The 81,851-nt window shown below is 65.8% G+C and carries 75 protein-coding genes; 47 read left to right on the plus strand and 28 right to left on the minus strand.

Features of this window, described 5'->3' with window-relative positions:
- Positions 1–2: 2 nt before the first annotated feature.
- The 4 genes from fis to ACIP0B_RS08230 all read left to right on the plus strand — a co-directional run bounded on the left by fis (position 3) and on the right by ACIP0B_RS08230 (position 6,300).
- Complete coding sequence (gene fis, locus ACIP0B_RS08215; protein WP_400831096.1) at positions 3–281, plus strand: DNA-binding transcriptional regulator Fis; 279 nt, start codon at positions 3–5, stop codon at positions 279–281.
- Positions 282–364: 83 nt separating this feature from the next.
- Positions 365–1,972 (plus strand): bifunctional phosphoribosylaminoimidazolecarboxamide formyltransferase/IMP cyclohydrolase, encoded by a 1,608-nt coding sequence (purH, locus tag ACIP0B_RS08220; protein WP_400831098.1) that lies wholly within the window; start codon positions 365–367, stop codon positions 1,970–1,972.
- Positions 1,973–2,127: 155 nt separating this feature from the next.
- Positions 2,128–3,420: a phosphoribosylamine--glycine ligase gene (purD, locus tag ACIP0B_RS08225; protein ID WP_400831100.1), complete on the plus strand. Its 1,293-nt coding sequence runs from the start codon at positions 2,128–2,130 to the stop codon at positions 3,418–3,420.
- Positions 3,421–3,522: 102 nt separating this feature from the next.
- Complete coding sequence (locus ACIP0B_RS08230) at positions 3,523–6,300, plus strand: response regulator (RefSeq protein ID WP_400831101.1); 2,778 nt, start codon at positions 3,523–3,525, stop codon at positions 6,298–6,300.
- On the opposite strand, the gene ACIP0B_RS08235 is transcribed toward ACIP0B_RS08230, so the two are convergent.
- Entirely contained in the window at positions 6,301–7,017 is a 717-nt protein-coding gene (locus ACIP0B_RS08235; protein ID WP_400831102.1) for a hypothetical protein, read from the minus strand.
- A gap of 62 nt (positions 7,018–7,079) precedes the next feature.
- The gene (locus tag ACIP0B_RS08240; protein WP_400831103.1) at positions 7,080–7,874 is read right to left on the minus strand and encodes a hypothetical protein; all 795 of its coding nucleotides are present in this window, start codon (positions 7,872–7,874) and stop codon (positions 7,080–7,082) included.
- Positions 7,875–8,126: 252 nt separating this feature from the next.
- Between ACIP0B_RS08240 and ACIP0B_RS08245 the strand changes: the two genes are divergently transcribed.
- Positions 8,127–8,723, plus strand: a complete 597-nt coding sequence (locus ACIP0B_RS08245; RefSeq protein ID WP_400831105.1) for a MarC family protein — start codon at positions 8,127–8,129, stop codon at positions 8,721–8,723.
- Positions 8,724–8,785: 62 nt separating this feature from the next.
- Here the strand turns inward: ACIP0B_RS08245 and ACIP0B_RS08250 are convergent, their stop codons facing one another.
- The 6 genes from ACIP0B_RS08250 to ACIP0B_RS08275 all read right to left on the minus strand — a co-directional run bounded on the left by ACIP0B_RS08250 (position 8,786) and on the right by ACIP0B_RS08275 (position 21,295).
- The gene (locus ACIP0B_RS08250; protein ID WP_400831107.1) at positions 8,786–15,877 is read right to left on the minus strand and encodes a TcdA/TcdB pore-forming domain-containing protein; all 7,092 of its coding nucleotides are present in this window, start codon (positions 15,875–15,877) and stop codon (positions 8,786–8,788) included.
- A gap of 275 nt (positions 15,878–16,152) precedes the next feature.
- The gene (gene cobJ / locus ACIP0B_RS08255) at positions 16,153–17,853 is read right to left on the minus strand and encodes a precorrin-3B C(17)-methyltransferase (RefSeq protein WP_400831109.1); all 1,701 of its coding nucleotides are present in this window, start codon (positions 17,851–17,853) and stop codon (positions 16,153–16,155) included.
- A complete protein-coding gene (locus ACIP0B_RS08260) occupies positions 17,853–18,587 on the minus strand; it encodes a precorrin-2 C(20)-methyltransferase (protein WP_400831111.1) in 735 nt (244 codons plus the stop codon). Before ACIP0B_RS08260 ends, cobJ begins: the two co-directional genes overlap by 1 nt.
- The gene (locus ACIP0B_RS08265) at positions 18,584–19,210 is read right to left on the minus strand and encodes a precorrin-8X methylmutase (RefSeq protein ID WP_400831112.1); all 627 of its coding nucleotides are present in this window, start codon (positions 19,208–19,210) and stop codon (positions 18,584–18,586) included. The genes ACIP0B_RS08260 and ACIP0B_RS08265 overlap by 4 nt, the downstream gene beginning before the upstream one ends.
- Positions 19,203–20,501 carry a precorrin-3B synthase gene (gene cobG, locus ACIP0B_RS08270; RefSeq protein WP_400831113.1) on the minus strand — a complete coding sequence of 433 codons (1,299 nt, stop codon included), beginning with the start codon at positions 20,499–20,501 and terminating at the stop codon, positions 19,203–19,205. The genes ACIP0B_RS08265 and cobG overlap by 8 nt, the downstream gene beginning before the upstream one ends.
- Positions 20,502–20,644: 143 nt before the next feature.
- A complete protein-coding gene (locus ACIP0B_RS08275) occupies positions 20,645–21,295 on the minus strand; it encodes a hypothetical protein (RefSeq protein ID WP_400831115.1) in 651 nt (216 codons plus the stop codon).
- Positions 21,296–21,477: 182 nt separating this feature from the next.
- On the opposite strand from ACIP0B_RS08275, the gene cbiE reads away from it, so the two are divergent.
- The 10 genes from cbiE to ACIP0B_RS08325 all read left to right on the plus strand — a co-directional run bounded on the left by cbiE (position 21,478) and on the right by ACIP0B_RS08325 (position 30,472).
- Positions 21,478–22,689, plus strand: coding sequence for a precorrin-6y C5,15-methyltransferase (decarboxylating) subunit CbiE (cbiE, locus tag ACIP0B_RS08280; protein ID WP_400831117.1), 1,212 nt, complete (start codon positions 21,478–21,480; stop codon positions 22,687–22,689).
- On the plus strand, positions 22,682–23,779 hold the full coding sequence (locus ACIP0B_RS08285; RefSeq protein WP_400831119.1) for a cobalt-precorrin-5B (C(1))-methyltransferase: 1,098 nt from the start codon (positions 22,682–22,684) through the stop codon (positions 23,777–23,779). Before cbiE ends, ACIP0B_RS08285 begins: the two co-directional genes overlap by 8 nt.
- Positions 23,776–24,504, plus strand: coding sequence for a cobalt-precorrin-6A reductase (locus ACIP0B_RS08290; protein WP_400831120.1), 729 nt, complete (start codon positions 23,776–23,778; stop codon positions 24,502–24,504). The genes ACIP0B_RS08285 and ACIP0B_RS08290 overlap by 4 nt, the downstream gene beginning before the upstream one ends.
- Positions 24,505–24,663: 159 nt before the next feature.
- Positions 24,664–24,966 (plus strand): type II toxin-antitoxin system RelE/ParE family toxin, encoded by a 303-nt coding sequence (locus ACIP0B_RS08295; protein WP_400831122.1) that lies wholly within the window; start codon positions 24,664–24,666, stop codon positions 24,964–24,966.
- A gap of 3 nt (positions 24,967–24,969) precedes the next feature.
- The gene (locus tag ACIP0B_RS08300; RefSeq protein ID WP_217893842.1) at positions 24,970–25,260 is read left to right on the plus strand and encodes an addiction module antidote protein; all 291 of its coding nucleotides are present in this window, start codon (positions 24,970–24,972) and stop codon (positions 25,258–25,260) included.
- Positions 25,261–25,357: 97 nt separating this feature from the next.
- Complete coding sequence (locus ACIP0B_RS08305; RefSeq protein ID WP_400831123.1) at positions 25,358–25,759, plus strand: DUF2946 domain-containing protein; 402 nt, start codon at positions 25,358–25,360, stop codon at positions 25,757–25,759.
- 48 nt (positions 25,760–25,807) lie between these two features.
- A complete protein-coding gene (locus ACIP0B_RS08310) occupies positions 25,808–26,287 on the plus strand; it encodes a copper chaperone PCu(A)C (RefSeq protein WP_400831125.1) in 480 nt (159 codons plus the stop codon).
- Positions 26,288–26,308: 21 nt separating this feature from the next.
- Positions 26,309–26,749, plus strand: coding sequence for a DUF2946 domain-containing protein (locus ACIP0B_RS08315; protein WP_400831126.1), 441 nt, complete (start codon positions 26,309–26,311; stop codon positions 26,747–26,749).
- Positions 26,750–26,833: 84 nt separating this feature from the next.
- Entirely contained in the window at positions 26,834–28,948 is a 2,115-nt protein-coding gene (locus ACIP0B_RS08320; RefSeq protein WP_400831128.1) for a TonB-dependent copper receptor, read from the plus strand.
- A gap of 156 nt (positions 28,949–29,104) precedes the next feature.
- Positions 29,105–30,472, plus strand: a complete 1,368-nt coding sequence (locus ACIP0B_RS08325; RefSeq protein ID WP_400831129.1) for a PepSY-associated TM helix domain-containing protein — start codon at positions 29,105–29,107, stop codon at positions 30,470–30,472.
- A 49-nt stretch (positions 30,473–30,521) separates the two neighbouring features.
- Here ACIP0B_RS08325 and ACIP0B_RS08330 read toward each other — a convergent pair whose 3' ends face one another.
- Complete coding sequence (locus ACIP0B_RS08330) at positions 30,522–30,845, minus strand: hypothetical protein (RefSeq protein ID WP_400831130.1); 324 nt, start codon at positions 30,843–30,845, stop codon at positions 30,522–30,524.
- A 325-nt stretch (positions 30,846–31,170) separates the two neighbouring features.
- On the opposite strand from ACIP0B_RS08330, the gene ACIP0B_RS08335 reads away from it, so the two are divergent.
- From ACIP0B_RS08335 to ACIP0B_RS08410, 16 genes are all read left to right on the plus strand, one after another.
- A complete protein-coding gene (locus tag ACIP0B_RS08335; RefSeq protein ID WP_400831131.1) occupies positions 31,171–33,294 on the plus strand; it encodes a TonB-dependent receptor in 2,124 nt (707 codons plus the stop codon).
- A gap of 12 nt (positions 33,295–33,306) precedes the next feature.
- Entirely contained in the window at positions 33,307–34,095 is a 789-nt protein-coding gene (locus ACIP0B_RS08340) for an ABC transporter ATP-binding protein (RefSeq protein WP_400831132.1), read from the plus strand.
- Positions 34,092–35,039, plus strand: coding sequence for an ABC transporter substrate-binding protein (locus tag ACIP0B_RS08345; RefSeq protein WP_400831133.1), 948 nt, complete (start codon positions 34,092–34,094; stop codon positions 35,037–35,039). Before ACIP0B_RS08340 ends, ACIP0B_RS08345 begins: the two co-directional genes overlap by 4 nt.
- Positions 35,036–36,046 (plus strand): FecCD family ABC transporter permease, encoded by a 1,011-nt coding sequence (locus tag ACIP0B_RS08350; RefSeq protein ID WP_400831135.1) that lies wholly within the window; start codon positions 35,036–35,038, stop codon positions 36,044–36,046. The genes ACIP0B_RS08345 and ACIP0B_RS08350 overlap by 4 nt, the downstream gene beginning before the upstream one ends.
- A gap of 325 nt (positions 36,047–36,371) precedes the next feature.
- Positions 36,372–37,637: an urea ABC transporter substrate-binding protein gene (urtA, locus tag ACIP0B_RS08355; RefSeq protein ID WP_400831136.1), complete on the plus strand. Its 1,266-nt coding sequence runs from the start codon at positions 36,372–36,374 to the stop codon at positions 37,635–37,637.
- 159 nt (positions 37,638–37,796) lie between these two features.
- Complete coding sequence (gene urtB, locus ACIP0B_RS08360; protein ID WP_400831138.1) at positions 37,797–39,299, plus strand: urea ABC transporter permease subunit UrtB; 1,503 nt, start codon at positions 37,797–37,799, stop codon at positions 39,297–39,299.
- Positions 39,299–40,378 (plus strand): urea ABC transporter permease subunit UrtC, encoded by a 1,080-nt coding sequence (urtC, locus tag ACIP0B_RS08365; RefSeq protein WP_400831139.1) that lies wholly within the window; start codon positions 39,299–39,301, stop codon positions 40,376–40,378. The genes urtB and urtC overlap by 1 nt, the downstream gene beginning before the upstream one ends.
- Positions 40,375–41,247, plus strand: a complete 873-nt coding sequence (gene urtD / locus ACIP0B_RS08370; RefSeq protein ID WP_400831140.1) for an urea ABC transporter ATP-binding protein UrtD — start codon at positions 40,375–40,377, stop codon at positions 41,245–41,247. The genes urtC and urtD overlap by 4 nt, the downstream gene beginning before the upstream one ends.
- 135 nt (positions 41,248–41,382) lie before the next feature.
- Positions 41,383–42,081, plus strand: coding sequence for an urea ABC transporter ATP-binding subunit UrtE (gene urtE, locus ACIP0B_RS08375; protein WP_400831142.1), 699 nt, complete (start codon positions 41,383–41,385; stop codon positions 42,079–42,081).
- A 43-nt stretch (positions 42,082–42,124) separates the two neighbouring features.
- The gene (locus ACIP0B_RS08380; protein ID WP_400831143.1) at positions 42,125–42,964 is read left to right on the plus strand and encodes an urease accessory protein UreD; all 840 of its coding nucleotides are present in this window, start codon (positions 42,125–42,127) and stop codon (positions 42,962–42,964) included.
- Positions 42,965–43,122: 158 nt separating this feature from the next.
- Positions 43,123–43,425: an urease subunit gamma gene (gene ureA / locus ACIP0B_RS08385; protein ID WP_400831145.1), complete on the plus strand. Its 303-nt coding sequence runs from the start codon at positions 43,123–43,125 to the stop codon at positions 43,423–43,425.
- A gap of 9 nt (positions 43,426–43,434) precedes the next feature.
- Complete coding sequence (locus tag ACIP0B_RS08390) at positions 43,435–43,968, plus strand: GNAT family N-acetyltransferase (RefSeq protein WP_400831146.1); 534 nt, start codon at positions 43,435–43,437, stop codon at positions 43,966–43,968.
- Positions 43,969–43,974: 6 nt separating this feature from the next.
- Positions 43,975–44,511, plus strand: a complete 537-nt coding sequence (locus ACIP0B_RS08395) for a GNAT family N-acetyltransferase (RefSeq protein WP_400831148.1) — start codon at positions 43,975–43,977, stop codon at positions 44,509–44,511.
- Entirely contained in the window at positions 44,508–44,816 is a 309-nt protein-coding gene (locus tag ACIP0B_RS08400) for an urease subunit beta (protein WP_400831149.1), read from the plus strand. The genes ACIP0B_RS08395 and ACIP0B_RS08400 overlap by 4 nt, the downstream gene beginning before the upstream one ends.
- A 160-nt stretch (positions 44,817–44,976) precedes the next feature.
- Positions 44,977–46,677, plus strand: a complete 1,701-nt coding sequence (gene ureC, locus ACIP0B_RS08405; RefSeq protein ID WP_400831151.1) for an urease subunit alpha — start codon at positions 44,977–44,979, stop codon at positions 46,675–46,677.
- A 155-nt stretch (positions 46,678–46,832) separates the two neighbouring features.
- A complete protein-coding gene (locus ACIP0B_RS08410) occupies positions 46,833–47,960 on the plus strand; it encodes a sensor histidine kinase (protein WP_400831152.1) in 1,128 nt (375 codons plus the stop codon).
- Between the two features lie 126 nt (positions 47,961–48,086).
- Here the strand turns inward: ACIP0B_RS08410 and ACIP0B_RS08415 are convergent, their stop codons facing one another.
- A complete protein-coding gene (locus ACIP0B_RS08415; RefSeq protein WP_400831153.1) occupies positions 48,087–48,392 on the minus strand; it encodes a chaperone modulator CbpM in 306 nt (101 codons plus the stop codon).
- A 23-nt stretch (positions 48,393–48,415) separates the two neighbouring features.
- Positions 48,416–49,360: a DnaJ C-terminal domain-containing protein gene (locus ACIP0B_RS08420; protein ID WP_085582797.1), complete on the minus strand. Its 945-nt coding sequence runs from the start codon at positions 49,358–49,360 to the stop codon at positions 48,416–48,418.
- A gap of 289 nt (positions 49,361–49,649) precedes the next feature.
- Here ACIP0B_RS08420 and ACIP0B_RS08425 point away from each other — a divergent pair, with 289 nt between their 5' ends.
- A complete protein-coding gene (locus tag ACIP0B_RS08425) occupies positions 49,650–50,924 on the plus strand; it encodes an Hsp70 family protein (protein ID WP_400831155.1) in 1,275 nt (424 codons plus the stop codon).
- 47 nt (positions 50,925–50,971) lie between these two features.
- On the opposite strand, the gene ACIP0B_RS08430 is transcribed toward ACIP0B_RS08425, so the two are convergent.
- The 4 genes from ACIP0B_RS08430 to ACIP0B_RS08445 form a co-directional block, all read right to left on the minus strand.
- On the minus strand, positions 50,972–51,298 hold the full coding sequence (locus ACIP0B_RS08430; RefSeq protein ID WP_400831157.1) for a hypothetical protein: 327 nt from the start codon (positions 51,296–51,298) through the stop codon (positions 50,972–50,974).
- Between the two features lie 103 nt (positions 51,299–51,401).
- Positions 51,402–52,415, minus strand: coding sequence for an AI-2E family transporter (locus ACIP0B_RS08435; RefSeq protein WP_217893865.1), 1,014 nt, complete (start codon positions 52,413–52,415; stop codon positions 51,402–51,404).
- Positions 52,416–52,550: 135 nt separating this feature from the next.
- On the minus strand, positions 52,551–52,856 hold the full coding sequence (locus ACIP0B_RS08440; RefSeq protein ID WP_011332224.1) for a PsiF family protein: 306 nt from the start codon (positions 52,854–52,856) through the stop codon (positions 52,551–52,553).
- A 63-nt stretch (positions 52,857–52,919) separates the two neighbouring features.
- Positions 52,920–53,714 carry a helix-turn-helix transcriptional regulator gene (locus ACIP0B_RS08445; protein WP_217893866.1) on the minus strand — a complete coding sequence of 265 codons (795 nt, stop codon included), beginning with the start codon at positions 53,712–53,714 and terminating at the stop codon, positions 52,920–52,922.
- 98 nt (positions 53,715–53,812) lie between these two features.
- Between ACIP0B_RS08445 and ACIP0B_RS08450 the strand changes: the two genes are divergently transcribed.
- Complete coding sequence (locus tag ACIP0B_RS08450; RefSeq protein ID WP_400831159.1) at positions 53,813–54,700, plus strand: DMT family transporter; 888 nt, start codon at positions 53,813–53,815, stop codon at positions 54,698–54,700.
- A gap of 14 nt (positions 54,701–54,714) precedes the next feature.
- On the opposite strand, the gene ACIP0B_RS08455 is transcribed toward ACIP0B_RS08450, so the two are convergent.
- The 3 genes from ACIP0B_RS08455 to ACIP0B_RS08465 all read right to left on the minus strand — a co-directional run bounded on the left by ACIP0B_RS08455 (position 54,715) and on the right by ACIP0B_RS08465 (position 56,641).
- The gene (locus ACIP0B_RS08455) at positions 54,715–55,605 is read right to left on the minus strand and encodes an esterase/lipase family protein (RefSeq protein WP_400831161.1); all 891 of its coding nucleotides are present in this window, start codon (positions 55,603–55,605) and stop codon (positions 54,715–54,717) included.
- 91 nt (positions 55,606–55,696) lie between these two features.
- The gene (locus tag ACIP0B_RS08460) at positions 55,697–56,002 is read right to left on the minus strand and encodes a DMT family transporter (protein WP_400831163.1); all 306 of its coding nucleotides are present in this window, start codon (positions 56,000–56,002) and stop codon (positions 55,697–55,699) included.
- Complete coding sequence (locus tag ACIP0B_RS08465) at positions 56,003–56,641, minus strand: FMN-dependent NADH-azoreductase (RefSeq protein WP_400831164.1); 639 nt, start codon at positions 56,639–56,641, stop codon at positions 56,003–56,005.
- A gap of 92 nt (positions 56,642–56,733) precedes the next feature.
- On the opposite strand from ACIP0B_RS08465, the gene ACIP0B_RS08470 reads away from it, so the two are divergent.
- The 4 genes from ACIP0B_RS08470 to ACIP0B_RS08485 all read left to right on the plus strand — a co-directional run bounded on the left by ACIP0B_RS08470 (position 56,734) and on the right by ACIP0B_RS08485 (position 60,091).
- A complete protein-coding gene (locus tag ACIP0B_RS08470; RefSeq protein WP_400831166.1) occupies positions 56,734–57,666 on the plus strand; it encodes a LysR substrate-binding domain-containing protein in 933 nt (310 codons plus the stop codon).
- A gap of 101 nt (positions 57,667–57,767) precedes the next feature.
- Positions 57,768–58,298 carry a bacterioferritin gene (locus ACIP0B_RS08475; protein WP_400831167.1) on the plus strand — a complete coding sequence of 177 codons (531 nt, stop codon included), beginning with the start codon at positions 57,768–57,770 and terminating at the stop codon, positions 58,296–58,298.
- 170 nt (positions 58,299–58,468) lie between these two features.
- Positions 58,469–59,308: a hypothetical protein gene (locus ACIP0B_RS08480; RefSeq protein WP_400831168.1), complete on the plus strand. Its 840-nt coding sequence runs from the start codon at positions 58,469–58,471 to the stop codon at positions 59,306–59,308.
- Positions 59,309–59,395: 87 nt separating this feature from the next.
- Positions 59,396–60,091 (plus strand): hypothetical protein, encoded by a 696-nt coding sequence (locus tag ACIP0B_RS08485; RefSeq protein WP_400831170.1) that lies wholly within the window; start codon positions 59,396–59,398, stop codon positions 60,089–60,091.
- 62 nt (positions 60,092–60,153) lie between these two features.
- Here the strand turns inward: ACIP0B_RS08485 and ACIP0B_RS08490 are convergent, their stop codons facing one another.
- Positions 60,154–62,223 carry an AsmA family protein gene (locus ACIP0B_RS08490; RefSeq protein WP_400831171.1) on the minus strand — a complete coding sequence of 690 codons (2,070 nt, stop codon included), beginning with the start codon at positions 62,221–62,223 and terminating at the stop codon, positions 60,154–60,156.
- 355 nt (positions 62,224–62,578) lie between these two features.
- Here ACIP0B_RS08490 and ACIP0B_RS08495 point away from each other — a divergent pair, with 355 nt between their 5' ends.
- The 7 genes from ACIP0B_RS08495 (at position 62,579) to ACIP0B_RS08525 (ending at position 67,824) form a co-directional block, all read left to right on the plus strand.
- Positions 62,579–63,046 (plus strand): hypothetical protein, encoded by a 468-nt coding sequence (locus ACIP0B_RS08495; protein WP_400831173.1) that lies wholly within the window; start codon positions 62,579–62,581, stop codon positions 63,044–63,046.
- Between the two features lie 170 nt (positions 63,047–63,216).
- Positions 63,217–63,849, plus strand: a complete 633-nt coding sequence (locus ACIP0B_RS08500) for a TetR family transcriptional regulator (RefSeq protein ID WP_400831174.1) — start codon at positions 63,217–63,219, stop codon at positions 63,847–63,849.
- 249 nt (positions 63,850–64,098) lie between these two features.
- Entirely contained in the window at positions 64,099–64,599 is a 501-nt protein-coding gene (gene ureE, locus ACIP0B_RS08505; protein ID WP_400831175.1) for an urease accessory protein UreE, read from the plus strand.
- Positions 64,596–65,270, plus strand: coding sequence for an urease accessory protein UreF (locus tag ACIP0B_RS08510; RefSeq protein ID WP_400831177.1), 675 nt, complete (start codon positions 64,596–64,598; stop codon positions 65,268–65,270). Before ureE ends, ACIP0B_RS08510 begins: the two co-directional genes overlap by 4 nt.
- 23 nt (positions 65,271–65,293) lie before the next feature.
- Positions 65,294–65,908, plus strand: a complete 615-nt coding sequence (ureG, locus tag ACIP0B_RS08515) for an urease accessory protein UreG (protein WP_008001031.1) — start codon at positions 65,294–65,296, stop codon at positions 65,906–65,908.
- 27 nt (positions 65,909–65,935) lie between these two features.
- Complete coding sequence (locus ACIP0B_RS08520) at positions 65,936–66,508, plus strand: HupE/UreJ family protein (protein ID WP_400831178.1); 573 nt, start codon at positions 65,936–65,938, stop codon at positions 66,506–66,508.
- Positions 66,509–66,690: 182 nt separating this feature from the next.
- Positions 66,691–67,824: an AGE family epimerase/isomerase gene (locus tag ACIP0B_RS08525; RefSeq protein ID WP_400831180.1), complete on the plus strand. Its 1,134-nt coding sequence runs from the start codon at positions 66,691–66,693 to the stop codon at positions 67,822–67,824.
- 98 nt (positions 67,825–67,922) lie between these two features.
- Here the strand turns inward: ACIP0B_RS08525 and ACIP0B_RS08530 are convergent, their stop codons facing one another.
- From ACIP0B_RS08530 to ACIP0B_RS08565, 8 genes are all read right to left on the minus strand, one after another.
- A complete protein-coding gene (locus ACIP0B_RS08530; protein WP_400831181.1) occupies positions 67,923–68,687 on the minus strand; it encodes an SDR family oxidoreductase in 765 nt (254 codons plus the stop codon).
- A gap of 828 nt (positions 68,688–69,515) precedes the next feature.
- Complete coding sequence (locus ACIP0B_RS08535; protein WP_400831182.1) at positions 69,516–70,232, minus strand: ABC transporter ATP-binding protein; 717 nt, start codon at positions 70,230–70,232, stop codon at positions 69,516–69,518.
- Positions 70,229–71,101 (minus strand): ATP-binding cassette domain-containing protein, encoded by an 873-nt coding sequence (locus ACIP0B_RS08540; RefSeq protein WP_085582836.1) that lies wholly within the window; start codon positions 71,099–71,101, stop codon positions 70,229–70,231. The genes ACIP0B_RS08535 and ACIP0B_RS08540 overlap by 4 nt, the downstream gene beginning before the upstream one ends.
- Positions 71,098–72,399 carry a high-affinity branched-chain amino acid ABC transporter permease LivM gene (livM, locus tag ACIP0B_RS08545; RefSeq protein ID WP_400831184.1) on the minus strand — a complete coding sequence of 434 codons (1,302 nt, stop codon included), beginning with the start codon at positions 72,397–72,399 and terminating at the stop codon, positions 71,098–71,100. Before livM ends, ACIP0B_RS08540 begins: the two co-directional genes overlap by 4 nt.
- A gap of 3 nt (positions 72,400–72,402) precedes the next feature.
- The gene (locus ACIP0B_RS08550; RefSeq protein WP_085582841.1) at positions 72,403–73,317 is read right to left on the minus strand and encodes an ABC transporter permease subunit; all 915 of its coding nucleotides are present in this window, start codon (positions 73,315–73,317) and stop codon (positions 72,403–72,405) included.
- A 240-nt stretch (positions 73,318–73,557) separates the two neighbouring features.
- Positions 73,558–74,691, minus strand: coding sequence for a branched-chain amino acid ABC transporter substrate-binding protein (locus tag ACIP0B_RS08555; RefSeq protein ID WP_085582843.1), 1,134 nt, complete (start codon positions 74,689–74,691; stop codon positions 73,558–73,560).
- 368 nt (positions 74,692–75,059) lie between these two features.
- Positions 75,060–76,343 carry an NAD(P)/FAD-dependent oxidoreductase gene (locus ACIP0B_RS08560; protein ID WP_400831185.1) on the minus strand — a complete coding sequence of 428 codons (1,284 nt, stop codon included), beginning with the start codon at positions 76,341–76,343 and terminating at the stop codon, positions 75,060–75,062.
- Positions 76,344–76,499: 156 nt separating this feature from the next.
- The gene (locus tag ACIP0B_RS08565; protein WP_400831186.1) at positions 76,500–77,990 is read right to left on the minus strand and encodes an aldehyde dehydrogenase family protein; all 1,491 of its coding nucleotides are present in this window, start codon (positions 77,988–77,990) and stop codon (positions 76,500–76,502) included.
- Positions 77,991–78,174: 184 nt separating this feature from the next.
- Between ACIP0B_RS08565 and ACIP0B_RS08570 the strand changes: the two genes are divergently transcribed.
- The 3 genes from ACIP0B_RS08570 to nadE all read left to right on the plus strand — a co-directional run bounded on the left by ACIP0B_RS08570 (position 78,175) and on the right by nadE (position 81,260).
- Positions 78,175–79,086: a LysR family transcriptional regulator gene (locus tag ACIP0B_RS08570; RefSeq protein ID WP_400831188.1), complete on the plus strand. Its 912-nt coding sequence runs from the start codon at positions 78,175–78,177 to the stop codon at positions 79,084–79,086.
- Between the two features lie 118 nt (positions 79,087–79,204).
- Entirely contained in the window at positions 79,205–80,428 is a 1,224-nt protein-coding gene (gene pncB / locus ACIP0B_RS08575) for a nicotinate phosphoribosyltransferase (protein ID WP_400831189.1), read from the plus strand.
- Between the two features lie 4 nt (positions 80,429–80,432).
- Entirely contained in the window at positions 80,433–81,260 is an 828-nt protein-coding gene (gene nadE, locus ACIP0B_RS08580; protein WP_400831191.1) for an ammonia-dependent NAD(+) synthetase, read from the plus strand.
- Between the two features lie 185 nt (positions 81,261–81,445).
- On the opposite strand, the gene azu is transcribed toward nadE, so the two are convergent.
- A partial coding sequence (azu, locus tag ACIP0B_RS08585; RefSeq protein ID WP_400831193.1) for an azurin occupies positions 81,446–81,851 on the minus strand: 406 nt, incomplete at its 5' end.

Consider the following 81,851-nt stretch of genomic DNA (forward strand, 5'->3'; position numbering starts at 1 on the left):
CGGTGAGCGACAACGTGAATTTGATTCAGCAGCTCATTACGCCGAGCGATGAAGGCCAGTCCCTTCGCGGGAGTGTCGAGAAGGAGCTGCACAATTATTTCGCCCACCTCGAGGGCGCAACCGTCACGGACGTGTACAACCTGGTGCTCTCCGAAGTCGAGGCTCCCCTGCTCGAAAGCGTGATGAACTACGTCAAGGGCAACCAGACCAAGGCCAGCGAGCTGCTCGGACTGAACCGCGGCACGCTGCGCAAGAAACTCAAGCAGTACGATTTGCTGTAAGCATTCAATACCAACCAGAAAGGCGCCCGCGTGAAACCGGTCGCCTTTTTTGCTGACTTCCCTTGCTTTTGATGGAAATTGAGATGACCGACCAGACTACCCGCCTGCCGATCCGCCGCGCCTTGATCAGCGTTTCCGACAAGACCGGGATCCTCGAATTCGCCAAGGAGCTGGAAGCCCTGGGCGTGGAAATCCTTTCCACCGGCGGGACCTTCAAGCTGCTGCAGGACAATGGCGTGTCCGCAGTGGAAGTCGCGGACTACACCGGTTTCGCCGAAATGATGGACGGTCGGGTGAAGACCCTGCACCCGAAAATCCACGGCGGCATCCTCGGCCGCCGCGGCACCGACGACGCCATCATGAACGAGCACGGCATCAAGCCGATCGATCTGGTCGCGGTCAACCTCTACCCGTTCGAAGCCACCATCAGCAAGCCCGGCTGCGACCTGCCGACCGCCATCGAGAACATCGACATCGGTGGGCCGACCATGGTGCGTTCGGCCGCGAAAAACCACAAAGACGTTGCCATCGTGGTGAACGCCAGCGACTACGCCAACGTGCTGGAGAACCTCAAGGCCGGCGGCCTGACCTACGCCCAGCGCTTCGACCTGATGCTCAAGGCCTTCGAGCACACCGCCGCCTACGACGGCATGATCGCCAACTACATGGGCACCGTGAACCAAGCCACCGAAGTGCTGAGCACCGAAGGCCGCAGCGAATTCCCGCGCACCTTCAACAGCCAGTTCGTCAAGGCCCAGGAAATGCGCTACGGCGAGAACCCGCACCAGAGCGCGGCGTTCTACGTGGAAGCCAAACCGGCCGAAGCCGGCATCGCCACCGCCGCCCAGCTGCAGGGCAAGGAACTGTCCTACAACAACGTGGCCGACACCGACGCCGCGCTGGAATGCGTGAAGAGCTTCGTCAAGCCGGCCTGCGTGATCGTCAAGCACGCCAACCCGTGCGGCGTGGCCGTGAGCCCGGACGCCGAAGGCGGCATCCGCCAGGCCTATGAGCTGGCCTACGCCACCGACACCGAGTCGGCGTTCGGCGGCATCATCGCCTTCAACCGCGAGCTGGACGCCGAGACTGCCAAGGCGATCGTCGAGCGCCAGTTCGTCGAAGTGATCATCGCCCCGAGCGTCAGCGAAGAAGCCCGCGCCGTGGTGGCCGCCAAGGCCAACGTGCGCCTGCTGGCCTGCGGCGAGTGGTCGGCCGACCGCAGCCCGGCCTGGGACTACAAGCGCGTCAACGGCGGCCTGCTGGTGCAGAGCCGCGACATCGGCATGATCAGCGCCGACGACCTGAAGGTCGTGACCAAGCGCGCGCCGACCGAGCAGGAAATCAACGACCTGATCTTCGCCTGGAAAGTGGCCAAGTTCGTCAAGTCCAACGCCATCGTCTACGCCAAGAACCGCCAGACCATCGGTGTCGGCGCCGGCCAGATGAGCCGCGTGAACTCCGCCCGCATCGCCGCGATCAAGGCCGAGCACGCCGGCCTGCAAGTCGCCGGTTCGGTGATGGCATCGGATGCGTTCTTCCCGTTCCGCGACGGCCTGGACAACGCGGCCAAGGTCGGCATCACTGCGGTGATCCAGCCAGGCGGTTCGATGCGTGATGCTGAAGTGATTGCCGCTGCTGATGAAGCCGGCATCGCCATGGTCTTCACCGGCATGCGCCACTTCCGTCACTAAGTACACGACCCACTGTAGGAGCGAGCCTGCTCGCGATAGCAATAGACCAGTCAACGCAGTATTGACTGATACACCGCCATCGCGAGCAGGCTCGCTCCTACAGAAAAGCATCCCAGCGGTGCTCCATAGAATTAGCGTCATCCGAGGTTTCTGAAATGAATGTTTTGATCATCGGCAGCGGTGGCCGCGAACACGCCCTGGCCTGGAAAGTGGCTCAGGATCCGCGCGTGCAGAAGGTTTTCGTGGCACCGGGCAACGCCGGCACCGCCATTGAGGCCAAGTGCGAAAACGTCGCCATCGACGTGCTGGCCCTGGAGCAACTGGCCGACTTCGCCGAGAAGAACGTTTCCCTGACCATCGTCGGCCCGGAAGTGCCGCTGGTGGCCGGCGTCGTCGACCTGTTCCGCGCCCGTGGCCTGGACTGCTTCGGCCCGACCCAGGGCGCCGCGCAGCTCGAAGGCTCGAAGGCCTTCACCAAGGACTTCCTGGCCCGCCACAAGATCCCGACCGCCGACTACCAGAACTTCACCGAGATCGAGCCGGCCCTGGCCTACCTGCGTGAAAAAGGCGCGCCGATCGTGATCAAGGCCGACGGCCTGGCCGCCGGCAAAGGCGTGATCGTCGCCATGACCCTGGCCGAAGCCGAAGATGCCGTGCGTGACATGCTCGCCGGCAACGCGTTCGGCGACGCCGGTTCGCGCGTGGTCATCGAAGAGTTCCTCGACGGCGAGGAAGCCAGCTTCATCGTCATGGTCGACGGCAAGAACGTCCTGCCGATGGCCACCAGCCAAGACCACAAGCGCGTCGGCGACGGCGACAGCGGCCCGAACACCGGCGGCATGGGCGCCTACTCCCCGGCCCCGGTGGTCACCGCCGACGTGCACCAACGCGTGATGGACCAGGTGATCTGGCCGACCGTGCGCGGCATGGCCGCCGAAGGCAACGTCTACACTGGCTTCCTGTACGCGGGGCTGATGATCGACAAGGCCGGCAACCCGAAGGTCATCGAGTTCAACTGCCGCTTCGGCGATCCGGAAACCCAACCGGTGATGCTGCGCCTGCAGTCGAGCCTGGTGCTGCTGGTCGAGGCCGCCCTGGCCCAGGCGCTGGACAAGGTCGAAGCGCAGTGGGATCCGCGCCCGAGCGTCGGCATCGTGCTGGCCGCCGGCGGCTATCCCGGCGACTACGCCAAGGGCGCCGCGATCAACGGCCTGGACGCCGCCGCCGCGCTGGAAGGCAAGGTCTTCCACGCCGGCACCGCGCAAAAGGACGGGCAGATCGTGACCGCCGGCGGCCGGGTGCTCTGCGCCACCGCCATGGGCGACAGCGTCGGCGCAGCGCAGCAGCAGGCCTACCGGCTGGCGGCGGCGATCGACTGGGAAGGCTGCTTCTACCGCAAGGACATCGGCTACCGCGCCATCGCCCGTGAACGCGGCGAATCCCGGTAATCCGCTGTCCGTGATGTCCGGCAGGGGGCCCTTCCCCCTGTCGGACTGTTCCGACGCCGCGCATCGTTATATTCTGGCATCAACCTACGAAGGGATTTCGCCGTGCGCTGGCTCAGGATCGCCATAGGCTTCACCGTCACGCTGTTGACCCTGCTCTGCATGCTTCCGGCCCAGGCCGCGCAAGGCAGTGGCTGGGCGGTATTGCTCGACGAACAGGGCAACCTGCAACTGAGCGACATCCGCTCGCCCCGCTACACCAACCAATTCAGCCCCATCGACCTCGACCGCCTCACCGCGGCGGAGCCCGATGGCGCGTTGTGGCTGCGATTCAGGCTGGCCGCCGGCAAGCACGAGCAAGTGCTGCGGATCTTCGCCCCTGACCTGTCGCACCTGAACCTGTACGTGCTGGACGGCGACACGCTGATCGACCAGCGCGAGAGCGGCACCGGCCAGCCCCAGGTGAACCGGCCATTGCCCAGCAGCGACTTCCTGCTGCCGCTGCCCCAGAGCGACAAATCCCTCGAGGTCTACCTGAGGCTGGTGTCCGACCACCAGCTGCGCCCGCACATCACCCTGCAATCGGCGGTGATGTCGGCGGCCAACCAGAACCAGACCCTGCTCTACGGCCTGCTGTTCGGCTGCCTGGGCATGCTGATCCTGCACAACCTCATCCGCTACGGCTACACCCGTTCGCGCAGTTGCCTGTGGCTGGCGGTCTGCGAAGGCCTGCTGGGGCTCAGCCTGCTGCTGCTGCTCAACCTCGCCGGCCCCTGGCTGCCGGACTGGCACGCGATCCAGACGCCGGGCGCCTACCTCGCCCTGCTGATGACCGCACCGGCCGGCCTGATGTTCGCCTTCCGTTTCTTCGCGCCGATCGGCCCGCACCCGCTCAACAAGCTGCTGCTGGCCGACATCCTGATCACCGTGATCTGCAGCCTGCTGCTGTTGTTCGTCAACACCCTGCCGCTGAACATCATCACCTATGCCCTGGTGGCCCTCGCCGGCCTGAGCATGCTGCTGGTCGGCGGCTACCACTGGCAGAAAGGCTACCGCCCGGCCCGGCTGTTCGTCGCCGCCATGGTGGTGTTCAACATCGGCACGCTGATCATCCTGCCGGCCCTGCTGGGCCTGACCCTGGTCGCGCCGCAGGGCCTGATCATGACCCTGATGGGGTTCATCTGCATCAGCGGCCTGTTGATGAGCATCGCCCTGGGCGAACGTCAGCGCAGCATCACCGAAAGCCGCTTCAGCATCAGCCGCGACCTGGCGGCGAGCAACGCCGAGATCAACGCCAAGGCCGAATTCCTGGCGAAGATCAGCCACGAGATCCGCACGCCCATGAACGGCGTGCTGGGCATGACCGAACTGCTGCTCGGCACGCCGCTGTCGGTCAAGCAGCGCGACTACGTGCAGACCATCCACAGCGCCGGCAACGAGCTGCTGACACTGATCAACGAGATACTCGACATTTCCCGCCTCGAGTCCGGGCAGATCGAGCTGGACGACGTGCAGTTCGACCTCAACGCCCTGATCGAAGACTGCCTGAGCATCTACCGCGCCAAGGCCGAACAGCAGAACGTCGAGCTGATCAGCTTCATCCAGCCCCAGGTGCCGCGGGTCATCAGCGGCGACCCGACGCGCCTGCGCCAGACCCTGCTGAGCCTGCTGGAAAACGCCCTGAAGAAGACCGACGAAGGCGAGGTGCTGATCGTCGTCGCCCTCGACGAACGCAGCGTCAAGCCGCGCCTGCGCATCGCCGTGCAGGACAGCGGCCAGCCGATGGAGCAGGAAGAGCGCGATGCGTTGCTGCATGCCGAGCTGCACAGCAAGCACTTCCTCTCGGCCAACCGCCTGGGCGGCAACCTGGGGCTGGTGATCGCACGGCAACTGATCCGGCTCATGCAGGGCGAGTTCGGCATCAAGAGCGGCGCCAGCCAAGGCAGCACCCTGTGGCTGACCCTGCCGTTGGATCCGGATCGCCTCGAACACCCGACCTCCGACCTCGACAGCCCGCTGCAAGGCGCGCGGGTACTGGTGGTGGACGACAACGACACCTGCCGCAAAGTGCTGGTGCAGCAGTGCAGCGCCTGGGGCCTGAACGTCAGCGCCGTACCGTCGGGCAAGGAGGCGCTGGCCCTGCTGCGCACCAAGGCGCACCTGCGCGACTACTTCGACGTGGTGCTGCTGGACCAGAACATGCCAGGCATGACCGGCATGCAGCTGGCGGCCAAGATCAAGGAAGACCCGAGCCTGAACCACGACATCCTGCTGATCATGCTCACCGGCATCAGCAACGCGCCGAGCAAGATCATCGCGCGCAATTCCGGGGTCAAGCGCATCCTGGCCAAGCCGGTGGCCGGCTACACCCTCAAGACCACCCTGGCCGACGAGCTGAACCAGCGCAACAAGGGCCAGACCGTGTTCCAGCCGCAGCCGGCAGGCCCTGCCGCGGCGGTCAAGGTGCCGAGCGACTTCCGCATCCTGGTGGCCGAAGACAACACGATCTCCACCAAGGTGATCCGCGGCATGCTCGGCAAGCTCAACCTGCAGCCGGACACCGCCAGCAACGGCGAGGAAGCCTTGCAGGCCATGAAGGCCCAGCATTACGACCTGGTGCTGATGGACTGCGAAATGCCGATCCTCGACGGTTTCTCCGCCACCCAGCAGCTGCGGGCCTGGGAAGTCGGCAACCAGCGCATCCGCACGCCGATCGTGGCCCTGACCGCGCACATCCTCGCCGAACACAAGGAGCGCGCGCGCCAGGCCGGCATGGACGGCCACATGGCCAAGCCGGTGGAGCTGTCGCAGCTGCGCGAACTGATCGAGCACTGGGTGGCCCAGCGTGATCAGCAGAGCCGCAACACGGTGCGAACGCCCTGATCAACCGGCCGGTTCGCAGCGAACACTGTCCGGCGGGCTGAAGTCGATCTCCCTGATGAGGTCGACATGCGGCTCCAACCGCTTGGCCAGCGCGTCACGGACGGGGTCGAACAGCGGCGCGGCCAGGTCAGCCTGAAAGAAGCGTTGCTCCAGCGGCCCGCGGAGCGTGTCCGCAGTGAAGGCCCAGGCGTACGGATTACCCTCGGCGGCAGCCGAAGACTTCAGCGTCAGATAGGCGGCGCTCAGGCGAGGACCGGGTTGCGCCACAACCACCATGAAGCGGTACCGGTCACTTGCGGCTGCCTGATCCGCCCCTTCGGCTCCCGCCGCTTGCCGGATCCTCTCTTGCAGAAACGCGATGGCCGGATCCGAAACCGGCAATGCCGCGATGGCCTGCAGGACCGGCACCCAGTCCCCTGCCTCGGCCAGCGACGGCTGCAGAACGTCGATCATCCCGCCCATCGCCTTGAACCCGACGCCCTTAGCCGGCGTGACCGTGCTCCATTCCACTTTCCTTTGCAGCCATTGGCCCTTCAGAACTTGCTGCCAGATGGAATACCAATCATCCGGATCGGCCGTGAGAGGAAACTTCTTGTTGGCCACCAACTGCGCAAACAAGATCGAATGTTGAACATCTTGTTTTTCCTGCTCAGCCATCCCGTACGGAAACAAAACGATGGCGCCTGAGTTGGCATAAGCCGAGTACTGCTCTTTCATCTTTGCCTCCTGCACATGAAAAAGTGGCGACCACTGTGTGGTCGCCACTCAATGACGTCAAATCAGATTTCCCATTCGCTGATTTGCTTGACGGCACGGTCACCCAACTTACCGGCAATGATGTCGCGGGTCTTTTCGATGATGGCCGGCACCATGGTCATGCTGGATTCGCCCCTGTACAGATCCACCGAACTGCTGTCCCAGTTCACGAAAAGAACCTTGGTCTGGTTGACCCGGTTGATGAAGCGCACCGCGCCCAGGGTCAGGATCACTTCCTTGCCTTCTGTCTCAAGGCAAGAACCCACCGCAAAACCGCCGGTGCCCTTGTCCTGGATGTTCCGGTCGAAGACCTGAAGCGGCTTGTCGTTGGCCTGCAGCGAAGCCATCGCATCGGTCGCCACCTTCAGCAGGAGCGCCGAAGTCGGCCCGGGCACAGCCGCAGCGGCCAGGGCGGAACCCAGGATGGTCAGCGCCAGTTGATCCATCTTGAAACTCTTGCCGGACGCCGAAGTGGAATCGTAGTACTTCTTCAGGATGATCCAGCCGGCGTCCTGCATGACGGTGAGAAAGGTCTGGTACCACTCCTTGCCCTGGCTTTCCAACGGGTACTTCTTGTTGGCGGCCAACGAGGCGAACAGATAGGTGTTCAGTACATCCGCACGGTTCTGCTCGGACATGCCCGACACGAACGCCAGAATGGCATCGCCCACGACAGAAGCGCGGTCAGGCACTTCGATATTGAAGGGCGTCAACCTGTTGAAGCTGCGCGGGGCCAGGGTGATGTCCTGCGGCGTCACATCATAGGCATTCAGTCGTTCCAGGCGGTCGGCGATGGTTACAACAGTGTTTACATTCACGTTTCGTCTTCCTTAGTTAATTAGTTCGACTCTTCCCGAGCCGGCAGGACTAACTTACGAAACTCATCAAAACCCCACAAGGCAATGAGTATTTCCAATAGATAACAATAAAAACTTACAACCGCCGACAACTCTCAAATAACGCCGCAAACAATAAGGACAACTAACTTACAAACAAAACACCGAATGCGCCGACAGACCGTCCGGCGCCTGATAGACTCCGCTCAACTTTCGCCGACGCGGGTTTCCATCATGCTCCACGAGTTGTTCAGCGTTTACCTGAAGATGCTGGTGCTCTACAGCCCGTTCTTCGTGCTGTCCTGTTTCATCAGCCTGACCCGTGGCTACTCGCGCAAGGAGCAACGGCGCCTGGCGTGGAAAGTGGCGATGGCCACCTTGGTCTCCAGCGTCTTGCTGTACCTGTTCGGACGGGTGATCTTCGATGTGTTCGGCATCACCGTGGATGCGTTCCGCATCGGCGCCGGCAGCGTGCTGTTCATTTCGGCATTGGGCATGGCCCAGGGCAAACCGGCGGTGCAGGCCGACAACGTGCAGCAGGACGTGACCATCGTGCCGCTGACCATTCCGCTGACCGTCGGCCCCGGCACCATCGGTGCGCTGCTGGTGATGGGCGTCAGCCAGCCGCACTGGGACGACAAGCTGACGGCGATCATGAGCATCGCCATGGCCAGTTTCACCGTCGGTGCGGTGCTCTACCTGTCGAACCGCATCGAGCGGATTCTCGGCGATCAGGGGTTGCAGATCGTCAGCCGGCTGATGGGGCTGTTCGTCTGCGCACTGGCGGCGCAGATCATCTTCACGGGGGTGAAGGGTTATCTGGTGCCCTGAGCCGGTCACGCAAAGTGCGCCGCAGGCGGACAGGCCTGCGGCGTCTTCCGGTCGACAGGCCGTCAGTCGCTCACGGCGCTGACGAGATGCTCCCGCGACCGCAGCAGCTGCTGCAGCGAAGCGCTGCCCGTCGCCTCCTCTCCCTTGCGCAACAACCGTACAAGGTGCGAAACCGGCACCGACGAAAGATGCCCCAGCGCGAGAAACGCTTCGCCGCGCAGCAGAGGATCCTCACTGCACACATCCCTGAGGATCAGGCAGTGTTCGCTGCCGGGGTCGGTCAGCACCAAATGGTCGCCGACGATCTGCAGCTGCAACCTCAGCGGTTCGTCCAGCGCCCAGACCAGCTTCGGCGGAACCGTCACGGCCTCTCCCGGCAACGGCCGACAGTCGGCGATGACTGAATCGCACGCCAGCCAGAACGCCGTGGGCAGATTGTAGGTCACCGCACCCTGCCCCGCCCGCAGGACCAAGGTGCTGACCCCGTCGGGCACCAGTGCAGTCAGATCCGTCACCCGGTTCCGCCCCTCGATCACCATCACCTCGGCATCGCGCCGCACCTGCGCGAAAGGACCGAAGCGTTTCGCGTCCGGATAGACGAGCACGCACGCGTCCTGCCGGTCATGCATCAGCACCTGCGCGCGGTGCCGGGTGCCCAGAAGCTCGTCATCGTCGCGCAGCGCCTTGCCGACGACACGGACCAGGCAAGCGTTCTCCACGTCATACCATTGCCGCACACCGGGCTCCGCTTCGGTGGACACAAACCCGTCGTGCTCGACGGTGCGCAGCAGGGCTTGAAGGTTGTGGATCAGATGATCCCCTTGGGCAACCACCCAAGCGTGGTTGACGCCGGTCAAACGCTCAGCTTCCCCGAAGCGCAGAGCCAGTTCCACGCCATCTACGGTGGTGCCCCTGAGCCCGGCGCCCTCGCGCCTGACGTCGCTGAAGCGCCAGTCCTCCCACTCCTCCTGCGGCGCGGGCAGCAGACCGTCGCGCAGCAACTGCGCACCGTTGGCGAACGCCTGCTCCAGAAGCCCGGGATCGACAAAGGCCTGAGAGAGGATCCTGGCGCCGGACGGTTCGAACAGCCAGACCTGGCGCCTGTCCGGCGTCAGACCGAGCAAGCGAACCCGCTCACCGTTCGCCGACGCGCACAGCAATAACCGCTGATCGATGTACCAGGCGCCCAGATGCTGATGCCCTCCATGGTCGAGCAAACCGATGAGGGCGAAACGATCCACCGGGTAACGTTGCGCGACCGCTCCGAGCGCCTCCCACCAGCGGGAACGATCCTGCAGCCAGTGCTCGGTCAGCCCGCCGAACTGCAGCCGGCCGTCGGTGTTCAGGTTGAAGAAGTGCCCGTCTTCGGTGACCGCGACATAACCGCCCGGCGTCGTGACCACCTGCTTGAGCCGTTCAGGCTCGATCCACGCATGCGACCAGTTCCTCTCCCCCGGCGTCCGCTGCAACCGACAAAGGCGTTGGGCCGAGCGGTCGTAGACCACGTACATCTCTTGATCCTTCGCCGGCACCAGCAGCGTCAACCGATCCAGGTTCCTGATCGAGTCGTCCCAGCCACGCGGTTGCCCCGGCACAGGCAGCGGATTGATCAGCAGACGGTCGCGGCTGCGGATCCAGACCAGATCCCGCCGCGCCTCATTCATCTGCCAGCACACCGAAACGTAGGGTGCCGGCGCCCATCCGATCGTGGTGTCGCCGTCCTTCGCGGATGAGCCCGCTTGCGGCCGGTGCTCCCCCAACACCGACGTCCAGTCCTCCAGCCTCTCACCGGCAAAGGCCTGCGCACGCAGTTCAGGGGTCGATCCGCAAGTCACCGAGCAGAGCAGCAATTGCCGGTCGTGAATCAGGTAGCCGAGTTCTCGGGCACGCCCTTGTTCAACGGACTTCTGCGTCACGTGAATCATCCCTTGGGCATCGGCTTCGATGCGCCGGATCGAACTTTCGCCGGGCATCAGCAGCAATCGGTACTCCGCTTGGGGCAGTCCGCTGACGGCATCGACTTGCCAGACCAGAAAGGATGACGGTTCATAGAAGTAGGCAGACCCGCCGGACACCAAAGCCAACTGTGTTTTGTCGGAACCACTGATTGCCACGTCGCGCATGTACAGGAAACGGTCCTCGTGCGCGTCGTACCAGGCCTTGGTGTAGCGCGGCGCCTGCGGCGGCTCGAACGGGATCAGATAATTGTTGACCGGCGTATGCGGCAGCACCAGACGATGGTCGTGCGCAAGCTTCTTGTAACGTTCGAGCAGCGCCGTCTCATCAAGGCCGTCAGGTGCGGTGTCCTGCAGCAGATCCAGTTGCCCGGAGGACCGGTTGACGCTGAAGACACGCCGGTCGGCCAGCCCCAACACGACCTCATGCCGCCCCTTGCCGGTGAACCTCACGTCAATGCCGTCGATCAGCAGGTCTTCGCCCTTTACCTTGACGCCCTGCGGGTTGACCCAGTCAGCCAGCAATATCCAACGGCAACTGGACAGGCTGGGCTCATGCAGCTCGACCGAAACCCCAGGACTGAGCCTCAGTGTGCAGGTGCTCCCCGCTCCCTTCACCTGATAGGTGATCAGGCCGCGCCAGGCCGGCGGCACAAGCGGCACCGCCAACTGCCGCTCGGCCGCATCCAGCCGCACCTCGATGGTCGTGGGGCGGTAGTTGGGGAACAGGCGATGCACGATGTAGTGACTGGGGAAGGAGTAGAAGGAGAACAGGAATTTCCATTGCCCGCTGCCATCCTTGCGCTCCAGACGGCGCGCCGCATCGAAGCCGGCGTCATGGCGCCACGACGCGAACGGCAAGGCCTTGTATTCGTAGCTGTAGTACGTGTTCGGCGTGCACGGCAGGACAACGCATTGCCCGGCGGGCAACGGTGCCTTGATCCGGCTGGAAATCCCCCACGCCTGGCGGATACTGAAGGCTTCCTTGTCATCCGGGTTGATGCCCGGTACGCCGAAGTGGTCGCGCAGCCTGAACAGCTTCGGGCTGCCGAGCGTCAAGGCGCCGGCGCCCAGGTCGACGCATTCGATGATCAGGGAGGACGGATCCACCACCCACGCCTGCAACGCATCGTCGAAGCGGTAGACGGCGCCGTTCCAGGCCTTTTCCAGATGATCGAAAAACAGCCCGACGGTTTTCGCCTCTTCGGCGATGATGGCGAAGCCCTGGGCCAGCGCCGCCGCCCCGATCGCCAGGCCACCCAGGATGACGCCCGCCCCGCCGAGCACCGCAGCGGCCGTGCCGGCCCCCGTGGCGGCCGCCGCCAGCCCGCCCAGCCCCGCGACGAGACCTGCCGAGTCGAACGCCAACTGCGTGCCGAAACGGGCCACGTCCACCTCGCGCTGCGCGGTCGCCAACTGGTAGATGTCAAAACCCACGTTGGCCAAGCCCAGCAACGATCCCACCCCTTCATCGGCGACGTGGCCCAGCGCTTCGCCGACCAGCGGGGCGCAGGTGCGGGCAATGACCGGTTCCTGGCTGATCGCGGTGGCGTACAGCTTCATCAGTCCGGCCGCATCCACGGCCAGCCCATGGGCGAGCTGCGCATAATTCACGTAACCGTGCAGGCGCACCGCCAGGGTCAGCGTCCGGTCATCCCCTTCACGTTCACGCAAGGCCATCATCAGCGACTGGAGCGCGAAGCCGGCGTTGAGCGTATGAACCGCGCCCGCCTCGACAGGCCCCGACGGCAGCACCGCCCCTTGGGGTTTGCGCACCAGCGTCGAAAACCGCTCGGTCAGCCACTGCCGGATGCGCAGCAACCGGTGATCCTTGCTGGCGACCTGCACCACATGGGTCGCGTCCAGAGGATCGACCAGGGTTATCCGGTAGGTGCTGTCAGGCATGACTTCAAGCGTTTCGAACAACGGCACCCAAGGCTTGGCCGAGGCGTGCAACGTCTGCAAACCCGACGTCACATCGGCGATCTGCCGGGCCCACCAGCGACTGTCCAGGTCAAGCAGGCTGCGTCCCAGATGGGCATTGTCGCTCAGTGACCGGCCACGGGCACTGGCCACCCGCCGGCGGATCGGAAGGGCCGATGGCTGCCCCGGCAAGGTGTCGGACTCCAGCAGGTGCGCCAGCCGCAACCCGGCGGACAGCGGCAAGGCCGACACCCGCTCGCCCTGAAGCTCGATCACATCGAACATCGGCCGGTCGGGCTTGCCGAATGCGGCGTAGTAGCCGGCCATGCCTGCGCCGACGAAGAAATCTTCCAGCGCCTGCTGGAACGCGGCGGGCTCCGCGAATCCGAACAGACCGAAGTTGGGATCGAAGAAATGCAGCGTGGCGCCCCCCGCATCCGCAGCCGTCTTCGCCACGAGCAGCACGTGATTGTCGGAAACGAGCATCAGGCCGAGGCTGTCGCCGGCGGCCTCCAGCCTTGTGCGGATCCCGCTCAGATCCGTCCGCTCCTGAGGCCCGCCCACCTCGCTCAACGGCACATCGCGCAGCGCCTCCAGTCCATCCAGAAAGGCGATGGAGTCACTCTGTTCAGGCTCCACGACCGCCAGGTAAAAACGCTCGCGCAGACGCCGGGACGCCTGCTCACCCTGTACCAAAGCGGCCCCCATCACCAAGGACAACGGATAGCAGCGCCCCGCGACGGCATCCCCCGAGCCTTGCAGCAGCAGATCCTGCGGCACCAGCTTGACGCTGGCCGCGTCGAAGCGCTGAAGCACCTGTTCCACGTGCTCATGCACCTGGATCCGGTGTTCGAGCGTGGCAAGCTGCCGGATCTGCGCCACATGGCGCCCCCATTGGTACGGCGTATGCGCATTGAGCATCACGCTCTTTTTCAGGTCCAGCGCCCTGCCGGAAAAGGGCACCGGTTCATCGGCGACACTGGCCAGCCCTTCCAGGAAACCGGTTGGACGGCGCTTGAACAGATGCCGTTCGAGGACGGCGTAACGATTGGAGCTTCCCAGTTCGCCGATGCTGTTGGCCAGGTTGTCCAGCTCGCTGTGCAACTGCATCAGGTGCCGGTTGTCCAGCGACTCCGCGCCCAGCAGGGCGCCCAGCGCCAGGCGCTGCACGGGGTCGGCCTGGACAAGGTGCAGGGTGCCTTTGGCGAGCATGCCCAGGACTTCGTCCACGCCTGCGCCGGCCTTTCCCGGCTCACCCGCAAAGGCCGGCGGGAGGACATCCCGCGGCTGCTCCTTGATGGCCTGCCGGTCCTCAAAGCGCAACGGCAGCGGCTTGTCGAACCGGACCTCACCGTCCAGACCGCTGCGCATGGCCTGCACCAACGGCGCTCCCAAGGCGTCGACCAGCCGCTGCAGGACGCTGCTCAGGAGCACCGCCCGCCCTTCGATCACGGGCCAGCCGGACTGGAACTCGACCGTCGAATGCTTGAGCAGTTGGGCGATGTCGCCGGCGTAACGGGTGGCGTACCGACCGTCCCGCCAATGCGCCTGTTCGTCGCTGAACCACTGCAGCGAATCGGTTCCGTTGTCTTTCCAGGAATGGTCCTGTTCCTCTTCCGTCATGCGGTTGACCGTCGCCAAAGGGACGATGACCAGGTCGTCGACCAGCGCCGCGGCGCCCTGCGGCGTGAAATGCCGCTTCTGGTAGTTGCGCATGCCGTCACGCATGGCGGCAGGCCCTGTCAGGTAGATGGTGCCCTCGCTTTGCGGGCGGATGCCGTCACGGAAGTAGCCGGCAGCGGCGTCGGCCAGAAAACCGGCGAAGATTTCCTCTTCCATCGGCAGTTCGCGCAACGGCCCCAACGCCTGCTCAACGGTCTCGTGCGCAAGCGACACCATGCTCTCGTTGTCGCTGAACGCCACCCCCCGCTCCCGGGCCAGCTTCGTTGCGCCATCGATGATGTCGTAGCTCAGGCGCATGCGTTCCAACACCGCCTCGATCATCCCGGCACCGGGGTGAGCCATCAGAAAGGCATTGCTCAACGAATTGGACTCCGCGACAGCACGCAGTTCGAACGGTCTCGCCGACCGGTCCGCCGGTTGCCGGAAGACGTCTTCCAGCGCCGGCCGGCTGCTGGCGAACGCATCGAGGGCGGCCCTGGACGGTTCGGGGATACGTTCGAAGTAGGAGGTGTAGCGACCGCGAACGACATGCCGGCCCGGCATCCAGTCAGGGTTGCGGTCCAGCAGCAGTTGCAAGGCCCCGAGCCGGGCATCGGCGCCCCAGTCGGTGATGTCGACGGCGCCGAGCCGCTCCGCCAGCGGCGGCAAGCCGTCGACATCCGCATAGCTGCCGCCCTCGCTGACCAGCGCATGCAGGCGCACGATGTCGGAGGCCGCCGCCAGGTTGCCGCGCAGGCGGATTTCCCGTTCGTAGAGGTGCTGCAGCGCCATCGGCGTCTCGAGGTCGCGCAGGCCGTCCAGGTCGCGCAACGTCAGAACGTCGTCTCCGAAGGCCGCGACACTGAGCAGGTTTTGCGTGAGCCGCTCCTGCAACGCATCGGCGTCCTGGCCATAGGCACGCACCAGAAGATCGATCCTGGCGTCATCCGCCGATCGGCCGGCGGCGACGGCCGCATCGATATGGGCCTGCATCTGCTGCTTGAGCACGATCGCCCGCGCTTCGTACAACGTCGCCAGTTCATCCGCCGTGACGCGTTGGCCGTCCACCTGCGCAAGGGCATCGGCCTTCGCGGCTTCGACGATCAGCTTGTTGGTGTGGTGGGCCAGCAACGCATCGCTGTCGTACCAGAGATTGAGGACATGGCCGGAGCCGGCCATCACCCGTTTCCAGAGGTTGAGGTAATCGCGCTGAATCTCGCCGACGCCCCCGCCGAGCCAGACGAAATGCAGGATCTTCGGCACTTCGGTGGCGGGCGTTCGCAGTTGTTCAAGGCTGTTCTGCACGCGGGTTTCATACGCTGCGATCTTTTCGCAGATCGGCGGCAGTCCGCCATCCGGGCTTTTCCCGGAACCGGTCTCGCGCCGAACCCGGATGCGACCCTGCATCGCTTCCAGCGTTAGCCTCAGCAGCGCCAGCGGCTCCTGCAACCTGTGCAACTCAGGCTTTGCGATACAGGCGAAGTAGTAACGCAACACCGCTTCATATTCCTGACTGCCCTTGAATGGGCTCAGTGCCTGCTCCAGCGCGCTCAGCTTGAACAGTTCGATGAACTCACAGTACCCCTCATCCTTTCTGACTTTTGCATCCTGCATGGAATAAATGCCTCGACATCGCTGATCATTTTTGAAGTACGCAGAACTGCGTCCAACGAAAAACTACTCAGCGCAGGCACCCGGCTCCATTGGCAACGAATGCAATTCTTTTCAGAAAACAGAACAACGAAACATGATCAAACCAAATGACGCCGGCAATGTTTACCGGCGCTTTTCGAACCTGTTCTGACCACTAATGTTTACGCCACAAAAAAGGCCGTGAAACTTTCCGCTTCACGGCCTCTTTCAATACATCGATACGGTTTTTTCCGTTGTCACGACGTTGGCTTTTCACCGTACCAGCGCGGCGTGTAGACCCACTCCCCGCCCTCCGCACGCGGGAACGTGCACGTGGTGGAGGAACCGATCAGCACCATGGTGCGCATGTCCACCTGATCCGGGGTCAGCGCGCCCAGCGTGGTGGTGCGCAGGGTCTGGCCCGGACGGCCGATGTCGCGCCCCAGCACCACCGGTGTCTGCGGCAAGCGGTGCTGCGCGACGATCTCCAGCGCACGCCCCAGCTGCCAAGGACGCGCGCGGGAGATCGGGTTGTAGAACGCCAGGGCCAGATCGGCCTCGGCGGCCAGGTCCAGGCGCTTTTCGATGATCGACCACGGCTTGAGGTTGTCCGACAGCGACATCACGCAGAAGTCATGTCCCAACGGCGCGCCAGCCTGGGCGGCGGTGGCCAGGGAGGCGGAGACCCCCGGCAGGATTTCCAGGTCGACGCTGTGCCACGCCGGATCGTCCGATTCGTGCAATGCCTCGAGCACCGCCGCCGCCATGGCGAACACCCCCGGGTCGCCGGACGAGACCACGATCACCGAACGCCCCTCGGCCGCCAGCCGGAACGCATGGCGGGCGCGCTGCATCTCTTCGCGGTTGTCGGTGCAGTGCTGGATCTGATCGTCGCGAAACGGACCGGCCATGCGCACGTAGGTTTCGTAGCCGAGCACGTCGGTGGCCCGGGCCAGTTCGGCCTTCACCGCCGGCACCATCAGTTCGGCGGCGCCGGGGCCGAGGCCGATCACGGCCAGGCGACCGCGCGGGCGGCCGATCTGCGCGATATCCAGCGGCTGTCCGGCGATGGCGACAACCAGTTTGCCCATGGCCACCAGCGTCGCCTCCGGCACCGCGGCCTGCGCCAGCGCCCCGATGCCGTCTTGCGCCGCGACGAACCGCAGCGGCACGCCCAACGCCATGGCCGCCTCGCGAAGATTCGCCGAGGCCATGTCCGCGTCGGCCGCCACCAGGCACGCCAACGCCTGCACCGCGACGCCCGCCTCACGCAACGCTCCGCGAACGGCATCCGGCAGGTCTTCGGCATCAGCGCTCACCGCCACCGCGACGCTGAGCGGGTAGATCAGCAGCTCGCCGGCGTCGGCGTCCCTGGCGGCGCTGCCGACATGGATCGAACGCTGCGCCGAAGGATCCTGCGGCAACTGCGCCTGATCCAGCCACGGCGCAGCGCCTTCGATGCGCACGCTGTGTCCGGCCAGCAGGTCGGAGACAAAGCGCTTGCCCGTCTCCAGGTCGCCGAGCACATAGCCTTCCGGCGGATTGAGCAGGCAGGTGCCGAAGCGCAGCTCGCCGCTGGTGGTGATCGCCGCCGCGACCTGCAGACCGGCCGCGATCTCCCGGGCCATGACGTTGACGCCGCCCAGGCCGCCCAGCAGCGGCACCACGGCGCTGCCGTCTTCGGCGACGGCGAGCACCGCCGGCTCGGCGCCCTTCTCCAGCAGCAGCGGGGCCAGGGTGCGGATGACGATGCCCGCCGCGCACAGGGCGACGATCGGCGTGCCCTGCCGGTACAGTTCGCGCAGGGTCGCGCCGAATTCGGCGTAGGTGCGGTCGGCGCCGTCGACCCGCCCGGCCAGGCCCAGGACCTGTGCCGCCGGGTAGACCTGCTGAATGCGACGGGCCGTGGCCAGGCTGCCCTGGCCGAGGATGACGATGGCTGGAGGCATGGGAGTCATCAGCCTTGCCACCGTTCGCCGGGGACGATGATCAGCGAGAAGTACGGCGACGACATCGGCTCGACCTCATCCAGCGGCACGATCTTCTGGTTGGCCATGGTCGCGCGCTCGACGTAGAGCGCACGCCCGGCCAGGCCGAGCTCGTCCAGCACCTGGCGCACCTTCGGAAAGTTGCGCCCCAGTTTCATGATCACCGCCGCGTCGGCGTCGGCCAGGCGCCGCTTCAGCTCTTCGTGCGGCAACACGCCGGAGAGCACCGACAGGCTCTGGTTGCGGTACACCAGCGGCGCGCCCAGCACCGAGGCGCCACCGAGCATCGAGCAGACGCCCGGCACCACTTCGGCTTCGTAGCGGGCGGCGAGGCGGTCGTGCAGGTACATGTAGGAGCCGTAGAAGAACGGATCACCCTCGCAGATCACCGCCACGTCGCGGCCGGCGTCCAGATGCGCGGCCACCTCTTCGGCGGCGCCGTCGTAGAAGTCGCTGATCACCTGTTCATAGGACAGCGGCGCCGGCAGCGCTTCGGTGGTCACCGGGTACACCAGCGGCAGCAGGTTCTGCGCGTCCTGCAGGTGCGCCTCGATGATGCCGAAGGCGTTGCCTTTCTTGCCCTTGGCCACGAAGTAGGCCACCACCGGCGACTCGCGCAGCAGGCGCAGGGCCTTCACGGTGATCAGTTCCGGATCGCCGGGGCCCACGCCCAGGCCGATCAAGCGTCCTTGTGCCTGCATCATTCGATCTCCGTGGCGAGTGCGTTGACGGCGGCGGCGGCCATGGCGCTGCCGCCGAGGCGGCCCTGCATGATCACGAACGGCACGCCGCGGCTGTCGGCCGCCAGCGCGGCCTTGGACTCGGCAGCGCCGACGAAGCCCACCGGGAAGCCCAGGATCAGCGCCGGTTTCGGGGCGCCGGCATCGATCATCTCCAGCAGGTAGAACAGGGCGGTCGGCGCGTTGCCGATCACCACCACGCTGCCTTCCAGGTGCTCGCGCCACAGCTCCAACGCGACGGCGGAACGGGTGTTGCCCAGCTCGCGGGCCAGCTCCGGCACGCGCTCGTCGCGCAGGGTGCAGATCACCGGATTGTCCGCCGGCAGGCGCGCACGGGTGATGCCTTCGGCCACCATCCGCGCATCGCACAGGATCGGCGCCCCGGCGGCCAGCGCATCGCGCCCGGCCTTGCCCGCGCCTTCGGAAAACTGCAGGCCGTCGACCGCCTCGACCATGCCGCAGGCGTGGATCACCCGCACCGCGAGTTTTTCGAGGTCGGCCGGAATGCGCGCCAGGTCGGCCTCGGCGCGGATGATCGCGAAGGAGTTGCGATAGATCTCCTGACCGTCGCGGATGTAATCAAGCATCAAGGGGGCTCCGTGAGCGGGCGGCGAGCAGGGTCGCGGCCGCGTCGATAGTGAGGTTTTGGGCGTGCAGCGCGCCGAAGCCGGGCAACGCCGCATCGCGCAGATAAAGATCATAGTGGCCGGGACTGACGGCCAGCAGCGTCGCCGGGACACGGTGCGCGGCGGCGCAGGAGCGCGGGCAGCCGGACAGGTGCACGGCCTGGGCCTGCGGCAGCAGCGCGGCCAGCCGGCGGGCGTCGGCCTTGGTGTCGGCCAGGCCTTTGCCGCAGCCGCTGGCGCCGGTGCAGGCGATCACGGCGGTGAGCGGATCGCTCGCCAGGGTACGCAGCCCCAAGTGTTCGAGCCCGAGCAGCACTTGCCCGGCGTCGGACTCGCCGATGTTCGGCAGCAGCAGGCTTTGCCACGGGGTGAACCGCAGGCTGCCGTCGCCGAACCGTCGCGCCAGGTCCGCGGCGCCGCGCAGCATCGCCGGGTCGAGACGCCCCAGCGGCGGCACCGCGCCGACGTAGACCTGTCCCGGCGCGTGCTGCCGGTGAACGCCGAGCTGCAGCGCGCCGTCAGCCTGCGGGCGCTGCCAGCCGTCGAGGGCCTTGAGCGGCACGCGCGCCCCGAGCCGTTCGAGGAAGGCCGGCAGCGGCAGTTCATCCAGCAGATGGCGCATCCGCGTCTGCTCCGGACGCGCCGACTCAAGGAACAGTTCCAGCACCGCGACCACCAGCGCATGACCATCCTCAAGAGCCACCGCCGCCGACGCAGGCTCCGTCGGGCAACCGGCCAGGCCGAACGCCAACAGCGGCTGGCCCTCGCGCTCGCAGGCCGACAACCACAGATCATGGGGGTGCTCGAGCATCGCCAGGGCTTCGCCGCCGTCCAGTTGCACGGCGAACTTGGCGCTCAGGTCGTGAAAGCGCGGGTGGCTTTGCAGGGTTTCGAGGACCTGCCGCGCCAGCGGACGGGTGTCGAAACGCATCTGCCGGTCGATCCCGGCGGACGGGCTGAGCATCAGGTTGCGCACATCGTCGCCGGCGGCGGTGCGCGGCCCGAGCCCTGCGGCCAGCAGCCGCTCGATCAGGGCCGCGGAGCGGTCGCCGATCCCGCGGATCTGCAGGTTGGCGCGGTTGGTCGCCTCGATGACGCCGCCGGCGAAGCGCTCGGCGGCCTCGGCCACCGCCTCGGCCTGATCCGCCGTGACCGATCCGCCATCGAGCTTGATCCGGCAGATGCCGCCGTCCAGCGCCTGGACGATGCGCAGCAATCCCGGGCAGGCCGAGGGGCGTAGGGCGGTGGACATCGGGCGTTCGTTCAAGGGTTGACCGGCTGGCTGGGCACGTGGGCGGGCGAAAGGCAGCCATTATGCCTGCTTTGCCCAAGGCCATGAAAAGCCTGACGGTCGGAAACCCTCCACGAGGCTGCACGGCGCAGCCCTAGAAGCGGCTACAGCTCGTAATCCTTGAAGCCGAACGACAGGTTTTCCATGGCCTTGGCCACGCTCGGCCGCCGGGCCTCCATGACCCTGCGCGAGATCACCACCCGCCGGGCCCGGATGTCCAGCTGGGTCATGGCCTGCGAGATGTCCCAGAACAGGTAGCGGGTGTTCAGGCTGGATTTGATGAACCGCACATGGGTGACGACCAGTTCCATGTCGCCGGCCGCGTTGTAGCTGACCGGCACGATCTTCAGGTCGAAGGCCTTCCCGCTGAGCCCCTTGGTCGCCTCCAGCAGATCGGCCCTGCGCTCGAGCGAGGTCAGCCCGGCCTCCACGCCGGCCACCTGGGCAGGGGACAGCAGCCCGTTGGCGACCCTGATCCACGCCTGCTTCACGCTGCCGGAAAACTGCGGCTGAACGTATTCCACGGACGGCTGGTCGCGGTTCCAGCCATGGGACCACAGAAGATCGGCGAAATAATCGATCCACCGCCCCGGCTGGGTACTGCTGTCGTAAATGCTGTCGGCCTGTCTCTTGGCCAGATAGGTGCAATCGCGCGCAAACCCATAGTCCGCCATCGGCTGCCCCCGAACGCCGGTGAGCAAGACATCGCCCACCAGCGTCGCTTCATGCTCGAACGACCCTGTTCTTTCATTCATGTCCCTATTCCTTACTGCCAACCCTGGCATGCGTTTTGTGTAGGCCTGTACCCTAGCAAACGCCTCGGGCAGGGCAACCGGCTTTGCGCGACAGGAAGTTTCACCGGCAACCGGCCGACGCCAGACGCCGTCAGCCGCGTTATCATGCCGCCTTGACCCATAACCCCGGATTGAGGAGCGGCATGACGCCCTGGCTGACAGTGGTAGGTATCGGAGAGGACGGCTTCAAGGGCCTGGGCAAGAACGCCCGGCGCGCCCTGATGGACGCCTCGCGGATCGTCGGCGGCCCGCGCCAGCTGGACCTGCTGCCGGTGTGCATCCGTGGCGAGCGCCAGCAGTGGCCGAGCCCGTTTTCGCTGACGCCGGTGCTGGAGCGCCGGGGCGAAGCGGTGTGCGTGCTGGCCAGCGGCGATCCGATGTTCTACGGCGTCGGCGCCAGCCTGGCCCGCCAGGTGCCGGGCGACGAGATGAGCGTCCTGCCGGCGCCGTCCTCCTGCTCGCTGGCCGCCGCACGGCTCGGCTGGCCGTTGCAGGACGTGGTGACGCTGTCGCTGGTCGCCCGCCCCCTGGCGGCGCTCAATGCGCTGCTGTCCAACGGCGTGCGCCTGCTGCTGCTGAGCAACGACGCACAGAGCCCGGCGGCGGTCGCGGCGCTGCTGCGCGAGCGTGGGTTCGGCCCGAGCCGCCTCACGGTGCTCGAGCATCTGGGCGGCAACGCCGAGCGCCGCATCGACGGCACCGCCGACGACTGGAACGCCCCGGCCGTCGCCGACCTCAACGTGATCGCCCTCGAATGCCTGGCCGACACCGGCGCCCCGCGCCTGTCGCGGCTGGCCGGGCTGCCGGACTCGGCGTTCCGCCACGACGGCCAGTTGACCAAGCGCGATGTGCGCGCCGTCACCCTCGCCCGCCTCGCGCCGTGCCCCGGCGAGCTGCTGTGGGACGTCGGCGCCGGCAGCGGCTCCATCGGCATCGAATGGATGCGCGCCCACCCGAGCTGCCGGGCGCTGGCCATCGAGGCCGACGAAGGCCGCCAGCAATTGATCGAACACAACCGCGACGCCTTGGGCGTGCCCGGCCTGCAACTGATCCGCGGCCGCGCGCCCCAGGCGCTCGCTGGCCTGGAGCGGCCGGACGCGGTGTTCATCGGCGGCGGCGTCACCCGCGAGAACGTCTTCCAAACCTGCTGGGCACAGCTCAAGCCCGGCGGCCGGCTGGTCGCCAACGCCGTGACCCTGCAAAGCGAGACCGCCCTGATGCACTGGCGCGAACGCCACGGCGGCGAGCTGACCCGCCTCCACGTCGCCCAGGCGCAGCCGCTGGGCGGCTTCGACACCTGGCGCCAGGCGCTGCCGATCACCCTGCTGGAACTGGTCAAACCCCTCGATGCGTGACGAAACCGCCGAACAACCCGCCCCCCTGCGCAGCGGCCTGACCACCGGCAGCTGCGCCACCGCCACCAGCCTCGCCGCCGCGCGGCTGCTGCTCGGCGGCGCCCCGGCGGACGCGGTGCAGATCACCCTGCCCAAAGGCAAGCAGGTGCAGATGCGCCTGGAGTTCTGCCGCTTGACGGGCGACGGCGCCGAAGCCGGCACGATCAAGGACGCCGGCGACGACCCCGACGTGACCCACGGCGCCCTGCTCTACTCGCAGGTGCGGCTGTGCGCCGAACCCGGGATCCGCTTCAACGCCGGCAAAGGGGTCGGCACCGTGACCCGGCCGGGGCTGGTGCTGGCCGTCGGCGAGCCGGCGATCAACCCGGTGCCGCGCAAGATGATCGGCGACCACCTGACCCTGCTCGCCGAAGAGACCGGCTATGGCGGAGGCTTCGAGGTCACCGTCAACGTCGAGGGCGGCGAGGCCCTGGCGCTGAAGACCATGAACCCGCGCCTGGGCATCCTCGGCGGACTGTCGATCCTCGGCACCAGCGGCATCGTCCGGCCGTTCTCCTGTGCGGCCTACATCGCCTCGATCCATCAGGGCATCGACGTCGCCAAGACCAACGGCTACCTGCACATCGCCGCCTGCACCGGCAACGCCAGCGAGGACACCATGCGCCGGGTCTACGGCCTGCCGGAAATCGCCCTGATCGAAATGGGCGACTTCGTCGGCGCGGTGCTCAAGCATCTGCGCAAGGTGCCTGTGGACAAGCTCAGCCTGTGCGGCGGCTTCGGCAAGATCAGCAAACTGGCGGCCGGGCACATGGACCTGCACTCGCGCCATTCGAGCATCGACCTGCCGCAACTGGCCGGCTGGGCGGCCGCGGTGGGCGCCGATGCGGCCTTGCAGCAACGCATCCGCGAAGCCAACACCAGCCAGCAGGCGTTGGCGATGGCCAGCGCGGCGGGCATCGCCCTCGGCGACGAGGTCTGCCGCCATGCGCTGGCGTTCGCCCGCAGCGTGGTGCCGGCGCAGGTGCAGGTCGAAGTGTTCGCGATCGACCGCCAGGGCGGCATCGTCGGCCATGCGGGAGCGTTTCGATGAAGCGGATCCTGTTGCTCGGCGGCGTCACCGAAGCGCTGGCCATCGCCCGTACCTTGGGGCCGGCACATATCTACAGCCTGGCCGGCATCGGCCGCGTGCCGACCGACCTGACCTGCCGGGTGCGCACCGGCGGCTACGGCGGCGCCGAAGGCCTGGCGCAGTTCATCCGCGACGAGGGCATCGGCCTGCTGCTCGACGCCACCCACCCCTACGCCGCACAGATCAGCCACAACGCGGCGAGCGCTGCGCAACGGTCGGGCATCCCCTGCTGGGCCCTGCGCCGTCCCGCGTGGCAAGCCGAGCCCGGCGACGACTGGCGCGAAATCGCCGACTGGACCGAGCTGGTCAAGGCGCTCGAACCCTTCCGCCGCCCGCTGTTCACCCTGGGCCGCGAACCCTTGCAGCACCTGGACGAAATCCCCGCGCACCAGTTCTGGACGCTACGCGCCCTCGACGTCTACCCCGGCAACGAACGCTGCGAAGTCATCGGCGCCCGTGGACCGTTCCTGATCGAGGACGAACGGGCGCTGTTCGAACGGCGACAGATCGACGTGCTGATCAGCAAGAACAGCGGCAGCGCGGCGACCGAGCCGAAGCTTGCGGTGGCGCGGGAGCGTGGGGTGCCGGTGATTGTGTTGGGGCGGCCGGTGTTGCCGGAGGTGGATCGGGTGTTTTGGAGTACGTCTGAAGTCCTTGAAGCCCTGACGATGTCAGACTTTTCCTAATTTCAAACTCAGCGGCGATTTTCCCCGCAAATTTTGGGGACGCAGCCGACTGTTATTCACGACCTCCTCACTCCAATACTTCGTTTCCTTCAATCCAGACAATCAGGCGGCCAGAAAATACGGCTTGCCTGCCTGTATCCCAAGGAATACGATCCCGACATGATCGCCTTTGAACGATCCCGTATTTTTTCCGAATGGCTCGATTCCCTAAAAGACATCACCGGTAAAGGCCGAATCCTCTCCAGGCTCAGGGCGGCCGAACTGGGCAACTTTGGCGATTGCAGGTTCGTCGGTGACACCGTTTATGAAATGCGCGTTCATTGCGGCCCCGGTTACAGGGTGTACTTCACACGTCGAGGGGAAGTGATTTACCTGCTGCTGATAGGGGGCGACAAATCGACACAAAGGCGAGATATCAAACACGCCGTGCAGATGGCACATGGCATCGGTAATGAGGAGTAAGCCATGACCGAAGAGTTCACCCGTTTTGACGCTGCCGAGTACCTCAAAACCCCTGAGGACATGGCGGCCTATCTGGATGCCTGTTTTGACGAAGATGCCGGTGACGGGGTCCTGATACGCGCGGCGCTCAATGACATCGCCCGCGCCCAAGGCATGACCCAGGTCGCGCGGGACGCAGGTCTTGGTCGTGAGAGCCTGTACAAAGCGCTGAGCAGCACTGGCAATCCTGAATTCGCAACTATCATGAAAGTCATGAAGGCATTGGGTTTGAGATTGCATGCCGTAGCGCTGTAAGCATGCTGCGACACCAAACCGCACGACGCTTTTTTACTTATCGGCCCTGATCAGGCTAAATAGCCGCGCCTGATCGCCCACCCGACGGATCCGTCCCATGAACCGACACCGGCTTGCCATTGCCTGGATCGCCTGCTTCGCAGTGCTGTTCAACATGCTCGCCATGCCGTTGACGGGTTCGATGGCCCAGGCGGCGCAGTCGCCGGCCGAACAGTTGCTGTGGAGCAGCTTCTGCACCGGCAGCGGGACGAAGATGGTGGCGGTGTCCATCGGCACCGTCGACCAGAAGGCCCCCCAGGGCGGCGACGACCACTCCACCATGCAGCATTGCTGGTGCTGTTCAGGCGCAGCGCCGGTGCTGGCGTTGCCCGGGCATTCGCCGCAGCTGTATTTCGCCCGCTACGAAAGCAACCGCAGCGTGGCGCCCGTCACGATGCAAGCACCGACGCCGCGCCAGCAATGGCCCGACCTCAATCCCCGCGCCTCCCCTCTGGCTTGATTTGTTGCCGCATTTGACCTGCGTTTCAAATCGATCTGGAGAACCGTCATGTTGAACAAACTCATCGTCCTGGCCGCGTTGCTGTTGCCTGCCTGCTTCGCCCATGCCCACGAATACAAGGCCGGCGAGCTGGAAATCGCCCACCCGTGGTCGCAGGAGCTGCCGCCCAACGCCCCGACCGTCGCCGCCTATTTCGTGATCCACAATGCCGGCAAGAGCGACGACCGCCTGCTCGGCGTCGATTCCCCGATCGCCCCCAAGGCCGAACTGCACGAGCATGTGATGCAGGGCGACCTGATGAAGATGCAGCAGGTGCCGAACGTGGCGATCCCCGCCGGCGGCAACGTGACCTTCGCGCCGATGGCGTACCACGTGATGCTGATGAACCCCAGCGACCGCAGCCTGCTCAGCGACGGCAAGCGCTTCCCGCTGACCCTGCACTTCGAGAAGGCCGGTGACGTGACCGTCGAAGTCGCCGTGCAGAAGGAAGCGCCGCAGGCCATGCCGGCCCACGCGCACGCCCAGTAACCGCAACGGCAGACGCCGGCCATGCGCCCGCTGAGCGCCAGGCCCTCCCTGCAACGCCGTCAGGCCAGAGACCTGACACGCGGCAGCTGGATCGCCCTGTTCGCCATGTTGATGATCTTCATCGGCCCGCTGGTTTCCCAGTCGATGCCGATGGACTCGCACGCCTCCATGAACATGCCGATGGGCATGGAGATGGACATGCCGGGCATGGATCACGCCGCGCCGGACGCGCAACCGGCCGCCGAACACTGCCCGCCGCAATCGTCCCGCCATGTGATGTGGGAAAAGTGCGGCTACTGCAGCCTGCTGTTCAACTGCCCGGCGCTGACCGGCGGCGGCAGCTTCGCCACGTTCAGCGTCCCGCCCGTCAATACGTACACATCGCCCTCCCCACGCCTGGGCCACCCCCGGCAGACCTTCTTCCCCGGCGCCCGCACCCGCGCCCCGCCCGTCGCAGCGTAGACACCCACCTCTGATTGCACACGGTCAAGAAGACAGCCCCAGGCTGCCGGCCGTGTCGTTTACGACTGTTTGATGGAAATTGTCATGTCCAGGTTTTCCGCTGTCCCGCGTTTGAGCCCTGCCCGAACGTCCTTTGCCCTGACCGAATCCCGCGTTCGCTTCAGGCACGCCACCGCCGTCCTTTGCGGCGTCCTGCTGTCCCCGCTGGCATTGGCCGATGAACACGCCGGCCATGGCGCCGCCAGTGAAGAACTGAGCCCGACGGTGATCACCGCCCTGGCCCCGAGCTCGCCGCTGACCGTCGTCACCAACCCCAAGGATCCGCGCCAACCGGTGCCGGCCAGCGACGGCGGCGACTACCTCAAGACCATCCCCGGCTTCGCCCTGGTGCGCAACGGCGGCACCAACGGCGACCCGGTGCTGCGCGGCATGTTCGGCTCGCGCCTGAACATCCTCACCAACGGCAGCGTGATGCTCGGCGCCTGCCCCGGCCGGATGGACGCGCCGACCTCGTACATCTCGCCCGAGACCTACGACAAGCTCACCGTGATCAAGGGCCCGCAGACCGTGCTCTACGGCCCCGGCGCCTCGGCCGGCACGATCCTGTTCGACCGCGAGCCGGAGCGCTTCGGCGAGCTCGGCACCCGGGTCAACGCCAGCGTGCTGGCGGGCTCCAACGGGCGCTTCGACAAAGTGGTGGATGCCGCCGCCGGCGGCTCGCTGGGCTACGTGCGGGTGGTCGGCAACACTGCCCATTCCGACGACTACCGCGACGGCAACAACGACACCGTCGCCTCGCGCTACGACAAGTGGAACGGCGATGTGGCGCTGGGCTGGACGCCGGACGCCGACACCCTGCTGGAACTGACCGCCGGCCGCGGCGACGGCGAAGCGCGCTACGCCGGGCGCGGCATGGACGGCTCGCAGTTCCTGCGCGAAAGCCTGGGCCTGCGCTTCGAAAAATCCAACATCACCGACGTGCTGGAGAAACTGGAGGCGCAGGTCTACTACAACTACGCCGACCATGTGATGGACAACTACACCCTGCGCACGCCGTCCGGCACCGGGATGATGGCCGGGCCGATGGCCTCCAACGTCGACCGGCGCACCCTCGGCGCACGGATCAAGGCGACCTGGCGCTGGGCCGACATCCAGTTGGTCACCGGCCTCGACGCGCAGACCGACGAGCACCGCCAGCGCGCCGCCATGGGCATCGACGCCTACAAGGATGTGCCGCGCAACAAGGACGCCGATTTCCACAACTACGGCGTGTTCAGCGAACTGACCTGGTACGCCGCCGACCGCGACCGGCTGATCACCGGCGCCCGGGTGGACCGCGCCTCGGCCAAGGATTACCGCCAGCGCATCGGCTCGGGCATGATGTCCCGCCCCAACCCGACCGCCGACGACACCCGCGCCGACACCCTGCCCAGCGGCTTCGTGCGTTACGAGCATGACCTGGCCGACTCCCCGGCCACGCTGTATGCGGGCCTGGGCCACGCCCAGCGCTTCCCGGATTACTGGGAGCTGTTCTCGCCCAAGTCCGGCCCTGCCGGTTCGCTGAACGCGTTCGACTCGATCAAACCGGAAAAGACCACCCAGCTCGACTTCGGCGTGAACTACAAGAGCGCCGACCTCGACGCCTGGGCCTCGGGCTACATCGGCCAGGTGCGCGACTACATCCTGTTCGACTACACGGGCATGGCCTCCCGCGCCGAGAACATCGACGCCCGGATCATGGGCGGCGAGCTCGGGGCCGCCTACCGGCTCACCGAGCGCTGGAAAGCCGACGCGACCCTGGCCTACGCCTGGGGCAAGAACAGCAGCGACGGCACGGCGCTGCCGCAGATGCCGCCGCTGGACGCGCGCTTCGGCCTGACCTACAGCGAAGACGACTGGAGCGCCGGCGCCCTGTGGCGGGTGGTGGCCGCGCAAAACCGCATCGACCAGAACAAAGGCAACGTGGTCGGCAAGGACTACGGCAAGAGTTCGGGCTTCGGCGTGTTCTCGCTCAACGGTGCCTATCGGATCAACCGGCACTGGAAGGTCAGCACCGGCGTCGACAACCTGTTCGGCAAGGCTTACGCCGAACACCTGAACCTGGCGGGCAACGCCGGGTTCGGCTTTCCGGCCAACGACCCGCAAGCGATCAAGGAGCCGGGGCGCACGCTCTGGACCAAGGTGGACATGAGTTTCTGACCCCCTTGTAGGAGCGAGCCTGCTCGCGAGGGGACGTCACAGGTGACATCGATGTCGCCTGATGCGGCGCTTTCGCGAGCAGGCTCGCTCCCACAGTGACCACGGTTCAACCGATACAGAACAACTAAAAGATCCAAGCCAAGCGGAGCACACGTGATGAAACAGCCCAAACCGAACTTCTACAACCTGGCCTGGCGCTGGCATTTCTATGCCGGTCTGTTCGTCGCGCCATTCATGGTGATGCTGGCCCTGACCGGCATCATCTATCTCTTCAAGCCGCAGCTCGACTCGCTGATGTACGGCAGTCTGCTCAACGTCCCGGCCGGGCACCACACCGTGCCGGCCGACGACCTGCTGCAAAGGGTCAAGAACGCTTACCCGCAGGGCCAGGTCACCCAGTACCTGCCGCCGGCGTCCGCCGGACGCAGCGCGCAGTTCGTGGTGAAGGACGCCGGCCACGAGCTGAACGTGTTCGTCGACCCGTACCACGGCGACATCCTCGGCGAGCAGGACGCCAAGCAGAACCTGCAGGCCGTCGCCCGGGCGATCCACGGCGAACTGATGATCGGCACCGTCGGCGACCGGCTCATCGAGCTCGCCGCCGGCTGGGGCGTGGTGCTGGTGGTGTCCGGGGTGTTCCTGTGGTGGCCGCGGGGCCAGGCCGCCGGGATCCTGTGGCCGCGCCTGAGCAGCCGTGGCCGGGTGCTGTGGCGCGACCTGCACGCGGTCACCGGGTTCTGGGGCGCCGCGCTGCTGCTGGTGATGCTGCTCAGCGGCATGACCTGGACCGGCTTCTGGGGCAAGCAGTACGCCCAGGTGTGGAACGTGTTCCCGGCGGCGATGTGGGACAACGTGCCGACCTCCGACGTCGAGGCCCGCAGCCTCAACACGGCCGCCCGCCAGACCGTGCCGTGGGCCATGGAGAACACGCCGATGCCGATGTCCGGCGACCACGCCGAACACATGGCCCATGGCGGCATGCAGCACAGCCCGGCGGCCCCGGCCGTCAGCCTGCAAGCAGTGCAGGACATCGCCACGCAACGCAATGTCGAGCCGGGCTACAGCATCACCCTGCCGACCACCGCCACCGGCGTGTTCACCGTCGCCGTGTTCGCCGACGACCCGCGCAACGACGCCACCCTGCACATCGACCAGTACACCGGCAAGGTGCTCGCCGACGTGCGCTTCGAGCACTACGGCGCCGTCGCCCGGGCCACGGAGATCGGCGTGATGCTGCACGAAGGCAAGATGTTCGGCGCCTTCAACCAGATCGTCGTGCTGCTGATCTGCCTGATGATCCTGCTCAGCGCGGTCAGCGGCGTGGTGATCTGGTGGAAGCGCCGCCCGCAGGGCAAGTTCGGCGTCCCGCCGCTGCGTCACGACCTGCCGAAATGGAAGACCGGGGTGGCGATCATGCTGGCGCTGGGCGTGGCATTCCCGCTGGTGGGGGCTTCGCTGGTGGTGGTGGGGCTGCTGGACTGGCTGTTGCTGGCGCGACTTGGCCGCAGGGCCTACGCCAACTGACCATCAGCGCCGGCGCAGGCATCGGTGGGTGCCTGCGCCGGCGGTTGCCTCAGCACTGGCCGACCTTGAGCACGCCGTTGCAGTTGCTCAACTGCGGCACTTGCGTGACATCCAGTTGGAGTCGCTGATCGGAGAGCTGTCCATCACTTTTCTCGCACCAGACCCTGATCTTGCAGGTTCGGAACCCGTCGTTCTCCGATTGGGGAACCGCAACCCCTCCATAGTTGCTCTGGCTGATGGATTTGCATGATTTGTAAGCCGTGTTTTGATACCAAGCCTCGTTGCAATCGGGAAACTCACTGCTCGCCAACAAAACGCTGCCGGAACCGACTAAGGCCGCCGCTGCGAGAATGACGCCTGCGATCGTTTTCATGATGTCGCTCCTGATGTCTTCGACACTCGGACACTACGTCACGAACGATTTTTCGCACCTATAAGAGCTGACAGTTTTTTATCACCGTTCGCAATGACCTCCCTGCCGATCCGGAAAACAACCCATAAGCCACGGCAACCTGACCAACCTGTGTTTTCCTCATGATCATCATGAATCAGGCGAGATGCGTGATTTAGACGCTTCTATACACTTTCGGGGCTTAGCCCCCCGGACATTTTAGTGTTACTGTATAACGCTAATTGACCGCTTTGCCCGCCGTCGAAGGACGGCGGGCTTTCTTTTGAAGAAGCGATTTGAAGCTCAGATGAACAAGTACCTCCTGTCCGGCCTTTGCCTGTTCGCGGCGAACGGCGCCCACGCCGACGCCCCGCCGCTGACGCTGCCCACCGGCACCATCACCGCGCCAGCGGTGGATGACGACGCCGTCAGCCTCGCCACCGCGACCGGCGCCGGCTCGCGCCTGAACCTCAGCGCCCTGGAGACCCCGGCCAGCACCGAAAGCCTGACCGGCGAGCGGATCCGCGCCCGTGGCGACCGCAGCGTGCAGGACGCCGTGTCGCGCAGCACCGGCATCAGCCGCACCGGCACCCCCGGCGACGGCGGCACCTCGTTGCAGGCCCGCGGCTTCACCGGGCAGAGCTCGGTGATGCAGCTGTATGACGGCAACCGCATGTACACCGGCATGGGCACCGTGACGTTCCCGGTCGATACGTGGTCGGTGGAGCGCGTCGACGTGCTGCGCGGCCCGGCCTCGGTGCTGTACGGCGAAGGCGCCACGGGCGCGGTGGTCAACACGATTCCGAAGAAGCCCTTCGAGGGCGAGATCGAAAACCGCCTGCGCGTCGGCTACGGCTCCTTCGACACCCAGCAGCAGGCGCTCGACAGCGGCGGCTCGCTGAGCGACACCCTGAGCTACCGCCTGAACCTCAACCGCCTGCGCAGCAACGGCTGGATCGACCGCGGCGACTCGTCCGGCGACTTCGTCAGCGCCGCCCTGCGCTGGCAGGCCCGCGACGACCTGACCTTCACCCTGGCCCACGACTACGGCGACCAGCGCCCGCAGAACTATTTCGGCACCCCGCTGATCGACGGCCGTCTGAAGGACAGCCTGCGCAACAAGAACTACAACGTGCGCGACGACAAACAGCACTACAACGACCAGTGGACGCGCTTGACCAGCGACTGGCAGATCAACGACTCGGTCAGCGCCAGCAACGAACTCTATTACCTCAAGGCCCGACGCCGCTGGCAGAACGCCGAGAACTACAACTTCGACCGCGACAGCGGGCAGCTGAGCCGCAGCGGCTACTTCGGCATCGGCCACAAGCAGGAGCAGGTCGGCGACCGCCAGACCTTCACCTTCAGGCACTCGCTGTTCGGCCTCGACAGCCAGACCGTCACCGGCGTCGACTACAACCGCATCCGCTTCCGGCTCGACAGCAACTCGCCGTTCAACGATGTGTTGCCGGACGGCCAGCCGCTGGACCTGTACCGTCCGCAGCCAGGCTATTTCGAGAGCGCCGACCCTTACCGCGGCCAGTTCCGCAGCACCACGAAGCAAATGTCGGCGTTCGCCGAAAACCGCACGCAACTGAGCGAGCGCTGGTCGCTGGTGACCGGGGTGCGCCGCGACTACGTGCACGTGGACCGCGACAACCTGGTCAACGACAGCCGCAGCGACAAGACCCTGACCGGCAACAACTGGAAGGCCGGGCTGGTGTTCGCCCTGACGCCGCAGACGTCGTTCTATGGCCAGGTGGCGACCAGCACCGACGGCGTCGGCGGGCTGATTTCCCTGAGCCCGAGCCAGCAGCAGTACGACCTGGCCACCGCCCGGCAGACCGAGATCGGCATGAAGCAGCTGTTCTGGGACGACCGCGGCGAATTCACCCTGGCGGCCTACCGCATCGTGAAAAAGAAACTGCTGACCGACGATCCGGGCAATCCGACGCTCAAGCAGCAGGTCGGGCAGCAATCGTCGAACGGCCTGGAGGCCAGCCTCGATCTGCAATTGCCGAACGCCTGGCAACTGCAAGCCAACGCCGCCATCGTCAAGGCCAAGTACGACGATTTCGAAGAGGTGGTCGGCGGCGTACCGGTGTCGCGCAATGGCAATCGTCCGGTGGACGTGCCACGGCGCACGGCGAATCTGTGGCTGAGCAAAGCCATTACGGATGACGTGAAAGCCGGCGCCGGCGTGCGTTATGTCGATGCGCGCTACGCCGACATGGCCAACCGCAACGAGCTGCCGAGCTACACCGTGGTCGATGCGACGCTGTCGTGGAAAGCGCTGCGCAATACGACGCTGGGGTTGCAGGTGAACAATCTGTTTGACCGGCAGTACGCGCAAAGCCAATACAATGAGGGCCAGCAGTGGATTCTGGGTGAGCCTCGTTCGTTCTTTGTCACGGCTGATTACACCTTCTAGAACAGGAACGAAATGACCTCACTGTCCCTCACCGATCTTGCCTGGACACCTCTGGGCCACGGCCACTGCCATCACCAGTTCCAGCTGCGTGACGCCTCGTTGCAAGTGGCCGCCGGTGAGTTCGTCGGGCTGATCGGGCCCAACGGCAGCGGCAAGACCAGCCTGTTGCGTTGCGCCTACCGTTTCAGTCAGCCGGAGCACGGTGAGGTCAAACTCGATCACCACAACGTCTGGAAGCAATCCTCGCGCTGGTGCGCCCAACGCATCGCCGTGGTCTTGCAGGAATTCCCCGATGCCTTCGGCCTGACCGTCGAAGAAGTGGTCGCCATGGGCCGCACGCCGCACAAGGGCCTGTTCGACGGCGACACGCTGGAAGACCGTCACCTCGCCACTCAGGCGCTGCAATCGGTGGGGCTCGACGGCTTCGAAGATCACGCGTTCGCCACACTGTCCGGCGGTGAAAAACAACGGGTGATCCTGGCCCGCGCCCTGACCCAGCAACCGCAGCTGCTGATCCTCGACGAGCCGACCAACCACCTCGACCCGCGCTACCAGCTGGAGCTGCTGCAACTGGTCAAGCGGCTGCGCATCGGCACCCTGGCCAGCATCCACGACCTCAACCTGGCGGCCGCCTTCTGCGACCGCCTCTACGTGCTCGACCGCGGCCGCATCGTCGCCAGCGGCACACCGCACGACGTGCTCACCGCCGAACTGCTGCGCGACGTCTTCGGCGTCGACGCCTTGATCGACCCCCATCCCCTCCACGGCTACCCGCGAATCACCTGGATTACCCGACCATGACCGTCCGTTCCCTGCTGTGCGCCGCCCTGCTGCTGGGCAGCGCCCACGCCGCCGCCCAAGCCACGCAATACCCGTTGACCGTCCACAGCTGCAACCGCGACGTGACGTTCAAGCAGGCGCCGAAGCACGCGCTCAGCCACGACATCAACATGACCCAGATGATGCTCGCCCTCGGCCTCAAGCCGCGGATGGCCGGCTACAGCGGCGTCAGCGGCTGGAAGGCGGTGACGCCCGACATGCAGTCGATGCTCGACGGCCTGCCGGAACTGGCGGCCAAGTACCCGTCGGTGGAAACCCTGCTAGACGCCAACGTCGACTTCCTCTTCGCCGGCTGGGACTACGGGATGCGCGTGGGCGGCGACCTCACCCCGCAGACCTTGCAGCCGCTGGGCATCAACGTCTACGAGCTGACCGAGTCCTGCGCCTTCGTGATGAAGCGCCCGGCCGCGACGCTGGACGACACCTACACCGACCTGCGCAACCTGGGCCGGATCTTCGACGTGCAGGACCGCGCCGAGACATTGATCGCCGGCATGCAGGCGCAGGTCGCCGAGATCCGCAAGGACCTGCCCGCCGACAAGCCCCGGGTGTTCCTGTACGACAGCGGCGAGGACCGCGCCATGACCTCCGGCCGCCTCGGCATGCCCCAGGCGCTGATCGACGCCGCCGGCGGGCGCAACGTTCTCGATGACGTCGAAGCGAGCTGGACCCGGGTCAACTGGGAAACCGTGGTCGAGCGCAATCCGCAGGTGATCGTGATCGTCGACTACAGCGAGATCAGCGCCGACCAGAAGATCGAATTCCTGCTCAACAACAAGGCCCTGCAATCGGTGGACGCCATCAAGAACCGGCGCTTCATCGTCATCCCGTATGTGCAGGCCACGCCGGGGATCGACAACGTGCTGGCGGTGGAGACCCTGGCCAAAGGGTTCCACGGCGAATGAGCGACCGTCGCTACGCCCTGCTGCTGACCGCGCTGGGCGCCGTGCTGCTGGTGTCGTGCGTGGTGTCGCTGGGGGCGGGACCGGCGCGGGTGCCGGTGGACGTGGTGTGGCGGATCCTGCTGCACAAGCTGTTCGCCGTCGGCGTGCCCGACTGGAGCGCCGGCCAGGAACACATCGTCTGGCTGATCCGGGTGCCGCGCATGCTGCTCGGCGCCCTGGTCGGCGCCGGGCTGGCGCTGATCGGCGCGGTGCTGCAGGCGGTGACGCGCAACCCGCTGGCCGACCCGCACCTGCTCGGCGTCACGTCCGGTGCGACCCTGGGCGCGGTGATCGTCGTGCTGCACGTCGGCGAGATCGCCGGGCTGCTGACCCTGCCGGCGGCCGCGTTCATCGGCGCGCTGCTGAGCATGCTGGCGGTGCTGGCCATCGCCAGCCGGCACGGCCGGCTCGACAGCGACCGCTTGCTGCTGTGCGGCGTGGCGGTGTCGTTCGTGATGATGGCGATCGCCAACCTGCTGCTGTTCATGGGCGACCACCGCGCCAGTTCCGCGGTGATGTTCTGGATGCTCGGCGGCCTCGGCCTGGCCCGCTGGGAACTGCTCACGGTGCCAGCCCTCAGCGTGTTGCTCGGGCTCGCCTTGCTGCTGGGCATGGCGCGTGCGCTGAACGCGCTGATGGCCGGCGAGCAGACCGCCGTCACCCTCGGCCTGAACGCCCGCGCGGTGCGCCTGCGGGTGTTCGTCATCGCCTCGCTGATGACCGGCGTGCTGGTGTCCATCAGCGGTTCCATCGGTTTTGTCGGCCTGATGGTGCCGCACATCGCCAGGCGCCTGGTCGGCGCCGAGCACCGCCGTCTGCTGCCGGCGTGCGCGCTGCTGGGCAGCGTGTTCCTGGTCTGGGTCGATGTCGCGGCGCGCACCCTGATCGCCCCCGAAGACCTGCCCATCGGCGTGGCCACCGCCGCCATCGGCGGGCTGTTCTTCATCGGCCTGATGCGCCGCCGCTGATCCGGCGCAGACCCAACCTGCGGGCCCGGGCCTGTTCGCGAATGCGGTGAGCCACTCAACGACGATGTTGGCTGGCACGGCCCCTTCGCGAGCAGGCTCGCGCCTGCATTGGACGGTGCCGCTGGTGAAACCGGCGCCCCGATCTGGCGCACGCGCGTGCACCGCGGCATGCAATCCGTCCTCTCATGGTGCGCTGCGCAATGCGGCAACCGCTCTAAACCGGTATTTCCCTGCCCGCTCCCGACCGGGCACAGCCCTTGCAAAACCCCTCCGGTCGTCCGCCTCTGCCAACCCAGAAAATTCGAACGTTCATGGAGATCGCACAATGAAGCGTCGCAGTTTGATCAAGGCTTTCACACTCTCGGCAAGCATTGCCGCGATGGGCATGACCTGGACGGCCCAGGCCGCCGAGACCATCAAGGTCGGGATTCTGCATTCGTTGTCCGGCACCATGGCGATCTCCGAGACGTCCCTCAAGGACATGGCCCTGATGACCATCGACGAGATCAACGCCAAGGGCGGCGTCAACGGCAAGCTGCTGGAGCCGGTGGTGGTGGATCCGGCGTCGAACTGGCCGCTGTTCGCCGAGAAGGGCCGGCAGCTGCTGACCCAGGACAAGGTGGCGGTGGTGTTCGGCTGCTGGACCTCGGTGTCGCGCAAATCGGTGCTGCCGGTGTTCGAGGAACTCAACGGCCTGCTGTTCTACCCGGTGCAGTACGAAGGCGAGGAAATGTCGCCGAACGTGTTCTACACCGGCGCCGCGCCCAACCAGCAGGCGATCCCGGCGGTCGAGTACCTGATGAGCGAGGACGGCGGCGGCGCCAAGCGCTTCTTCCTGCTCGGCACCGACTACGTCTATCCGCGCACCACCAACAAGATCCTGCGTGCGTTCCTGCATTCCAAGGGCGTGGCCGACAAGGACATCGAAGAGGTCTACACCCCGTTCGGCCACAGCGACTACCAGACCATCGTGGCCAACATCAAAAAGTTCTCGGCCGACGGCAAGACCGCCGTCGTCTCCACGGTCAACGGCGACTCCAACGTGCCGTTCTACAAGGAACTGGCCAACCAGGGCCTGAAGGCCACCGACGTGCCGGTGGTGGCGTTCTCGGTGGGCGAGGAAGAACTGCGCGGCATCGACACCAAGCCGCTGGTGGGCAACCTCGCGGCGTGGAACTACTTCGAGTCGGTGGAGAACCCGGTGAACAAGCAGTTCGTCGACGACTGGAAGGCCTACGCGAAGAAACACAACCTGCCGGGCGCCGACAAGGCCGTGACCAACGACCCGATGGAGGCCACCTACGTCGGCATCCACCTGTGGGCCCAGGCGGTGGAGAAAGCCAAGTCCACCGACGTCGACAAGGTCCGCGAGGCGCTCGCCGGCCAGACCTTCGCCGCGCCGTCGGGCTACACCCTGACCATGGACAAGACCAACCACCACCTGCACAAGCCGGTGATGATCGGCGAGATCCAGCCGGACGGTCAGTTCAACGTGGTCTGGCAGACCGAAGGCCCGGTCCGCGCCCAGCCGTGGAGCCCGTTCATCCCCGGCAACGACAAGAAGCCGGAGTATGCGGTGAAGAGCAACTGACCCCTTGAACGTCAGGCTTGGGCACAACGCTTGAGCCTGACACCGATCCTGTGGGAGCTGGCTTGCCAGCGATGGCATCACCTCGGTTCGCCAGGTGCACCGAGTCGCCTGCATCGCTGGCAAGCCAGCTCCCACACAATCCAAGCAAGGCGCCTCTCTATGCCCACTGCCCTTATCCGCTTGATCCTGGCCGTCGCACTTTTGCTGCCGATGGCCACCCACGCCGGGGATGCCGAAGACTTCGTCGCCGCCAACCCCGCGCAACAGGCCAAACTGCTGGAAGCCTGGGCCGCGCAGCCCGATCCGGCCCGCCTCGAATTGCTCGGCGCGCTGCAACAGGGCGAACTGACCGTCGACGGCCAAGCCAAGACCCTGCGCCTGAACAACCGCCTGCGCGGCCTGACCGACACCGCCCTGGCCAGCCATCAGTTGCTCGCCGCCGACGCGAAGATCCGCCTGGCCGCTGCGCAGCAATTGCAGAAGAGCGCCAAACCCGCCCAACTGAAATTCCTCGACCGGCAACTGGCCGGCGAAACCGATGAGCACGTCCACGCCGCCCTGAGCCTGGCGCTGGCCAACCTGCAACTGGCGGACGCCGACCCGGCGGTGCGCCTGGCCGCCGTGCGCCTGCTCGGCGAGACCGGCGACCCGCTGGCCCGCACGCGCCTCGAAGGTGTGCTCGAACCCGGCGCCGAAACCGACGCCGGCGTTCGCACGGCGGCCGAAACCAGCCTCGGCCAGGTCAAGCGCAAGCTGCTGGTGGGCGATGTGCTCGGCCAGGCGTTCAGCGGCCTGTCCCTGGGTTCGATCCTGCTGCTGGCGGCGCTGGGCCTGGCGATCACCTTCGGCCTGCTCGGCGTGATCAACATGGCCCACGGCGAAATGCTGATGCTCGGCGCCTACTCGACCTACGTGGTGCAACTGCTGATCCAGCGCCACGCGCCGCAGGCCCTCGAACTCTATCCGCTGATCGCGCTGCCGGTGGCGTTCTTTGTCACCGCCGCCATCGGCATGGCCCTGGAGCGCACGGTGATCCGCCACCTCTACGGCCGGCCGCTGGAGACCCTGCTCGCCACCTGGGGCATCAGCCTGATGCTGATCCAACTGGTGCGGCTGGCGTTCGGCGCGCAGAACGTCGAGGTGGCCAACCCGGCCTGGCTGTCCGGCGGGATCCAGGTGCTGCCGAACCTGGTGCTGCCCTACAGCCGCATTGTGATCATCGGCTTCGCGCTGTTCGTGGTGGCGCTGACCTGGCTGCTGCTGAACAAGACGCGCCTGGGCCTGAACGTGCGCGCCGTCACCCAGAACCGCAGCATGGCCGCCTGCTGCGGCGTGCCCACCGGGCGGGTCGACATGCTCGCCTTCGGCCTGGGCTCGGGCATCGCCGGCCTCGGCGGCGTGGCGCTGAGCCAGATCGGCAACGTCGGGCCGGACCTGGGCCAGGGCTACATCATCGACTCGTTCCTGGTGGTGGTGCTCGGCGGCGTCGGCCAATTGGCCGGCAGCGTGTTCGCCGCCTTCGGCCTCGGCGTGGCCAACAAACTGCTCGAACCGCAGATCGGTGCGGTGCTGGGCAAGATCCTGATCCTCGCGCTGATCATTCTGTTCATTCAGAAACGTCCGCAAGGCCTCTTCGCTCTCAAGGGACGGGTGATCGACTGATGAACCAGCCACTGCTGCTCACGGCCACGCAAAAGGCCGGCCCCACCCTCACGGCCGCTGTCGGCGTGACGGTCTTCGCCCTGCTGATCGCCTTGCCGCTGCTGTCGCTGCTGCCGGCCGACAGCGCGCTGCACGTCTCGGCCTACACCCTGACGCTGGTCGGCAAGATCCTCTGCTACGCCATCGTCGCCCTGGCGCTGGACCTGGTCTGGGGCTACGCCGGCCTGCTGTCCCTGGGCCACGGCCTGTTCTTCGCCCTCGGCGGCTACGCCATGGGCATGTACCTGATGCGCCAGGCCGCCGGGGACGGCTTGCCGGCGTTCATGACGTTCCTGTCGTGGAACGAACTGCCCTGGTACTGGAGCGGCACCGACCACTTCCTCTGGGCCCTGTGCCTGGTGGTGCTGGCGCCGGGGCTGCTGGCGCTGGCGTTCGGCTTCTTCGCCTTCCGCTCGCGGATCAAGGGCGTGTACTTCTCGATCATGACCCAGGCCCTGACCTTCGCCGGCATGCTCCTGTTTTTCCGCAACGAGACCGGGTTCGGCGGCAACAACGGCTTCACCAACTTCCGCACGATCCTGGGCTTCGGCATCACCGAGCCCGGCACCCGCGCAGCGCTGTTCCTGGCCACGGTGCTGTTGCTGGCGGCGAGCCTGTTCATCGGCTGGCGCCTGGCCCGGAGCAAGTTCGGCCGGGTGCTGACCGCCCTGCGCGATGCGGAGAACCGCCTGATGTTCTGCGGCTACGACCCGCGCGGCTTCAAGCTGTTCGTGTGGGTGCTGAGCGCCGTGCTGTGCGGACTGGCCGGCGCGCTGTACGTGCCGCAGGTGGGGATCATCAACCCGAGCGAAATGTCGCCGACCAACTCCATCGAAGCCGCCGTCTGGGTCGCCCTCGGCGGGCGCGGCACCCTGGTCGGCCCGCTGCTCGGCGCCGGCGTGGTCAACGGCATGAAGAGCTGGTTCACCGTGGCCTTCCCCGAATACTGGCTGTTCTTCCTCGGCGCGCTGTTCATCGGCGTGACCCTGTACCTGCCCAAAGGCGTGATCGGCCTGCTGAAAAGACGAGGTGAGCCATGAGAGTGACCGCAAGCGCCGAGTTCATGCTCGAACCGGCCTTCTTCCCGCCGCTGGAACCGAACCGCGACGCCGGCACCAGCCGCGAGGCGCTCGGCCTCGGCCAACGTGTCGGCCCGGGGCTCGACACCCGCCACGGCACGATCCTGACCCTGGAAGACATCAGCGTCAGCTTCGACGGCTTCAAGGCCCTGAACAACCTGAACCTGTACATCGGCGTCGGCGAGCTGCGCTGCATCATCGGCCCCAACGGCGCGGGCAAGACGACGCTGATGGACGTCATCACCGGCAAGACCCGCCCCACCCACGGCAAGGCCTGGTTCGGCGAAACCCTGAACCTTGCGCAGATGAGCGAGGTGCGGATCGCCCAGGCCGGCATCGGCCGCAAGTTCCAGAAGCCCACGGTGTTCGAGGCCTTGAGCGTGTTCGAGAACCTGGAGCTGGCGCAGAAGGCCGACAAGTCGGTGTGGGCCAGCCTGCGTGCGCGCCTGAGCGGCGAGCAGCAGGACCGCATCGCCGAGGTGCTGGAGACCATCCGCCTGACCGCCTCGGTCAACCGTCCGGCGGGCCTGCTGTCCCACGGCCAGAAGCAGTTCCTGGAGATCGGCATGCTGCTGATGCAGGACCCGCAACTGCTGCTGCTCGACGAACCGGTGGCGGGCATGACCGACGCCGAGACCGAGTTCACCGCCGAGCTGTTCAAGTCACTGGCGGGCAAGCATTCGCTGATGGTGGTGGAGCACGACATGGGCTTCGTCGGCGCCATCGCCGACCACGTCACCGTGCTGCACCAGGGCAGCGTGCTGGCCGAAGGGTCGCTGGAGCAGGTGCAGGACAACGAGCGGGTGATCGAGGTGTACCTCGGTCGCTGAAACCGCATGCGCAGAACCTGTAGGAGCGAGCCTGCTCGCGATGACGTCGGCACTCCCGACAGTCGCGGTGACTGACACACCGCCATCGCGAGCAGGCTCGCTCCTACAGGGGGGAGATTCAAGGAGGTTTTGGACATGCTGCAAGTCGACAAGCTGCACCAGTACTACGGCGGTAGCCACATCCTGCGCGGCCTGAGCTTCGAGGCGAAGGTCGGCGAAGTCACCTGCCTGCTCGGGCGCAACGGCGTGGGCAAGACTACGCTGCTCAAGTGCCTGATGGGGCTGTTGCCGGCCAAGGAAGGCACGGTGCACTGGGAAGGCCGGCCGATCACCGCGCACAAGCCGCACCAAAGGGTGCACGCCGGGATCGCCTACGTGCCCCAGGGCCGGGAGATCTTCGGCCGGCTGACCGTGGAGGAAAACCTGCTGATGGGCCTGTCGCGCTTTCCCGGCCGCCAAGCCGGGGAAGTGCCGGGGTTCATCTACGAGCTGTTCCCGGTGCTGCAGCAGATGAAGCAGCGGCGCGGCGGCGACCTGTCCGGCGGCCAGCAGCAACAACTGGCCATCGGCCGCGCCCTGGCCAGCCGTCCGCGCCTGCTGATCCTCGATGAGCCCACCGAAGGCATCCAGCCGTCGGTGATCAAGGAAATCGGCGCGGTGATCAAGCAGCTCGCCGCCCGCGGCGACATGGCGATCCTGCTGGTGGAGCAGTTCTACGACTTCGCCGCCGAACTGGCCGACCAGTACCTGGTGATGTCCCGCGGCGAGATCGTGCAGCAGGGCCGCGGCGAACACATGGAAAGCGAAGGCGTGCGCGGACTGGTCACCATCTGAGGCAACGGTCTAATCTGTAGCCTCCTAACGATAATCACAGAACATGAACTCACCTTTGCCCACTGCCCTGTTCACCCCGAGCTGGCACGCCGAACTGGAGCTGGCCTACGCCCGCTTCGGCGACAGCACCCGCCCGACCCGGCGCCGCCACCTCGGCCCGCTGCGGGTGCAGAAGCACCTGTACGCCGAAGGGCCGGAAGTCTGCCAGCACATCATCGTGCACCCGCCGGGCGGCATCGCCGGCGGTGACCGGCTGAACATCGGCGCCCGCGTCGAACGGGACGCCTGGGCCCAGATCACCAGCCCCGGCGCGGCCAAGTGGTACCGCGCGGCCGGGCCGGCCTTCCAGCGGCTCGACCTGCACGTCGGCCCCGGTGCGACCCTGGAATGGCTGCCCCAGGAAACCATCGTCTACAGCGCCGCCCAGGCCGAGCTCACCACCTCGATCGACCTTGAGGGCGACGCCCGCCTGTTCTACTGGGACGTGGTGGCGCTGGGGCGTCCGGCCGCCGGCGAGCGCTTCGACCGCGGCCATTTCCAGGCGCACCTGGACATCCGCCGCGACGGACGACCGCTCTGGCACGAACGCCAGCGCATCGCCGGCGGCGACGGCCTGCTGGACTCGCCGATCGGGCTGGACGGCCATCCGGTGTTCGCCACGCTGCTGGTCACCGGCGAGATCGACGCCGCACTGCTGGAGCGCTGCCGAGCCCTGAACACTGACGTGCGCGGCGACCTGACCCAACTGCCGGGGTTGCTGGTTGCCCGTTGCCTGGCCGCCGAGGCGCTGCAGGCCCGCGCCTGGCTGATCGGCCTGTGGCGCCTGCTGCGCCCGGCGCTGCTGGGCCGCGAGGCCATGCCGCCGCGGATCTGGAATACCTGAATGACGCTTTCATGGGAGAGCGGGCTTGCCCGCGTATGCGCCGCATCGGGCGTCGGCGAGGCTGGACGCGCCGACGCCCTCGCGAGCAGGCTCGCTCCCGCCGGGATCGGCGCCAGCCGGTCCAATACCTTTTCGAACTGCCCTGACGGATGTCTACGATGGACCTGACCCCACGCGAAAAAGACAAGCTGCTGATCTTCACCGCCGGCCTCGTCGCCGAGCGGCGCCTGGCCCGCGGCGTGAAGCTCAACTACCCCGAAGCCATGGCCTACATTTCCGCCGCGCTGCTCGAAGGCGCCCGCGACGGCCAGACCGTGGCCGACCTGATGCACTACGGCACCACCCTGCTGACCCGCGAGCAAGTGATGGAAGGCATCCCGGAAATGATCCCGGAGATCCAGATCGAAGCGACGTTCCCCGACGGCACCAAACTGGTCACCGTCCACCAACCGATCGTCTGAGGCCGCGCCATGACCTACACCCTGCGCGATGCGCTGCACGCCGACCTGCCGGCGATCCGCGACATCTACAACGACGCCGTGCTCAACACCACGGCCATCTGGAACGAACAGGCGGTCGACCTCGGCAACCGCCAGGCCTGGTTCAGCGCCCGCCAGGCCCAGGCCTACCCGATCCTGGTGATCACCGACGCCGACAACACCGTGCTCGGCTACGCTTCCTTCGGCGACTGGCGGCCGTTCGACGGTTTTCGCCACACCGTCGAGCATTCGGTCTACGTGCGCAGCGACCAGCGCGGCAACGGCCTGGGCCCCAAACTGATGACGGCGCTGATCGAGCGGGCGAAGGCCTGCGGCAAGCACGTGATGGTCGCCGCCATCGAAAGCGGCAACGCGGCGTCGATCCGCCTGCACGAGCGCGCCGGCTTCACCGTCACCGGGCAGATGCCGCAGGTGGGCACCAAGTTCGGCCGCTGGCTCGACCTGACGTTCATGCAACTGACCCTCAATCCCGGCGCGCAGCCACCGGCCGCCCACAAGGAGTGACACCCGATGAACCCCGCCCAACTGCGACGCGTCAATGCCGAAAGTTTTGCGCACTACCGCCAGGGCCTGATCGACCTGCTGCTCGACGCGGTGGGTTACGGCGCCAGCGTCGGCTTCATGGCCGACCTCGACGCCGCGCAGGCCCGTGCCTATTTCGATGAGGTGCAGGACAACGTGAACAAGGGCAGCGCCCTGCTGTGGGTGGTGGTCAAGGACGAACAGGTGCAGGCCAGCGTGCAACTGAGCCTGTGCCAGAAGGCCAACGGCCTGAACCGCGCCGAGGTGCAGAAACTGCTGGTGCGCGAAAACGCCCGCCGGCGCGGCCTCGGCCAACAACTGATGGAGGCCCTGGAACAGGCCGCGCGCCAGCACCGGCGCGGCATGCTGTACCTCGACACCGAGGCCGGCTCGCCCGCGGAGGCGTTCTACAGGGCGCAGGGCTACACCAAGGCCGGGGAGATTCCCGACTACGCCTGCGACCCGAACGGCACCTACCGCCCGACGGCCCTCTACTTCAAGATCCTGCAAGGAGCGAACGGATGATTCCCGGCGAATACCAGATCCGGCCCGGCGACATCGAACTCAACGCCGGCCGCCGCACCCTCCGCCTGACGGTGGCCAACAGCGGCGACCGGCCGATCCAGGTCGGCTCGCACTACCACTTCTTCGAGACCAACGACGCCCTGGCCTTCGACCGCGCCGCCAGCCGCGGCATGCGCCTGAACATCCCGGCCGGCACCGCCGTGCGCTTCGAGCCAGGGCAGAGCCGCGAGGTGGAGCTCGTCGAGCTCGCCGGGCTGCGCCGGGTGTTCGGCTTCGCCGGCAAGGTCATGGGCGACCTCGACTGAGGCCCTGTGGCGAGGGAGCTTGCTCCCGCCCGGGTGCGCAGCGCCCGCAAGCCGGGCATCGCGCAATGGGTGAAGACAATCATCGGCAGGTTTTGGGGCTGCTGCGCAGCCCGACGGGAGCAAGCTCCCTCGCCACAACACATTCGTGCAAGGAACTGGAATGAAGATTTCGCGTCAAGCCTACGCCGACATGTTCGGCCCCACCGTCGGCGACAAGGTGCGCCTGGCCGACACCGACCTGTGGATCGAAGTCGAGCGCGACTTCACCACCTACGGCGAAGAAGTGAAGTTCGGCGGCGGCAAGGTGATCCGCGACGGCCAGGGCCAGAGCCAGCGGCTGGCCGCCGAGGTCGTCGACACCGTGATCACCAACGCGCTGATCGTCGACCACTGGGGCATCGTCAAGGCCGACGTCGGCCTCAAGGACGGGCGCGTCAACGCCATCGGCAAGGCCGGCAACCCGGACATCCAGCCCGGCGTCACCTTCGCCATCGGCGCCGGCACCGAAGTCATCGCCGGCGAAGGCATGATCCTCACCGCCGGCGGCATCGACACCCACATCCATTTCATCTGCCCGCAGCAGATCGAAGAGGCGCTGATGAGCGGCGTCACCACCATGATCGGCGGCGGCACGGGACCGGCCACCGGCACCAACGCCACCACCTGCACCTCGGGGCCGTGGCACCTGGCGCGGATGCTCCAGGCCGCCGACGCGTTCCCGATGAACATCGGCCTCACCGGCAAGGGCAACGCCAGCCTGCCGGAGCCGCTGATCGAGCAGGTCAGGGCCGGTGCCATCGGCCTCAAGCTGCACGAGGACTGGGGCACCACCCCGGCGAGCATCGACAACTGCCTGGCCGTCGCCGACCGGTTCGATGTGCAGGTGGCGATCCACACCGACACCCTCAACGAGTCCGGCTTCGTCGAGACCACCCTCGGCGCGTTCAAGGGCCGCACCATCCACACCTACCACACCGAGGGCGCCGGCGGCGGCCATGCGCCGGACATCATCAAGGCCTGCGGCTTTCCCAACGTGCTGCCGAGCTCGACCAACCCGACCCGGCCGTTCACCCGCAACACCATCGACGAACACCTGGACATGCTGATGGTCTGCCATCACCTGGACCCGAGCATCGCCGAAGACGTGGCGTTCGCCGAAAGCCGCATCCGCCGCGAAACCATCGCCGCCGAAGACATCCTCCACGACCTCGGCGCGTTCTCCATGATCAGCTCCGACAGCCAGGCCATGGGCCGGGTCGGCGAAGTCATCACCCGCACCTGGCAGACCGCCGACAAGATGAAGCGCCAGCGCGGCCCGCTGCCCCAGGACGGCGAAGGCAACGACAACTTCCGCGCCAAGCGCTACATCGCCAAGTACACGATCAACCCGGCGATCACCCACGGCATCAGCCATGAGGTCGGTTCGGTGGAAGTGGGCAAATGGGCCGACCTGGTGCTGTGGCGCCCGGCGTTCTTCGGGGTCAAGCCGACGCTGATCCTCAAGGGCGGCGCCATCGCCGCCAGCCTGATGGGCGACGCCAACGCCTCGATCCCCACGCCGCAGCCGGTGCATTACCGGCCGATGTTCGCCAGCTACGGCGGCTCGCTGCACGCCACCAGCCTGACCTTCATCAGCCAGGCCGCCCACGAGGCCGGGCTGCCCGAGGCCCTGGGCCTGAAGAAGGCCATCGGCGTGGTCAAGGGCTGCCGCGATGTGCAAAAGACCGACCTGATCCACAACGACTACCTGCCGGCCATCGACGTGGACCCGCAGACCTACCAGGTCAAGGCCGACGGCGTGCTGCTGTGGTGCGAACCGGCGGACACCCTGCCGATGGCCCAGCGGTATTTCCTGTTCTGATCCAGTGCTTCGCAAAGGCTTTGGCGAGGATCCCGGGGGACGGCTCTGCCGTCCAGCGGGAGCAAGCTCCCTCGCCACGGCAATCCATGCTGTTTTTCGCCAGACGGACTACGCTTCGAGACGCTGCCCTGTGAATCGCATTCAGGTATCCGTTCATGCGTCTTTCCGAATTCATCGTGGCCAACGTCGATCCCATCGTCGATGAATGGGAGACCTTCGCCAGCACCATCACCCCGGCGGCCGACTACCTGGACAGCCCGGCCCTGCGCGACCACGCCCGCTCGATCCTGCTGGCCGCCGCCCGGGACATGGACAAGCCGCAGACAGCCGGCGAGCAGGCCGACAAGGCCAGGGGCGAAGGGCCGGCCAAGACCCCGAGCCTGGACCGGGCCGGCGCCAGCCATGGCGAAATGCGCCACACGGTGGGCTTCGACCTGGTGCAGATGACCTCCGAGTTCCGCCATCTGCGCGCCTGCGTGATCCGCCGATGGGTCGACAGCCTGCAGGTCCCGGACCTGAACGGCCTGCGCGACATGATCCGCTTCAACGAAGCCATCGACGAAGCCCTGGCCGAATCCACGGCGGCCTACGCCGAACAGGTCAACCGCTCGCGGGACATCTTCCTGGCCATTCTCGGCCACGACCTGCGCGCGCCGCTCCAGGCCGTGACCATGTCCACCGAAATGCTGATGCGCAAGACCGCACTGCAGGGCGACGCCCTCACCTGCGCCCAGAACATCAAGCACGGTGCACGGCACATGGCGGCCATGGTCAGCGACCTGTTGGAGCTGGTGCGCAGCCGCCTGGGCAAGAGCCTGCCCATCGAGCCGGCGCCGATGGACCTGGCGGACGCGGCGCGGGCGGCCCTCGCCGAAGCCTGCGCGGGCAACCCGCAGAGCGACACGGTCCTGACGGTCGAAGGTGACACCCACGGGGTCTGGGACGCCGGCAGGCTGGCCCAACTGCTGCAGAACCTGATCGGCAACGCCCTGCAGCACGGCACCGGTGCGCAGGGGGTGGCCGTGACCCTGCACGGGGAAGCCGACAGCGTGCGCCTGACCGTGCACAACCACGGCGAACCGATCTCCGAAGAGGCCATCGGCACGATTTTCGATCCGCTGGTGCGCAGCGCCGACGAGGAGCTCGGCCAGCCGTCCACCAGCCTCGGGCTGGGGCTGTTCATCGTCAAGGAAGTGGTGACCGCCCACGGCGGGACGATCGAGGTCAGTTCGAGCGAAGAGGAAGGGACGCTGTTCAGCGTGGTGCTGCCGAGGAAGGCCTAGCCGGAGAGCCCGCGTGACCGTTCATCGCGAGCAGGCTCGCTCCCACAGGAGAATGCGGTCAACAGTGGCGTCGGGCTTGCTCAGGGCGGCGATCCGACGAAGAGGCCGGTGAACACGGCGCAAGGCTCACTCGGCCACCAACCGCGCCAGGCGCTGGCGCAGCATCCGGTTCTCCGCCCGCAGCGCCTTCACCTCTTCCAGCAGTTCCATCGCCAGCGCCACCCCTTCCCACTCAAGCTCCAGGTCGTGCCGCAGTTTGGCCGCGCGCCGGGCCAGGGTCAGCTCGACATCGGTGAAGCGCCACTCCCGGGGCTGCGCGCCCTGAGGTTCGAGGATGCCGTGCTCGACGATCTCGATCACGTAGGCATCCGACAGGTCGGTCGCCTCACAGAATTCTGCCAAGTCCAGTTGAACGATCAGGGGGCTGCTCATGCCGGGCTACTCCGTCGCTGGGTTCAGAAGTTCTCTCGCGGGTTGAAGGCGGCTTTCTTGGCCAGTTCCTGCCACAGGGCCTTGACGTCGTCGCCCGTCGCCTTCGGCATCACGGCCTTGAGCTGGACGAACAGGTAACCGCGCTCGCCGGCCTTGTTCTTCAGGCCGTGGCCCTTGGCGCGCATGCGCTGGCCGTTCTGGCTGCCGGCCGGCACCTTGAGGTTGATCTTGCCGGTCAGGGTCGGCACCGCCACCTCGGCGCCCAGCGCCAGTTCCCACGGCGCCAGCGGCAGGGTGATGATCAGGTTGTCGCCTTCGACGTCGAACTTGGGGTGCGGCGCGAAGCGGATGGTCAGGTACAGGTCGCCGTTGGCCCCGCCGCCGACGCCCGGCGCGCCCTGGCCCTTGAGGCGGATGCGCTCGCCGTCGGTCACGCCCGCCGGGATCTTCACGTTCAGGCTCTTGCTGGTGTTGCTGACGTGCTGGCCCGCCGCGTTGTGCTGCGGCACCTGGAAGGTGACCTTCTTCGACTCGTTCGACAGGGTCTCCTCAAGGAAGATCGGCAGTTCCATTTCCACGTCCTGCCCCCGGCGCCCGGCGCTGCGCGATTGCCGGCCGCCACCGCCGAAGCCTGGGCCGCGGTTGCCGAAGATCGAGCTGAAGAAGTCCGAAAAGTCGCCGCCGTCGGATCCGCCGCCGAAGCCGCCGCGGCTCTGCCAGCCCGGCGGGCCCTGGAACGGCTGGCCGTGCTGGCCGTAGCGGCGCAGGTCGTCGTATTCGGCGCGCTTGTCGGCGCTCTTCAGCGCTTCATAAGCTTCCGAGGCGTCCTTGAACTTGGCCTCGGCGTCCTTTTCCTTGCTGACATCGGGGTGGTACTTGCGCGCCAGCTTGCGATAGGCGGCCTTGATCGCCTTGTCGTCCGCCGTCGGCTCCACGCCGAGTATCTTGTAATAGTCTTTGAAGTCCATCTAAGGAGTCACCATCGTCATCGGTTTCGCGCCCGTGTCAGCTTGCGCCGTTTCGCGCAGGCCGGTTTGACCGATCTCAAGTGTGTGACCGGTCGGCGCAGCAGAAGTTTATCGGCAGCGGACGGCGGTTCTTGCGACCGCCGGTGGCCTGCCGGCCCATGCCTGCAAGTTTGGGGCGATGCGCAGGCTTTCAAGGTATCCGGGCCGTAAATTGCGGATGACCGGCCTTCGAATCTGCCGCGCACTGGCATACACTGCGCGGCCGTTTTTTTGACCGGAACCGAAAGACATGAAAGACGCCTCTCCAGCCCGTGCCTGCGGCATCGACTTCGGCACGTCCAACTCCACCGTCGGCTGGCTGCGCCCCGGCATGGAAACGATGATCGCGCTGGAAGACGACAAGATCACCCTGCCGTCGGTGGTCTTCTTCAATATCGAAGAACGCCGCCCGGTGTACGGGCGCCTGGCGCTGCACGAGTACCTGGAAGGCTACGAAGGCCGCCTGATGCGCTCGCTCAAGAGCCTGCTCGGTTCCAAGCTGATCAAGCACGACACCAGCGTGCTGGGCACGGCCATGCCGTTCAAGGACTTGCTCGGGCTGTTCATCGGCCAGCTCAAGGGCCGCGCCGAGGCCTCCGCCGGCCGCGAGTTCGAACAGGTGGTGCTGGGCCGCCCGGTGTTTTTCGTCGATGACGACCCGGCGGCCGACCAGGAAGCCGAAGACACCCTGGCGGAAGTGGCGAAAAAAATCGGCTTCAAGGACGTGTCGTTCCAGTACGAGCCGATCGCGGCGGCGTTCGACTACGAGTCGACCCTGGAACGGGAAGAGCTGGTGCTGATCGTCGACATCGGCGGCGGTACGTCGGACTTCTCCTTGGTGCGCCTGTCGCCCGAGCGCCGGGCTGTGGATAACCGCCACGACGACATCCTCGCCACCGGCGGCGTGCACATCGGCGGAACCGACTTCGACAAGCAGCTGAGCCTGCAGGGCCTGATGCCGCTGTTCGGCTACGGCAGCCGGATGAAGAGCGGCGCCCTCATGCCCACCAGCCACCACATGAACCTGGCGACCTGGCACACCATCAACTCGGTGTACTCGCAGAAATCGACCCTGGCCCTGGGCAGCATGCGCTACGACATCGAGGACACCGGCGGCATCGACCGCCTGTTCAAGCTGATCGAGCAGCGCGCCGGCCACTGGCTGGCGATGGAAGTGGAAGAGACCAAGATCCAGCTGACCCACAGCGACAGCCGCCACGTGGCGCTGGACCGGATCGAGGCCGGGCTCAACGTGGAGCTGACCCGGACACTGTTCGAGTCGGCCATCGACACCCAGCTTGCGCGGGTGCGCGCCAGCGTCACCCAACTGCTGGCGGACGCCGGCGTGGCGGTGGGCCAGGTCGACACGGTGTTCTTCACCGGCGGTTCCAGCGGCATCCCGGCGCTGCGCAACAGCGTCGCGGCGATGCTGCCCAACGCGCGTCATGTGGAAGGCAACATCTTCGGCAGCATCGGCAGCGGGCTGGCGATCGAGGCGATGAAGCGCTACGGCGCCATGGCCTGACCGCAACGGCGCAGCGAGGGGATGCACTCCCCCCGCTGCGCGCTGGCTCAAATCGCCGGGTCAAGCCCGAAAACGCCGTTGATCCTCGATTTCAACCCATCGAGCGTGCCGGCCCCCACCAGCGTGTCGATCTGCAGGAACAGGGTCGTCGGTGCCGACTGCACGTCAAAGGCCTTCTCGATGGCCCCGCCCTCGACGAAATCTCTGCTGAGCAGCTTGAATCGGCTGTCATTGGCCTCGGCCAGCTGCTTGAGCATTTCAGCCTCTCTGCCGCTGGCCTTGTTGCCGCTCAGAAAAGCCAGCACCACAGGTTTCTGGGTGTTCGCGACCTCGGCCGCGAAGCTCGTGTCGTCGTTTACAGGAATTACGCTCATGGATGGTCTCCCGGAGAGTCTGGCGCGGGCCGATCCCCGCCGAGGCAGTCAATCACCCCAGCGCAGGAGCGTCTACTGTCAGATCTGACAGGTGCCCCTCCCCTTACACCATCCCGCCCAGCTTCAGCTCGCTCTTCAGGTACGCATAGTAGATCGGCCCCGCCACCACCCCCGGCAGGCCGAACGCCGCCTCGAACACCAGCATCGCCAGCAGCAGTTCCCAGGACTTGGCGCTGATCTGCCCGCCGACGATGCGCGCGTTGAGGAAGTATTCCAGCTTGTGGATGAAGATCAGGTAGCCCAGCGCCGCGATCGCCACCCAGATCGACAGCGACAGGCCGACGATGGTGATCAGGGTGTTCGACATCAGGTTGCCGATCACCGGCAGCAGGCCGAGCAGGAAGGTCAGCACGATCAGGGTCTTGGTCAGCGGCAGCTTGATGCCGAACAGCGGCAGGATCACCGCCAGGAAGATCCCGGTGAAGAACGTGTTGAGCAGGGAAATCTTGATCTGCGCGAAGACGATGTTGCGAAACGCCTGGACCAGCAGGTGCAGGCGGTCGAACAGCGCGGCCGCCAGCGGCTTGCGCTTGGTGACGTCCGGCACCCGCTGCAGGGCGATGATCGCGCCGAGCACCATGCCGATCAGCAGGGTCACGAACATGTGCGCCGCGTCCTTGCCCACCAGTTGCAGGTCGGCCAGGTGCTTGCTCATCCACTCGCCGATGGCCACCCGGAACTCGGCGGCGCTGGCCGGCAGGTAAGCGTCGACGAAGGGCGGCAACTGGCCCCGCGCGCGGTCGACCACGCCCATGAACTTGTCGAGGGAAGCGCCGGGGTTTTCCGCCTCATGCAGCAGGAAACTGATGGCGCCGGCGAAGATCAGCGCCAGCACGCTCACCACCAGCGTGCCGAGCAGCGCCACCGCCAGCCAGCGGGCGCGCCGGCCTTCGATCAGCCGCTGCAGTTGCGGGGTGAGCATGTTGACCAGCTCGAACACCAGCAGCCCGGCCAGCAGGCTGGGCAGCAGACGCAACGGCAACACCAGCAGCAACCCGCCGAAAATGATGATCCAACTGGCCCACAACACGACATGACGCTCAGAAAACGTTGGCATACAGCCTCAAAACGAACGGCGTAAAAGGATTGGCAGTCTGCCAGCGATCCGGGGGGAGCACTAGGGATATGCACGGCTTAAGAGGGTTGCCGCGCTTGTCGGCCTCTTCGTCGGATCGCCGCCAGGTTCAGCCGATCATTTTTTCTTCAGGCAATCGCTCATGAAGGTCTTGCGCGCATCGCCGGTCAGGGCCTTGGTCGCCGCATCGGCGTTGCAGGTCTTCATCTTCTGCTGCTGCGGGGTCAGGGCCTTGGCGTCGTTGGCCGCCGGCGCCGCTTTCAGGCAGGTGCTCATGAAGGCCTTGCGCTCGTCGCCCTTGAGGCTCTTGGCCGTGGCGTCGGCGTTGCAGGTGGTCATCTTGTTCTGTTGCGCCGTGGCGGCGAACCCTTGGGAGCACAGCAGCAGGCCGATCATCAGCAAAGGGACACGCAACATCTTCATGGAGTTTTCTCCTGGTCGCCGCACCGACGGGTGCGGCCTCTCCGGCAGTGTAGTCAAAGCTTGTTACACCTTCCTGCCGTCCAGGTGGCTGCGCCGGTACTGCTCCGGCGTGCACCCGGCCTGGCGGGCGAACATGGCGATGAACGCCGAGCCGCTGCTGTAGCCGAGGTCGAAGGCGATTTCCTGCACGCTGCGCGGGCTCTCCAGCGCTTCGATGGCCGCCAGGTAGCGCAGGCGCTGGCGCCACTCGCCGAAACTCATCCCCAGCTCGCGCACGAACTGCCTCGCCAGGGTGCGTTCGCTCACATGCACCTGCTGCGCCCAGTGCGCCAGCGGCTGATTGTTGCCGGGCTCGGCCTGCAACGCGTCGAGGATCGCCAGCAGTCCCGGGCTGCTGGCGTAGGGCAGGTAGCACTCGTGCACCGGCGCCTGGCGCAACTGGTCCACCAGCACCTGGGCCAGGCGCCGGTCGGCGTCGAGGTCGGGGATCTTCACGTCGCGGGCGGCGAAGTCCTTGAGGATCGCCTTGAGGATGTCGCTGATCGCCAGGGTGCAGGCCCGCGCCGGCAGGTCGGCGCACACCGAAGGATCCAGGCACACCGCCCGGTAGTTGACCGGCTGATGGCTGTAGAAGCTGTGCTCGACCTGCGGCGGCACCCACACCGCGTACTGCGGCGGCGACATGAAGCGGCTGCCGTCGACGTCCATGTGCAGCACACCGTGGGCCGCGTATTCCAGGGTGCCCCAGGGATGGCGGTGCGGCGCGGCGTATTCGTGGGCGTTGAAGTCGGCGTAGCGGAAGTACACCGCCGACGGCAGTTCGCTGAAATCCAGCAGGTCGATGTGTTTGCTGTTCATGCTGTCCGTCATCAGGGGCAGGTTGTCCGGTTCGCAGTATAGGGCTGGATCCGGACAGGGGGATAATCGGCCATCCTTCAACGTTTCGGTTTTTCCCCATGCAATACGCGTTTCCCCTGCTGGCGATCTTCATCTGGGCCGGCAACACCGTGGTCAACAAGCTCGCGGTCGGTGCGATCTTCCCCGCCGAGATCGGCTTCTACCGCTGGCTGCTGGCCGGGCTGTTCTTCACGCCCTTCATGCTCAAGGGCGTGGTCGCCCACTGGCCGCAGATCCGCCCGAACCTGGGCAAGATCTTCGTGCTCGGCGTGCTGGGCATGGCGGTCTACCAGAGCCTGGCCTACTTCGCCGCGACGATGACCAGCGCCACCAACATGGGCATCATCCTGTCGCTGATGCCGCTGATGTCGCTGGCCATGGCCATCGCCAGCCTCGGCCAGCGCCTGACCGCCGGGGCGCTGGTCGGCGCGGTGCTGTCGTTCGCCGGGGTGCTGGTGGTGGTGTCGTCGGGCAGCCTCGGCGCGCTGCTGCAGCACGGGGTGAACCTGGGCGACGCGATGATGCTGGTCGCCACCCTCGCCTACGCGGTCTACAGCACCTTGCTGAAGAAGTGGCAGTTGCGCCTGCCGCCGCTGGTGCTGCTGTACTTGCAGGTGCTGGTGGCGGTGGTGGTGCTGTTTCCGCTGTACGCCGCCTCGCCGAAGACCGGCCTGACCCTGCACAACCTGCCGCTGGTGCTGTACGCGTGCCTGCTGGCCTCGATGCTCGCGCCGCTGGCGTGGATGCAGGCCGTGCAGCGCCTCGGCCCGAGCCGCACGACTTTGTTCTTCAACCTGCTGCCGCTGATCACGGCGCTGATCGCGGCGGTGGTGCTCAAGGAGCAACTGGCGATGTATCACCTGGTGGGCGGGCTGCTGACGCTGGGCGGGGTGATTCTCTCCGAGCGCTGGACCACCGTGATCGGCAAACGGGTGAGCCTGGCCTGATCCCTCACAACAGGTCAGACCCCCGCCGCCTTCAGGCGCGCCGCATGCTCGACGAACAGCCGCACCGGATCCGCGCCCTTGCCCACCAGCCCCAGCGACTGGTTGACGATGTCGAAGTGATCCATCGGGTAGTCGTCGCCGATCACCGTGCCCAGGTGCGAGCTGCAGCGCCCGACCATGCCGTCGCACTGCCCCGGCTCGCGCACGAAGGTTTTGGCGAACAGCCGGCAACTGCGGTTCGTGCCGTCGAACAGGTTGCCGCCCCGGTCGGTCTTGCCCGGCTGCAAGGTGCCGGACCAGGAGTAGTAGCGCACGCCGTCGACCTCCTCCGGCCCCTGCCCGCCCCAGGTTTCGGGCAGGCCCTGTGGATAACTCCGGTTGAACCGCGCCACACCCTCGGTCGTGAGCGACTGGTGCGACGCGTGGATGTCCACCGGCAGCTTCGGCCCGCGGTAGCCGGTCTCCAGCAGGCCCATCAGCCAGCCGACAAGCCGCAGCAGCGCCTCCAGCAGGCGGCCCCGGGCGCTGTCCGCCGGGTAGTGGCGTTCGAGGTAGTCCGCCAGCTCCGACCCATGGTTGGGCCCGGCCACGGACGTCACCGACGCCACCCGGTCCGGCCGTTTGGCCGCCGCATAGCGGGCGGTCAGCGAACCCTGGCTGTGGCCGATCAGGTTGACCTTCTCGGCGCCGGTCTCGCGCAGGATCTCGTCGATCCGCGCCAGCAACTGCTCGCCGCGCACCTCGGTGGAGTTGAGCGGCGACACCTGCACGGCGATCACCGTGGCGCCGCCGCGGCGCAGCGCGCAAATGATCCCGTACCAGTACGGGTACAGCACCAGGCGGATGAACCCGAGCATGCCCGGCACCAGCACCAGGGGATAACGGGTGGCCGAGGCTTGCGACATGGGCGGACTTCCTTGTGAAGGTTGAGGGGATGCGGGGCCGGCAAAACGTCCGCCCAGCATCCGCGCCGAAGATGACAACTCAACCGGCAGCCTACTTCAGCCCCGCCACCCCCGCCACAATCAGCCCCACCGACAGCAGCTTGACCAGGGTCAGGCTCTCGCCCAGCAGCACGACCCCGAGCAGCACCGTGCCCAGCGACCCGATGGCCGTCCAGACCGGGTAAGCGACGCTCACCGGCAGCTCGCGCATCGCCAGCGTCAGGAAATACACCCCGCCCACCGCCGCAGCCACCGTGATCAGCGACGGCCACAAACGGGTGAAGCCGTCGGCGTACTTCATGCCCATGGCGAACGTGACCTCGAACGCCGCCGCGACCAACAACAATAGCCAGGCCACCTAGAACGCCCGGGCCAAGGCGAGCAGACGCCGCTCGGCCTCGGCCACCGACACCGCGAAGGTGCGCTCGGCGGATTCCTCGCCCTCGGCCGCCACCACCGTGACGTCGTTGATGCCGATGAACCCCAGCGCCGTGCGCAACCACGGATCGGCGTGGTTCAGGGCCTCCAGCTCGCCGCCCGGACCGAAGCCGAAACCGCCGCGGGTGGTGACGATCAGGGCTTTCTTGCCTTGCAGCAGCGGCGTGTACTGGGCGATGCCGTTGTCCAGCGTGTGGTCGAAGGTCAGGCCCAGCCGCACGATCTGGTCGACCCAGGCCTTGAGGCCGCTGGGCACGTTGAAGTTGTACATGGGCGTGGAGATCAGCAGCAGGTCATGGTCGAACAGCTCGCCGACCAGTTGGTCGCTGAGCGCCAGGTCCGCCTGCATCGTCAACGGCCGCGCCTCGGGCTCCGGGTAGAACGCCGCCGCGACGAACGCCTCGTTGACCGCCGGAATCAGCGCCCGGCCGACTTCGCGACGGGTCACCTGCGCCTGGGGTTGGTGTGCTTGCCAGGCACTGAGGAACCCCTCGGCCAAACGGCGCGAGTGGGAACGCTCGCCCCGCGGGCTGGCATGGATCGCAAGAATTTTGCTCATCTGTACTTCCTCCGGACTAGAATCGAACTGCTTGTGGCTTGCAGCTTGAAGCTCGTAGCCGCCCCTCTTCAAATGAGCAAAAATCAGTCTGGATGAATTCATTTCATCCATGGAGTGTCGCCATGTTCGCCTCGTTGCCGTTGACCGCCCTGCGCGCGTTCGAATCCGCCTCACGCCTGCTGAGCTTCAAGGCCGCCGCCGAAGAGCTGGCGGTGACGCCCACGGCGATCTCGCACCAGATCCGTTCCCTGGAGGACTGGCTGGGCGTCGCCCTGTTCGAGCGCCTGCCGCGCCAGGTGCGCCTCACCGAAGGCGGCGAACGGCTGTTCCGCAGCCTGCACGGCGCCCTGCTGGAAGTGGCGCAGAGCGTCGACACCCTGCGCCCGCAGCGCAGCGGCAGCAGCCTCACGCTGTCCACCACCGCCGCGTTCGCCGCACTGTGGCTGGTGCCGCGCCTGGGCCGCTTCTATGCCCGCCACCCGAACATCAACGTGCGCCTGGACACCCATTGCGAGGTGATCGACCTGCACCAGGACGCCAGCGTCGACCTGGTGCTGCGCTACAGCCTCGACGACTACCCGAACCTGTACGGCCTGTGCCTGTTCGACGAGTCGTTCGGGGTGTACGGCTCGCCCGAGCAGGTGGCGCTGGCCGCCCGGCGCACCCCGGCGCTGATCAGCGTGCGCTGGCACAACTCGAAGCTGTACGCCCACGGCTGGGAGGCTTGGTGCGCGATGTCCGGCGAAAACTGGCTGAAGCAGCAGCCGGCAATCCGCGAATACGACGAAGAGCATTACGCCCTCCAGGCGGCCATCGCCGGACAGGGGCTGGTGCTGGCGAGCAACATCCTGGTGTCGGAGAGCGTCGCCGGCGGTCTGCTGGTGCCGTACAAGGGCGCCGTGCAGGTCGATGGCGCGGGCTACAGCGCCCTGTGCGTGCCGGGGCGCGAGCGGCATCCGCCGGTGAAGGCGTTCTTCGCCTGGCTGCAGGAAGAGGCCCGCTTGTCGGGGCACATGCCGCGCTGAAACCCGATAAAACTTTTTGCCTCGCCCGACACTCACAACCTGGGAAGCGATCACGCCGGCAGAACGTGACGCCCTAACGGATAAGCCCCCAGGAGATCGACATGAGCGACCTGCATTTGTCTGATGTGCAAAGCCTGCGCGAACGCGCACGGCAACATGTGGAAAACGGCGCCGTCACCGAAACCTACAGCGCCGACCGACAGGAAGTGCTGCGTCTGCTCAACCGATCGCTGGCCACCGAGCTGGTCTGCGTGCTGCGCTACAAGCGCCATTACTTCATGGCCAACGGCCTGAAGGCCAACGTCGCCGCCGACGAGTTCCTCGAGCACGCCACCCAGGAAGCCAGCCACGCCGACCGCCTGGCCGAGCGCATCGTGCAGCTGGGCGGCGAACCGGAGTTCAACCCCGACCTGCTGTCGAAGATGTCCCACGCCCAGTACGTGGCCGGCAAGACCCTCAAGGACATGGTCTACGAAGACCTGGTGGCCGAGCGGATCGCCATCGACAGCTACCGCGAAATCATCCAGTACCTGGGCGAGAAGGATCCGACCACCCGGCGCCTCTTCGAAGACATCCTGGCCCAGGAAGAAGAGCATGCCGATGACATGGCCGACATATTAAAAGATCTTTAACCAAGACAAACTTAAAGCCCCGCATATGCGGGGCTTTATATTTATCCGCCACCCACCCAAAACAATACATCTTATTCAGTTACAAGAACCGCATTGGCTTTACCCAGTTAGTAATATAAGTTCCAAACCACAGACAAGAAGTCTGCAAACTAACTTAAAGGAATAAACCAATGCATATCCAAGATCGTCTTGAGTTTCTGGATTCCCTGCCTGCACTGCCTGTTGCCCCCGCAAAACCAGAGTATCCAGGCGTACCGACAGTCCCTGGAATCCCGGGAGTTCCAACTAAGCCAGGCGTACCGGTAGATCGAGAGATTGGTATCCTGAGCGACGACGAAACGCCTATCGACCCAGGAAAGGACAGCGGAACCGTCGGCAAGGAAATGGTCAACATCTATCTTGCCGGCGTATCCGAACAAAACCGTAAAGACGTCGACAACTGCAAGTTGCTGGTGCAAAACGCTGCCGACAAACTTTATGACCCCATCAATGAAATGTTCGAATGGTACACGTACTACACCTCCAGCCTGGCTAAACTTGGCTGGATCACTCAGACCGCCCAGGTGAAGGAGCAAATCATCAAGCAAAGCGGCCTGACCATGGATGTCGTCGCCATCTACGTGATTCAGAGCCTGCTCGGCGCAAACGCCAAAAGCCTGGTTGAACTCAGCCTGAAAGCCGTTGAAGGCATCAAGGACAACGAAGGCCTGATCAACATTTACAACCGCTCCTCCAATGTCGGCCATGATGCGAAGTTCGACATGTCTCCCGTCTGGCAGACCGATCACGGCGCCCCGATGATGGTGCTGAACTGCAACAGCCTGGACGTGAGCGAGAGCACGACAGGGATCCTGTGGTGGAAATCGAAAAAACAGGAAACCGCCATCAAGACTGCCGCCCAAGCCGTTTATCTCAACACCGACGTCTACGGCGCACTGCGTGACGAGGTGCTCAAGAAGCTGGCCGGTGCCGGTAAGGACTATCTGGGGCAACTTCCTGACTTCGGCTGATTTGCAGTCAGTCTCTTGAGTCCGAAAGGACTGTGAGCGATCACAGTCCTTTCATCAAAAACTTGCCACTTGATTGCGGGTCAGCCTATGAAAAATCAGCCATTCGATTTATACATCGTCGATGGAAACATCACCCTATTCCTTACGCAGGACTCCGACACTTCCACAAGTGACGTACTGCACTCCAGCCTTCTCGCCTCTCTGGTCTCAGACAGTCACGATGTCAGTTCCGAAGAATGGTTTGTTCAATACAAAAGAAGCATGGGCTTGCTGTGCTGGGTCACCCTGCAACAGAATGCCAGCACACTGGCCAGACAACCCTGCAGCTTGCTGGACTTCCTGACCCGGCAGACCGGCGCGACACTCTCCCCGGAGCAGCTTGAAATGATTGGCGAAGCGTTCGCCACGATCAAAGCGCTGCCCAAGGGTTCCCCCGCCCTGTCGGACTTCCTGAAGCACGTCCAATCCAGCAAGACCGATCTCGAAAGAATCAGCGAAGACAACTTCTTCACCGTCTGCCCGATGATCACGCTCGTGCTCCAGGACCGAATGATCTCACTCCGCCTCTCGTTCGATGTGGATGAAGCGGTGGACGAACGTTTTCTGGATGAGGAAATCCCGCAGGAGAACATCAGGGGCGACATGCAAGTCACGCAATGGACGGCCTATCTCGCTGAGGACAACTACAACGCGTTGCGTCAGGACGTCATCAAGAAACTGGGCAGCAAAAAGGAAACGGCAATCTTCAGGGTTTCGCCGCAGGCGTACCTCGTGCGCGTGTGACATGCCCGGCGCAAGACTATTGGGTTTGACCGGCCCGATAGTCTGCGGCATACCCTGTCCGGTCAGTTCTTCACTGTTTTGGGCGCCTTGCCCGCCTTCATCTGCTCCAGCAGCGGCGCGCACTGGTTCGGCTCCCCGCCGCTGGGCGCCACCAGCGCCAGCAGGCCCGCCGCCGGCGCCGCGATCACGCCCAGCGCCACCATCCCCGCCCCGCGCAGCATCAGCGGCACCGCCTTGACCCCGGCGTCCGGCTTGATGAACTTGCCGCGCACGTACAGCGGCGAACGCAGGGAAATCAGGCGCCAGCCCTTCGACTCCGGCGTGACGGTCAGGTCCAGTTGCTCCGTGGCCATGTTCGCCGTGCCGTCGATGTAGATGATGGCGTTCTCGGTGTCGAACACGAACAGCCGCGTGGTGGCCAGGCCGGTCTTGATGTCGAAGTCCGCCGCCGCGCAGTTGATCTTCACTTCCTTGTCGCCGAACACCTTGCCGACCACATAGTTGCCGACGTTGAGCCCCGCCAACTCCATCAGTTCGCGGCTGATGGCGCCGTCGTTGATCAGCATCTTCAGGTTGCCGTTGGCGCCGCCCAGGAGCTTGGCCACCGAGTTGCCGCGGCCGCTGAGGTCGGCGTCGCCGTTGAGTTCGCCGAAGCTGGTCTTCATCGGCTCGAAGGTCGGGAACAGTTGCTTGAGCTTGAACTTGCGCGCCGTCAGTTTGGCCCGGCCCTCCAGCGGCTCGGTGCGGCCGTTGAGGCGGATCTGCGCGTCCAGGTTGCCGCCGGCCACGCCGAAGCGCAGCGGCTCCAGGCTCAGTTCGCCGTCGTTGAGCTTGAGGTGGGTGTAGAGGTCGCTGAACGGCAACTTCTCGCTGTGGACGATGCGCTTGCCGGTGAATTCGACGTCCGCGTCCATGTCGCGCCAGCGCTCGGTCTTGAATTCCTCGACCGGCAGCACCTTGTCCGCCGGCTGCTTGCTCTCGCCGCCCCGGGCCTTTTGCTTGGCGTTGGAGTCGGCGCCGATCAGGGGCGCCAGATCGCTGAACAGCAGTTGGTTGGACAGCAGCGCGCCCGTGAGCTTGGGACGGGGCTGGCTGGCGACATAGGCCAGGTCGCCGTGGATATCGCTGCTGCCGATCTTGCCGTTGAACTGCTCGTAGCGGAACTGCGCGCCGCCGGGCTCGTGCAGCTTGGCGGTCAGGTGTCCGTCGGTGGCATAGGGCGGGGTGTCCGGCAGGGTCACGCCGGTCAGCGGATAGAGGTTGCCGAGGCTGGCGCCGACCAGTTTCAGGCGCAGATCGAGGGCGCCGAGGTCGAGCGGGTCGGTGAGGGTGCCCGCCAGCTCGACGCTGGTTTCGCCGATCTTCGCCTGGGCCTGCAGCGGGAACGGCTTGCCGGCGTCCCGCAAGGCCAGCAGTCCGCCGATCTTGCCTTGCCCGGCGAGCGCCTGGCCGTGGTACTGGCCGGTGACCCTCAGGCCGAACGCGTAGTCCTGTGGCGCGGCGCCCTTGTCCTGGGCGGTCTTCGCCGCTTTTTCGCCGACGATGTCGCTGAACGGGATCGGCTTGCCCAGCGGATCGATCAGCACGTCCAGCCGGGTCTTGAGGTGTTGGTCGTCCAGGGTGACGTGGCCCTTGTCGAAACCGATGGCGCCGATGTCCACCACCCAGTTCGACGGCTCGGCGTCCGGATCCTTGGGATCAAAGGTGAACGTCCAGTTGGCGCGGCCGTCGGCCAGCCGCTGCAATTGGGCTTCGGGGCCGGTCAGGTCGATGCGCGGGATCACCACCCGCTGCGCCAGCAGCGCCAACGGCGAAAGGCGCAGCTCGACGCGCTTGAGGGTGACCATCTGCGGCTGCTTCGACCAGTCCGGGTTGCCCAGGCTCAGGTCCTCGGCCACCACATGCGGCCACGGCACCCAGGCGCGCCAGCCGCCCTCGTCCGGCTCGCGCCGCCAGACCACCGACAGGTCGCCATTGATGGCGAACGTGCGGTGCAGTTCTTCCGAGACCTTGGCGTTGAGCGGCGGTTTGATCCGGTTCCAATCGAAGAACACGATGGTCAGGACCAACGCCGCCAACAGCAGGACAAAGGTGGCGAAGGCCCAGGCAAGGATTTTTTGGGTGCGCGTCATTGCACAAAGCTCCTGAAGACGGCGGCGGCCCCGAAAGGCCCTACATGGAATCTACGACTGGCAAACCGGACGCAGGTTTAATCGAAAGGCTTTCGGCGGCGGAAAAAAACACGCCGATCCTGACCGGTCGGTCGAGGAAGCGTTACCGCCCCCCGCACGTTTGCGAGGCATGGGTGGGTGGAAAATACCCACCTCGGTGCAAAACCGATCGCCCGAGAGGCCCGGTCTAGAGCCTCCCGCACGAACAATCAATTCTGTTGATTATTACCATTGTGTTTATGAACTTTTATATCGACTTATCGAGAGTAGCATTGCCCTCGTACCCACTTTATCGCCCTCCCAAGGAGCAACCATCATGAAACGCCAATTACTCTTCAGCCTTACCCTGTCCATGCTGGCCAGCACCGCTTTCGCCCTGCCGGCCGCCGATCAGGCCACCCCGCAAGTCAAGGCCAGCCACTCGGTATTCAGCCAAACCATCGCCGCCGACGGCTCCGACCGCACGCCGCAGGGTCAGACCCTGGCAGAAAACGGCCGTAACCGCCTGGAAGAGAAAGGCCTGGTTCAGGATGGCTCCGATCGCACCCCACAAGGCCAAGCCCTGGCGGCTGACGGCTCCGACCGCACTCCACAAGGCCAGACCCTCGCGGCTGACGGCTCCGACCGCACCCCACAAGGCCAGACCCTGGCGGCCGACGGCTCCGACCGCACCCCACAAGGCCAGACCCTGGCGGCTGACGGCTCCGACCGCACCCCACAAGGCCAGACCCTCGCCGAAGGCGGTGGTGACCGTGTGATCGAACGCAACGCCTCGCTGAGCTGAGCCCATGACGGCCCGGAAAAAAAGCCCGATCACCCGATCGGGCTTTTGACTTTTCGGCCCCCGGCACCCCAGTCCCCACCCCTTCCTGCGCAACATGCCCGCCACCGTTCGACGCCGGCAAAGCCGATTTGCTAGAGTGCGGCGCTTGTCCTGCCCAGAACCCACCGCTGATGCTGCCCCGCGCCGAACAGAAACAACAGACCCGCAACGCCCTGATGGACGCTGCCCGCCATTTGATGGAGAGCGGCCGAGGCTTCGGCAGCCTGAGCCTGCGCGAAGTCACGAAAACCGCCGGGATCGTGCCCACCGGTTTCTACCGGCATTTCGCCGACATGGACGAACTGGGCCTGGAACTGGTGCGCGAAGTCGGCCAGACCTTCCGCGAGACCATCCGCCTGGTGCGCCACAACGAATTCGTCATGGGCGGCATCATCGATGCGTCGGTGCGGATCTTTCTCGACGTGGTCAGCGCCAACCGCTCGCAGTTCCTGTTCCTGGCCCGCGAACAGTACGGCGGTTCGCTGCCGGTGCGCCAGGCCATCGGCCGCCTGCGCGAAGGAATCAGCTCGGACCTTGCGGCGGACCTTTCGCTGATGCCCAAGCTCCAGCACCTCAACGCTGCGGCGCTGAGCGTGATGGCCGACCTGATCGTCAAGTCGGTGTTCGCCACCCTCCCGGACATCATCGACCCGCCGGCCGAAGCCCTGCCGGAACACCTGACGCCGCAAGCGAAGATCACCCAGCAACTGCGCTTCATCTTCATCGGCCTCAAGCACTGGCAAGGCCTGGGCAGCACCGAATAATCCCCGCCGCACCGCTCCTGCGGGAGCCATCCATAACGCCGCAAGCCCGGATCAATACAGTTGCTTCCAAAAAGGGGGCATCACGGGCCTTCATTTGGTGCATGTAAAAATCTTCACGCACCAAAACGCCTCACATTTCTGCAACATCTTGAAACATCCACTACGCTCCGACAGGGTTTTCCTACGCCTCGCCCGATTGGCAAGCCCCTTGCTCTAGCCTGAGCATTGTCCACTGCCGGAAGCGCTCCAATGCTGGTGATCCATCGCCGAATCGCCCCTCAGCCCGCATGGGCCGCCGAGCTGCACCTGACCTTCGAAGCCCGGAGCAAGAGCCGCCTGCGCTGTTTCAGTGCCGACGGCGAGGACGTCGGGCTGTTCCTGGAGCGCGGCCAGCCGCCGCTGCACGACGGCGAATGCCTGGAGGCCCAGGACGGCAGGATCGTGCGGGTCTGCGCCCGCCCCGAACAACTGCTGCACGTCACCTGCGCCAGCGCCTTCGAACTGACCCGCGCCGCCTACCACCTGGGCAACCGCCATGTCGCCCTGCAAGTGGGCGACGGCTGGCTGCGCCTGCTCGACGACTACGTGCTCAAGGCCATGCTCGAACAGCTCGGCGCACAGGTCGACGCCATCGAAGCGCCGTTCCAGCCGGAGCACGGCGCCTACGGCGGCGGCCATCACCACTCGCACCACGGTGACGCGGACTTCAATTACGCGCCGAAACTCCACCAGTTCGGCGTGCGCCTGTGAACCCGGCCTGGGCGCTGCTGCGCCTGGCCAGCCCGCAGCTGCCGATCGGCGGCTACAGCTATTCCCAAGGGCTGGAAATGGCGGTGGACGACGGCCGCGTCGACAGCCCGGACAGCGCCCGGCGCTGGATCGGCGACCAACTGCTGCTGAACCTGGCCCGGTTCGAGGCGCCGCTGCTGCTCGCCCATTGCCTGGCCGCCGCCGATGAACGCTGGGACGAACTGCTGCGGCTCTGCGAAGCCCACCGCGCCAGCCGCGAGACCCGCGAACTGCACCTGGAAAGCCGGCAGATGGGTTATTCGCTGCAGCAACTGCTCGGCGGCCTGCCGGAACTGGATGCCTCCGCCCGAACCTGTCTTGAACGCTGCGACGAGCCGCACCTGGCCCTGGGCTGGGCTTTGGCCGCCCGCGCCTGGCGGATCAGCCCCCAGGACGCCCTCGCCGCCTGGCTGTGGGCCTGGCTGGAAAACCAGTTGGCCGTGCTGATGAAAACCCTGCCGCTGGGCCAGCAAGCCGCCCAGCGCCTGACCAGCGAACTGCTGCCGCTGCTGCAGCAGGCCCAGCAGGATGCCACCCGAATCGACCCCGAACGCATCGGCAGCGCCGCGTTCGGCCTGTCCCTGGCGTGCATGGCCCACGAGCGCCAGTACAGCCGCCTGTTCCGCTCTTAGGCCCTTTCAGTTTGGAGAACCGCATGAACACACAACCTTTGCGCGTCGGCATCGGCGGCCCGGTCGGCTCCGGCAAGACCGCGTTGACCCTGGCCCTGTGCCTGGCCCTGCGCGAACGCTACAACCTGGCCGTGGTCACCAACGACATCTACACCCGCGAAGACGCCGACTTTCTGGTGCGCAACGAGGCATTGGCGCCGGAACGCATCATCGGCGTGGAGACCGGCGGCTGCCCGCACACGGCGATCCGCGAGGACGCCTCGATCAACCTTGAGGCGGTGGATCAGCTGAACCGGCGCTTTCCGGGGCTGGACCTGATCCTGGTGGAGTCCGGCGGCGACAACCTGTCCGCCACGTTCAGCCCGGAGCTGTCGGACCTGACCATTTACGTAATCGACGTCTCGGCCGGCGACAAGCTGCCGCGCAAGGGCGGCCCCGGGATCTGCAAGTCCGACCTGCTGGTGATCAACAAGATCGACCTGGCGCCGCTGGTCGGCGCTTCGCTGGAGATGATGAACAGCGACACCCAACGGATGCGCAACGGCAAGCCGTTCGTGTTCAGCAACCAGAAGACCGGCCAGGGACTTGAGGAAATCATCGCCTTCATCGAACGCCAGGGGCTGCTGACGGCGGCCTGACTCACTCATCAACAAGGAAGCTTATCCATGACGCTCAAACGCATTTTCGCCGCCGCGGCCCTGCTCCTCGCCCCGGCCCTGGCCTTCGCCCATCCGGGCCACGGCGACAGCGGCCTGGTGGCCGGCATCAGCCACCCGATCGGCGGTCTCGACCATTTGCTGGCGATGCTGGCCGTCGGCCTGTGGGCCGCCCAGCAACGGGGCGCGGCCCGCTGGGCGCTGCCGTGCACCTTCGTCGGCACCATGCTGATCGGCGGCCTGCTCGGCTTCGAGGGCCTGGAGTTGCCGGCGCTGGAAAGCGGCATCGCCGCCTCGGTGCTGGCGCTCGGCCTGGCCGTGGCGCTGGCGGTGCGCCCGCCGCTCGTGATGGCGGTGGCGGCGACGGCGCTGTTCGCCCTGTTCCATGGCGTGGCCCATGGGCTGGAACTGCCGGACATGTCGAGCCCATGGGCGTATGCCGCCGGCTTCGTCGTGGCGACCGCAGCGCTGCATGCGGCGGGCTATGGCGTGGTGCGCGCGCTGCCTCAGGCCGCCGCGCCGCTGGTGCGGCTGGCCGGCGCGGCGTCCGCGGCGACCGGGGTTTGGCTGTTGGCGGGCTGATCCGCGCTGCCGGATCGGGCCTCATCGCCAGCAGGGCTGGCTCCCACGGGTTTCGGGCTTGCGCTGACCCCATGTGGGAGCCAGCCCCGCTGGCGAAGGCGGCCTGACAGACACCGCGTCTCTCAGGCCGAGCTCTCTGCTACCATGTCGCGCAATCGCCCCAGCCGTGACGACGTCCGCCCATGCCGCAAGCTTCCCGTTCCGCCTCCCTGCCTGAATTGACCGCCCTGTTCGGTCAGGTGCAACAGCACTTTCTCGACGTGATCGTGCCGCTCTGGCAAGGCCCTGGCTGGAACGCCGACATGGCGCTGCCCTTCGAGGCGCTGGACGCCGCGCACCGCCCCTTGCCGCCGCAGCGCTACCGGGCGATGGCCTGCGCGCGGCAGCTGTACCTGTTTTCCAGCCTGATCGGCCAGGTCGAGGGCGCCGAAGCCCGCGCAGCGGCGCTGTTCCGCTCGCTGCAGCGGCACTTCCACGACGCCGAGCACGGCGGCTGGTTCTACAGCATCGACCCGCAGGGCAAACCGCTGGACCGGCGCAAGGACCTCTACACCCACGCCTTCATCCTGTTCGCCTGCGCCCATTACTGGGACAAGGTGCGCGAACCGCTGGTGGAATCGACCCTCGACGCCGCCCTGGAAATCATCGCCCGGCGCTTCGCCACCGGTGACGGCCTCTACGAGGCGTGCCTCGGACCGGACTGGATCACCCTGGAGACCGGCCCCCTGCAGAACCCGCTGATGCACCTGGCCGAGGCGTTCCTGGCCACCCTGGCGGTGCGTGAAGACGCCGCCGTGCAGCAGGCGCTGACCGAGTTATGCACAGCCATGCACGCGCGCTTCATCGACCCGCAGCACCGCGTGCTGCTGGAGAAACCGCTGGGGGCTGTGGATAACTGGTACGAACCGGGGCATCAGTTCGAGTGGTATTTCCTGCTCGAATCCTCGCCTCTGCTGCGCGGCTCGACGCTGCACGGCGCGCTGGAGCAGGCTTTCGCGTTCAGCGAACGGCACGGCGTGGAGCCTGCCACCGGCGCGGTGCTGGCCATGCTGGATCCGGTGCCGGGCCGTCCTGCGAAGGATCCGACCCAGCGCATCTGGGCCCAGGCCGAATACCTGCGGGCGCTGACCTTGCGGGCAGGCGGCGAAGCGGCGGTGCTGCGCCAGTTGCAGGCGCTGCAACGGCGTTTCCTGCATGAGGGCGGCTGGCACGAGTGCCGCGACGCCGACGGCGCCGTCAGCCGCAAGGACATGCCGTCCACCACGCCGTATCACCTGGCGACCTGCTACCGCGGGCTGGCCGATTACCTGAATTGACCTGTGGCGAGCTTGCCCGCGCTTGAGTGCGCAGCGCTCACACCCGATCGGGGCGGCTGCGCAACCCGGCGCGAGCAAGCTCGCTCGCCACAGGATCCTTAAGCCTTGTTGCGCTCGATGGCGAACCCGGCCCAGCTCTGGCTCACCGGCATCAGTTCCAGACGGTTGATGTTGATGTGCGCCGGCGCGTTGAGCACCCAGAAGATGGTCTCGGCGATGTCCTGCGGCTGGATCGGCTCGGCACCCGCGTACGTGGCGTCGTAGCGCGCCTGGTCACCGGCGAAGCGCACCAGCGAGAACTCGCTTTCGCACAGGCCCGGCTCGATGTTGCTCACGCGCACGCCAGTGCCTTGCAGGTCGCAGCGCAGGTTCAGGGAAAACTGCTTCACGAACGCCTTGGTCGCGCCGTACACATGGCTGCCCGGGTACGGGTAGTTGCCGGCGATGGAGCCGAGGTTGACGATGCCCGCGCCGCGGCCGTGGGCGATCAGGCGCGGCAGCAGCAGGCGGGTGCTGTACATGAGGCCTTTGACGTTGGTGTCGACCATGGTGTCCCAGTCGTCGAGGTCGCACTTGGGCGCCGGATCCACGCCCAGCGCCAGCCCGGCGTTGTTGATCAGGCCGCGCAGGGTGGCGAAGGACGGCGGCAGGTCGGCGATCGCCTCTTCCATGGCCTTGCGGTCGCGCACGTCCAGCACCAGGCCGTGCACTTCGGTCTGTTTCGACAGTTCTGCGCACAGGGCCTTCAGGCGTTCCTCACGACGGCCGGTCAGCACCAGTTTCCAGCCGGCCTCGGCAAAACGTCGGGCGCAGGCTTCGCCGAAACCGGAGGTCGCGCCGGTGATAAACAGGGTGTTGGACATCGTGTTCTCCTTGCTTCGGCCGCCGTGGGCAGCCATTGGAATGGACAATCAGCGGGCAGCATGCCCGGCCTTTACCCTGTGGGCAACCTCCGCCCCCTGTACAAAAAACGCTCAATCGCCTGGACACCGCAGCCACCGCGGCCTGTAGCCGGATGCCCGCACCTTATCCACAATCCCTTCCACAGTTTCCGGGGGCAACTGGAAAGGCGCAAAGCCGCGCCGCACAAGGCTTTGCGGGCCAAATGCAAAGTTTTTCCCTTGACCCTGAGCAAGCACTTGTGCCGCACCGGGCATCCTGCACGACCGGGCAGTCACCGGCGTGATTGCGCGAGGCCAGTAGCCACGGCCCTCTGCGGCGTCTTTCCAGAGATTGCCCACAGAGTTATCCACAGGATTGCGCACACCCTGACGGGCCCTTTGCCGGGCTGACAAAAGGGTTGACAAACGGGTCATCGACCCGGCAAAAAATCGCTGATCAAAAAACACCCATCAAGCTGCAAGCCACGGTTTAAAAGGCTTTCAGCCAGCTACTCCCACGTTATGCACAGCCGGTTCCACAGCCGGTGGGGACAAGTCAAAACCGTGCAAAAACAGCCGTTTGCAGCGTCTTTATGTCGCGCTTCGGCAGGTTGGAGATTTGGTTTTCCACAATTGAGGCATTCGCCGAAAGTCAACTGCGGGAGCGAACCTGTTCGCCTCAGCGACCTGCGAGGCTGAATGTGCCGCCGCCATCGCGGGCAGGCTCGCTCCCACTGGGTTCAAGGCACCGTCCGGGCATGAAAAAGCCCCGGGGCTTGCGACCCGGGGCTGTGCCTTGCTGTGGAAAACTCAGTGCCCGCCCAGGTAGGCGTTGCGCACCTCCTCGTTCACCAGCAGCTCCTTGCCGGTGCCGCTGAGGCGGATCTCGCCGTTGACCATCACGTAGGCCCGGTCGGACAGCTTCAACGCATGGTTGGCGTTCTGCTCGACCAGGAAGATGGTCATGCCGGTCTTCGCCAGCTCGCGCAGGGTGGCGAAGATCTGCTTCACCACGATCGGCGCAAGGCCCAGGCTCGGCTCGTCGAGCAGCAACAGCTTGGGCCGGCTCATCAGCGCACGGGCGATGGCGAGCATCTGCTGCTCGCCGCCGGACATGGTCATGGCCCGCTGGCTGCGCCGCTCCTCTAGCCGCGGGAACAGCTCGAACATGCGCTGCATGTCTTCCTTGGCATGCTTGTCGCCGATCGGGATGGTGCCCATCAGCAGGTTTTCCTCGACGGTCATGTCGGGGAACACCCGCCGCCCTTCCGGCGACTGCGCGATGCCGTTGGAGGCGATGTAGTGCGACGACTTGTGGGTGATGTCCACGCCCTGGTAGAGGATCTGCCCGGACTCCGCCCGGGGCTGGCCGAAGATCGACATCAGCAGGGTGGACTTGCCGGCGCCGTTGGAGCCGATCAGGCTGACCGTCTCCCCCTCGTTGATGTGCAGCGAAACGCCCTTGAGGGCCTGGATCGGCCCGTAGTACACGTTCAGGTCCTTGAGTTCGAGGATCGGTCGGCTCATACCACTTCCTCTTCGTCGGCGCCCAGATAGGCGGCAATCACTTTCGGATCGTGACGGATGTCTTCAGGGCCGCCCTCGGCGATCACCACGCCGTGGTCCAGCACCACAATGTGGTCGGAAATGCTCATCACCATGCCCATGTCGTGTTCGATCAGCACCACGGTCAGATCGTGCTCGTCGCGCAGCAGCCGGATCATCGCGCTCAGCGCTTCGGTTTCCTGAGGGTTGAGGCCGGCGGCCGGTTCGTCGAGGCAGATGATCTGCGGCCGCGTGCACATGGCCCGGGCGATCTCCAGGCGGCGCTGCTGGCCGTAGGACAGCTCACCGGCCAGACGGTTGGCGCAGTCCACCAGGTCCACCACTTCGAGCCAGTAGAACGCGCAATCCAGCGCGTCGCTCTCGGCCTTGCGGTAGCCCTTGGTGTTGAGGATGCCGGACAGCATGTTGCGGTTGACCCACATGTGCTGGGCCACCAGCAGGTTCTCCAGCACCGACATCTCCTTGAACAGGCGGATGTTCTGGAAGGTGCGGGCCAGGCCTGCGCGGTTCACCAGGTGGGTGCCGCCGAACATCTTGTAGTACAGGCGGCTGGCGAAGGTCTTCGGCGAGACGAAGTCGGTCGGCTTGAACGACTCGCCCAGCAATTGGATGACGTTGGTCTGCCGGCCGCGCACGTTGAGTTCGATCTTGCCGCCGGAGGCCTTGTAGAACCCGGTCAGGCAGTTGAACACGGTGGTCTTGCCGGCGCCGTTGGGGCCGATCAGGGCGAAGATCGAGTTGCGTTTAACTTTCAGGCTGACGTCGTTCAGCGCCTTGATGCCGCCGAAATGCATCATCAGTTTCTCGACAGAGAGCACGACTTCACTCATGGCGCAGCCCTCTCATAGTGAATGGCACCTTTGCGTGGGGTGACGCCGGTGCGGCTGATGCGGATCAGCCCCCGCGGTCGCCAGATCATCATCAACACCATCAGGATGCCGAACAGCAGCACGCGGTACTCGGCGAAGCTGCGCAGCAGTTCCGGGGCGACCGTCAGCACGAACGCGGCGATCACCACGCCGATGGTCGAGCCCATGCCGCCGAGCACCACGATGGCGAGGATCAGCGCCGACTCGAAGAAGGTGAAGGAGGTCGGGTTGACGAAGCCTTGGTACGTGGCGAAGAACACCCCGGCCAGGCCGGCGGTGGAGGCGCCGATGGTGAACGCCGAGAGCTTGACCAGCACGTGGTTCAGGCCCATCGAGCGGCAGGCGATCTCGTCCTCGCGCAGGGCTTCCCAGGCGCGGCCCACCGGCATCTTGACCAGCCGGTGCTTGATGTACAGCACGGCCAGCACCACCAGGAACAGCACCGCATAGATGAAGTAGTACTTGATGTCCGGGTTGTAGGCGATGCCGAAGAACTCGTGGAACGGCACCCCGCCGTCCTTCGCCCGCTTGCCGAACTCCAGGCCGAAGAAGGTCGGCAGCGGCGCCGGCATGCCGTTCGGGCCTCCGGTCAGGGACAGCCAGTTGTTGAGGATCAGGCGGATGATCTCACCGAAGCCCAGGGTCACGATCGCCAGGTAGTCGCCGTGCAGGCGCAGCACCGGGAACCCGAGGATGCACCCGGCGAGGCCGGCGGTGATCGCCGCCAGCGGCAGCACGGTCCAGAAGCCCAGCCCCAGGTACTGGTAGCCGAGCGCCAGGCCGTAGGCGCCGATGGCGTAGAACGCCACGTAACCCAGGTCGAGCAGGCCGGCCAGGCCCACCACAATGTTCAGCCCCAGCCCCAGCAGCACATAGATCAGGCCCAGGATGACCACGCCCAGCAGGTAGGAGTTGGAGAAGAACGGCAGCACCACGGCGACGACGATCATCAGCGGGATGATCCAGCGCAGCCGAGACTTGTAGTCCGGCGGCAGCACGTGCACGCCGGAGCCGGTGCTCTCGAAGCTGTCGAGGATGCGCAGGCCCCTCGGCGTCTGCAGGAACAGGCTAAGGGCGAAACGTCCGGCCATGACGATGGCGATGATCCACGCCACGCGGGTGGGTTCCAGGTTGAAGCTGTAGCCGTCGAGCACGACGCCGACGATCGGGCCGAACACGATCAGGGCGATCAGGCCGGCCAGGATGGCCTCGACCACACTCTTTTTCACATCAATGGATTTGGCAGTGGTTGAAGACATCGCTTACACCTTCGACACAAGAGGACGGCCCAGCAGGCCCTGAGGCCGGAAGACCAGGACAAGCACGAGCAGCGAGAAGCTGAACACGTCCTTGTAGTCGGAGTTGACCAGGCCCGAGAACAGCGACTCGGAAATGCCCAGGATGATCCCGCCGAGCATCGCGCCGGGCAGCGAACCGATCCCGCCGAGCACGGCGGCGGTGAACGCCTTGATGCCGATGACGAAGCCTGCGTAGAAGTCGAAGGTGCCGTAGTTCATGGTGATCAGCACGCCGGCCAGGGCCGCCATCGCCGCACCGATGATGAACACGTAGGAAATCACCCGGTCGGTGTTGATCCCCAGGATCGAGGCCATCTTGCGGTCTTGCTGGGTGGCGCGGCACATGCGGCCGAGCTTGGTGTACTTGATCACGTAGGTCAGCAGGCCCATGCCGATGAACGCCGCCACCAGGATGAAGACCTTGGTGTAGGTGAGCTGGACGAAGCCGGTGCCGACGTCGATCCGCCAGGCGCCGGTGAGCAGCGTCGGCACGCCCTGTTGGCGGGCGCCCTGGCTGATCTGGGCGTAGTTCTGCAGGATCAGGGAAATGCCGATGGCGCTGATCAGGGGCGCCAGCCGTGTGGAGTTGCGCAGGGGTTTGTAGGCGATGCGTTCGATGACCCAGCCGTACACTCCGGTGACCACGATGGTGAAGACCAGGGTGCCGAGCATCAGCAACGGGAAGGATTCGATACCGAAGTAAGCCAGCAGTGCCAGACTGATCGCCGCGAGGTAAGCGGAGATCATGTAAACCTCGCCGTGGGCGAAGTTGATCATGCCGATGATGCCGTAGACCATTGTGTAGCCGATGGCGATCAGGCCGTAGACCGACCCGAGGGTCAGGCCGTTGACCAGTTGCTGCAGGAAAATACCATCCATAACGCAATCTCACGCAGTGAGAACCTGCACACCCGAGGGCGCGCGGCTCTTCTAGGAAAAATACAGATTTACGTCGGAGCAGGGTCAGCCGCGACCGGTCAGCCCCCGCGCCCCCTGTGGGAGCTGGCCTGCCAGCGATGACGGCCTCACATTCGGCACCGTTGGCGCCTGTCGGTCCGTCATCGCGAGCAGGCTCGCTCCCACACGGGATCTGCGGGGATCAGCCGGTCGGGCCGACGCTTATTTCTGTTTTTCCAGCTGGTGGTATTTGCCGGTCGCGTCCCACTGGTAGACCACGTAGTCGGACACCTTCAGGTCGCCCTTCTTGTCCCAGGCCTTCTCGCCCATGACGGTCTTCACCGGGTTGGCCTTCAGCCACTCGGCGGCCTTCTCGCCGCTGTTGGACTTGGCGCCGTTGAACGCGGCGGCCAGGGTCTGGACCGAGGCGTAGGCGTACAGGGTGTAGCCCTCAGGCTCGGTGCCGGCCTTGCGGAAAGCGTCCACGACGGTCTTGCTGTCAGGCAGCAGGCGCGGGTCGGCGCCGAAGGTCATCAGCACGCCGTCGACGTATTGCGGGCCGCCGGCGGTGGTCACCAGTTCGTCGGTCACGATGCCGTCGTCGGACATGAACTTCACGTCCTTCAGGCCTTCGGTGCGCAGTTGCTTGACCAGAGGGCCGGCTTCCGGGTGCAGGCCGCCGAAGTAGACCACGTCGGCACCGGCCGCGCGGATCTTGGTGACCACGGCGCTGAAGTCTTTTTCGCCGCGGGTCAGGCCTTCGTACAGCACCGGCTTCACGCCGCGTTTTTCCAGCTGGGCCTTGGTGGCGTCGGCGAGGCCTTGGCCGTAGGTGTCCTTGTCGTGCAGCACGACGACTTTCTTGCCCTTGAGCACGTCGACGATGTAGTCGCCGGCGACGATGCCCTGCTGGTCGTCACGGCCGCACATGCGGAACATGGCGCTCAGGCCGCGCTCGGTGACCTGCGGGTTGGTGGAGCCTGGAGTGATCGCGATGATGCCGGCTTCGTCGTAGATTTCCGAAGCGGGAATGGTGGAGGAAGAGCAGAAGTGACCGACCACGCCGGCGACCTTCTGGTTGGTGAGGTCCTTGGCGACCGTCACGGCCTGCTTCGGCTCGCACGCGTCATCGCCCTTGACCAGCACGATCTTCTCCCCGTTGACGCCGCCCGCCGCGTTGATCGCGTCCGCCGCCGCCTGTGCCCCCTTCATGTACTGCTCGCCGAATGCCGCGTTGGCGCCGGTCATCGGGCCCGCCACACCGATCTTCACATCAGCTTGAGCAAACGCAGAGACACCCAGCGCAGCAGCCACTGCGAGGGCGAGGAAGCCTTTCTTGTAAAACGTCTGGGACATGAGGTGGTGCTCCAAGGTTTTTTTTAGTTGGCACTGCGACTTCACTTCACTGAATGCTCAGAGCAAGGGCCGTGCCATCGGTTTTTTATTCTTCAAAAAGTCGCTGCTTTCTTGTTATTTCGACTGTTTCGTTCCCATTTTCATTGGGCGTGCAACCGTCTAAACCGCGGAAGGTGAAACCAAGGTTTTTTTGAGGCGCAACCTTCGCGCGCCATCATTGCAACCGCGGCGCCAAACGACGTGCAACCTGCCTGTAACAGCCCGCGTCACCGAACTGCACACTGCTGGTGCGGGACTGCTACGGCCCGCACCATTACAGGCTAGTCGCTGCGCCGGAAAGCGCCGCGCGGAGCAACAAATTTCAACACTCAGATGACGATGCGCAGGCACTGGCCCGCGTGATACAGCGAGAACCCGGCCTCGTACAGGCAACTGCGCAGCCCCACGCCCGCCAGGGGCTGCATCGGTGCGAAGGGGATCGGCAGGGCCTGAGGATTTCCGTTACACAGGTAGTCGGCGAAGGCCTTGCCGACCACGGTGCCGGTGGTGACGCCACGGCCGTTGTAACCGGTGACGGCCACGATGCCGGGCGCCGGCTCGAACAGGCGCATCAGGTGATCGGGGGTGAAGGCGATGCGCCCGGTCCAGGTGCACTCCCATTCCACCGGCTTGAGGTTGGGGAAGTAATGCCGCTGCACCCGGTCGGCCCAGGCCTTGAGGAACCACGCCGGCTTCTGGTTGCCGTTGCCCAGGCTGCCGAGCAGCAGCCGGCCGTCCTTGTCGCGGCGGATGCTGCTCAGCACCTGGCGGGTGTCCCACGAGCCCTGCCCGCCCGGCAGGATCTCCTGGGCGGCGTCCTCGGTCAGCGGCACCGAGGCGACCTGATAGTAGTAGCCGGGGAAGAAATTGCGCTTGAGCTCGGTCCAGTCGCCCTCGGTGTAGGCGTTGGAGGCGATCACCACTTGCTCGGCCAGCACCGAGCCTTGTTCGGTCTGCACCGACCAGTGCGCCCCTTGCCGTTCCAGCCGGACGACCGGCGAATGGTCGAACACCTGCCCGCCGAGGCCCGCAACCGCCTTGGCCAGCCCGGTGACATAGCCCATCGGGTTGAGGGTGCCGGCCCGGCGGTCGAGCAGCGCGGCGGCGATCTTGCGGGTGCCGGTGGCCCGCTCGCAGGCCTGCCCGGTGAGCAGTTCCACCGGTGCGCCCCGGCGCTTCCACTGTTCTTCGCGGCTGCGCAGATCCGCCTCGCCCCGGGCGTTGTGCGCCATGTGCAGGGTGCCTTCGCGGCGCAGCTGGCAATCGATGGCGTACTTGTCCACCAGGCTGAACACCAGCGCCGGCGCCGCCCCCAGCATGCGGTTGAGCTGGCTGCCCACCGCCTCGCCGAACCCGGCCTCGATCTCGTCCGGCGGGATCCACATCCCGGCGTTGACCAGCCCGACGTTGCGCCCCGAGCCGCCATGGCCGGCACGGTGGGCTTCGAGCACGCAGACGCGCTTGCCCTTCTCCAACAGATGCAGCGCCGCCGACAGCCCGGTGAACCCGGCGCCGACCACGCAGACATCGACCTTGACCTCACCCTTGAGCGCCGCGTTGTCGGGCCTTTGCGGCGTGAGGGTTTCCCACAGACATTCTTCGCGTAACGGCATTGCCAGACTCCAACAGAAACCCAACAAACACTCTGTCCAGAATGTGGCAGCCAGCCTGCCGGCGAAAGCGGCACATCAGCCAACATCGATGTCGACTGACCCGTCGCCGTCGCCGGCAGGCCGGCTGCCACAGGGGATCGTCATCTCACCGACGGCTCAGTCGAAGGTGATGCCCTGGGCCAGCGGCAGTTCCAGCGAATAGTTCACGGTGTTGGTCTGGCGGCGCATGTAGGCGCGCCAGGCGTCGGAACCCGACTCGCGGCCGCCGCCGGTCTCCTTCTCGCCGCCGAACGCGCCGCCGATCTCCGCGCCGCTCGGGCCGATGTTGACGTTGGCGATGCCGCAGTCGCTGCCCACCGCCGACATGAACTTCTCGGCCTCACGCACATCCGTGGTGAAGATGCACGACGACAGGCCTTGCGGCACGGCGTTGTTCAGGCGCAGGGCCTCTTCGAAATCCGTGTAGCCGACCACGTACAGGATCGGCGCGAAGGTCTCGCTGCACACCACGTCGCTCTGCTCCGGCATTTCGACGATGGCCGGCGACACGTAGTAGGCGTTGGGGAACTGTTCCTGCAACTGGCGCTGACCGCCGAACACCCGGCCGCCCTCGCTCAGGGCCTGCTCCAGCGCATCCTGCATGTTCTCGAAACTGTGCTTGTCGATCAGCGGGCCGATCAGGTTGCCTTCCAGCGGATGGCCGATGCGCACCTTCGAATACGCGGCCTTCAGGCGGGTGACGATTTCCTCTTTCACCGATTCGTGGGCGATCAGCCGGCGCAGGGTGGTGCAGCGCTGGCCGGCGGTGCCGACGGCGCTGAACAGGATGGCGCGCACGGCCATGTCCAGGTCGGCGCTCGGGCCGAGGATCATCGCGTTGTTGCCGCCCAGTTCCAGGATGCTGCGGGCGAACCGCGCCGCGACCTTCGGCGCCACTTCACGGCCCATGCGGGTGCTGCCGGTGGCGCTGATCAGCGCCACGCGAGGATCGTCCACCAGCGCCTCGCCGGCGTCGCGGCCGCCGATCACCACTTGGCTCAGGTGCGCCGGGGCGTCGCTGAAATTCTTCGCCACCCGTTCGAACAGCGCCTGGCAGGCCAGCGCGGTGAGCGGGGTCTTCTCCGACGGCTTCCACACCACCGGATTGCCGCAGACCAGCGCCAGCGTGGTGTTCCACGCCCACACCGCGACCGGGAAGTTGAAGGCGCTGATCACCCCGACCACGCCCAGCGGATGCCAGGTCTCGCGCATGTGGTGGCCCGGACGCTCGGATGCGATGGTCAGGCCGTACAGCTGGCGCGACAGGCCGACGGCGAAGTCGCAGATGTCGATCATCTCCTGCACTTCGCCCAGGCCTTCCTGGGTGATCTTGCCGGCCTCCCACGACACCAGTTCGCCGAGGTCGGCCTTGTGCGCGCGCAGCACTTCGCCGAACTGGCGCACCAGCTCGCCGCGGCGCGGGGCCGGCACCTGGCGCCACAGCGCGAACGCATGATCGGCGCGACTGATGTGCTGCTCGACCTCGGCCGGGCCCTCCCAGTTCACGGCAGCGATGCGGCTGCCGTCGATGGGCGAATGCACCGGCACTTTGCCGTTCTGGTACAGGGCCGGGTTCACACCAAGACGATCAAGCAATGCGGCAACCATGGGTCACTCCTCAAGCGGAAACTGAATGTGGGCGGCCACGCTGAAGCGGCCGTGCAGGCCTTTAGTTGTAGCCTCAGGGCGGCTGTGCAACAAACGACCTTTACGCGAGATATCATTCCGTTTATTCATGCTGCGTCATGCCGGCCAGAGAATGCCGGCCAGAACACAAGAAAAAGGATTGCCCATGCTCAACAAACGCCACCTGCCGTCGATCACCGCGCTGCAGTGCTTCGAGGCCGTGACCCGGCACCTGAGTTTCACCCGGGCCGCCGAGGAACTGAACCTGACCCAGAGCGCCGTCAGCAAGCAGGTGGCGCAGCTGGAGGAATTGCTGCAGCACCTGCTGTTCCGCCGGGTGCGCCGGCGCCTGCAGATGACCCCGGCCGGCGACCTGTATCTGGTGGAGGTGCGCAAGATCCTCACCCAGGTGGAGATGTCCACCCACTACCTGCGTTCCTACGGCGGCGAGACCGAAGTCCTGCGGGTCTCCACCCCCTCGACCTTCGGCGCCCGCTGGCTGGTGCCGCGCCTCAAGGGCTGGCGGCTGCGCCATCCGTCGATCCACCTGGACCTGTGCAACGAACACGAGGCCGACGACTTGCTGCAAGGGCGCAGCGACCTGGCGTTCTACTTCGGCCAGGGCTCGCGGCCCGGCACCGAGTGCCTGAAGCTGTTCGGCGAAGAGCTGGTGCCGGTGTGCGCGCCGGGCAGCCTGCCGGCCACGCCGTTCACCGACCCCACGCAACTGACGGACCTGGTGCTGCTGCAGAACGCCTCGCGCCCGCAGGCCTGGCACGACTGGTTCGACAGCCAGGGCCTCCAGACCGAGCACAGCTATCACGGCCCGCGCTTCGAAACCTTCTATATGTGCATCCGCGCCGCCCAGGTCGGCTGCGGCGTGGCGCTGCTGCCGAAGTTCCTGGTGGAAGAGGAACTGGCCGACGGCAAGCTGGTCATCCCGTGGCCCCACGCGATGCCCAGTTCCGATGCCTATTACCTGGCTTACCCGGAGCACGCGGCGGAAGTGCCGAAAGTGCGGGATTTCGTGAAATGGATGCTGGAGCAGGTCGACAGCCCGGATCCGGTTGCGCACTGACCCGCCGCGGCAACGTGCCTCGCCCGGCAAATTTTGCTGGCGTTTCCTGCCGCCGATGTGCGCCACTAGCGCCATCGATTGATGCCGCGCCATCGCGCGGCCCGTCCGGAGACCGTTTATGAGCGAGAGTGTGTTTGCCGATCGCATCGTGCAGAACCTGCTCGACACCGACTTCTACAAGCTGACGATGATGCAGGCGGTGCTGCACAACTACCCCAACGTCGAAGTCGAATGGGAGTTCCGCTGCCGCAACGCCGAGGACCTGCGCCCGTACCTGGCGGAGATCCGCTTCCAGATCGAGCGCCTGGCCGAGCTGAGCCTGAGCGCCGACCAGTTGGGCTTCCTGGAGCGCATCTCCTTCCTCAAGCCGGACTTCCTGCGCTTTCTCGGCCTGTTCCGCTTCAACCTGCGCTACCTGCACACCGGCATCGACAACGGCGAGCTGTTCATCCGCCTGCGCGGGCCGTGGCTGCATGTGATCCTGTTCGAAGTGCCGCTGCTGGCGATCGTCAGCGAAGTGCGCAACCGCTACCGCTACCGCGACATCACCCTGGAGCTGGCCCGCGAGCAGCTGTACCGCAAGTTCGACTGGCTCAACGCCAATGCCTCGACCGAAGAGCTTTCGCAGTTGCAGGTCGCCGACTTCGGCACCCGCCGCCGGTTCTCGTACCGCGTGCAGGAAGAAGTGGTGAACGTGCTCAAGCACGACTTCCCCGGCCGCTTCGTCGGCACCAGCAACGTGCACCTGTCCCGGGAACTGGACATGAAACCGCTGGGCACTATGGCCCACGAGTGGATCATGGCCCACCAGCAACTCGGCCCGCGGCTGATCGACAGCCAGAGCGCCGCCCTCGACTGCTGGGTGCGCGAATACCGGGGCCTGCTGGGAATCGCCCTGACCGACTGCATCACCACCGACGCGTTCCTCGGCGATTTCGACCTGTACTTCGCCAAGCTCTTCGACGGCCTGCGCCACGACTCCGGGGATCCGGTGCTGTGGGGCGAAAAATGCATCGCCCATTACCACAGGCTCGGCATCGACCCGATGAGCAAGACCCTGGTGTTCTCCGACAGCCTGACCTTGCCCAAATCGCTGGAGATCTTCCGGGCCCTGCACGGCCGGATCAACGTCAGCTTCGGCATCGGCACCAACCTCACCTGTGACATTCCGGGTGTCGAACCGATGAGCATCGTGCTTAAAATGGCCGCCTGCAACGGCCAACCGGTGGCGAAGATCTCCGACGAGCCGGGCAAGACCCACTGCAAAGACCCGAATTTCGTCGCCTACTTGCGACACGTTTTCCAGGTTCCTGCCGTTTCCAGCCTATCTAGCAAGGAGTGAATTCATGCAAGCCGTACAGCGTGAGATTGCTGAACAGCTCAAGGTCCAGCCGCCGTTCGCGGACCACAAGGCCCTCGAGGCGGAAGTCGCCCGACGCGTCGCCTTCATCCAGGACTGCCTGGTCGACTCCGGCCTCAAGACCCTCGTGCTGGGCATCAGCGGCGGCGTCGATTCCCTGACCGCAGGCCTGCTCGCCCAGCGCGCCATGCGTGAACTGCGCGAGCGCAGCGGCGACGACGGCTACAAGTTCATCGCCGTGCGCCTGCCCTACGACGTGCAGTTCGACGAGCACGACGCCCAGGCCTCGGTGGACTTCATCGACCCCGACGAGCGCCACACGGTCAACATCGGACCTGCGGTGAAATCCCTGGCCGGTGAAGTGGCGGCGTTCGAAGGCAAGCAAGCGGTGCAGAAAGACTTCGTGCTCGGCAACACCAAGGCGCGCATGCGCATGGTGGCCCAGTACACCATCGCCGGCGCCGCCCATGGCCTGGTGATCGGCACCGACCACGCGGCGGAAGCGGTGATGGGTTTCTTCACCAAGTTCGGCGACGGCGCCTGCGACCTGGCGCCGCTCAGCGGGCTGGTGAAGAACCAGGTGCGGGCGATCGCCCGCAGCTTCGGCGCGCCGGAACCGCTGGTGGAGAAGATCCCGACCGCCGACCTGGAAGACCTGGCGCCGGGCAAGCCGGACGAGGCGTCCCACGGCGTGACCTACGTCGAGATCGACGCCTTCCTGCACGGCGAACCGGTGCGCCAGGAAGCGTTCGACATCATCGTCAACACGTACAGAAAGACCCACCACAAGCGGGTGATGCCGTTTGCGCCGTGATTGACGAACGATCCGGCTGACTTCATCGCCAGCAGGTTTGCGCTGCCCCTGTGGGAGCGAGCCTGCTCGCGATGAACGATGAAGCGGTTTAAAGCCGGACACATGAAAAAGCCCGCCGGGGAGTCGATCCCCGGCGGGCTTTCTTTTGGCCTGAGCGTCGGTCGCTGCCGACGGCCCCCTCGCCGTCACTTGACGGTGACGGTGCCCTTCATCATCGAGATGTGGCCCGGGAACGAGCAGAAGAAGCCGTAGGCTTCACCGGCGGTCAGCTTGGACACGTCGATGGTCAGCGAGTCCTTCTCGCCGGCGCCGATGATCTTGGTGTGGGCGATGACGCGGGCGTCGCCCTCTTTCAGGTAGTTCTTGTCAATGCCGGCGGCCAGGCCGTCGGTGGCGATCGGCTGCATGTCGGCCTCTTTGCTGATCACCAGGTTATGGCCCATCACGTTCTTCGGCAGGCTGCCGGAGTGGGTCAGTTCGACGGTGAAGGTCTTGCAGCTCTTGTCGATTTCAATGGCCTTGGTGTTGAAGGACATCTGGTCGGTGGAATCTACGGTGGTTTTGCACTCTGCAGCCATCAGTTGGCTGCTG

The organism is Pseudomonas sp. NPDC089534 (assembly GCF_044749305.1).
GTDB lineage: Bacteria > Pseudomonadota > Gammaproteobacteria > Pseudomonadales > Pseudomonadaceae > Aquipseudomonas > Aquipseudomonas ekonensis.

Bases quoted from the DNA above. Each gene is read 5' to 3' on its own strand.
- purH (WP_400831098.1), top strand. From the start codon at position 365: ATGACCGACCAGACTACCCGCCTGCCGATCCGCCGCGCCTTGATCAGC.
- purD (WP_400831100.1), top strand. From the start codon at position 2,128: ATGAATGTTTTGATCATCGGCAGCGGTGGCCGCGAACACGCCCTGGCC.
- ACIP0B_RS08235 (WP_400831102.1), bottom strand. From the start codon at position 7,017: ATGAAAGAGCAGTACTCGGCTTATGCCAACTCAGGCGCCATCGTTTTG.
- ACIP0B_RS08245 (WP_400831105.1), top strand. From the start codon at position 8,127: ATGCTCCACGAGTTGTTCAGCGTTTACCTGAAGATGCTGGTGCTCTAC.
- ACIP0B_RS08250 (WP_400831107.1), bottom strand. From the start codon at position 15,877: ATGCAGGATGCAAAAGTCAGAAAGGATGAGGGGTACTGTGAGTTCATC.
- cobJ (WP_400831109.1), bottom strand. From the start codon at position 17,853: ATGACTCCCATGCCTCCAGCCATCGTCATCCTCGGCCAGGGCAGCCTG.
- ACIP0B_RS08260 (WP_400831111.1), bottom strand. From the start codon at position 18,587: ATGATGCAGGCACAAGGACGCTTGATCGGCCTGGGCGTGGGCCCCGGC.
- ACIP0B_RS08265 (WP_400831112.1), bottom strand. From the start codon at position 19,210: ATGCTTGATTACATCCGCGACGGTCAGGAGATCTATCGCAACTCCTTC.
- cobG (WP_400831113.1), bottom strand. From the start codon at position 20,501: ATGTCCACCGCCCTACGCCCCTCGGCCTGCCCGGGATTGCTGCGCATC.
- ACIP0B_RS08275 (WP_400831115.1), bottom strand. From the start codon at position 21,295: ATGAATGAAAGAACAGGGTCGTTCGAGCATGAAGCGACGCTGGTGGGC.
- cbiE (WP_400831117.1), top strand. From the start codon at position 21,478: ATGACGCCCTGGCTGACAGTGGTAGGTATCGGAGAGGACGGCTTCAAG.
- ACIP0B_RS08285 (WP_400831119.1), top strand. From the start codon at position 22,682: ATGCGTGACGAAACCGCCGAACAACCCGCCCCCCTGCGCAGCGGCCTG.
- ACIP0B_RS08290 (WP_400831120.1), top strand. From the start codon at position 23,776: ATGAAGCGGATCCTGTTGCTCGGCGGCGTCACCGAAGCGCTGGCCATC.
- ACIP0B_RS08295 (WP_400831122.1), top strand. From the start codon at position 24,664: ATGATCGCCTTTGAACGATCCCGTATTTTTTCCGAATGGCTCGATTCC.
- ACIP0B_RS08300 (WP_217893842.1), top strand. From the start codon at position 24,970: ATGACCGAAGAGTTCACCCGTTTTGACGCTGCCGAGTACCTCAAAACC.
- ACIP0B_RS08305 (WP_400831123.1), top strand. From the start codon at position 25,358: ATGAACCGACACCGGCTTGCCATTGCCTGGATCGCCTGCTTCGCAGTG.
- ACIP0B_RS08310 (WP_400831125.1), top strand. From the start codon at position 25,808: ATGTTGAACAAACTCATCGTCCTGGCCGCGTTGCTGTTGCCTGCCTGC.
- ACIP0B_RS08315 (WP_400831126.1), top strand. From the start codon at position 26,309: ATGCGCCCGCTGAGCGCCAGGCCCTCCCTGCAACGCCGTCAGGCCAGA.
- ACIP0B_RS08320 (WP_400831128.1), top strand. From the start codon at position 26,834: ATGTCCAGGTTTTCCGCTGTCCCGCGTTTGAGCCCTGCCCGAACGTCC.
- ACIP0B_RS08325 (WP_400831129.1), top strand. From the start codon at position 29,105: ATGAAACAGCCCAAACCGAACTTCTACAACCTGGCCTGGCGCTGGCAT.
- ACIP0B_RS08330 (WP_400831130.1), bottom strand. From the start codon at position 30,845: ATGAAAACGATCGCAGGCGTCATTCTCGCAGCGGCGGCCTTAGTCGGT.
- ACIP0B_RS08335 (WP_400831131.1), top strand. From the start codon at position 31,171: ATGAACAAGTACCTCCTGTCCGGCCTTTGCCTGTTCGCGGCGAACGGC.
- ACIP0B_RS08340 (WP_400831132.1), top strand. From the start codon at position 33,307: ATGACCTCACTGTCCCTCACCGATCTTGCCTGGACACCTCTGGGCCAC.
- ACIP0B_RS08345 (WP_400831133.1), top strand. From the start codon at position 34,092: ATGACCGTCCGTTCCCTGCTGTGCGCCGCCCTGCTGCTGGGCAGCGCC.
- ACIP0B_RS08350 (WP_400831135.1), top strand. From the start codon at position 35,036: ATGAGCGACCGTCGCTACGCCCTGCTGCTGACCGCGCTGGGCGCCGTG.
- urtA (WP_400831136.1), top strand. From the start codon at position 36,372: ATGAAGCGTCGCAGTTTGATCAAGGCTTTCACACTCTCGGCAAGCATT.
- urtB (WP_400831138.1), top strand. From the start codon at position 37,797: ATGCCCACTGCCCTTATCCGCTTGATCCTGGCCGTCGCACTTTTGCTG.
- urtC (WP_400831139.1), top strand. From the start codon at position 39,299: ATGAACCAGCCACTGCTGCTCACGGCCACGCAAAAGGCCGGCCCCACC.
- urtD (WP_400831140.1), top strand. From the start codon at position 40,375: ATGAGAGTGACCGCAAGCGCCGAGTTCATGCTCGAACCGGCCTTCTTC.
- urtE (WP_400831142.1), top strand. From the start codon at position 41,383: ATGCTGCAAGTCGACAAGCTGCACCAGTACTACGGCGGTAGCCACATC.
- ACIP0B_RS08380 (WP_400831143.1), top strand. From the start codon at position 42,125: ATGAACTCACCTTTGCCCACTGCCCTGTTCACCCCGAGCTGGCACGCC.
- ureA (WP_400831145.1), top strand. From the start codon at position 43,123: ATGGACCTGACCCCACGCGAAAAAGACAAGCTGCTGATCTTCACCGCC.
- ACIP0B_RS08390 (WP_400831146.1), top strand. From the start codon at position 43,435: ATGACCTACACCCTGCGCGATGCGCTGCACGCCGACCTGCCGGCGATC.
- ACIP0B_RS08395 (WP_400831148.1), top strand. From the start codon at position 43,975: ATGAACCCCGCCCAACTGCGACGCGTCAATGCCGAAAGTTTTGCGCAC.
- ACIP0B_RS08400 (WP_400831149.1), top strand. From the start codon at position 44,508: ATGATTCCCGGCGAATACCAGATCCGGCCCGGCGACATCGAACTCAAC.
- ureC (WP_400831151.1), top strand. From the start codon at position 44,977: ATGAAGATTTCGCGTCAAGCCTACGCCGACATGTTCGGCCCCACCGTC.
- ACIP0B_RS08410 (WP_400831152.1), top strand. From the start codon at position 46,833: ATGCGTCTTTCCGAATTCATCGTGGCCAACGTCGATCCCATCGTCGAT.
- ACIP0B_RS08415 (WP_400831153.1), bottom strand. From the start codon at position 48,392: ATGAGCAGCCCCCTGATCGTTCAACTGGACTTGGCAGAATTCTGTGAG.
- ACIP0B_RS08420 (WP_085582797.1), bottom strand. From the start codon at position 49,360: ATGGACTTCAAAGACTATTACAAGATACTCGGCGTGGAGCCGACGGCG.
- ACIP0B_RS08425 (WP_400831155.1), top strand. From the start codon at position 49,650: ATGAAAGACGCCTCTCCAGCCCGTGCCTGCGGCATCGACTTCGGCACG.
- ACIP0B_RS08430 (WP_400831157.1), bottom strand. From the start codon at position 51,298: ATGAGCGTAATTCCTGTAAACGACGACACGAGCTTCGCGGCCGAGGTC.
- ACIP0B_RS08435 (WP_217893865.1), bottom strand. From the start codon at position 52,415: ATGCCAACGTTTTCTGAGCGTCATGTCGTGTTGTGGGCCAGTTGGATC.
- ACIP0B_RS08440 (WP_011332224.1), bottom strand. From the start codon at position 52,856: ATGAAGATGTTGCGTGTCCCTTTGCTGATGATCGGCCTGCTGCTGTGC.
- ACIP0B_RS08445 (WP_217893866.1), bottom strand. From the start codon at position 53,714: ATGAACAGCAAACACATCGACCTGCTGGATTTCAGCGAACTGCCGTCG.
- ACIP0B_RS08450 (WP_400831159.1), top strand. From the start codon at position 53,813: ATGCAATACGCGTTTCCCCTGCTGGCGATCTTCATCTGGGCCGGCAAC.
- ACIP0B_RS08455 (WP_400831161.1), bottom strand. From the start codon at position 55,605: ATGTCGCAAGCCTCGGCCACCCGTTATCCCCTGGTGCTGGTGCCGGGC.
- ACIP0B_RS08465 (WP_400831164.1), bottom strand. From the start codon at position 56,641: ATGAGCAAAATTCTTGCGATCCATGCCAGCCCGCGGGGCGAGCGTTCC.
- ACIP0B_RS08470 (WP_400831166.1), top strand. From the start codon at position 56,734: ATGAATTCATTTCATCCATGGAGTGTCGCCATGTTCGCCTCGTTGCCG.
- ACIP0B_RS08475 (WP_400831167.1), top strand. From the start codon at position 57,768: ATGAGCGACCTGCATTTGTCTGATGTGCAAAGCCTGCGCGAACGCGCA.
- ACIP0B_RS08480 (WP_400831168.1), top strand. From the start codon at position 58,469: ATGCATATCCAAGATCGTCTTGAGTTTCTGGATTCCCTGCCTGCACTG.
- ACIP0B_RS08485 (WP_400831170.1), top strand. From the start codon at position 59,396: ATGAAAAATCAGCCATTCGATTTATACATCGTCGATGGAAACATCACC.
- ACIP0B_RS08490 (WP_400831171.1), bottom strand. From the start codon at position 62,223: ATGACGCGCACCCAAAAAATCCTTGCCTGGGCCTTCGCCACCTTTGTC.
- ACIP0B_RS08495 (WP_400831173.1), top strand. From the start codon at position 62,579: ATGAAACGCCAATTACTCTTCAGCCTTACCCTGTCCATGCTGGCCAGC.
- ACIP0B_RS08500 (WP_400831174.1), top strand. From the start codon at position 63,217: ATGCTGCCCCGCGCCGAACAGAAACAACAGACCCGCAACGCCCTGATG.
- ureE (WP_400831175.1), top strand. From the start codon at position 64,099: ATGCTGGTGATCCATCGCCGAATCGCCCCTCAGCCCGCATGGGCCGCC.
- ureG (WP_008001031.1), top strand. From the start codon at position 65,294: ATGAACACACAACCTTTGCGCGTCGGCATCGGCGGCCCGGTCGGCTCC.
- ACIP0B_RS08520 (WP_400831178.1), top strand. From the start codon at position 65,936: ATGACGCTCAAACGCATTTTCGCCGCCGCGGCCCTGCTCCTCGCCCCG.
- ACIP0B_RS08525 (WP_400831180.1), top strand. From the start codon at position 66,691: ATGCCGCAAGCTTCCCGTTCCGCCTCCCTGCCTGAATTGACCGCCCTG.
- ACIP0B_RS08530 (WP_400831181.1), bottom strand. From the start codon at position 68,687: ATGTCCAACACCCTGTTTATCACCGGCGCGACCTCCGGTTTCGGCGAA.
- ACIP0B_RS08535 (WP_400831182.1), bottom strand. From the start codon at position 70,232: ATGAGCCGACCGATCCTCGAACTCAAGGACCTGAACGTGTACTACGGG.
- ACIP0B_RS08540 (WP_085582836.1), bottom strand. From the start codon at position 71,101: ATGAGTGAAGTCGTGCTCTCTGTCGAGAAACTGATGATGCATTTCGGC.
- livM (WP_400831184.1), bottom strand. From the start codon at position 72,399: ATGTCTTCAACCACTGCCAAATCCATTGATGTGAAAAAGAGTGTGGTC.
- ACIP0B_RS08550 (WP_085582841.1), bottom strand. From the start codon at position 73,317: ATGGATGGTATTTTCCTGCAGCAACTGGTCAACGGCCTGACCCTCGGG.
- ACIP0B_RS08555 (WP_085582843.1), bottom strand. From the start codon at position 74,691: ATGTCCCAGACGTTTTACAAGAAAGGCTTCCTCGCCCTCGCAGTGGCT.
- ACIP0B_RS08560 (WP_400831185.1), bottom strand. From the start codon at position 76,343: ATGCCGTTACGCGAAGAATGTCTGTGGGAAACCCTCACGCCGCAAAGG.
- ACIP0B_RS08565 (WP_400831186.1), bottom strand. From the start codon at position 77,990: ATGGTTGCCGCATTGCTTGATCGTCTTGGTGTGAACCCGGCCCTGTAC.
- ACIP0B_RS08570 (WP_400831188.1), top strand. From the start codon at position 78,175: ATGCTCAACAAACGCCACCTGCCGTCGATCACCGCGCTGCAGTGCTTC.
- pncB (WP_400831189.1), top strand. From the start codon at position 79,205: ATGAGCGAGAGTGTGTTTGCCGATCGCATCGTGCAGAACCTGCTCGAC.
- nadE (WP_400831191.1), top strand. From the start codon at position 80,433: ATGCAAGCCGTACAGCGTGAGATTGCTGAACAGCTCAAGGTCCAGCCG.